Below are 112200 nucleotides of genomic sequence, written 5' to 3'. Positions count from 1 at the left end.
CCCGGCGCCGTGCACGGTGGGCGCCAGTCGCACGACCGATCCGCGCACCCCATCGGCGGCGAGCACCCGCCGGGCCGTCTTCGCCCGTCCGGCGTCCTGCTCGGGGAAGTCCCGCTCGGTGGCGACCCGCCCGGGAGCGAGCCCCAGCAACCCCGACGCCAGGACGAAGGGCCGCCCCGTCCCCTCGAGGGCGCCGAGCATCGCCTCGACGGCGACCAGGTCGGCCTCGGCGGCCTCGGCGAACCCGCCGGCGAAGGCGATGTCATGCTTGAAGGCCAGGTGTACGACCCCATCGGCCCCCGCCGCCGCCCCCTTGAGCGTGTCGAGATCGTCGAGTGTCCCCCGGACCACCCGAACCCCCGCGGTGACCAGCGCCTCGGCGGAGGCCTCAGACCGGGCGAGCCCGGCGACCTCATGGCCCGCGGCCTGTAGTTGCGGCACCAGGGCCGACCCGATCCATCCCGGCGCTCCCGTGACGAACACGCGCATGATCCGCACCTCTTTCGATGTCATGAACTGACATCAGACTAAGCGATGTCAGACACTGACATCAACTAGACTGCAACCATGGCGAGATGGGAGCCGAACGCCCGCGGCAGACTCGAAGACGCGGCCCTCGACCTCTTCACCGAACGCGGCTACGACAAGACCACCATCGCCGAGATCGCCCAACGCGCCGGCCTCACCGAACGCACCTTCTTCCGCCACTTCGCCGACAAACGCGAAGTCCTCTTCGGCGCCTCCAACCCCCTGCTCGGCGTCCTCACCGACGCCGTCGCCGCAGCCCCCACCGACACCCCACCGCTCGACGCCGTGGCCGCCGCCCTCGACAGCGCCGCCGCCATCCTCCAGGAACGCCGTTCCTACGCCCGCCGCCGCCAGGCCGTCATCACCGCCAACGAGGAACTCCTCGAACGCGAACTCGTCAAACTCGCCGTCCTGGCCGAAGGCCTGGCCACCGCCCTACGCTCCCGCGGCGCCGGCGCCGCCGAGGCCGCGGTGGCCGCCGAGACGGGGATCGCCCTGTTCCGGGCGGCGTACGCGTCATGGCTGGCCGCGGACGACACCGCCGACCTGTCGGAATGCCTCCACTCGGCCTTCGCCACCCTCCGCACCCTCGCCAGGTAGGTTTTCCGATCATGGCTGACGCCGACTTCACCGCCCTTCGGGTCACCTACCGCACGCACAGCCGCGAAACCTTCTCCCACATGCGCACCTGAGCGAAGTCGGCGGGCTACCCCGTCAGTGACCGAGGCCGGGTCGCCCGGGAGATCATCGACGCCTTCTTCGCCGCCCATCCCGAGGTCTACGAGCGGGCCGGCACGTTCGAGCTGGTCCACGCCACCGCACGGACCCCCGGCGCGTCCCCCGACGACTACGAATGGCAGCACAAGGACGACTGCCGGCTCGGCGAACACGAGGTGCTGCACCTGCTCGGCGTCGCCGACGAGCACATCCGGCTGATCGAAGATGAAGACTGGACCTACCAGGAAGGGCCCCAGATCATCACCGTACGGCGCCTCGGAGACTGGCGCGGCGGGAGGTGCTGGAGGCCTTGTCACGCGACGGCGGAGAAGCCGTGGCGGTGCTGCGACACGACTACGCCCAGGACCACCTCGCCCATGCCGTCGACGGCCACGTCACCACCGACATCAACCCGGCTTATCCCATCGACAGGCAGGGCACAGACCCCGACGGACTCAACGGTCACCTTCGTGACCTGGGCATCGACCCGGCCGCCGACGACTCCATCGACAACCCCATCCCGATGGCCCTGGCCCTCGCCACCCGCATCACCGGCGTGCTGATCACTCCGGACGACCTTCGCCGCCCCGGTCCTTGGCGCCGCCGTACCCGGCGCTCTTCATTGACCTCGGCGATGCCGTCTGGCCGGACCCCCATGGCGCTGGAGGGCCTGCCAGTGCCCGGCGCGTCCGGCCAAGGGCCTGCGGGATGGCCGAGCACCGCCCGTAGTGGTACACGCGATCGCCCGCTTGCGTCAGCTCTCGACCTTCTCCCCCTGACCTGGGCGTACGCAGACGGAGCCGCCATCATCCCAACGCCGGCCCTCTATCGCGGTCTGCTCGGCAAACTGCTGCGCGCCTTCTTTCCCGTCACCGCCGTCGTCGGCGAGCTGCGCACCGCGCTGGCCCGTGGCCGCCGGCGTGGGTTGCGAGGCCGAGGTGATCGTCGTCGGTGGCCAGGATCGCGTGTACGGGGATGGTGAGCGCCGCCAGGTCGCCGGTGGGAGACGAGGGTGACCTCGTTGCGTAGCGGGGGACGCCGGCGGGCACCCGCTCCATCCATTCCCAGGCGCCGCTGCGCCGGGCCACCTGAGGCCCCGCCCCCTACGATCATCGGCCATGCACATCGACCTGGTCACGATCGTCGTCGACGACTACGACACGGCCATCACGTTCTTCGTCGACGCCCTTGGCTTCGACCTCGTCGAAGATTCGCCCTCGCTCACCAACGACGGCCGCCCCAAGCGGTGGGTCGTCGTGCGCCCGCCCGGCGGCCGGACGGGCATCCTGCTGGCCCGAGCCGACGGCGACCGCCAGAGGGCGGTCGTCGGCGGCCAGGCCGCCGGACGGGTCGGGTTCTTCCTGCGGGTCGACGACTTCGCGGGCGCGTACCGGAGGATGGCCGCCGCGGGTGTCGAGTTCGTGACCGTGCCCCGCACCGAGCCCTACGGCCGGGTGGCGGTCTTCCTGGATGTCGCGGGCAACCGCTGGGACCTGCTCGGCTGAGCTACCGGGTGGCCGAGCGGGTGAGGAGGACCACCGGGCAGAGGGCGGCCCGGAGGATCTTCGGGGACATGTCGCCGGCGAAGACGCGGCGCGGAGAGCCGGTCGAACTCGATCCGCAGACGAGGAGTTCCCCGGGAGCCACGTCGTCTCGGCCGGCGCCCTGGTCGCGTCGGGCCCGGCCACGACCTCGGTGCTGACGCCCTGGCGCATGGCCGCGATCCGGCGAGGGCCGTGACGGCGGCGCGCAGGTCGCGGTTCACACTGTGCGCGCACCTCTTCGAGGATGCCCTCCTCGACCTGCGGTGTGCCCTGCTCCTTCAGCAGCACGGCGATGCGATGGAAGGGGGAGTTGCAGCTTGCCCGCCACCCGGATGGTCAGCAGGAGCCCGTCGTCGCAGGTGGGCGACTTGCGATAGGCGAAGGTGAGGCGGGTCGGCGTCGTCGGCGGGTCGACCGCGTAGCCGCGCGGGCGATGCCCACGGAAGGTGCGGGAGCTGTGCAGCAGTTCGGCGGACTCCCCGCGTTGCGCCCTGCAGGCTTCCTCGAAAGGCCGCCTTCTCGTCACTCGAGGAAGAGGCGGCCATCCGCGCCGTGGCACTCGACCTGATTGCCCGCCACCCGCGGGTTACCGGCGTTCAGACCCTTTCCGCCGCCGTCGGCGTGGCGGGCAGCCGGGGCTGAATGTTAACCACCGCAGGACCCCTCGTGCCGCAGTGTGTCGTTGCTGGGCATGGGGGGCAGGCTGACGAGGCCCCTGGGCGGCGCCATCCCGGGCACACTGGCGAAAGGCGGTCGCGGTGGCCGCCGCGCCCCGCCTGGACGGGCCGGCCCAGAGGAAGATCGTGGATGCTCTCGACTACTCAGCACCGTGACCAGTTGGGCCGTGCGCTGACGCGTGCGGCCCAACTGGCGTCGGTCATCCCCCAAGGGCCCCCGGTCTGGGGCCGCCGCGACCGGACGGTCGGTGTGCCCGTACGCCCGGCCGACCCGTCGGCTGATCTGGCGTGGCTGCGGGTGGCGCCGTTCCGTGCCCGCGACGTCGGCGGCAAGGGCTGGACCGGCATGACGGACGCCGAGGCCCTGATCCCGCCCAGCGTCCCCAGGCCGCGCGCGCTCGGCCACTATTCGTGGAGCCAGAGGGGCGATGACGAACCCGTCTACCTGGCCACCCTGATGACCCACGTCACGAGCCCGGCGTGCGCCTCCACCGACATGCTCCGCGACGACCTCGACGTCGACCTCGATCGCGTCCTGGGCCTGCCGGACGGCTGGTGGACATCGCTGCGGCCCAGCTTGTCGACGCTGGCGACCGTGCGCACCGATCGGGCCGTCATCAGCCAGAACTACCTTGATCGGGCGCTCCTGTCTTACCTGCAGGCCCCTGGTCTGGACACGACACCGTGCGGCCGGCGCAAGGCGGTCGGCTCTGCACGAACGCCGCCGCCGACGACACCGGCCCGGAGGGAGTGACAAGCCCCCGCGATACGGCGAACAGCATCCGTCGATCCGGCAACACGCTCCACCCTGAGCTCGGGCAATTTCGATTGACACCCTGTCGTCCTAAATCCCAGAATGAATTGACCATACAGGCCGTTCACTGAAAATAGGACCTCATCATGACTCCTGCCTCATCCCTCGGCGAGGGCGAGCACGGGCAAGCCGTCGTCAGCGACTCCCAGCCGGTCGGCCGGACATCCCTGCCTGCGCCGCCCACGGACCCGGCGTTCGACCGATATGACACCGGCCTGCGACGGTTCGGACTCGCTGCGGCAGCATTCCTCGCTCCGTGGTTCATCGTCGCCTGCAACACCGGATGGGCGCTGGCGCAGGCGGCCGGCGCCGGCGACCAGACCGGTGCCGACGCGCTGGCCGCCGCCGCGGCGCACCCCGCCCTGCTGCACAACGTGGTCTTGTTCGGCATGCTCGGCGCGCTGCTGATGATCCCCGCCACGCTGGGCGCCGCGCGGCTAGCCGGCCGGGGTGCGGCGAAGCTGTCGTTCATCGCCGGCACGCTGACGGCCGCCGGATACGCCTGCTACCTGGCCATCCTGCTCACCGATCTCACCACCATCGCGATGGTGCGGGTCGGCGGGCCGATGGCCGACTTCGCCGGCGTGATCGACGCCCGCCAGGAGGATGCGGCCGGGACCTGGGTTTTCCTGCTGTTCGTTCTCGGCAACCTCGTCGGCACGTTCCTGCTCGGCCTCGCGCTATGGCGGTCCCGGTCGATCGCCCGCTGGGCCGCCGCCGCAATCATGATCTGGCCGCCGACGCACATCGTCGGCCTCGCCGCCGGTGTCGAGTGGTTCGAGGTCGCCGGCGCCGCTGTACAGGGCCTCGGCTTCGCCGCGGTCGGGGTCCATCTGCTCCGCAAGTGACGGCGGACGCGGCGTTTCAAGAATCCCCCAGCGTAAGGAATCGTCATGACCGACATTCGCAGCGCCCTGACCAAAACGTCGATCGAGGGCGCCGAGATCGCATACACCGACACCGGCGGAGACGGTGAGCCGCTCCTGCTGATGCACGGCGCCCTCCTCGCGGACTGGATGACACCGCTGGCCTCCGAGCTGCGCGGCCACCGCGTAGTGCGGTTGGTCCGCGCGGGCTACACCGGCGGCCCCGTCCCGGACGACCTCACCATCGCCGATCACGCCCGGCACGCGGCCACACTGCTGCACCGGCTGGGCGGTGTGCCCGCGCACGTGGTGGCGCACTCATCCGCCGCAGCGATCGCGCTCCAGCTCGCGGTTGACCACCCTTCGTGCGTGCGTACCCTCTGCCTGCTGGAACCGCCGCTGGTGGACGCGCTGGCAGATCCGTCTGATGTGGACGATCTCCGCGCGGCCCTCGGTCCCGCGATCGGTGCGGCGATGGCCGCGACCGCACGCGGGGAGCACGCGGCAGCGTTCGACGCCTTCATGCCTCTGGTGTGCGGGCCCCGCTACCGCGAAATCATGGACGACGTCCTGGGCGCGGCCGTCGTCGACGACGCGGCGAGCCGCAGCGGACCGGTCTTCACCAGCGAGGTCGCCGCGCTCGCCGCGTGGACGTTCGACCCTGCGGTCGCCCAGCCGGTCGTGCTGGTCCAGGGCGCGGACAGTCCGCCTCCGGTGCACCGGCTGGTCGCGCACCTCGCCGGGCTGTTGCCACAGGCGACTGTCCAGACCGTCGAGAACGCCGACCACCTGATGCCGCTCACCGCGCCGGCCACGCTCGCCGCCTTGATCCTGCGCGTAACGGGCTCTGGGACAGCCGGCAGTGATGGTGACGATGGGCGTCAGGGCGTGTTTCAAAAGTGAGCTGAGCGGGCCCGTTACCGGTGGCGGGGCGGGCTGTTCTGGAGCCGCTGCTACTGGTCGTCCGGAAGCCGGGGCGCCCGCCGATCCGGACGAAACGGCAGCTGATTGGCGGGATCCGGGTGCGGGTGGATGCGCCGTGGCGGGACGTCCAGGAGCGGTACGGATGCCGGCAGACGATCTACGGGTTGTTCCGGCGCTGACCGCTCTGCAGGCTCGGGCGGACGCGGCCGGACTGATCGACCGGGACGTGAGTGTCGAATCCACCGTCTGCCGGGCCCATCAGCACGCCTCCGGAGCGCGGAAAAGGGGGAACCGCCGCCTGATCACGGGCCGGGGCGCTCCTGCGGCGCAAGCTGCGCCTGGCCACCGAGCAGGGCCGCAGAGCACTGTCGATCGTGCGGACGGCGGGGCAGGGGGGTGACAGCCCGCAGTTCACTGCGGTTCTGGAAGGCATCCAGGTGCCACGCCTGAGCGGGGACCGCCCCTGTACCCGGCCTGACCGGGTGCTGGTCGGCAACCGCCGCTACCTGCGCAGGCGCGGCCATAACCCGAAGCGTGCTGCGGATAGGCGTGGACAGCGTCGTCCCATAACCGGTGAGGAGCCGGGAAGCGGGCAAGACTGACCCGAGTCGACTGTTCCACTCGTTGTTCGACAAGTCTGTCGCAGGGACGTGTTGGAACGGGCGCGGGAGGATGTGCGCCGCGATCGCGGCGCGGCCAGCATCGACCGCGTCGCCCTTGCGGATGTCGAGGAGTACGGCGTGACCCGGCTCCCTGACGAACTGGCTGCCGAACCGGCGACCCCGAGGCCGGGCTCTGGTGAGCGGAGGCCGCTGCCGATTCCTTCGGTCCGTGACCGGATCGTTCAGGCGGCCGTGAAGCCCGTGCTCGAGCCGATCTCCGAGGCCGACACGCTGGACTGCTCGTTCGGGTTGGGCCCGGACGGGTGATGCTGGTGCCTTCCTCGAACGGCTACAGCCCGGCCGAGTCCGCCGGCGTGGTGGCCTAGGGCCTGTTTCTCGGATCTGCTGACAGTGGGTGCTGGTCTTGTGACGCTTGGCGTATGGGTCGTGGTGATCTGACGAACGCCGAGTGGGAATGCCTGGCACCCCTGCTGCCGCCCGGTGGCGTGCGGGGCGGGCAGTGGGTTGACCACCGGATGGTGATCAACGGCGTGCTGTACCGGGCCCGGACCGGGCTGCCCTGGCGGGACCTGCCCGAGCGGTTCGGCTCCTGGGTCACGGTGTACAAACGCCATCGCCGGTGGGCGGCCGACGGGACCTGGCAGCGGCTGCTCACCGTGATCCAGGCGATGTACGACGGACGCGGCTGGATCGAGTGGGACATCAGTGTGGACTCCACGATCATCCGCGCCCATCAGCACGCCGCCGGAGCACCCCACAGCCTGTCACCGGCGCAAAAGGGGGACGGGTGGAGGACAAAGCGGGGCGATCCGATGCTGGCCGACCTGTCCGCCCGCCTGGGGGAGGTGGTGCGGCTGGAGAAGGATTAGGCCGTTCCCGCGGCGGGTTCACCACCAAGATCCACCTGGCGGCCGACGGACGCTGCCGCCCCTTGTCCTTCCTGCTCACGCCCGGTCAGGCAGGCGACAGCCCACAACTGGCCGCAGTGCTGCAACGCATCCGCGTCCCCCGCATCGGCGGCGGACGGCCACGCACCCGGCCGGCCAGCCTGGCCGCCGACAAGGCCTACAGCTCCCGCGCCAACCGCGCCTACCTTCGATCCCGCAAGATCCGGCACACCATCCCCGAACCAGCCGATCAGAAGGCCAACCGCCGCCGGCGCGGCCCTCTGGGCGGCCGCCCGACCGGCTACGACCCCACACGATACGCGCGCCGCAACGTGGTCGAGCGGGCGATCAACCGGCTCAAACACTTCCGGGCCGTGACCACCCGCTACGACAAACGCGGCTACATCTTCCTCGGCACGGTAACCGTCGCAACCCTGATCATCTGGCTCCGCACCTGATCCAAGAAACAGGGCCTAACCGCGTCGACGGTGAACCAGAACCATCCCTCCTCACCATGCCGACGGGTGTCAGGAGGCATCGACCGCCCGGACCGCCACGCTCACGAACGCCGTCGACACGGGTCCGCTTCGTTAGGCCAGACGTAGGTTGAGTAGACTGCTTGTCGGATGAATATGACATGATGGGGGCATGGCACCCCGCAAGTACGAGCAGGTCCTCCGCGCCGAGGCCGCGGAGGAGACGAGGCGCCGGATCCTGGACGCGGTCGGCCAGTGTCTGCGCGAGGCGCCGACGGAGCAGCTCAGCCTGGGGCGGGTGGCCGAGCTGGCCAAGGTGTCGAGGTCGACGATCTATACCGACTTCGGCTCGCGGTCGGGCCTGTTCGACGCGTTCGTGGTCGATCTCTGGGAGCGCACCGGTCTGGGCGAGCTCAGCGGGGCGGTGAACGCCGCCGACGCGCGCGACCACCTGCGCGAGGGAATCCGGGCGGCCAGCCGGATGAAGGGCCAGGAGCTGGTGGTCTACCGCGTGCTCCACGCCATGGACCGGCTGGACCCCGAGTCCGCCGGCGGCGCCGTACGCCACATGGAGACCGACCGGCGGGCCGGCATGCAGAGCCTCGCCGAGCATCTCGAACGGGAGGGTGAGCTGCGCGAAGGGCTCACCGTCGACAAGGCGGTCGACGCACTGTGGGTGCTGACGAGCTTCGAGAGCCTCGACCTGCTGGTGACCGGCCGCAGTCACACAGTCGACGAGGCGATCGACATCCTGGTGGACATGGCCGAGCGAGCCGTGTGCCGGACGCCGGACATCCAGTCGGCCGGGGTTCGCAGAGCACCACAAGGCTGAACGGCAGCGGGGTCAGGTGTGCTGTCGCCGTCCGTGGTCCCCGCCCGATGAACCAGGCGGAGCCGTTCGTGGCGTCTGTGGCCCTCAGTCGAGCGGATGCGCATCGAAGGTCCGGTGCGCCACGGCATCGCGCCGAACTCGGCGGTTGAGGGGAACACGCTGGGCAGTAGCGCCGCTGCCGAGCATTGCCCGGATCAGGGTCGACATGAACGGGATGGTCAGAGCGGCGGCCACTGATGGCGCCGGTCGGGCCGAAGCCCGGCGGGGTGTAGCCGAGGACTGCCACGGCCACGACTGCGGTGGCCATGTCGGCGCCGAGCCCGGTCAGGGCCCAGGCGGGCCGCTCGGCGCCCCAACCGCAGGCCGTGACGCCACCGCCAGGAGGGCGCCAGGCCTGTCAATGACGAACGACATCTGCAGCGGGTCGAGCGATACCAGCAGCAGCGGGAGCGGGCTCGGCTCACCGTCCGGCCCTTGCAGATAGGCGTGCGCCTGCCGGCACCGGTCTTCGACTGCGGCCTGCGTGGCTTCGTCCGTGGCTTTCGCACCCGTTCGCGTCCCACCAGCCGACGGCCGGTTCTCGTGTTCGTTAGTTCGGATCCCCGCGAGGCCGGCACGGACCAGATAGGCGAGGCAACGCGGTGCGGGTTGCCCGCGCGTGCGAGGCGTGGCGCTCAAGGGGCGATTCGCAGCACTCGACCGGCACACCGCCCAGGTGAACGGCCTCACCGCGCGGCCTCATGGTTTCATGGAGGACGCCCACTGAGATCGACGAGTCGCTCCCCCGGAATGCGACCCGACAACCGGGAGGGAGCCCACCGCAGCCCTTGTCAATCACTCTGCGTTCTGCAAGAGGTACCAGCTCGGTGCGCGCACGCGGAGATCCTGATTTCGCTCGCACAAGCACACGCAGGCACCGTGATCACCAAATCGTGCCACTTCGTGGCTTGTACCCGTACGCCTTGTTGAGGCGCCGCCGCGCGCATGCGTCTCGGCCGTACCGATGACAGTGGGAGGACGGCGTCTGCGCACGGGTGACTCCTGCTTACAGCGTCGAGAGAGAGGGGACTGCTGGCACGCGGCCGCGCGGGTCCTGGCTGCACCGGGCCCGCGGGCGTGCTGTGGTCGACGATCGGGATGTCGGCGTCGTATTCCATCAGCCGGGTCAGCCGTTCCCGCTCGGCGGCGTCCACGTCGTACACGTCGCCGGCGCTGCGGGCGGCGCGGACCATGTCGATGACGCCGTACGCCTCGGAGGCCCCGTGCAGGTATGGGTGCGGGCCGGGCGTGCCGAGGCCCTCGTACTCGGTGGCGACCACGGCCTACCCGGCGCGTAGCCACGCGGACAGGTAGGCGACGTCCCGAACCGAGCGGCCGCCGACTGTGCCGTGCGCTCAGTTGATGACCGGCCACCCGTGCCGCGGCGCGGTGCCTTCGGGGATGAACACCGCGCCGGCCACCGCTAGGGAGGGTCGGACAGGCCGGTTAGGCGTACCGCACACGGTGCGCGGCGGCGGTGCCGGGCAGCCACAGCGACGCCGGCAGCGGCTCCGCGGACAGCACCCGGCCGGGCCTGTGCCGGTACGGCGGGCGCAAGGGCGAGTATGGCGGCGCCAGCGAGGCCGCCATCCATTTGACGATCACAGCGGGATCTTCCGGATTCTGTTGCGGCGGCTGGTCCAGCCGGCCGCTATGCGGGTGGTCACGGTGCGAACGGGTCGGTGTCGTCGCGGCAGGTAGCGACCACTGGTGGCAGTGTCGTGCCGTCGGTCAGGTAGGTCAGGGCGGGGATGACCAGGCACGGGTTGCCGGACGTGAGGCTCGCGTGGCCGTCGGCCTGGTAGGTGAGCAGCCGGGCGTTGCCGAGGTCGGCGACGAGCTGCCGCGCGCCGGCGTACGGCGTCGCCGGGTCGTGGGTGTTGCTGATGACGAGGATCGGCGCGGCCTGGTCGGGATGGTGGAAACGGCCGCGGAACGCGTCATCGTCCTCGACCGGCCATAGCGCGAGGTTGAGGTTGACCAGCCCGTTCACCCACCAGAAGTGCGGGAACATCCGGTATGCGTGGACGCTGTCGTGGACGTAGCCGGCCACGGGTCCGCGGGCGAATCGCTGGTCGGCCGCGAGCACCGCGAACCGCTGGTCGTCGGAGCCGAAGTCATCCCGGCCGGCCAGCAGGTCGAGCATGGTCGCCGGCTGTCCGGCCGTGATGGCGGTGAGCGCGGCGGCGAAGTCGCGCCACCGCCGCGGGCTGTACATGGCGGCCAGCGCCGCCTCGCGGACGTCGTCCCCCGTGATCCGCGGGTGTGACGGGTCGCCGGTGGGCAGCGGCTGGCGGTCCAACCGGGCCAGCAGATCGTCGAAGGCGTCCTCCGGATCGGTGCCGCCGAAGCCGCAGCGGGTTCCGGCTGCGGCGCAGCGGGTGAAGAAGCGGTCGAGCTCGTCCTCGAACGCCGCCGACTGCTCCTCGCCGCCGTCAACCGGATGGTCGCGATCGGTTCGCACGTCGACGGCGCTGGCGAGCACCATCGCCCGGACGCGGCCGGGAAACATGCTGGCGTAGGTGGCGCCGATGGCGGTGCCGTACGAGGCGCCGATGGCGGTGAGCTTGCGGTCGCCGACAGCCTGCCGCAGCAGATCGACGTCACGGGCGACGTTCGCGGTGCTCATGTGCGGCAGAATCTCCCGGTTGTGGCGCAGGCAGGACAGCCCGTAGGCGCGCGCCGCGGCGGCATACGCGTCGGCGTCGACCGCGTCAGGACGGGTGAAGAACGACGGCGGTGTCGCACGGCAGTCGACGGCGGGCCGGCTCGCGCCGGTGCCCCGCTGGTCGAAGCCGATCACGTCGAAGCGCGACAACAACGCCAGCAGTTGCGGCGGCGAGCCGCGCAGCACCCGTACACCGGACTGTGCGGGACCACCGGGCAGTTGGAACAGCGAGCCGACGCGCTGCGCGGGATCGGCGGCCGGCTTGCGGATCAGGGCGATGGTGATCGTCGGTCCACGCGGATCGTCGTAGTCCAGCGGCACGCGAGCGTCCGCGCATTGAAATCCGTCGCCGCAGTCGATCCAGCGCAGCACCGGAACCGGCGGCTCCGGACCCGCCGCCACGGCGGGCGCGCCCCCAGCGAGCATGGCGAGCAGGACCGCGCAGCCGGCAGCCGCGCGACGTAACAGTGATTTCACCGCAGTTCCTTTCTCAGTGGTTGTCGGCTCAGCCCTACCTCGGGCTGGGCGAAAAGCAGGCCGCCGACGGCCTCGGCGCGGAGGGCCCCGCCCAGCCGGGCTGCACTGTCGGCGAACGAGCGGTCCACGCTGCCGGCAGGCGCGCGCGTCGGCGTGGATCGGGAAGACGCCGTCCTCGACGCCGGCGTCCCGGATCCGCTGGGAGCGGTCGTCGACGCTGAACCGACCACACCTGGACGCCGAACTCGCGGTGGAGGAAGACCGAAGACGCGCCGCGTCCGCAGCCGAGGTCGAGCACCCGCAGGCCCGGCCGCAGTTTTCGACGACCTTGGACAGCCACTCGGTGAGCCAGAGCGAGTGGGCTCCGCCGGGTGGCACGAGGAGCGCGGGAACCGCGGCGAGTCGAGCGAGCCGGGACGGGTCGTCATGCCGCACCCGCCACCGTCGCGGCCCGCTGGTCGAGGACGTCGTCGATCGCGCGCTCGAGCTCGGCCACGGCCCGGGGCACGTCGGTCACGCGATACCACCTGGCGACCGGGACGGCGTCCGGTCGCACCAGCAGAGCGCCGCCGGCGTGGAGGCCGAGCGCGTGAGCGGTGGCCGGGGGCAGCGTCGCCACGTCGACCGGCACGCCGCGCTCGATGCGGGCGGCGGCTGCCGGCCAGGCGGAATCGCCGTCGCCGGTGAAGAGGGTCAGCCCGTCGCCGACCAGGTCCAGCGTCGAGACCGATGACCGGCCGGGCGCACCCGGCGCGACCCAGGCATGCTGGAGGCGCCCGCCGAGGTCGTGGAGGAGCTCGGTGATGACGGCGTGGCAGCGTCCCTGCGGGTCGGCGGCGCGGGCGACGTCGGCGGCCGCCAGCGGCCGCATCTCCGCCTCGTAGGTGTTGAGGAAGTGGGCCGGCGCCCAGCCTCGGAGGACCCACGCCAGGCGCCATCCGATTGCGATCCCGTCGCGCACCGCCATGGCCAGGCCGTTGCCGCCCCGCGGTGTGACCCGGTGTGCGGCGTCGCCGGCCAGGAACACGCGGCCGGAGGAGAAGGCCGTCGACAGCTTGGCGTCGGCCGTGAAGGCGCTTTGACGCACGATGTCGACGGCCAGGTCGGGCACACCCGAAGCGAGCCGGATCCGACCCGCGAGGGCCTCGGGCTGCGCGAGCGCCTCCACGTCGTCGTCCGGCCCGAGGACCACGCCGAACTGCCACCGGGTACCGCCGCCGGAAGGGATGAGCACGCCGGCGCCCTCCGGAAGGCTGATCGAGTAGAGCGCGAAGCGGTGCGGGCCGAGGACGGGCCACAGCGGGGCACGGAACTCGGCGCTGATCCCGCGCATCAGCCCATCCGCCCCCTCGGACTCGATACCCAGACGCTCGCGGGTCGGGCTGTGGGCGCCGTCCGCCGCGACGACGTACGCCGCGCTGAGCTCTTCGACCGCCTCGCCGCCGTGGCTGCCGACGCCCCGGACCAAGAGCCGCACGCCCTCCTCGTCCTGGCTGATCCCGACGACCTCCGCGCGCCGGCGGACCGGGCGGCCGCTCACCCGGGCCAAGTAGTCGGCGAGCACCTGCTCCAGGTGGTCCTGCGGCACCCGGGCAGAGGCCGTCGGGCTGACCACGGAGCTCTGCGCCAGGTCGGGCACGTTGATCGGCACCCGGGTGCCGTCCCCGGCCTCGGCGACGGTGCGGGTCTGCAGCAGGGCGAAGTCGACCTCGTCGGTCCCGGCCCGCAACTCCTCCTCCAACCCCCAGCCGCGGAAGATCTCCATCTGCCGGACGGTCACCCCCACAGCCCGGGGCAGCGCGGACACCCCGGCCCGCTTGTCCAGCACGAGCACGTCCAAGCCGTAGCGGGCCAGTTGCGCGGCGGCCACCAGGCCGGCCGGTCCGGCGCCAATGACTACGACGTCGTGGTGGTGCGACCGGGTGGTGCGGTGAGCCATGTCGGTGACCTCTTTTTCGGAAGACACTTTGTTCTGTGAAAAGAGTATCAATTTTGACCGGACAGACTGTCAAGCAAATTGGGGTGGTGTGGAGCTGAAACTCCTGCCGCGTCAGGCCGTGTTTGCGCTGGTGGCGATCTTTCGTAGGCGGGGTTACCGGTGTTGCGGTTGCACCAGGCGATGTAGCGGCGGATCATGCCGCCCTACCTGGCGGTGGTCGGCGTGATCAGTACCGTTGAGGGTGAACTCGCGCAACGCGGTGGACTGCGCCCCGATGCGGTTCGACCGCGAGGAGTCGGGAGGCGTTGTTCGCCTCGGCCCGCTGTCCGACTCGCGCGTCCTTCTTGGTGGTCAGGTGCGAGCTGAGTTGTCGCAGGTGATCGCGATGAGGGCCTCGGGCGGGTAGAACTCTAGGAACTCGCCGCGTCGCTCGCGCCTCTTGATGTGCCCGTACATCTCGTCCTCGCCCAAGTCCAGGGCGATGAACAAGTCCCGCACCCTCTGTGTGCGGGTGTAAGTGGCGCGCATCCGTGGCCGGGGTTCACGATCGGGGTCTTTGCCCTTGCCTCCGACGTCGGTCCACTGCCTGCCGGGTCGGGATTGCAGGTTGAGTGGCCCGACCATGGCCTGGCCGCCCGCTTCGACAAGACCGCCGCGTCCTGCACCGCCGTGGTCGCCCTCGCATCCCTACCACTCTGGCTCTGACCTTTGAAGACACGGTCTGGGGCCGTGCAGGGTGCCCCGTGGTCCAGCACGGTCGGCGGGGCGGCCTGCTTCATATTGACTTGACAGCATGTCCGGCCAACCTTCATGCTCCTTTCACCGTACAGAGTGTTCTATGAAAGGTTTCACCGAAATGACTGGCTTGTCAGTAGTACAACGTCTTCTCGCCGCGCTGGCGATCATCGTCGCCGGGCTCGCGACCGCGGTTCCGGCGAACGCCGCCTCGACCACGTCCGTCCATGTCAGCGGCAGAACGCTGTTCATCGTCGGGACGTCCGCCGGCGAGACCGTCAAGATCGAGTCCCAGTTCGGGCTGCTCACGGTCGACTCCACCTCGGGGATCACCCCGGGAGCCGGGTGCTCCGCCCAGGGGGCGACCGTGGTCTCGTGCTCGACGAACGTGCAGTTCATCGACGCGGCCGTGATCGGAGGCAATGACACGGTCACCAACAACACCTCGTTGCAGGCGTCCATTCTGGGCGGCAGCGGCCTCGACACCCTGATCGGGGGCTCCGGACGGGACGGGCTCAACGGCGGCGCCGAGGACGACACCCTGATCGGCAACGGCGGGGTGGACGTCGCCAACGGGGTGGGCGGGTTCGACACCTGCAGCGCCGAGACAGAAAGCGGCTGCGAAGCCTGAGAAGGTGCCGGCTGGGGCGGATCGTCTGCTCCAGCCGGTTTCCCAGGCCCGGACAGGCGGCTTGCAGTGACCTCGGGCGGGTCTGCCTGGAGTCCCGTGATTGGCACCGCCGTCTTCAAGCTCCACTCGGGTCGACGTCGCCCTGGCCGTCGAGCTCGTCGGCCCTTGCCAAGACGCCTCATTCTGCGGCTCTTGGATGACCACACCACCGTCGCGGCACGGTCGGGAGTCGTCTTCGGGCTGCTGTCCACACCCGGCTTCATCGCCTCGCAAGCGACCAGGCCCTGGGCGGTCCTGGCTCGTCAGGCACACGACGGTGACGCGGCCGCGATCTCGGCCGCCTTAGAGGGCATCCAAGCGATGAGCGAAGAGGACCTGGACGACCTTCTCCGGGACGCCCTCGACCATTGGGCCGCCGGCGGCGCCGACGTTCGGGTCACCCTCGACACCCTCCTGAGATGGAGAGGACCGCCTACATGCTGGGGGTCTTCACAATCGACACCCCGAACGGTCCGCTGCCGGGCTTGAGTCCATGTCCTTCTCCCTTGTCTAACAGGGAGGACGGAGCCGTTCACTCATTCTCGACATGCCCCGGGGAGGATTTTCTAGGCGACCTTGGACGCGCTCGCCGTCCAGGTGTTGCAGGCGCCCGGTTTGCCCGACCGGTAGCCCTTCTTCATCCAGAAGACCCGGTTGGCGGGCTTGCCGTTGTGCTTGAGGCGGGCCAGCTCCTTGGGCTCCATGACGGCGATGACCTTGGAGAAGTCGGTGATCTTCCGGCCCAGGCTACGGGCCGAGATCCCGGCGAGGCAGTCTCCCTGCAGGAAGTAGCGGTGGGTCTGCTGGGCGACGTCCTCACCGGTGCGGTCGTTGGGCAGCGCCCAGTAGGCCTCGGCGATGCCGGTCATGCCCTGGACCACGCCGTTCCAGGTGCGGATGAGGGCCGCGAACACCTTCTCGTCGCCCCTGGCGTTGATCCAGTCGTCGGCCAGTCTGACCTGGATGGAGGTGTAGCAGATCTCGGCGTACGAGCCCTTGACGCCGCTGCTGCCGCTGCAGGAGCCGGCGTCCTTCTTGAAGATCACCTTGACCGGCTGGAAGTCGTCGATCGCGCCCTTCCACGCGGTGTTCAGGCAGGAGACGACCTTCTGGATGTACTTCTCGGTCGACGACTTGGTGGTGCCCTTGACGGCCTTGCAGGAGACCTTGGGAAGGGCGGCCTTCTTGTAGATGGGGTTGGCGGTCAGGGTGGGCTCGCCCTTGATGGGCGCGGCGTGGGCAGCGCCGGTCGTCAGCACGAGGCCCGCCACGACTAAGTTCATGATCATGTACGGGAGGGTAGCGGGCCCTTCGGCGATGATGCGGAAAACCGCATTTCCTTCACACCACCTACGCAATCACCATCTTCTTCGGCGGCGCCTTGATCTCGACGCGGTCGCCCCAGCGTTTGTGGAAGGTGGTGATGCTGCCGATGGCTGGCTGGGACACCGAGGCATTCCTCCGTCTCCGTCAGTGGGTGGCGAACCGGCTTGCTCAGGACTACTCAGCGCTGAGCGCCCCCGACCTGCCTCCGGGGATGTCCGAGAAACTGGCCGTGCGAGGGCACATCCTGCCAGTCCTGGACGGGCTCTCTCCTGTCCTGCACCAGGCCGCATCGTGGCGCTCGACACGTCCCAGGCCAACACCGACCAGCTGATCGTGACCAGCCGGACCACTGAGTTCGGCCGCGCCGTCGACGGCGCGGGAGATGTGCTCACCTTGGCCCGGTCATCGAATCCCAGCCTGTCACCCAGAAGACGGCCGCGGCCTACCTGAAGCGCTGCCTGCCGGCACAACGGCCGGCGGGATGGGCACAGATCCTGTCCGCCCTACGCACGACACCCGCCACCACGACCGGACACGATCCCGGTGCGACGCTGGGCCGCGGTCGCCGGCGAGGTTCCACAGGGAGGCGAGGGTGACCTCGTTGCGGTAGCGGGGACGCCGGCCGAACGCGGGCAGCCGGGCCTCGCGCCGCTGTTTCCCCTGCGAGTTGTCGTGATCAGGAACGGCGCAAGCCGGTGAGGAGCAGAGTGAGGTAGCGCAGGCCGTTGGCGGCTCGTTCGGAGGGGCCGTAGGTGTTGTGGACGTTCGCGGCGTAGGCGATGCCGCACATCAGAGGTGTCATGTCCGCCTCGGTGACACTGGGGTCGATGACCCCCGCCGCGTGCGCGCGCGCCAGGAGCTCGGCGAAGGTGGTGACGAGCCCGCGTTTGAGGTCGCCGGTGTGCTCCAGGCTGTTGGTGGCCGCGGCGAACACCGGGGGAACCGCCGGATCGGTGAGCATGGCTTCGATCGCGGCGGCGAGGAAGTCGCGCAACGCCGTCCACGGGTCGGGCTCGGTCAGCGCCTGTTCCGCTCGCTGGACCAGCTTCTCGACGGCGGGCAGCGCGACGGTCTCCAGCAGTGCCTCCGGCGTCGGGAAGTGCCGGTAGACGGTGGCCACGCCGATGGACGCGGTCCGTGCCACGTCGTTGAGCTGCAGAGGCTTGCCGTCGTCGACGTAGCGCCGGGCGACCTCGACGATGCGGTGCCTGTTCTGGGCGGCGTCCTTGCGCAACGGCGGAGTGCTCATGTCACCACAATAACCAGATGAACTATCCGGTTGTGTTACGCTGAAACGGATGAATCATCCACTTACGGGCGTGTCCAGCACGAGGAGACACCGATGCCATTCACCACGGCCGTCTACGTCGACGCCCTGCGCGACCCCGCCGCCCTGCACGCGAGCTTCGAGTTCCACCGCGCGGGAGAGTCCGGGGACCAGGTGGTCGCGCACGCCGCCACGGGACCGCTGAACATCCCGGTGCTGGTCATCGGGGGTGAATACGGCATGCGCGACGGCGTCGAACACGACAGGCGCCATCGCACCGGGTGCGGCGCACTTCCTGCCCGAGGAAGCCCCCGATTGGATGACGCGCACGTTGATCGACTTCTTCGCCTGAACCAGGGGACCACCATGCCCAGCACCCTCACCGCCACCCGCGGCAGCGTCACCGTCGCCGGAGCCACCCGCACCTTCACCCTCGTCGGCACCGCGACACCGGGCGAGGCCAAGCCGCTGGTTCTCGTGTTCCACGGTTCCCGCCAGACCGGTGACAAGCACCGCGCCTTCACCGGCGGCGTCTACGACGCCCTCGCCGCCCGCGGTGCGCTGGTCGCCTACCTCGACGGCTATCGCGGCAACTGGAACGACGCCCGCCGCCAAAGCCGCTTCCCGGCCCGCCGAGCCGGCATCGACGACGTCGGCTTCGCCCGTGCGGTCATCACCATGTTCGCCGCGGACCGGCGCATCGACCCCAGCCGCGTCTACGCGGTCGGGTACTCCAATGGCGGCCAGATGGTCATCCGCCTCGCCCACGAATCCCCCGGCCTGCTGGCGGGCGCGACGGTGATCGCCGCGACCATGCCCGCACCGGAGAACTTCCTCGCCGGCGACGCCCCTTGGGCGCCGTTGCCGGTCCTGTTGATCCACGGCACGAACGACCCGATCGTCTCCTACCAGGGCGGCGCCATGAACTGGGCCCTGCGCACCCTGTTCAAGGTGGGTGGTTCCAGCTGGTCGGCCACCCGCACTGCCCGCTACTTCGCCGAACGCAACGGGATCACCACCGAACCCACGACCACGCGCCTGCCGAAGACGACCACGGCCGACCCCACCGAGGTCGAACGCACGACCTACCAGGCAGAAGGGCTCCCCCCGGTGGTTCTCTACACCATCCACCGCGGCGGCCACACCGTTCCCGGTCCCTCCTCCGCCCCGGCAATCGTGGGCAAGACCAGCCACCAGGTCGACACAGCAGACGTCATCACCCAGTTCTTCGACCTCTGAAACGTCTGCCGGGCGCGATCGTCACCTACTACCTACGGGTCGGGCATGACGTGCCGGCGGCGCCTGGACGTATGGAACCGGGCCGGGATGTGGCAGCGGCTGCATGAAGTCCTGCTCGATCGGCTCCGCAGTTTTCTGTCAGGAGCTCTTAGCCTTTCTTCAGGCCGACCGCGTAGAAATCGACTATGGACGCCCAAGTGCTGGTGGTCGACGACGAGCCCAGCATCCGTGACCTGCTCGCCGAGGCGCTGGGACTCAACGGGTTCAGCGTCAGGACCGTCTCCTGCGGTCGGGCCGCCCTCCAGGAGGTGGCGGCCGAGCGGCCCGACATCGTGATCCTCGACGTCATGCTCCCGGACATCGACGGCTTCACTGTGGCGCGGCGGCTCGGCGGCAACGGCCCGCCGGTGCTGTTCCTGACCGCGAAGGACGAGGTCGACGACCGCATCAGAGGCCTCACGGCGGGCGGCGATGACTATGTCACCAAGCCGTTCAGCCTCGAAGAAGTGGTGCTGCGGCTGCGGGCGATCCTGCGGCGCATGCAGCCGCCGGAGTTCGACGGCGTCATTCGCTACGCCGACCTCGAACTCGACGAGGAGGCTTACGTGGTACGCCGGTCGGGCCGTCCGATCCATTTGTCGCCGACGGAGTTCGCCCTGCTCCGCTACTTGATGATCAATGCCGAGCGGGTGGTCGGCAAGTCGCAGATCCTCGACCGCGTCTGGGATCACGGGTTCGACACCGACAGCCGGATCGTGGAGTCGTACATCAGCTATCTGCGCAGGAAGATCGACACGGGCGGGCCGCCACTGATCCACACCCTCCGGGGTGTCGGTTATCGGCTGTCGAGCACGCCATGACCCGTCCGTGGCCGCTGCGGCTGCGGCTGCTGGCTGCGCTGCTCACCGTGTCGGCGATCGGGCTGGCGGTGTTCGCGGTGGCGGGAGTGCTGGTGCTGGAGCGGTCGCTGCTGGCGCGCTCCGACAGCCAGTTGAGCGACTTCGCCCTGAGCGTCGCCCGCCGCCCGCCGCCCTCGGACGTCCCGCCTCCGCCGCCGCGCGGGAGCCTGGAGCTGCCGAGCCAGTTCCGGGTCTCCTTCTACACCCCCTCCGGGCAGCTCGAACGGCATCTGCCCGCCACCTCCGACGACGGACCGGCACTGACCCCCGGCCTCGTCACCGGGGCGACCCGCCGGCCGTTCACCGTGGGCGGCTGGCGAATGATCGTCGAGCGGTTGCCCGACGGGCGGCGGGTTGCCGTGGCGATGTCGCTGGAATCGAACCAGGCGACCGTGCGGAGACTGCTGATCATCGAGATCGTCGCCGGTGTGGTCGTGCTGGTCCTTCTCGGGGCGCTCGCCTGGGTGCTGGTACGGCTGGGGCTGCGTCCCCTGACCAGGATGGAGACCACCGCCGAGGCCATCACGGCCGGAGACCTCGACCGCCGGGTGGCCGACACCGACCCGCGCACCGAACCCGGCAGGCTCGGCACCGCTCTCAACACGATGCTGGAGCGCCTGGCCTCCGCGCTGAAGGCCCGTGAGCAGTCGGAGCAGCGGCTGCGCCACTTCGTCGCGGACGCCTCCCACGAGCTGCGCACCCCGCTGACCTCGATCCGCGGCTTCGCCGAGCTCTACAAGCACGGGCGGCAGACCCGCGATCCGGTGGCCGTGCGGCTGCTGGGCCGCATCGAGAACGAGGCCAGGCGCATGGGCGTGCTGGTGGAGGACATGCTGCTGCTGGCCCGGCTCGACCGCGAGCCGATGCTCGACCTCAGCACGGTCGACCTGCGGGTGCTGGCCGGCGACGTCGTGCACGCCGCCCGTGCCAGGGAACCCGGGCGGCCGATCACCTTGGAGGTGCCGGGCGACCCCGTCTGCGTACACGGGGACGAACACCGGCTCCATCAGGTGATCGCGAACCTGGTCGGGAACGCGGTCACCCACACCGGCGACCGCGTCTTCGTCACCGTCGCGCGCCGTGACGAGAAGACCGCTCTGGTCTCGGTACGCGATCAGGGTCCCGGCATCGACGCCGAGCATCTGCCGCATGTCTTCGACCGCTTCTACCGGGCCGATCCGTCGAGATCACGGGCTCATGGCGGGACAGGTCTGGGCCTGGCGATCGCGGCGGCGCTGGTCGAGGCGCACCACGGCCGGATCGAGGTGGAGAGCGTCGCGGGCGGGGGCGCCACCTTCCGGGTGACGCTGCCGTTCATGTCTGGTTCGGCTTAGGTTCACACATTGTTCCCAGGTTCGTCGGGTCGTATATGCGCTGACCCGAACGGAGGAACATGCACGGTGACCGATTGCGCGCGCCGAGCAGGCTGCACGCCTTCAACCGCTACGAGATCAAGTACCTGATCGACGTCGACCAGGTCGACCGGCTGCGGGAAGAGATCGAACGGCGCCTCGACCGCGACCGGCACTGCCCTGAGGAGGGCTACAGCATCTGGAGCACCTACTACGACACCCGGCGGCTCCGCTTCTACTGGGAGAAGATCGAGGGCCTGAAGTTCCGCCGCAAGCTGCGCATCCGCCACTACGGCGACCGCTTCGCGGCCACCGCGGAGACCCCCGTGTACGTCGAGATCAAGCAGCGGGTGAACAAGGTCACCCAGAAGCGCCGGGTCCGGCTCCCCTACGCCGAAGCGCTCGCCCTGTGCGACCGGCGGCAGATGGTCGAGAGCGACTCGCAGCCCTTGGTCGAGGAAGTCCTCGACCTGGTGTCCCGCCTCGACCTGGGCGCCACCGCGATGACCGGCTACACCCGGCACGCCTACGTGGGCCGCGACGCCGACCTGGGCCTGCGCGTCACCTTCGACCGCCGCATCCGGGGCCGCGACCGCGACTTCAACCTCGCCGCCCAGGCGGAGAACCGGCTGATCGTGCCGGCCCGCAAGGCGATCGTCGAGGTCAAGGCCAACGAGCGGGTGCCCTACTGGTTCACCGACCTGGCCGCCGCGCAGAACCTCCAGGTGGTCCGGGTCTCCAAGTACTGCCAGAGCGTGGAGGCCTACGGGCTGGTGCCGCGCTCGATCTTCCACATCTCCGACGACCACCACGCCGACGCGCACCGTCCGGCCTACCTGAAGGTCTGATCCCCCATGGACTTCACTTTCCAGGACCTGTCCGGCACGTTCAGCGTGACCGACATCGCCGTCGCGATGGCCCTGTCGTTCGTGCTGAGCGCGATGATCGGCTGGGTCTACCGGGCGACGCACCGCAACGTGTCCTACAGCCAGTCGTACGTGCAGACGCTCGTGGTCCTCGGCATGCTCATCTCGTTGATCATGCTGGTCGTCGGGTCGAACATCGCCCGCGCGTTCGCCCTGGTCGGAGCCCTGTCGGTGGTCCGGTTCCGCAACGCCATCAAGGAGACGCGCGATGTCGGTTTCATCTTCCTGGTCATGGCCGTGGGCATGGCGGTCGGCACCCGCTTCTATGTGCTGGCCATCGTCGCGGCCGTGGCGATCTGTTCGATCGTCGTGATCATGAACCGGTTCAACTGGTTCGCGCTCAACACGCAGCGCCAGGTCGTGAAGGTGCAGGTGCCCTCCGACGAGGACTACACGCACGCCATCCAGGACATCCTGATCCAGCACACCGACGAGTTCGAGCTGGTCAGCATGGAGTCGATCCGGGCCGGGGCGCTCATGGAGCTGATGTACACCGTGAAGATCAAGAAGGGCCACGAACCCGCCGACCTGATCAGCGCCCTGCGCGAGCGCAACCACGGCCAGTCGGTCACCGTCCTGACCGGCTACGACCAGACCGACCTCTGATGGCCCTCAAACACCGGATCCCCGTCTCCCTGCGGATGAACTGGAAACCGGTCGCCGCCTCGGGGATCTTCCTGGTGGTGTGCGCCGGGGTCTTCGGAACGGGAACCATCCGCCCGTACGTGACCAGCACGGCCTCCGCTTCCGGGGCGACGGTGATCACCGACCTGAAGGGTTCGGTGGAGCTCTTCGACCTCTCGAAGCCCCACCAGGTGAAACTGACCTTCACCGACGCGGCCTACGAGGACATGCTGACCGAGTACTTCAAGAGCGGCGAGAAGAACTGCGTCGAAGCCGACCTGGTCATCGATGGGACGACGATCCCCAGCGTGGGCGTCCGGCTGAAGGGCAACTCGACCCTGGGCAGCCTGACCTGGAACGGCAAGGCCCGAGAAGGCGGCCGGGGGCCGGGCGGCGGCGGATTCCAGCCACCGGAGGGCTTCGAACCGCCGGCTGGCGGTGAGATGCCGGGTGGTGGCGAGATGCCGCGCGGCGGCGGGTTCGCTGGAATGGGCGGGATGTCCCTCAAGGCGGAGGAGCCGGAGAACCTGCCCTGGCTGATCAGCTTCGACGAGTTCGTCGAGGGCCGCCGCTACCAGGGCCACAGCCAGATCGCCGTACGCCCGACCTCGATGGGGTCCTCAACCCTGCTCAAGGAGTCGCTGGCGATCTCGATGGTCGACGCGTCGGGTGAACCGTCACAGGGTTACGCCTACAGCGCCTTCTCCGTGAACGGCCGCTCTTCGGGCCCTCGACTTTTGGTCGAGTACCTGGATGAGGGCTACGCGGAGAAACTGGGCGACGGCGTGCTCTACAAGTCGCTGGCGACGTCGACTTTCACGTACAAGGGCGAAGACCAGACCTCCTACGTGGACGACTACAAACAGATCAACGCCAAGGGCGAGCAGGACCTCCAGCCGGTAATCGACCTGGTCAAATGGGTCGAGCAGTCCTCTGACGAGGAGTTCGCCGCGGGCTTGGCCGCGAAGCTCGACGTGGAGTCGTTCGCCCGCTACCTGGCCCTGCAGAACATGCTGCTCAACTTCGACGACATGGCAGGGCCCGGCCGCAACTACTACCTGTGGTACGACCTCATGACGAAGAAGTTCAAGGTCATCACCTGGGACCTGAACCTCGCCTTCAGCGGCGACGCGACCGCCGGCCCTGACGATGCGATGAGCATGGGCGGTTTCGGCCGCATGCGCCAAGGTGACCAGCGACAGGCGGACCAGCCCGGTGAACAGGATGCGACCGCGGGCCGGGCCGGCCCATCTGGTGGCCAAAGCCAAGCACCCGACCAGGCAGAGCAGGCTCAGCGACGGCCAGGCGGTGGCGGAATGCGCATGGGACACACGCTGAAGGACCGCTTCCTTGAAACGCCCGCGTTCAAGAAGGTCTACGAGGAGCAGTACCGGAAGCTCTACCAGGACCTCCTCTCCACCGGAAAGGCGGACACCCTCCTCGACCGTGCGGTCGCGTCGTACCAGGCCAACGAGGGCGCCGACGCCACCGAGGCCCAGAAGGAACTCGCCTCCCTCCGCGAGACCCTCACCACCCGCACGAAGTCTCTGAGTGAGGCCTTCGCCAAGCAGTGACCCGGACCGCGCGATGACTGCGGCGCGAAACACAGCTGCGCTGCCGCTCGGAGACGGCCCGGCCGCAATCCGAGCGGCCGGGCCGCCGCTCCACTCTTGGCGCTCGCAGCGCAGAGACCAGGACGATGCAGGACGTCACGCCCACGAACGCCAACGCCGGCCCATTCGACACCGCGTTCGGCTCACTGCGCGCCTTCCTCCCCGTCATCGCCGCACTGCCGAGCTGCTCGGCGACGGCTCCCGTAACGTTCGGTACGGGCAGGGCGGCGCGGCGAACAACGCTTCACACCACTCCCGACCTCGTCAACGAGGTCGTATCAGGCACTGAGCACCCCAAGTCAGGGAAGAATCCGCTGTTCGAGTGGTGTCCCAAATCGTTGGAAGAGGGCTTGTGCTTCTTCGAAAAGTGCGTCCGGCCGGGCTGTCGACGGCCCTTTGCGGCCCCGGACGCCTAAAGCTCCGCCCAGCCGCGAAGTAGTGCTGTCGTCCCAGCTCAGCGGCACCTGTTCTATAGGGACCTCACGATCCGGCCCTCGTCATGACAGGCTCGCCCCGCGGGCGCCGGCGTGTTCCCAGAGTTGCCGCGCGGCGTCGCCGAAGAACGGGCCCACGACGTACTGGCCCTGGGCTCCCTGACTGGTCACCGACGTGACGTAACCCCAGCCTCTGGACTGCTGGTAGTCGTACATCCACGGACCGCCGCTCGACCCCGGCGCGGCGAGAGTGGCGCAGTCGCCGCCCGCCTGCAGCCTCCTGAAGACGCTGACGATCACGGTGGTGGCGCAGTTGTACTGCCATTCGCCCTCGGACGGCGGGATCGACGGGTAGCCCCACAACGCGGCGGTGTAGATGCCGGTGCGGTTGAACGACATGCCGTTCCATCCCGTGACGTCACCGAGGACCCGGCCGTCGCGCGGCAGCACGCTCGCGAAGGCGTAGTCGTAGGTGTGGTCGCGCGACTCGATCCACGGGCTGTAGACATAGGTCCCGACGACGGTCCAGGTGCCGTAGTAGCCGTCGGGGCCGTAGTTGTAATAGGGCATGTAAACGAGGTTCCTCGCCCAGGTGCCGCCTGGGCCCTCGTGTACGCAGTGGGCCGCGGTCGCGATGACGTTGCGGCCGGGTCCGCCCACCGCGCTCGCCGAGCAGGCGAACGGTCCCTGCGCGTCCTCCCCCAGGATCAGGCCCACCATGGGGCTGGCGAGGAATCCCTTCTGCGCGCCGCCGGCGGGAGCCGAGCCTGGGACGGTCAGTTCACGCCCCGCCGGTCCGGACGGCCGGGCCGTGGCGGCGCCTTCCGCGGCGGCGGGCAGCTCCCGTGACCGGGCTCGCGCGATGCGCTCCGGAGTCCAGAACGTCTGGAGTGACTCGGTGACGGTCGCCTCGGCGCCGACTATGACGGGCCCGGAGTCGGCGGCCGCCGGGGCGGCGAGTGTTCCGGCGGCGACCAGGACACCGATCAGGAGGTGAAGTGATCTCATGGAGCCGGACGTTAGGGACCCGGCCTTGGATCCGCCTTGCCGTCCACTGCAACAGATCCGTTGGCCTGCCGCCCAGGCCCTATCCCGAGACGTGGGTCCATCGGCCTGGGAAGCTGGTCCATCCCGGCGGAGAGCCCCTGGTCTACTGGTCCGACCGTCGCCCACGACCACCAGGTGCTGTCCCACCTGGGAACGCAGCACCACGTGAGCGGAGCGGGCCTCCCCTTTCCCGGGCGGCGCCGCTGGGATCGGATGGCCTACTCTGGCCGGTGTGCAGTCCCCGCCCCATTCTGGTGACCGGAGCGCTCACGGGCTGCTGCTCGGCGAGGGGCTGGAGCTTCTCGTGCCGGTCGCCGACCCGGCCTGGACGTGGGCGGAGTACAAGTCCGCGGTCGAGCACGCCGCACCTGTCATCAGCCGGATCTCCGAGGTGACGTACCGGGATTATCTTGAGCAGGTCGCCTCTTGTGACCGCGTCCAGGAGTTGCGCGGAGAGGTGACCAGGATGCTTCTGTCGGCGGGGCGGACCGTGGAGCGGCAGAGCGTGGCCGCCCAGTATGTGGAGGCCGTGCGGGCCAAGGGAGGCGTGCCCGACCCTGGGGAGCTCCTCGGCCGGGTCAACGACCTGGCCCTGTCGGTCTTCGTCTGGACCATGTACCGGGGATGCGACCCCGGGCGGCTGGCCGTCATGAGCGCCGCGGTGACCTCGGAGACCTGGTATGACGAGGCCGGGCGCGACGAGGAGAGCTTCCCCTTCGAGGCGGAGTGTGAGCGCCTGTTCGGCGAGTGGATCTCCGTGCTGCCCGCCCACATCACGCGCGGCCTCGTCCTGACCAACGCGTTCATCCGGGACGGCCGCCCCGCTTCGGGCGCGCGGGTGACGGTCGGCTCCTACCGGCCGTGGAGGTGGATGGACAGCGGGATCTACAACATGTGGGAGGGCTGGCTGTACGCCGTTCACGGCACCGTCGCGGAGGGAGACCTGCGCCGGTTCTTCGAGGGCGCCTGTGAGGCGTGCCGGATCGGTTCTCAGATCGCCTACTTCAGTCACGACCTGTTGACCGTCCCGAGCGACCTGGTCTTCACCGAGCCGAACGTGTGGCTGGTGCGTCTGGCCGAACACGGCGACCACCGCGTCTCGACGGCCTGGACACGGATGCTGGCCGACTCCCAATGCGTCTCCGGATGCGCGTCGGCGCCGGTCGTCGCCCGCCACTTGGCGGGGTCGATCGTGTGGTCGTACTTCAACGGCCGCTACCGCAAGGGGGCGGCGTTCATCCGGAGCTCCGAGGGCGCCCACGACCTCGATCTGTCGCTCATCTGCGGAACGCTGCTGCGTGCCATCGGCGGCCCGGAGTTCGCGACGGCGATCGAGCGGTCGAGGTACGCGGACGCGCTCCTCCACCTGCAACGACAGCAGGGTCGCCCGCTCGCTCCGGCGCACGTCGCATGGATCCTCGGCCTCACCGAACACGAGGAAGCCGACTGGTTCGCCTCCGCCACCGCGAGCCTGGTGACCCTGCGCGGCGAGTCCATCCCGGCGGCCGACCTCGCGACCGACCTCCTGATCTCCGTCCTGACCCACGAGCTCCTCAACAGCGGGCACCTTCGCTCGTATCTCGGTCTTCTGGACCGCCTCTTCCAATCCGGCTGAGCCGTTCAGCCAGGCCAATGGTCTACCGAGAGGCGGCCGACCACTTGCCGACGATCAGTGAGGAGGTGGCCTGCCCGTATTTCAGCGACCCGGCCATCCGCAGCAGGGGCGGTCCTTGGCTTGGTGGCGGCGGTCACCGGGCCTGTTCGGCGACGAGCGCGGCGGCCAGGTCACGGGCGACGGTCAGCCCGCTTCCCGAGCCGGGACGCAATCCTTCGGGTTCGCCCGTGACCACGATGGTCAGCGCTTCCTCGGGCACGACCAGCACATACTGCCCGGCCCAGCCTGCAGCCATATAGGCGAAACGGCCAGCGGTCCGGCACACCCAGAACAACCATCCGTACGGCACGTTCTCCGGCGGTCCGCCCGCCGACTGAGCGGTCGTGGCCTGCGCGAGCAACGGCCCCAGGCCGAGTGCGTTCGTGCGCCAGGCCTCGCCCAGCCGCGCCAAGTCCAGCGGCGACAGGCACAGGCCGCCGAATCCCCACGGTACGCCCTCCGGATCGCGCGGCCACCGCCATGCCGCCACGCCCAGCGGATCGAACACGGTGGCGGCCGCCAGCTCGGCGATGTCACCTGTCGCCGCCTGCAGGGCTGCGGCGAGCAGATGCGCGGCGCCGTTGTCGTAGCAGAAGACCTCACCGGGCGGGTATCGGCCAGGCACCGCTAGCAGCGCGTCGACCCAGCTTCCCGGCTGCTCCATCACCCGATCGATGTCCTCCAGCCCGCCGCAGTGCGCTCCGCCGGTCATGGACAGCAGGTGCCGTACCGTGGCGTCGCGCCGCGCGAGCGGCACCCGTTTTCCGAGTAGCTCGCCCAAGGTGGCGTCCAGCGACACCCGGCCGTCCCGGACGGCCAGCAGGGTCACGGTCGCCAGGACCGACTTCGTCACAGAGAACACGTCCGCCGGCTCGTCCAGCCCGCGGACGCCGAACGCGCGCGCCGCGACCGTATCGCCGTCGCGTACGACCACAAGGTGTCCGACATGCGCGAACCCGGGCTCTCGCAGCCGCCGCAGGGCCGCGCTGATGGGGTCTGCCGGCCGAACCTGTGTCATCCGTCGTACTCCAGGAAGTGAGGTAGGCCGGACAATCGTAGGCGATCAGGTCGCACCTACCGCTCCAGCTCGCTCGCTTGCGGTGGCATCCAGCGGCTCGGCTTCGGTCCTGGACGTCCCATGCCAGAACACCAGATCCATCTCTGACTCAACACACCAGTGTCGGCTCCCACGCTACGGCACTGTCATCTGCACCGGTCCGGGGCCGGGACGATCGAGCCGGCGATCCCGAAGCTGCGCCAAGGCTCCTACTTCCCCGACTGGCTGCTGGAACGACGACGACGCGCGGAGCAGGCGCGGATCGGCGTGGTCGCCACCAGCTATCTGCTGGGAGTCTCGACCGCCGGGTGGACAAGCTGGTTCCCGCCTCAACCGGAACCGTTCCCGGTGACCACTTAAGTCGAGGAACTCATGGATCTACCGTGATGCCTACTAAGTTTAGGAATAAGCCTAATGGTATTAGGTATATGGTGATGGCATGAAGGCAACCCCATTGACGGTGGCTTCGATCGTCGAGGCGGCCGCCGACCTCGCGGACGCGACGGGATTCGACTCGGTCACGCTGTCGGCAGTCGCCCGCCGACTCGGAGTGCGGAGCCCCAGCCTGTACTCACACGTGAAGGACCGCGACGCGTTGCTGGAGGGTGTGACGGTCCTCGCCCTCACCGAACTGGCGAGCCGGGTGTCGGTCGCCGTGGCGGGACGGGCCGAACGGTCAGCTCTTGAGGCGCTGGCCGACGCGCATCGCGACTACGCACGCGAATCGCCGGGCCGTTGGGACGCTTTGCAGCGCCCCGTGGGTGAGGAAGCTGCCCGGTCGGCGGGCGCGCGCGACATCGTCGCCCTCACCGCCGCGGTCCTCCGCGGCTATCCGCTGCCGGAGAGCGAGCACGTCCACGCCGTGCGGTTCATCGGCAGCACCATCAACGGCTATCTCCGCATCGAGCGCAACGGCGGCTTCGCTCACAGCCGGCCGTCCGCCGCCGTCTCCTGGCATCGGATCATCGACGCGCTCGACGCCGCTCTGCGGGCCTGGCCCGCGCCCTCCGAAGGAGAACGACCATGATCACCACCGCCTTCGACGACCGGCTCGTCCGGGGGGTCGCCGAGCTTGAACGCACCTCGCGAGGCGTCCGGCTCCACCGGCTGCCCGGACGGGTGCGCGAACAGTTCCCGGATCCGCAGTTGTCGATGATGGAGGCGCAGCCCTCTGGCGCCCGTCTCGCGTTCACGACCGTGGCGCGGACGATCGAACTGGTCGTGCATCCCACCCGGGTCGCCTATCGGGGCGCGGATCGCCCGCGCGGAGGGATCGATCTTGTCGTCGACGGAGAACGGGTCGAGGAGGTACGACTGGCCGATGGCGATCTCGTGGAGGTCGACCTCGAAACGGGGGCGACGCGGTTCCGGCCGGGCCCCTCACATACGGTGTCGTTCCAGCGTCTGAGCCCCGGTGACAAGGACATCGAGATCTGGCTGCCGCACAATGAGGGGCTTGAGCTCGTCGAGTTGCGGACGGACGAGCCCGTCCGTCCCGTCGACGCGAAGGGCCCGTTGTGGGTCCACCACGGCAGCTCGATCAGCCACGGCTCGAACGCGAGCGGACCCACTCAGATCTGGCCCGTCGTCGCGGCCCGTCGCGCCGGCGTCGAACTGCACAACCTCGGCCTGGGGGGAAGCGCGCTGGTCGACCCGTTCACCGCCCGCGTCATACGTGACTCCGCGGCAGACCTGATCAGCGTCAAGCTCGGAATCAACGTCGTGAACCTCGACGCCATGCGGCTGCGGGCCTTCGTCCCCGCCGTCCACGGCTTCCTCGACACCATCCGCGACGGACACCCCGACACACCGCTTCTGGTGATCTCCCCCATCCTGTGTCCCATCCACGAGGACACCCCGGGACCGGGAGCCGTGGACCCGGCGACGCTGGGCACCGACCAGGTCCGCTTCACCGCGACCGGCCGGCCCGGAGACCGTGAGCTCGGGCGCCTCACCCTCCGGGTGATCCGCGACGCGCTCGCCTCCCTGGTCGAGCGGCGCGGTGACGACCCGAACCTCCACTACCTCGACGGGACCGCGCTCTACGGAGAGACGGACGCCGCCGAGCACCCCCTCCCCGACGCGCTCCACCCCGACACCGCCACACACCAGCTCATCGGCTGCCGGTTCGCCGACTACGCCTTCGCCCCGAAGGGTCCCTTCGCCTCACAACGGTGAGGACCTACTCGGCGGTGTAGTCGCGGGCCCAGCAGACCTCCGGCTGTACGAGGAAGGCCACCAGACCCTCGCGGATGTCATACGGCTCGCCGGTGTATCGCCCGGCGATCCGGTCGACGACCGGCAGGGCCGCGTCCCCATCGAGGCGCCGCACGACGCGGCCGCGCACGGTGGCCATGTCGAGGGGGTTGCCCGCGCCGGTCACCGAGAGGGCGATGCGGGGGTCGGCTTCGAGGTTCTTCACCTTCTGCGAGCCTGCGAGCGAGAAGAAGGCGATCAGGTCGCCCTCCACACCCACCCACACGGGAACGCTGTGGGGCGCACCGTCGGGTAGGAGGGTCGCGACATGGGCGACCGTGTCGCGCAGGAAGTATCGGCGGACGTCGGCCCAGTTCTTCGTCATCACCTCAGGTTAAGAGCCCATTGCAGATGAGGCTGGGATCGGCTCAGTCTCGGGATATGAGCGTGGGCATGGCGCCCCCGGCCCCGCCGCGGCGGTGGCGGGTAGCCCTCGACGGGATTGTGTACGTGCTGACCAGGGACGTCCCGCGGGCAGGCCTGCGCCTCGTGTTCGGTGAGGAACTCGATGATCGCGGCCAGTCGCGCCCCGTCACCGCCGGACCCTCAGCTGGGAACCCGCTCAGCCCCGCCGGCTGACGGCAAGGACCCTACGCGAGGACTGCGCGCTCGAGTACGAACCGCCGGCCGGTGACGACGAGCCCACGCTCGTCGAGGCGGCAGAAGGTCGTCAAATCGCGGTGGGCGGACGCACCTGAGCGCTCGTCGGTGGCGTCGGGCCCGTGGAGGTCTTTCAGGATGAGCGTGCAGGAGCCTTTCCGTCTTGACACCTCGACAGGCCGCTCTTGTCGTGACCACACCCCAGTCTCTGGCGCGATCACGGCCGATGGCGGAAGCTGATGCGCATCAGCCGGCTGTCGGCCCAGTCTTCGAGCCGAGTCGGCCGGATGGTGCCGGGGTCGTGGGGCTGGTTGAGATCCGCGACGATCTCCGCCAGCACGGCCTGACGTTCAGCCGGGGTGGTGACCGGCGTGGCCAGCGCAGGTAGATCCGCACGGATCCCGTTCTTGAGGTGGAAGGTGAAGGTGGGATTGGCGAGAAGGTTCGCATACCAGTCGGTAGCTCCCCCGCCGGCGCCGCTACACAGGTAGGTGGAGCCCGCAGCTCGGTAGAAGAAGATCTCGATGCGGTGTGGCCGGCCGGTGCGGCGCCCCCGCGTCGTGATGTCGATGATCCGTTCACGGGCGCCCGCGGCGGGTGTGATCTCGATGGCTCGCCGGATGTGATCGGGCAGGTGCGACAGTGACACGTCCCGTACGGCCTCGTTCCATCCGGTCGGGTCTGGACTGCTCATGCGGTCTCCATCTGAAGGGCGGGCCCGAGGAGGAGTCCACCGTCGATGACGTACTCCGACCCCGTGATGAACGACGCCTCTGACGACGCGAGGAACAGCAGAAGCAGGGTGACGTCGGTCGGCTCTCCAAGTCGGGGGATGGCAAACGGCTCGGGTGAGTAGAAGTCGGCGATTGCCGCGGTGGCCCCGGCCGCTGGTTCTTGGATGAAGGAGGTCGCGATCACGCCGGGGTGGATGGTGTTCACGCGGATGTGGTCCCGGCCGAGCTCGAGCGCCGCCGTTCGGGTGAGACCGCGCACGGCCCACTTGCCGGCGACGTACGGCGCGTAGTGCGCCGTGCCGCCCAGGCCCATCGTCGAGGCGATGTTGACGATGGCTCCCCCTGTCGCGCGGCGCAGAGCGGGGGCGGCGACCTTGATGCCGAGGAAGGTCCCTGTGAGGTTGACGTCGAGGATGCGCGACCACGTGGCCTGGTCCGTCTTCTCGATCGGCGCCGGCGGGTTCTGGACGCCCGCGTTGTTGACGAGCACGTTCAGGGCGCCGAAGGCGCTCTCGGCGGCCAGCACAGCGGCGGACCACGAGCTCTCATCGGTGACGTCGAGGCGGGTGAAGCGAGCGCGGGTCCCGAGCTCGGCGGCGAGAGCGGCGCCGCGTTCGGCGTCGATGTCGGCGATCACCACGTTCGCTCCCTCCGCATGGAAGGCACGTACGTGGCTCGATCCCTGGCCACCGGTCCCACCGGTCACGAGCACGGTCTGGTTGTCGAAGCGGCGCATCAGATGTTCCTTCGGTAGGCGATGGTGAGCCGAGCGACTCACCACTCCCCCGACGGTAGGCGGGTGGCAATGGTGAGTCAAGCCACTCACCTCGTATACTCGGCCCATGAGTGGGGTCGTGACGACGTATCACCAGCGCATCGCCCAGGAGAAGCGCGCGCTGATCGTGAGGGCCGCGACCGCCTTGTTCCTCGAGTTGGGCTACGACCGGACGTCGCTGGCGCGGATCGCCGAGCGCTCGGGCGTTTCCCGGGCCACCTTGTTCAAGCAGTTTCCGAGCAAGGCCGCCCTGTTCGACGCCATGGTCACCGAGTCCTGGTCAACCGGTGACGAAGAGGATCCTCCGCCGGCGGGCAACGTCGTCGCCGGGCTCAGCACCATCGGTCGCCGCTACGCCGAGCTGTTGAGCCGCGCCCAGATGACCGACCTGTTCCGCATCGTCATCGCCGAGCTGCCGCGATTCCCCGAACTCGCCAACGCGCAGTTCGCGCATGGGAAGATGCCCTACTTCGAGTCCGTACGCGGCTACCTCCTGGCCGAGCACGAGGCGGGAACGGTACGAGTCGAAGACGTGGACCTCGCAGCCACCCAGTTCCTGGGCATGATCTCCAACTACGTCTTCTGGCCGACACTCCTGGTGCCGGGCTGGCAGGTGAGCGCCGAACGCGTCACCCAGGTGGTCGACGAGGCCGTCCGCACCATCGTCGCCCGGTACGCCGCTCCTACCCGGTCTGATATTTGACCTCGCCATCGTCGTAAAGGGCGAGAAGCGGGTCAACGTCATCAGGGGTGAAGTCACGGAGTTGCACGCCGCCCGGTGTACGAGTCTGATCGGATACACCAGGCAGTCATCGGCCTCGGGGAAGAGCGAGTGCCGCGGCGGTGGTCTGGCCGAAGTCCTCCGCCTGAAGGCAGAGGTCGCGTGCTGCAGCTCCGCGGAACAGCAGGGGGACGCGGTTTGGCGCTGGCCACTCCCCCTTCGATCCGTTGGTCGACGGGAAGCTTGAACACCGGTTGCATGGTCTCGGCGGCTCCCACCATGGCCGGCATGCGCGGACGCACGCCTCGCCGAACCAAACGGCGCGCCTGGAGTCGTTCGACGCTTCGAGGAAGGCCACGCGCCTCCTCCCCGTAGAGAATGCCGGAACATTCCGCCGGTGAACTCCGTCTACGGTCCCACTATGGTCCCGGAATTCGATTGGCAATGTCGCCGAGAGCCACAACTTTGTGATCTTTCAATGGCATCGGCGGGCCATTAGCGTGGGGCAGGCCGCGCGAAGGGAGCCGCGAATGTCCGGAAACCTCCACCTCAATGCCGATGTGATGACCGCATACTCCAACGTGGCGGAATACCTGGAGTCCAGCTATGTGATCTACCGGATCGACGAGGCCGAATCGGTCATCATCCCGGAAAATGACGGGTTGGAGGACGACGAGGATTCGGAAGACGGCGAGCCCGATCCCCGGACCTTCGACGATTTTCTCGCCGCGCTGCCCGCCGACGAATGCCGGTGGGGTCTCTGCGCCATGGACCTCGGTTCGTACGGCAGCCTGTGCAGTTTCGAGCCCGTCTTGTTCACCTGGCTGCCCGAGGCCGCCCCTTCGGCCCAGAGGAGACTCTACGAGGAGTCCACGGCGATTCTCGCGCGGGCATTCGACCGGGTGCTGGTGTTACACACGGCCACCGACCACATCGCCCTGTCGAAGGGGGCGGTGCTCGACCGGCTGGTGGCCGCCGGGCCGCCACGCGAACTGCCCGTGCCCGACCGGGAGGTCTCCGTCGGGCGGCTCGCCCCGAAGACGGGAGAGCTGCTCATGCAGATCCGCGAGGAGGCCGAGTCGGAGACCGCGACGGCGACGTACGGACACGCCATCTTCAAGATCAATCGGTTCTTCCTGCTGGACGTGGCTCAGACCGGCGGCCCGGCCGCACCCTACGAGGAGTTTCTCGCGGGCCTGCCCGCCGACGACTGCCGTTGGGGCCTCTACACCCTGGACATCCGAGACCTGGGCTCGGATTCCCATCCCACCCTCACCTTTTTCTTCACCTGGATTCCCGGCGCCGCTCCGGAGAAGACGAGAGACCTTTATTACAGCGGCAGTGACGGAACCGCCATGGGAGCTTACGAGGCGGGCTTCACTCCTACGGGAATCATGAGCGAAAAGGTCGGGGAGGTCGCCGGATACTATCTGGGCGAGGTCTCCGAGCATTCCGCGGTGTCTCGTGACGCGTTGTGGGAAAAGGCCCGTCGTGTGTTCAAGCCGACCGAGGCCGAGCAGGAGTCGGACAAGTGGGAGGAGAAGAAACTGGAGCAGGAGGAGAGGGACGCGGAGCAGGATGATCGCATCAGGCAGGGCGAGGTGCAGGACGGCGGTATCTACAACTGACTCTCGCCCCGAGTCGACCGGCTGATGTTTTCGCGTCGGGTGGGCGGGGTTTCGCGAGCCCGGGCGTGTTCTCTTTCGTGGCCGCCGGACGGATGGTGTTGATCAGGACGCGGGCGGTGTTTTGCAGCCGGGTGATCGCGGCGGCGCTCAGGTTCAACGCCGACCTGCTAGACCCGTACGTCGGAGGGCCGAACCCTTTCCGAATGCCTGGTGTGGACGTGTCAGTCCAGTACGCAAAGAGCGGAGCGTTCATCGACAGTGCCTCAGGCCAATGCTGATCAGGATCGGTCGCAGCATGGAGTGAATCCAGCACTCGACCCAACCAGAAAATGGGAAGAAACCGACGAGGTTCTGGCCACGGTGACGCATCTTGTGAAACCTCTTGCTCCTCAGCATCGTCGGGTCCTTGAAGTACTCAGCAACAAGCCCGACGAGGCCATGAGCGCGGGTGAAATTTCAGACGTCATCGCTTGTGCACCAGACGAGGTACGGCACGCCGTGGAGCGCGTGAATCAATTCTCAGAGGCGATGGGATACCTGCCATTGATCTCTGCTGGAGATGGCGAATTCAGTGTCTCTGCGCAAACGGCTAAAGTAGCACTTTACGGCCTGAAGTACGGGGTCAAGGGCGCCAATCCACCCCATCTGGCCCCTGGCTAGTCAGGCAGTTAGTCGGGAAACCCTCACCTCGTGGAGGCTTCTTCCTTCCCTTCTCTACGAGGGTCACGATTCCCCGCCCACCTCATGTGAGGGCGGTTAGGGGCCGGTCACCGTGTGCCCCCGCCCGCGAGAGCGTGACAAGCACTGTCGGCGCTTGTCGGCGAGGGAGTCGACTTCTGGGAGGGGGACAAAATGGTTGCGTCGGAACCAGCCGATCTGCCCCTCGACGCCGCCCTTCTCGTGCGCACCTTGGATTCCGGGCTGGCAATAGAAGGCTTCGATGCCGTAGTGGGAACGGACGGCGGTCCACCTGTCGGCCTCGACCTGCTGGCGGGAGAACCCGATCACGCTCGCGACGGCGGCCTTGAGGTTGTCGTAGCGGATCTTCCCGGTCGGCACCCCGCCGAGCACGTTGAAGGCGTGGACGTGACCCTCGAAGAAGGCTTCCTGCCCAGCCGAGGCACTGACCCTGTGCACGGCCTTGCCCGAGTAGGAGAGCCGAAGGCTGGACAGCGCGCAGGTTACGAGCTCGCCGCGCAGGCGGATGGCGACGTCGCCGAAGTCAACCTCGGCCTCGCGGCCCGGGAGGTGCTCTTGCGGGATGAACGCGTTGGCAGGTTCCCGTCCGACCTCGACGCGAATCTCACGGCGTCGGGTGGCGACGTACTCGCGGACCATCCAGTACGACACCATCCCGGCCCCGTCATGTTCGTCAAGCAGTCGATCGAAGATCCGCTTCGCCGTGTGTCGCTGCTTCCGCGGCGCGTCGAGGTCCGAGCGCAGCCAGTCGTCGATCACCACTCGGTACGCGTCAAGCCGTGAGCCGCGTTTGGGCGGTTGCTTTCTCTCCTTCGGCCATGCAGATTCCAGCGCCGCTGTCACGGTTCGGAAGCCGACGCCGTGCTTGCGCTGCAGCGCGCGGTTGGACATCCCAGATCGGGCATCCCGTCGGATCGCCGCGTACAGGTCGACCCGGGAACGCGGCTGCGTCATCGGTGGCACTCCTGACGTGAGCACGCCGTGGGCACGACTTCCGGCACCGGGCCACCGCCCGGGAACGGTGACCGCATGCGACCACAGCCCGGAATCACTGGCCCTACCGAGGTGCCTGGTCATGTGCTGCGCAGGGCTTCGGTGGGCGGTGCTGAGTCGGCCCGGAGTGGAGGATTCGACCGACGACGGAGCCGATGAGCAGCGAGTAGGCCAGGTCGAGTCCCACTGAAGCCCAGGTCAGTACGACGGCCCGGCCTTGCGTGGTGACGAAGACGTTGGTGACGAGCACGCCCAGGATCAGGCCTGTGATGCCGCCGACGACATCAACCTCGACACCACCTGTCCGCCCCGTGTCCCTGGCGCGACGAAGATCTGCTTGCGTGGTGCCTAATCGGTCTTCCCGCAAGACCTCGCAGGCCCCTCAGTGTTCGCTGCTGAAGAACCGTAGCAACAGCGGGCCGACGGTCTGTGGGTCGACGACGTGATCCGGCCCCTCGAGGGTCTCCCGTTGAGCGTGGGGTAGTAGGTCTGCGAGCTCGTCGGCTGCGCGGTCGAAGAAGTCCGAGGTCAGGCCTGCCATATAGGGGACCGTGATCGGTCCTCCGGTGGTGACCAGGACCGGTTGGGTGACCGTTGCCAGTCGATCGGCCGGCAATTGGTAGCGGTTGAGGAAGACGCTGTCGTGGACCAGCGTGGGCGCGAGGGCGACCGAATGCGCCCAATGCGCCGTCTGCTTGCCTGCCGCTTTCCTGGCCGCGATGTTGTCGTCGGAGGCGCCGCTCAAGCGCATGAACAGTTCGAGAACCTCCTCGTCTCGCCCGGCGTCGAAGGCGCGTCGGGTGTCCGCGACGTACTCCTCGAATCGCTGGCGGATGTCGTCCCCGACCGCGTAGGGCACCTCCCACACGGCGATCGTGTCGATGGCTGACCCGGCCGCGGCCGCTTCCAGCGCCAGCGCGCCACCAGAGGACGCCCCGAACAGGTGTGCCGAGCCGCCCGCCTCCGCGATCAACGCATCCAGGTCCTCGATCTCCCTCTCCACGGCGTACGGCTCGGTGAAGCCGCTCGCGCCGCGTCCCCGACGGGCATAGTTGTAGACCGTGAAGTGCTCGGCGAGAGCCGGCGCCAAGGGAGCGTTCTCCACCCCCTCGTCGAGTGCTCCGCCCACCAGAATGACGGCCGGACCGTTTCCCTTCCGGTCGTAGGCGATGGTGGTGCCATCGTTTGATGTCACGCGAAAGGCCATCTCGTTCATCTCACATCTCCGTTCGAGAGGTTTGTCTCAGCGCCTGAGCAGCGTGCCGACGACGGCCTCGGTGCGCGACCACCGCGTCCTTGCGATCACGGCCGCCACGATGAGTAAGGCGAGCGGCAGCCAAGGGCTCTGCTCGAGCACGAAATGATCGGTGGTGACAGCACCGGTCAGCAATGCCGCCAACCCGAGACTGGCCAGGCCCGCCAGAGCCGGGATCAGAAGTCCAATCCCTCCCGCGACCTCCAGCGCTCCCACCAGGTACCGGAGCCACTGGCCGGCCCCGATGTCGGCGAACATGTCCACCATGACCGGGTCGCCGGCGAGCTTCGAGATTCCGCCGCCGGCGATTATCGCCGCCAGCACGACTTGCAGAATCCAGACCCCGATGCTGCTCGCCCGCCTGGGCTTGTGCGCAACGGTTTCCGAGTTGTTCTTGGGGATGGTGCCCATTCGGCTCTCCTTGTCGTGTCCGGGCCTTGTACCGGTGATGGCGTTGGCCGAGTGGGCCGCGTTGTCGGAGTTGATTTCGACCAAGTGCTCGCGGTAGCGGCATCTACTTCTTGTTGCGGTAGAGGACCATGGTGATGGGACCGAAGACCGCGACGAGAAGTACGGACGAGACGAGCACCCAGCCGATTTCCCCGGCGGGCACCGAGCCGTCCATCAGGCCGCGTACCACGGTCGCCAGGTGGGTGATCGGGTTGACCTCGACGACCGCCTGCATCCACCCGGGCATCGTCTTCGGGTCCACGAAGATGTTGCTCACGAACGTCAGCGGGAACATCACCATCAGGCTGACCCCCGCCACCGAGTTCGGCGTGCGCAGGATCAGGCTGAGCATCGTCCACAGCCACGACAGGCAGAACGAGAACACCAGCAGCAGCACCACCGAGAGCACCACGCCGACGGCGCCACCCTCCGGCCGGAACCCTAGGACCAGTCCGAGCGTGATCACGATCGCCGACCCGATCGAGTAGCGCATCACATCGCCGAGCAGGGCGCCGACCAGCGGCGAGGGTCGCCACACCGGAAGTGACCTGAACCTGTCGAACACCCCCTTCTGGATGTCGGTGTTCAGCGTTATGCCGGTGTTCATGGTGATCATGACGTTCGCCTGCACCAGGATCCCGGGCAGCAGGAACTGCAGGTACTCCTGAGTCGACCCGGCGAGCGCGCCACCGAACAGGTAGGTGAACATCAGTGTGAACATGATCGGGAACATGGTCACGTCGACGAGCTGCTCCGGGACGTGTTTGATCTTCAGCAGAGCGCGCCAGCCGAATGTCAACGAGGTGCGCACCGGGCCGGGGCGAGACGGCCGCTCACCGGCCAACAGCACGCTGCGCAGCGCGTCCTCAGTGACCGGCGCCGACGCCTGCTCCGCGGACGTGGCGGTCATGCGGCATCCTCCTCGGGTGTCTCCTCGGCGGCGTGTCCGGTCAGGGTGAGGAACACCTCGTCCAGGCTCGGCTGACCGAGCGCGAACTCGGTGACGTCGATGCCGCTGCGGGACAGCTCGGCCAGGGAACGGGCGACCCGCTCGGGGTCGGAGATCCGCGCGGACAGCGCGGCCGGGTCAGCGGACGGCTCAGCCGGCACCTCGAGGACGCCGGCGAGGACCCGCTCTGCCTCGGCCCGCTGCTCGGGCGCACGTAGCCGTACGTGCAGCGAGCCCGCGCCGACCGATGCCTTGAGCTCGCCGCTCGAGCCCTCGGCGATCACCTTCCCGTGGTCGATCACCGCTATCCGGTCGGCCAACTGGTCGGCCTCGTCGAGGTACTGCGTGGTCAGCACCACGGTGGCGCCCTCGGCGACCATGCCCCTGACGATCTCCCAGACCTGGTTCCTGCTGCGCGGGTCGAGCCCGGTCGTGGGCTCGTCGAGGAAGATCAGTTCGGGGGTGACGACCAGGCTCGCCGCGATGTCGATGCGCCTGCGCATCCCGCCGGAGTACTTCTTCACCTGCCGGTCGGCCGCCTCGGCAAGACCGAACGCGTCGAGCAGGTCGGCCGCCCGCTCCCTGCCTCGGCGGCGTGAGTAGCCGAGCAGCCTGGCGAGCAGCAACAGGTTCTCCACCCCGGTGAGGTCTTCGTCGACCGACGCGAACTGCCCGGTAAGGCCCACCCTGCTCCGCACCGCCCGGGCGTCACGCACGACGTCGTAGCCGAGCACTTGCGCCTCTCCGGCGTCGGGGCGCAGGAGCGTGGCCAGCATGCGGATCGTGGTGGTCTTGCCCGCCCCGTTCGGACCGAGCACGCCGTACACGCCCCCGGCGCTCACGGCCAGGTCCACACCGGCGACCGCGTGGGTCGTGCCGAAGCTCTTCTTCAAACCTCTCGTCTCGATCGCGAGCTTTCCCATGGGTTCGATTCCTTCTCTCGGCGTTGCGAACGGATTGGTGAGCTAGTCAAGTTTGACTACTTGGCCAGAGCAGACGAGGACGAAACGTCTAGTCAAGTTGATTAGGCGCGCATCTTGAGGTGATCGGGGACCGTTCGCCACGAACCCGGATCATCGGCCATGGTGTAGGCGCCCTCAGACAGTCGTTTGCTCAGGCTCTTCGCCCACTCCAGTTCGGTGCGTGCCTGTCCCGCCCACAGTTCGGCCTGATCGCGGACGTGCTCGGGGGCGTCCCTATTGGGGTGCTCCCGCCACTCGGCCTGCACTACGAGCTCCGCTTCCAGGCGCGCGACCCGCTCGTTAACCTGCGCGATGGCATCTGCCCTGGTCAGCATGGGCAACATGGCGATGGACGCGTTGAGCATGTCCGGGTCGTGGGTGCGCCGCAGACCGTCGCGGACCAGTTCGACCATCTCGTCACGTCCCCGAGCTGTCGCGCGGTACAGAACGCGCTCCGGCCCGGAGTTGCCCGGCTCGGCGTGTTCGGTGAGGAGGCCATCAGCCGCCGCCTTCTTCAGCGCGTGATAAATCGAGCCGGGCTTGATCTTGGCCCAACTCTCCGCACCCCAGCTCTGCAGTTCGGACCGCACCTGGTAGCCATGCGCGCCGCCGGAGAGGTGCACGATACCGAGTACCAGGAGCTTGGTCGCCGACATGCGCCCACCTCCGCTCAACCCTCTCGTCTCGATCGCGAGCTTTCCCATGGGTTCGATTCCTTCTCCCGTGTTGCGAACGGATTGGTGAGCTAGTCCAGTTTGACTACTTGGCCAAAGTACACGAGGAAGAAACTTCTAGTCAAGGTTGATTAGGCGCGCATCTTGAGGTGATCGGGGACCGTTCGCCACGAACCCGGATCACCGGCCATGGTGTAGGCGCCCTCAGACAGTCACTTGCTCAGGCTCTTCGCCTACTCCAGTTCGGCCTGATCGCGGACGTGCTCGGGGGTGTCCCGATTGGGGTGCTCCCGCCACTTGGCCTGCTCTACGAGCTCCGCTTGCGCGCCCGCCAGGGTGGTGTCAGCACCGACCTACAAACGGTGCTGGTGGAGACCTCCAAAGCCATCAGGACAGACCGCGGTGGCCGCGGTGGCCGAACGAATCTGAGAATCCTAACGCTCAGGAGCGCGGCCCGTTTCCGCCGTATTCCGGTGGCACCCCCATCGAGCGCGGTGGTGCCGGCACAAGACCGCACCCTCGACCTACTACGCCGCAAGGACCCGCCCGGCCGGCGCCCGATCGAGGCGTGGCAGCGAGCTGATCAGGATGCGCGGGCGTCGTGTTCCTCGCGGTTGGCGAGGACCTGGTCCATGTGGCTGTGCGCCCAGCGTGTGAGGTCGCGGGTCAGGCGGTGGAGTGAGAGGCCGAGGTCGGTCAGCTCGTAGGTGACCGTGACGGGAACGGTCGGCTTCACGGTACGGATGACCAGGCCGTCGCGTTCGAGTGCACGCAGGGTCTGGGTCAGCATCTTCTGGCTGACCCCCGCCAGCAGCCGGGAGAGTTCGGAGTAACGCATCACCTGTGCGGTGGCCGGCGCGTCCGGCTGGCCGGATGCGCCTGCTGTACGGCCTTTGTCCGCCGCGTCGCCTCCGAGGGCGCAGAGGATCAGCACGACCCACTTGTCGGAGATCCGGTCGAGGAGCTGGCGGCTGGGGCACGCCGCCAGGAACACGTCGTACTCCATCTTGGCCTGCGCCCTCTGGGCGGCCTTCGTCGGCTTCACCGGTCTCGCCTTTCGCCTGCGGGAGAGTTACGCACTTTAGAGTGCCTACTTCCCCTTGGGAAGTAACTCTCCAATACTCGTCCAGGCAGGCCGAAACCACCAGACAGGATGAAAGGCACTCTGATGAACGCGCCGACCACCTCACTTCCCGGCGGCACCTGGACCCTAGGCGACGCGACCGTCACCCGGTTCGGTTACGGCGCGATGCAACTCGCCGGCCCATGGGTCATGGGACCACCCGCCGACCACGACGGCGCCCTGGCGGTACTGCACGAAGCCGTCGCGTCCGGAATCACCCACATCGACACCAGCGACGCGTACGGACCGCGCGTCACCAACGAGCTGATCCGCGAAGCCCTGCACCCCTACCCGGAGTCGTTGTTCATCGCCACCAAGGTGGGGGCCATCCGGGACGCGCAAGGCGGCTGGCCCACCGCCCGGCGACCTCAGGATCTGCGCGAGCAGGTCCACGCCAACCTCCGGTCCCTTGGAATCGAGACCCTCGACCTGGTCAACATGCGCATGGGCGACGCCGAAGGCCCCAAGCCCGGTTCGCTCGCCGAGGCGTTCGAGACCCTCGCCGACCTCCAGCGCGAGGGCCTGATCCGTCACCTCGGGGTCAGCAACGCCACCACCGAGCAGATCGCCGAGGCCCGCGGCATCGCCCCGATCGTCTGCGTGCAGAACATGTACAACCTCGCCCACCGCCACGACGACGACCTCATCGACACGCTCGCCGCCGACGGCATCGCCTACGTGCCGTTCTTCCCGCTGGGAGGCTTCACGCCGCTGCAATCCGACGTGCTCTCCAAGGTCGCGGCACGGCTGGGGGCGACGCCGATGTCGGTGGCGCTGGCCTGGTTGTTGCGGCGCTCACCGAACATCCTGCTCATCCCCGGCACGTCGTCGACGGCACACCTGAGGGAGAACATCGCGGGCGCGGGGCTCCCCCTCTCCGATGAGGACATGGCCGACCTGGAGACCATCGGCCGCTGAACACTCTCGGATGCGACCTCCTCCGCGGTTGTCTGGTCGCTTGTGCCCATCATGGGGTGGGGCACTGATGTTCCCCTGCTCCGTGGCGTCGCTTTCTGCACTTATGTGCTCTAAAGAAGAGGTCGGCACGCCACACAAGGGCTATCCACCGGAGTTTCGCCGCAAGGTGCCGGACTTGGTCGAGGCCGGACGGCCCGTCCGGAATGTCGCCCGAGATCAGCGAGCAGACGATCTACGCGGTGCGCAAACAGGACCTGATTGGCCCCGGGCGGTTACTCGGAGCGTCTCGCGACCGAGCAGGAGGCCCCGAACAGCTGAGCTCTTCTGCCGCCGTCCCACCAACAACGGCGCATTACATCAATTCATCTTCTCAAATGAAATATGACGACGGCGGCGGGTTGCACGTGCGACCCGCCGCCGTTGGCTGTTTAGGCGAAGGGCAGCCGTCTCCGGTTGCCGATTCCCAGGTTGGTCATGGTGGCGCCGATCGCGCTCCGGACCTCGACCTGCACCGAGCCGTTGGCCCCATCTTGCGGCTACGACGCCGAGCGGTCGGTCCGTTCAGGCGAACCGGCCCAAACGGTCCCGGCCCCTCCCGTATTCGATACGGCACGGACCGCGCCGGCGATCCTGCCTCGCTGTGGATCTCCGAGATCGACGTCCCGGTGTCCCGACTGGAGCGTGTGCGGGGCCGGAAGGAACTCCTCGCTCTCGTCGGGCCGATCGCCGTGGCAGGGGTGACCTCGGAACAACTGGGCGCTGCACTCCTTGTGGTGGTGCTCACCGCCGGCTCATCGCACGCTTGCGGCTCGTACAACCGTAACTTACAGTGTGAAGCACCACTATCTATAGTGTCACTGGAGGTTACACATGAAGGCCCGAGAGATCGCGACGCGGACGGCGTTAATCGGAATGGGGGTGTTCACAGCGGTGCCGGTGCTGGCGGTGTTCCAGCCTGAGCAGCTCGGCTCCTACGGCATATCCGATCCCGAGCCGATGGTTCTCACGCTTCTTCAGCACCGCGGCGTGTTTCAGTTCCTCGCGGGCATCGCGCTCGTGTGGTCGGCGTTTCGTCAGGATGTGCGCGTGCCGGTCGCCGTCGGCGTGATCGTCTCCAAGAGCTCGGCAGTGGCGCTCACGATTACGCGGCCGGACGCTCAAGCGCTGCTCAACCCCTTCATCCAGGCATTCGACATCGCCTGCGTCCTCGTGCTGGCGGCGATCGTCGCGCAGACCGCGGTGGCCCGGCGTGGCAGCACGAGGGGACGGACCCGAGTCACGGAGGCGGCCGCATGAGCCCTCCCCCCACGAGCCGTCGAAGGCGGGTACTGCGGGGCATACTGATCGGCGCGGCCGCTGTCCTCGTCGTGCCTGTCTTTGCCGTCCCCGTCTTCCTCCTGGCGGTCCCGCCCCCGATCGCCGATTTCCATCCCGAGGCGTGGACGCCAGGAGCGGCGATCACGATCGATTCGTCGTCGCAGACCGAGGTCAAGGCGACTCCGATCATGGCGGAGGCGCCGTATGGGCCGGAGGACATCGCGATCGACGACGCGGGCGCGGTCTACACCGGTGACCGTGACGGAAACATCATCCGAGTGGCGCCTGACGGATCCTCTGAGAGGTTCGCGCGAGTCGGGGGACGCCCTCTGGGCCTCGCCTTCGACGCGGATCAGAATCTGATCATCGCCAACCACGGGGCGGGGCTCCAGTCCGTCTCCCCGGACGGAACGGTGACCCTGCTCGCCGGCGAGGCGGGAGGGCGGCCGATCCTCTTCGCGAACGATCTGGTCATCGGCTCCGACGGGGTGATCTGGTTCACCGATTCGAGCTCGCGATACAACACGACCACCCTCGGCGACCTGCCGTCCTATCTCGTACCCGACTTCGTCGACGGCCGGCCGACGGGCCGCCTGCTCCGCTACGACCCTGCGACGGCCTCGATCTCTGAAGTACTCGACGAGTTGTACTTCCCGAACGGAATCGCCTTCGACGCCGAAGAGGAGGCGTTGAGGATCGCGGAATCGACGCGCTATCGCATCCTCGAATACTCACTCGAGACCCGCGAACGTGAGGTGCTTGTCGATGACCTCCCCGGTGTACCGGACGGAATGAACATCGACGCTGACGGCTCAGTGCTCGTCGCCCTCTACGACCGCTCCGAGGCACTCGACTCCCTGATCTTCCCCACTGCGCTGGCTCGCGAGATCATGATTCGCCTTCCCGGCTCCCTCTTCGTCAACGAAGAGAACCCGCTGACCGGCGGCGTGCTCGTGCTCGAACCGGGCGGCACGGTGCGGCATTGGTACAGGGGCCTCGATCCGGCAGCGACGAACGTCGTCCCGCACGATGGTCGGTGGTACGTCGGTGCACTGCTCGGCCAACCGGTGCGGGTCCTGCCGGCGCCCTGATCTGATCGCGGTCTCCTTCGAGCGCGACTCCGCGTTATCTATAGTGGCGGTCGTCGAGAAATGTCGTGAGGAGTCCAGCACGTGCGGATGGCGGAACTGAGCGAACGATCCGGGGTGCCGATCCCGACGATCCGCTACTACCTCCGGGAAGGCCTGCTGCCCCAGGGGCGTTTCACGAGACCCAATCAGGCGAGCTACGACGAAGCCCATGTCCACCGCCTCGGCCTGATCCGTGCCATGGTCGAAATCGGCGAGATGCCGATCGCCACCGTCGGAAAGCTCTTCCGCCACCTGGAGAACCCCTCTCCAGGCGGCGGAAACGACGATGAGTCCAGGACGCTCGGGCTCGTCCAGTACGCCCTCGTACGCCAGAAGTCATCGTCCGCAGAAGAAGCCCCGGCTGACGGATCCGACGTGGTCAGCGCCCTCCTCGACCGTCTTTCCTGGAATGTCCGCGAGCAGCACCCCGCACGATCCGTCCTCGCCGCCGCCGTCGGGAATCTCCGCCGGCTCGGACAGGACGACATCCTTGCCCTGCTCGACCGCTACGCGGCCGCGGCACACGAACTCGCCGAGGCCGAGGTTGCGCTGACGCTCGCCCGGACCGGGATCGATCAGCGCGCCGAGGCCGTCGTCCTGGTCGGCGTGCTCGGCGACGCCATGCTCGGCGCACTTCGACGTCTCGCGCAGGAGGACGTCGTCACGCGCGAAATCGGCGTACCTACCGATGCGCCGGCCCCGGCCACGTCTGATCGGCCGGCGTGACAGCCCTGAGCAGCCCGTCGTCCAAGGTGGTCGCAGGAGGACGACCACCGATGCTTTTGTCGCTTGAGCACCGCCCGGCCCCCTTGAGGCTTCCCAGCCCCAAACCACTGGCCGTATAGCTGCGGCGAGAGGCCAAGAGCTTGTCGCGCGGGAGGATCTGCAGGTTAGAGCTGCAACCGGGCCAGGGCTTCAGCCATCACCTGTGCGAGGCGCTTCGAGCCGTTGACATTGGGATGGGTGTGGTCGGGGGCGGCGTATTCGTCTTCGAGGAGGGACGGGTCGGCCTCGGAGCGGATCGCTGCGTCGAAGTCGACGAATTCGTGCCCAGACGTGCGGATCCACTCGTTGACCGCAAGGCGGAGGTCTTCTCGGCCGGGGTCGCCCGCGAGATCCGGGGCAAGCGGTGTGACGGTGGTGAGAAGCACGGTGAGCCCTGCCGTCCGGGCCCGATCGATGAGTTCTCGGTAACCATCGATCAATTCGGCGAGGGTCGGCATCTCGTCCAGCCGCGTCACTCTGCCGGGAAGGCTCCAGTCGTTGCTGTTGTAAGCGATCACCAGGTGCGTCACGCCGTGGGTTCCGAGCACGTCCTCATCGAACCGGGACAACCCGGCCCGGCCCCATGACGGAGTCGCCGATGGTGCGTCGAGTCGGATCCGGTTTCCTGCGATTCCCCGGTTGACGACGGCGATCCTGGCATCAGCGGGAAGCAGGGCTGCGGTGTACTGCGGCCACCCCATTGCCGTGCTGGATGCCCCGAGGCATACGACCACCGCCTTCGCCTCGGCTCCGGCCACCTCGACGGTACGCAGCCGTTCCCATCGGGTTCGGTGTTGGTGGCAGGGATGTCACCCTCCACCGGCGTCGATCCTTCGAACGGGAACGCGCGTGATCCCACGAAGTCGCCCGGCCGCGACCGGTCGAAGGTGAATCCGTTCGCTGACGTGTACGGCGTGGACTCGGGCAGATACAGATCGACGACGATCCCGTCGCCGTGGCCGACGGTGAGGTCGACCGGGTCGGTCCACCGTGATGTGCCGGCCGGGATCTCGATCGACGACTGCCCGTCGATGGAGAGCTCGACGAACCGTCCGCAGACTCCGATGGCGCTTCGTGCGATCCGAACGGCGCCGTCCCCGAAGAGATTGCACAGCTCTACCCGGACGCGGTTGCCGCCGACGCTCGCGGGCACGGTCATGCGGACGGTGACATCGTCGAAGGGCGGCTCGTCATCCTCGCCGCGGAAGTCGGTCATGGCCTGGGTCCACGTCGGCGCCCAGCCCATGCCGTCATCGGTCTCGTATGTGCTCATGCCGGCCTCTTCTTCGTCTGCTGTCACTCGGCCTGGTCGGCGGCGGTGAAGAGGTCGAGGAATCCGGACGGTGCGTTGTCGCCGATCATGAGGTTCAGCATGTCGTGCGCCTCGGCGTAGAAGGGTTCGGTTCGCGGGAACAGCGCCTCTTCGTAGGCGGTGAGAGCCGCCTCGACGTCGTCGGGGTGGGCGGCGATCGCCTTGCCGAGTTCGGCGCCGTCGAACATCGCCAGGTTCGCGCCGTCACCGGACGGCGGCATCAGGTGAGCGGCATCGCCGAGGAGCGTCACTCCGGGCACACGTTCCCATCGGTGTCCGTCCGGGAGTGTGTGGATCGGGCGGGCGACCGGAGCGGTCTCGCCGTCGGTGATCAGCGCGGTGAGCTCCGGGGCCCAGCCGTCGAACTCGGCCGCGATCCGGGCGGTCGCGGCGGCGGCGTCGGTGAAGTCGATGGCGGCGATCCACTCGGCGGAGCGGTTCAGCTCGACGTACGTGTGCAGGATGTTCCCCGCCTCGCGGTGCGCGATGATCCCCTTGCCCGGAGCCAGTGCGTACATCGCGCCGACGCCGACCGCCTCGGCCGCCGCGGGGTGCCGCTCGTCGGCGTCGTACAGGTAGATGTCGATGAATGTCGTGCCGGTGTACCGGGGTTCGGCATCGGAGAGCAGGGGGCGGACCTTCGACCAGGCGCCGTCGGCGCCGACGAGGAGACCGGTGGTCACGGTCGTGCCGTCGGTGAAGGTCAACTCGTATCGGCCGTCGCCGAGGGGCCGGACACCGGTGGCCTTGTGTCCCCACCGGACCGTCTGATCGGGCAGGGAGTCGAGCAGGATCCGGCGCAGGTCTCCGCGGAGCACTTCGGGACGACGCTCCGTGCCGTCGTCGGGAGCGTCGAACAGCAGCTTGCCGTCCCGGTCGAGCACGCGCGACGCCTCGGCGCCCTCGTGGATGATCGCGCGAAACTCCTCGGTGAGGCCGGCGTCGGCGAGCGCGCGCTGCCCGTCGGCCTCATGGATGTCGAGCTGGCCACCCTGCGTGCGGGACCTCGGGGAGGGGTCGGCCTCGTAGACCGTCGCCGGGATGCCGTGGACGTGCAGGACCCGGGCAAGAGTCAGGCCGCCGAGGCCGGCGCCGACGATGGCGATCGGATGGTGGTTGGTGTTCATGGGCTTCCTCGTTTCCGCACGGAGCGGCGTCGGGCACGTACCCGACATCCATATGGACCGGCGTTCCATAAGCAAAATGGAACACCGGTCCAGAGTGTGTCAAAATGAGGTCATGCAGCGGACGCGAGGAAGAGTACCCACCGGGGGGCGGGCCGGTGCCCTCTCACAAGAGCTGATCGTCAGCGCGGCCGTCTCGCTGCTGGACGAGCTGGGCGAGCGGGGGCTCACCTTCCGGCTGCTGGCCAAAGAGCTGAACACCGGGCCCGGCGCGCTGTACTGGCACGTGTCGAACAAGGACGAGTTGGTCGCCCTGGCCGCCGATCAGGTGCTCGGCCAGGCCTTCGCCGCACACCCGAGCCTTGAGGAAGAGGCTGTCTCCGCGCTGCGCGCGCTTGCCGTCGCCGTCTTCGACGCCCTTGACCGGCACCCGTGGGCGGCGTCCCACGTCTCCGCACCGCCCACGCTGGCGAACGCGCTGCGCCTGCTCGACCGCATCGGCACCCTGGTCGCACGAACCGGGCTGTCGGCCGAACGGCGTTTCGCGGTCTCCACCGCGATCTCCTACTACATAACCGGCGTCAGCGCCCAGATCATCGCCCCGCGCATCACCCACGACGCGACCGTCAGTCGCGACGACTTCCTCGCCCAGACGGCCCAACGCTGGGAAGAACTCGACCCGGCCGACTACCCCTTCCTGACACGCACCACCCAGCACCTGCGCGACCATGCCGATCGTGACCAGTTCATCGCCGGCCTCGACATGCTCCTGGACGGCCTCAACACGACCGCGCACCCGTGAACGCCCGCATGACGCCGCAGCCCCGGTAGCGCTGGTGCCACCCCGTCACCAGGTCCGAGGACCAGGCCCCGACCTTGCGGTTGTTGGAGGCGCACGCAGTGTCCGGGACTGTCACGTCGCGCCTGGGGATACCAGCCCGGTCTCGTACGCGAGCACGACGGCCTGGACCCGGTCCCGGAGCCCGAGTTTGGCCAGGATACGGGCCACGTGGGTCTTCACCGTCGCCGGGCTGAGAGTCAGCCGTTCGGCGAGTTCGACGTTGCTCAGCCCGGTGGCCAGCAGCCGCAGCACCTCCAGCTCCCGGGCGGTCAGCTCCGCCAGGTCACGGTGCGGGGCCGGATGACCGGCGTCGTCCCGGCGGGCGAACCGCTCGACCAGGCGCCGGGTGATGGCCGGGGCGAGCAGGGCGTCGCCGGTGCGCACCAGGGTCACCGCGGCCACCAGGTGCTCGGGGGTGACGTCCTTGAGCAGGAAGCCGCTGGCCCCGGCGGCGAGCGCGGTGTAGACGTAGTGGTCGAGGTCGTAGGTGGTCAGGATGAGCACGCGGGCGCCGCCGGCCGCGTCGTCGGCGAGGATGCGCCGGGTGGCCTCGATGCCGTCCATATGCGGCATCCTGACGTCCATGAGGACGACGTCCGGCCTGGTACGCCGGGCCGCCTCCACCGCCTCGGCGCCATCTGCCGCCTCGGCCGTCACCTCGATGCCATCAGCGGCCAGGATCATCCGGAACCCGGTGCGCACCAGGGCCTGATCGTCGGCGATGAGCACGCGGGGAGGGTGGCTCATGAGGCTCGCCACGGTACCCGGGCCAAGATCCGGTAACCTCCCGCGGGGGTGTGTCCCGCGTTCAGGGTGCCGCCGTAGACGGCCAGCCGTTCGCGCAGCCCGATCAGCCCGCGCCCGCCCGTGTACGACGGGCCGCGCCCTGCACCGCCGGTGTCGGCGACCTCTATCTCCAGCCGATCGCCCTCGTGGCGGATCGAGACGGACGCCGCCGCACCCGCCGCGTGCTTGATCGTGTTCGTCAGGGCCTCCTGGACCACGCGGTAGGCGGCCAGATCGACCCCGGCGGGCAGCGGGCCGGGCGGCAACGACAACTCGACGCCGACCGGGATCCCGGCGGCCCGGACCCGGGTGACCAGCGCGTCGAGCTGATCGAGCCCGGGTTGCGGACCGGGCGGCCCGCTCTGCGTGACCTCGTTCTCGGTGGCCAGCAGGCCCATGACGTGACGGAGTTCTGACATGGCCGCCCGGCCGCCCGCCTCGATCGCGAGCAGCGCCCGCTTCGACTCCTCGGGCTCGGCGTCCATGACCTTGCGCGCCGCCCCGGCCTGGATCACCATCACGCTCACGTTGTGGGTCACGATGTCGTGCAGTTCGGCGGCGATCCTGGCTCGCTCCTCGTCGACGGCCGCGCGCATGGCCTGCGCCTGGGCCCGCTGGAGCGCGTCCAGGCGATCCCGGCCGGCCCGCAACCGCCCCTGCCAGAAGCGGACGGCCACCGCCGGCACCCCCGCCCCCGCCAGCACGACGATGGGGCCCAGCCACGACGGCAGCGCGGGGACGACGTCCTGGAAGACCACGCCGGTCAGCACGGCCGCCGCCGCCAGCCCGCCCGCCGCCAACAGCCGGTGACGGCTGTAGGCGAGCGCGCCGTAGGCGGCCACGGCGCAGGCGAGCACGGTGATCCACGTCGCCGCCTCATAGGTGGCCAGCGCGGCGAGCACGACCGTCCAGAAGACGGCCAGCGGGTACCGGCGCCGCACCGCCAGCGGCAACGCGGTCAGGACCACCAGCAGCGGGTGCGGCCCCTGCTCTGAGCCGGACCGCAGGCTCGGCGGGGCCGGGCTCACCGGCCGGGCGGGTGGATCGGGACGCAGCCGCAGGGACACCGCCGCCGGCCCCTGCCGTCCCTCGGTGGAGGCGTCGCGCAGATCGGCCACCGCGGCCACCGCGAGCACGGTGAGCAGCAGCGCGAGCACGAGATCGGCCACCAGCGCTCCGCGTGACGGCCGGGCGCGCGGCTCCTCGGGACGCAACACCTCCCGCATGTACTGCCGCCACATCCGCGACCTTCGTTCCACCGTCATCGGGACATTCTCACGGCTGCGCGACCGGCCACACATCCGTCCCGATGACGGGAGCGCCGTCCGCCCGGGCTACATCGCAGTGATGACACCGGGCTCGGATCGTTCCTCGGAGCTACCCGGATTCGGCACGACGGCCGACGCGCCCGCCGCATGACCGCGCCTAGCGTCGTCCCGTCCGCGGACGACCGCGGCCTCCGGAGAAAAGGCGACCATTGATGCATCTTGCGAGAACTACGGCCCTCACCCTGGCCGGGCTGCTCACCCTCACGGTCCCCACTCCCCCCGCCGCTGCTGCGGCGCCGCGGCTGCCCGCGCCGACGGGCTCCCACGCGGTCGGCGTCACCTCCCTCCATCTGAAGGACGCCTCCCGGAGCGACCCATGGGTCCCGGCGACGAAGTCGAGGGAGCTGATGATCTCCCTGTGGTACCCGGCAGCCGGGACGCGAGGCAGGCACCGGGCCCCGTACGTGACGCCGAAGGAGTCTGAGCTGCTGATCAGGGACGCCGAGTTGCCCGTCGCGCCGGACACGTTGAGCAAGGTGCGGACCAACGCCTTCACCGACGCCGTGCCCACAGGCCGCAAGCACGGCCTGCCCCTGGTGGTGCTCTCCCCCGGCCTCGGCTCCCCGCGCAGCTCACTCACCAGCCTGGCCGAGGACCTGGCCAGCAGGGGCAACGTGGTGGTCGGGATCGACCACACCTACGAGAGCGTCGCCACCGCCTTCACCGACGGGCGGGTCACCACGTGCGTCGCCTGCGGGAACAAGGACCGGGACTTCGGTGAGCAGGTGGTCCGCAGCCGCGCGGCGGATGTCTCCTTCGTCCTCGACCAGCTCACTGGCGCGAAGCCGAAATGGCGGGGAGCCGCGCTGATCGACCGGTCGCGCATCGGAATGGCCGGCCAGTCCGTCGGCGGCGCGAGCAGCATCGCGGCCATGGTGCGCGACGAGCGCATCCGCGCCGGGGTCAACCTGGACGGCACCACCTTCGCCCCGATCCCCGAGCGCGGCCTGGCCCGGCCGTTCCTGTTCCTGGGATCGCCGACGATGCACAGCCCAGGAGGCAGGGACGGGAGCTGGGGACGCGACTGGAAGCAGCTGACCGGCTGGAAGCGGTGGCTGGTGGTGACCGGAGCGGAGCACGCGTCCTTCACCGACGTTCCGCTGCTGGCCGAACAGCTCGGCATCGATCTCGGATTCGCCCTGACCGGAGCCCGCTCCGTGGAGATCACCCGCACCTACGTCGCCGCCTTCTTCACCCGCCACCTCGCCGGGAAGCCGCAACCGCTGCTGGACAAGCCGTCCGCCCGCTATCCCGAGGTGACCTTCGGCGGCTAGACCCGATTTGTCCAAGCGGGGCTGGTGCGCCATGCGTCATCGGGATCGAGGTCGAGTGGCCAGTGGTGACAGCGAGGGTAGACCGCTGGCGGAATGGTCCGCCCCGGGCCAGTCCCAAAACGTAGAGTCGACGAATGGCCCGAACGGTCATCGACTCCATCGGGGTGGCGACCCCCTCCCGAACCGTCACCACCCGTGACGTCGTCGGCGGCTGCCTTCGGCCGCTCGACCTGCCGTTGGAGCTGATGACCGGCATCGTCTCTCGGCGAGTGGCCGGCGAGGGCGAATACTCGGTCGATCTGGCGGCCAGGGCGGGGCTCGACTGCCTGTCGCGGTCGTCGATCCCGGCCGAGGACATTGACCTGCTGATCAACACGAGCATCTCGCGGATCGACGGGCCGTCATGGGCGACCTACGAACCGGCCCTCGCGACGCGGCTGCGTCTTCTGCTCGGCTGCCGGAACGCCTGGACGTTCGACCTGGCGAACGCGTGCGCCGGCACGTTCACCGGCATCTGGCTCGCCGACGCGCTGATCCGCGCGGGGCGGGTGCGCACCGCGCTGGTCGTCAGCGGCGAGTTCGTCTCCCATCTGATCTCCACGGCTCAGCTCGAGATCGACGGCAGGCACGACCCGCGCATCGCCTGCCTGACCCTCGGCGACGCGGGCGCGGCGGTGCTGCTGACCCGCTCCGGCGACGACCGCACCGGACTGGAGCACATCGGGCTGCGCACGCTCGGGGAGCACCACGCGCTGTGCGTGGCCGGGCCCTCCGATCGGCCACACGGCGGCGCGGTGATGAAGACCCAGATGGCCGCGCTGGCGGCGGTCGGCATCCGCGAGTCGATCGCGCACGCCGCCGAGTCGCTCGCCGCGCTCGACCTGACCATCGGCGACGTCGACCGGTTCATCCCGCACCAGACCTCGTCCGTCGCCATCAGGGCTGGGATCCGCCACGCCAATCGCGTGTTCGGCGTCGACGCCCTGCACGAGGGCAACGTCATCGACAACCTGGCGACGTGGGGCAACACGTCCACGACCGCCCACCTTGTCGCCCTCTACGACGCCGCGAGAGACGGCCGCGTCGAGTCGGGTCAGCGGGTGCTCTTCGAGATCGCCGCCTCGGGCGTGACCGTCGGCACCGCCGTCTACACCCTTGACGACCTGCCCGACCGCCTCGTCGGGGGCCTCGGGTCGACCCGGCCCACGCCCTCCGCGACACCGGCTCCGCTGCGCGGGGTCCGCATCGGCGCCGTCGGGCTGGCCACCGAGGGCGCCACCACGATCGACCTGCTCCGCGAGGCGATCACCGGCTGCCTGGCCGGCCGTGACCAGCCCGACCTGCTCATCCACACCGGGGTGTACGTCACCGGTCTGATCGCCGAACCCGCCGTCGCCGCGATCGCGGCGGGCGAACTCGGCCTCGGGGGCGACTTCCTCGGCTTCGACCTCACCAACGGCGGCCTGGGCACCCTCGACGCCTGCCGGGTGGCCGCCGAGCTCATCAGCGCCGGGGCGGTGCGTACGGTGCTGGTCGCCGCGTCCGAAGACGGCGGCGGCGTGCGGCGCCGGGGGTCGGCGCTGCTCCTCGAAGCGGGAGACGGCGGTTTCGCCGGTTTCCACTCCCGCCACTTCGACGAGCACCTCGCCGACTTCCACGCGACCGCGGTGCAGGAAGACGGCCGCAGCTTCGTGCGGGCGGGCGACCGCCGGCTGCTCGCCGACCGCACCGCCGCGCTCGTTCCCCAGGTCGTGGCCGAGTTGCTGGCCGCTCACGGCGTGCCGGAAGAGGAGGTCACCACCGTTCTGCTGCCGGATCCCGAGCTGTTCACCTCGGCGCTGCCGTTCGCGTTCGCGACGCTGGAGGCCGCCCCCGGAGATCTCGTGGTCATCGTCGGGGCGGCGAGCGGAATTGAGATCGGCGCAGCGTTGTATCGGATGTGATCACGCACTTAGCATGCGTCCGGGAGAGCAGATGAGCGAACCACGCACGCAGTTCGATCCATTCGACTTCATACCGATATTCCCTGGCCGATTACGTGACAAGGGAATCGGCTGGATCCTCCTCACCGGGTTGGCCGTCTTCCTGGTCACCGTGGCGTGCACCCTCGTCGAGGGCACCTTCGGGCGACCGGACGATTTCCGATTTCCGGCCGACGTCGCTTATGCGCTGACCGGTTCCGGCAAGGCATCCGAACCGAATTTCCCGCTGCTCCGCGACTTCACCAGCCTGCTGTGCGGGTTCCTGGTGGTGACCGGTTTCGTGTTGCTGCACCGTAACTGGCACCATGTCTCGACCGCCCTCACGCAGTTGCGGGAATCCCGCACGATTGTGCCCCGCCTGGTGCCCAGGTCGAACGTGTTCTCCCGGGTGCTCGGCATCGACCGGCTGCTCGCGGGCGACGAGGGCACCGCGCTCGACCGGCTCGACCACAAGTTCGGCGGCGTCACCACCCGGACCAAGCTGGTGCTCTCCGGCTCGGTCGTCCTCGGCAGCTTCGTCTTCGCGACGCTGCTCGCCAACGGCCTGAGCCAGAACGCCTTCCGGGTCTTCGCTCCCCGCGGAGTCTCGGCCGCCGAGCAGGCCGCATGGATCGACATGGCCAAGCAGAACTGGTGGGCCGGGCCGGAACACCCGCTGGGCGTGGTCATCTACTCCGTGCTGGCGTTCCTGGCGATGGTGCTGATCTTCACGTTCAACGTGGTCGGCGTGCTGACCGTCTATTTCAGCGTCGCCCTCTACTTCGCCGCCGACCTGCGCGCCGACTGGTACAACCGCGACGGCCGCTTCGGCTGGACCCCGGTGGCCCGCGTCTACCGCACGGCCTACTGGGCGCTGGTCGTGCTCGGCACCGCCATCGCCGTCCTGATCGCGGCGCTGGGCAGCAGTGTGCCCATCTCCGTCCTCGGGCTCATTCTCCTGTACGTCCTGCTCGCCCCCGTCTACACCCTGGTGCCGTGGTTGTGCTTCCGGACCGTCGAGCGGGCGGCCAAGGAGGCCCGCGTCGCCGAGCTGTCGGAACTCCTCGCGGACGTCGACGAGCGCGACCTCGGCCAGGTGCAGCCGCTCGTGGCCGAGTTCGCCCGGACCAACGCCGCCCGGATCAGGCCGATGCGGCTGCGCACGGTGCCGTTCGGGGCGTTCGCGACGGTCGTCCTGCTGCCGATCGTGCTGACGGGCCTGCAGATCTTCGCCGAGATCGGGCCTGGCAGCCGCTGACGCCCAATGGAAATCGGAGGCCGAATCAGATGACCATGGGCGGCTGATCGGCGGAGACCCCGCAGGTCAGCATGGTCTCCGGGGCCACCGCGCGCAGGTCGGCGAGCAGAAGCTGCGATGGCAGCACGTACGGCTCGCCGGCGGCCATGTCGACCTGGTAACCCATGTCGGCCAGGGCGGCGGCCGTGAGGCGGCTCATCGGGTTGCCGACGCCGGGGGCGACCCTGCTGGTCATGAGTTCCGCGCCGAACACCGACTCACGCCAGTGGGAGCCGACGCTGCCGGGGCCGCCGACGTTCTCCACCGGGACGACGTGCGGGTCGGTGCTGAACAGCAGCGCGGCGAACTCCTGACCGGCCCGGACCCCGGTGAACGCCGGGTCGGTGGTGCCGAGGCCCTGGACGAGGTCGAGTTCCTGCCAGATGCCGCCACCCAGGCCGAGCGTGTGGCCCATCTCGTGGCAGATGACGTCGTGGAGCAGGCCGTTCTCCTCCATCCGGTCCAGGTCGAAGCTGTCGAAGGTCATCTCCCCGACGGCCGGGAGCCGGGTGCCGGAGCGGACCAGGAGCGGCCGGGCCTGGCCCAGGATGTTGCCCTGCTGGGTGCCGGGCCCGTCGATCTCGGCGCCCCGTGCCAGGATGAGGATGTCGTCGACGATCTCCCCGGGAGTGAGGCCGTCCGGGAGTTGTGGCAGGTCGGGGATGGCGACCTCGGGGAGGTCCCCCACGATCAGCCGGACCCAGCGGTCGGCCGCGGCGGCGAACGCCGCCTTCTGGGTGTCGCTGAGGCCGCCCAGGAAGCGGACCTCGATGATGAACGGCGACCGGGTTTCCGCCACCGCCAGTGCACGCTGCTCGCTGGCGCGGGCCACGTGGAAGTCGAACTCGCCCATTGCTCACCTCTTCATGTGTCTCGTGCCCCGATCTTCCGCCGGTGGCGGGGCGGCGGCTTGAGTAGCCCGCTACTCAACCCAGCAGGCCGACGCCTGCGGCGACGTGCCCGGGTGTGAACGGATGGGTGAAGCCGCCGACCTGTCGCCGGCACGGCCTCCCGGCCCGGATCACCGGGCCGAACGGGCGTACACGACACCAAAGGGGATCAGCCGATGTCGAGGTTCTTCCACGCGGTGAGCAGCTGGTCGTGAAGTTCGGCAGGGGCGTCTTCGGCGATGTGGTGATCGCTGTCGATGCCTCTGGCCATGAGGTCTGCGTCGATCCACGCGCGCCAGACCGCTGGGATGTCCGGATAGATCTGAGGGAGGTCACCGCGTGTCCCCCACAGGACAAGCGTCGGGCACCGGACTCGGCGACCGGCTTCCCGGTCGGTGTCGTCGTGTCGGCGGTCGATGCCGAGTCCGGCGCGGTAGTCCTCGCACATGGCGTGGATGGTGCGCGGGTCGCCGAGCGCCCGCTGCAGGTCCTCCCATGAGTCCTGTCCCATCTGGTCAGGGCCGTCCTGGTACCAGAGGCTGAGGTTGTTGCCGATGACCGTCTCAGGACCGGGAGCCGGCTGCGCCCGGAAGAACCAGTGCCACCAGCGGGTGGCGAAGTTGGCGTCGCAGCGGGCCAGCGCCTCACCGATCGGAACGACGTCGAGCGCGGTGAGGTGGGCGACGGCGTCGGGATGGTCCAGGGCCAGCCGGAACGCGACGTATCCGCCCCGGTCGTGGCCGACGACGCGGAAGGTTTCGTGGCCCAGCGCGCGCATGAGCTCCAGACAGTCGGCGGCCATCGCCCGTTTCGAGTACGGCCCATGGTCAGGCGTGGTCTCGGGTTTCGAGGATTGGCTGTATCCTCGCAGGTCAGGACAGACGACGGTGTGATTCTCCGCGAGGAGCGGTGCGAGCCGGTGCCAGGTCGTGTGGGTGCGGGGGTGCCCGTGGATCAGTAGGACGGCCGGGCCGGAGCCGCCGTACCGGACACGCAAGGCGACCTCGGAGAGCTGGACCCGGTCGAGAGTGAAGCCCTCGAACATCAGGCGAGCTGGTTCTTGATCATCGAGCTGTGGCCCTCGATGTTCTTCTCCAGCGCCCGCTCGACCAGTTCCTCTTTCGTCCGGCCCTTCGGCTTCGGTGGCTTGGCCTGGCTGAACACGCGGCCCATCTTCATGAGCTTGTCGGGCTCTCCTCCTCATCGACATGGTGCTTCACCGCCTTCTCGAACCGCTCAGCACGGTGGTGAAGTCGCCCGTGTCGGGGTCGGCGGCCATGAGGGTGGCCGGCAGCTCTTCGGCCTCATGGTGTTCCTCGATGCCGTGGCGGACCTCGCCGCGTTCGCTGGGTGCGGCCTTGGCCGGTTCGGCCACGAGGGCGGGGCGGTTCTCCGGCTGCGTCTTCAGTCTCTCGAAGAGCATCCCGACGTCGCGGTGGTCGGCCATGATCAGGTCGATGACGTTCTGGGTCATCGACGGCCAATACCCCGACCCGCCCTGCCAAACATCATGGTCAGCCGGTGGTGAGGGCGGCCATCAGGTCGCCGACCTTGGCGTCGGGCCGTGCCCGTCGATCACGGGCAGCCGGCGGACCCTGTGGGAGTCCAATCGTCCGCAGGAGCTCGCAGGCGTCGATGGTCACGGGCTCGTCCCCGCTCAGCCCGCCTTCGGGTCCGTGTCCTACGCGATGACCTTCACGACGATGTCGCGGTCGGTCATGTCCTCGAGCCTGTCGTCCTCGCCGCGGATCGGCACCGAGCCAACGTCCACGCTCAGCGGGAAGCCTGCCGTCTCCTGTCGATGGGTGTCGTATCGATTCGATGCGGTGCGGGGATCTCGGCGTAGGAGCTGCTCTTCTGCGAGACAGAAGAAGTCGCTGACACCCTGCTTTCGGCGGCAATGACAAGAGGGAGCGGCACCACAAGAAGGTGTCCCGCTCCTTACGCGTGTTGTTGACAGCTCCGGAGGTGAGATCTAATCTGCGGTCGAATCGATTCGAGCCAGCTGGTCCGGGTGTCGTGCGTCCCCGTAAGTCCGTCCTCGCCGTCCCCGGCTGATCATCTGGGACCGCGACGGCGCGACCAGACGGTAGTCCTGCACCGATACGAGCAGCCACAAAGGAACCAGGAGCTGATTCGATGAACGCGAACAAGAGGCTGAGCCGCCTCATGGCGGCAGCCGGGATCTCGTTACTCGTCGCCGCGAGCGGTTACGTGGCCGTGCCGTCCGCGCAGGCCGCCACCACCGGCCCGTGCGACATCTACGCTTCGGGCGGCACGCCCTGCGTGGCGGCGCACAGCACGACCCGTGCTCTGTACGGCGCCTACAACGGCCCGCTCTACCAGGTCAGGCGCTCCTCCGACAACACCACGCGCGACATCGGCGTGCAGAGTGCGGGCGGGGTGGTCAACGCCGCCACGCAGGACTCCTTCTGCGCCAGCACCAACTGCGTGATCACGATCCTGTACGACCAGTCGGGCCGCGACAACCGCCTCACCCAGGCCCCGCCCGGCTACTGGCCCGGTCCCCTCCCCGGCGGCTGGGACAACCTGGCCGACGCGAAGGCGGCCCCGATCACCGTCGGCGGTCAGAAGGCCTACGGGGTCCGCATCGAACCCGGCACCGGCTACCGCAACAACAACACCAACGGCGTCGCCACCGGCGACCAGCCCGAGGGCATCTACGCCGTCCTGGACGGCACCCACTACAACCAGTGGTGCTGCTTCGACTACGGCAACGCGCAGACCGACGGCCAGGCCGACGCCCCCGCCATCATGGAGACCGTCTACTTCGGCGCCAACAAGCAGTGGGGCTACGGCGCCGGATCCGGCCCCTGGATCATGGCCGACCTCGAGTGGGGCCTGTTCTCCGGAGTGAACGCGGGCTACAACAACCTCGCCCCGATCAACCACCGATTCGTCACCGCCATCGTCAAGGGCGAACCCAACCACTGGGCCATCCGCGGCGGCAACGCCCAGTCCGGCGGCCTGACCACCTACTTCGACGGGCGGCGGCCCAACGGCTACCACCCGATGAAGAAGGAAGGCGCCATCCTGCTCGGCATCGGCGGCGACAACAGCGTCTCCGGCCGAGGCACCTTCTTCGAGGGCGTGCTGACCTCCGGTTATCCCACGGAGGCCACCGAGAACGCCGTCCAGGCCAACATCACCGCCGCCGGTTACGCTCCTGCCGGCGGCACCCCGCAACAGGGCGTCCAGATCGTCGGCGCCCAGTCGAACCGGTGCGTCGACGTGATCAACAACAGCAGCGCCAACGGCTCGGTCGTCCACCTGTGGGACTGCTCCGCCACCACGGCCACCCAGAGATGGACCCGCACCTCTTCCGGACAGTTCCAGGTGTCCGGCACCAAGTGCCTGGACGTGTCCGGCGCGGGCACCGCCGACGGCACCGCCGTCATCATCTGGGACTGCAACGGCCAGGCCAACCAGCGATGGAACGTCAATTCCGACGGCACCATCACCGCCGTCGGCGCGAACAAGTGCCTGGACGCGTCCGGATACGGCACCGCCAACGGCACCAGGCTGCACATCTGGACCTGTCACGGCGGCGCCAACCAGAAGTGGACCCTGCGATGAACGTGAAGAAGTAGTCAAGACGCCTCATGGCCGTCGCAGTATCGGCGGTCACACATCAGGGTCCGGAGCCCGGAGCGGCCTCATCCTGGTGCGACGGCTCCGGAGTCCCGGCTCGGCGGCGCGGTGCTGGCGCGGACCGTCAACGTGGTGGCGAGTTCGATGCCGACCCGGGCGGGCGCCTCGCCCCGGCCCAGGGCGAGTGCCAGTTCGGTGGCCGCGACGGCCATCTCGGCGAGCGGCTGGTGGACCGTCGTCAGAGGGGGATCCACGAGGGCGGCGACGGGTAGATCGTCGAACCCGACCACGCTCAGGTCCTGCGGGATGCGCGCTCCCACCTCGCGTGCGGCCTGGTAGACGCCAAGTGCCTGTAGGTCGTTGCACGCGAAGATCGCCGTCGGGGGGTGCTCCCCCGTCAGCAGGGTGAGGGCTGCCGCGCGTCCGTGCTCCCTGGTCAGCTCCGTGCGTATGACCAGGTCGGGGTGTGGGGTCAGACCGGCCCCCTCCAGGGCGGCGCGGTAGCCGTCCAGGCGGGCCCGGCAGCACAGCACGTGGTCAGGACCGGCGACCATGCCGATCCGGCGGTGGCCCAGCTCGATCAGATGCCGCGCGGCCGAGCGGCCGCCCGCCCAGTTGGTGGCGCCCACGAACGGCACGCCGTCGGGCAGTTCGACCGTGGGGTCGAAGACCACGAACGGAATCTCCTTGGCGCGCAACTGGTCACGCTGTTCCTGCGAGAGCTGCGCGACCGTCACCACGCAGGCCGGCCGGCGCGCGACCGTGGCGTCGATCGGTGAGGCCACGGCATCTGGGCGCGGGCCGAACTCGGTCAAGACGACCCCGACCCGCTGTTCGCGGGCCACCTGCTCCACCCCGCGGATGATCTCCATGCCCCACAGGTCCTCGAGCCGGCTGAAGACGAGCTCCACGAGATTGCGGCGATTGGCCCGGCGATAGCCGAACTCGCTGAGAAGCGCCTCGACACGGGCACGAGTGCCTGCCGAGACCCCGGATCGTCCGTTGATCACTTTGGAGACGGTGGGGACCGACACCCCGGCCGTCTCGGCGATGTAGGAGATCGTCACGGGACGGGAGGGGTCACCCGCGTCGTCGACGCCTTCGCCCGGCTCGGTGTACGACACTCCGTCCCCTTCCGTCGAAACCGAACCGGTCGGCGCTCCCGGCGTCAGAATATCCCGCCGCATGCGATGTCACCGCGCCCGCCTGAAACATTCAGAACGGCGGCCGGGATACTTTCGCGACGGATGCGGTTCGCGCAGGTAGTCACGCCTCAACTGGTGCGCCGCTTTGATGCCGATACCTACGTTTTTGAGGGCAAGTAGACGGATTCCGTAGCTCTCCTTACGTTATGTTTCTCGCCAAATATGGAGAAACTTTCTTGGCGAGGCGGCTTGGTGGTCAGGCCCAGGCCGCGGTTCTTCGGCGTGCGCGCGCCCAGGCGCCACGCCACATCCAGGAGATCCGCTCCCATCGGCACGCCCCGTGCCGATGGGAACGCGGCCGAGCCTGACGCCCCCAAGGAGTAGCCCATGCACAGTTCACCAAGAGCGCGCCGGTGGGTCAGCGCACTCGTCGGCGCGGCCATCGCGTTGACCACGGTCACGGCCGTAACCACGACGGCCGCTCCCGCCCAGGCGGCGACCGGCTGCAGCGTCGCCTACACCGTCTCCACGCAGTGGCCGGGCGGCTTCACCGCGAATGTGAACGTCACCAACCTCGGCGATCCGGTCAACGGCTGGAAACTCGCCTGGACCTTCCCGTCCGGCCAGGGAATCAGCCAGGCCTGGAGCGCCGCCGTCACCACCTCCGGAGCGCAGGTCTCCGCGGCGAACCTGAACTGGAACGCCGCCATCGCGACCGGGGCGACGGTCTCCTTCGGCTTCAACGGCACCTGGACGAACACCAACACCGCACCGACGTCCTTCACCCTGAACGGCGTCACCTGCAACGGCCCGACGGCCAGCCCGTCCCCATCCCCCAGCCCGTCCCCATCCCCCAGCCCGTCCCCATCGCCCAGCCCGTCGCCATCGCCCAGCCCGTCGCCGACACCCGGCAACGCGATGGCCGTCGTGGCCGCGATGCAGCCGGGCTGGAACCTGGGCAACACGCTCGACGCGATCCCCGATGAGACCGCGTGGGGCAACCCGCTGACCACACAGGCGATGCTGCGCCAAGTACGGGCGCAGGGATACAAGAGCATCCGCATCCCGATCACCTGGAGCAACCACCACGGACCGGCCCCCGACTACACCATCGACACCGCGTGGCTGAACCGCGTGCGCCAGATCGTCGACTGGTCCCTGGCCGAAGACCTGCACGTGCTGATCAACCTGCATCACGACTCCTGGCAGTGGATCAACACCTACCCCTCCGACCCCACGACGGTGATGAACCGCTACACCGCCCTGTGGCGTCAGCTCGCCGGCGCCTTCCGCGACTACTCGTCCCGGCTGCTGTTCGAGAGCATCAACGAACCGCAGTTCGCCGGCACCTCCAGTGACGAGCAGGGTGACCAGCTCGTGCACACCCTCAACACCGAGTTCGTCCGCCTGGTCCGCCAGACCGGCGGCGGCAACGCCACCCGCGTTCTCGTGCTGCCCACCCTGCACACCAGCGGGGAGCAGGTCCGGCTGGACGCCCTGAGCTCCACCATCGCCGCCCTGCGCGATCCGAACATCGCCGCCACCGTCCATTTCTACGGCTACTGGCCGTTCAGCGTGAACATCGCCGGCGGCACGAGGTACGACAGCGCCGTCGAGCAGGACCTGGTCAGCTCCTTCGAGCGGGCGCACACCACGTTCGTCTCGCGCGGCATCCCGGTGATCATCGGTGAATGGGCGCTGCTCAGCTACGACTACACCCGGCCGGGCATCATCGAGCGAGGCGAGCTTCTGAAGTACCTGGAAGCCGTGGGATACCACGCCCGCATCCGCAACCTGACCACCATGTTGTGGGACGCCGGCTCGTTCCTGAACCGCAACACGCTCACCTGGCGCGACCAGGGCGTGCTCGACATGCAGAAGGCCAGCTGGACCACCCGCTCGGGCACCGCCTCCTCCGATCAGGTCTACGTCCCCCGCACCGGCACGATCCCCAGCAAGACGCTCACCCTCAACCTGAACGGCACCACCTTCCAGGGACTGTCGCAGGGCGGCACCACGCTGAGCCAGGGCGCCGACTACACGGTGTCCGGGACCACGCTGACGCTCACCTCGTCCGCCCTGACGCGTCTGGCCGGTAACCGGGCCTACGGAGTGAACGCCACCGTCAACGCCCGCTTCTCCCAGGGGACGCCCTGGCAGATCAGCATCATCACCTCCGACCCGCCGACCCAGAGCGCCGCCACCGGGACGACGAGCTCCTTCGTGATCCCCACCCAGTTCCGCGGTGACCAACTGGCCACCATGGAGGCCAAGTACGCCAACGGAAGCCCCGCCGGCCCCGCCAACTGGACCACCTACAAGGAGTTCTGGAGCAACTTCCAGCCCGACTACACCGCCGGCACGATCATCATGAAGCCCGAGTTCTTCGCCGAGACCAACGACGGACGCATCACACTCACCTTCCACTTCTGGAGTGGAAGACAGCTCACGTACTACGTCACCAAGACCGGCACGACGGTGAGCGGCTCCACCAGCTGACGATCACTCCCCGACCATGGCAGGGTGCCGCATCCCACGGCCATGCGGCACCCTGTTACACCGCGCCCGCGAGGAAGTCGGTCGTGCCCGCCGCCTCGTCCGGTGGGATCTCGTATGGGGAGTCCCGCCATTAGAGAGAGCCGGGGTGAACGACGGGCTCAATGCCGGACCTCGACATGGTCGCATCCGTGGAAGGTGAGCCCGGCGGCCCGGCCGACCACGCACGCCGTCGTGTCGCCGACCGACAGGACGTCGTAGCGGTGATGGGTGACGGCGTCCCGGTCGGCGTCCACGGTGCGTTCGTCGGGTTCGACCGACTGCTCGACGTGGATCCTGCCGTGCGCCTCCGGCGCTCCGGCGGCGGCCAGGAGGGTGGCGGGCGGGCCGAAACGCAGGGTGGCCGCCTCGATGCGGGTGGCGTCGAAGGCGACCGGGTTGCCGTACTCGCCGGCCCGGGTCGTCAGGACGGCGACCGGCACGACGCCGTTGCCGTTCAGGTTGACCTTGTTTTCGGCGCTGCCGGGCTTGACGTTGATCGTCACCGGGATCGCGCAGTCGACGGTCAGCCGGGTGGTCCTGGTGTCGGCGCTCGGGTCGTGGTCGACGACGGTCGCGCGCTTGGGCGTGATCGACGTGGTGAAGTCGATCGTCTTGGCCCCCGCCTGGTCGCAGGTGACGGTGTAGTCGCGGGTCAGGGTCCGGGTGGCTCCGGCCGCGAGATCGGTCTCGACGGTGGCCCCGCCGGTGGCGGTGAGGCCCGCGCCGACGGCCAGGTCCTGCCGGACCACGGCGGTGACCGGCCCGTCCGGGCCCGCGTTGGCGACCACGGAGGCGACCGTCACCGTCACCGGCTTGCCCAGGACGGCGAACAGCGGCGCGGCCGGGGTCACCGAGGTGACCGACAGGTCGGCCTCCAGGCAGTCGGGGTCATCGGGGGTGGCGAGGCAGAACTCCCTGAGTGGCGGCTTGAGGTCGACCGTCAGGACGTCCCGGCCGAGCGCGACGTCGGTGACGGTCATCGTCGAGAGCGCCGGCGAGAACGGCACGATGAAACTGCCCGAGCCGCTCGGCCGCAGGCCGACGTGGTCGCCGCCCTCCTGGTAGGTCCACAGCGGGCTCCAGGTGTTGATCCGGTCGACGACCTGGCCGTCGACGTCGGTCAGGCCGAGCCTGAGTATGGGCGGGTCGCCGATGTGGGTGTGCGCCCGGGACTTCGACACCTTGACCCGCTCCAGGGTCGCGGAGGTCCGGGAGGTGAACTTCACCCGGGCGACCACGGACTTGGCGGGGTCGCCGAAGTCGAGTTGCGGGATCGGGATCGTGGACGGGTCGTTCGGCTCGCCCTGCGCGCGCAGCGGGACCAGGATGATCAGCGCGGCCGCGGCGGCGATGACCCAGTGGGCTCGTTTCAGCATTTCGCGGCCTCGCAACCTTCGAAGACGTACTTGAAGCGGCGGATGTCGGCCTCGCGGGCCCGGCCGTTGTCGAACATCAGGTCATCGGGCATGGGTTCGGACGTCCACCAGTCCTGGTCGCCGTACCAGTGCTCCTTCTCCCAGCTTCGGCAGGCGGCGGCGGTGCGCTGGAGCAGCGGGGCGTCGTCCTCGCACGCTTCGTAGTCCTCGTAGACGTTGGGGTAGACGTCCTGCGGAAAGGCCCCGCCCTCGGGGTACTCGTCGGACAGGCCGAAGGGCTGGTGGGCCGTCTCGTGGGCGGCGATCCGCGGCTTGCCCGGATCGACGAGCACGGAGAAGATCCGGTCGGCGCGCTGCGCGCAGTCCTGCTGGGGGGCTCGACGGTGCAGGATCGCGGCCGCCTCGGCCCAGCCGAAGGCGTCGTCCCACAGGACCGGCAGCCCGTGGTCGCAGTCCTTGTCGCCGGTGGCGTCGCTGGCGTAGCCGGTGTTGTCGGGCAGCAGCCAGAAGTTGAACATGTCCTGCCGGGTCAGATACTCCTTCAGGCCCCAGTACGACCGCTCGATCGTGGCCGCCACGTCGGCGACGAACCGAGGGTCGGAAGGGCCGGTGTACTCGTCTCTGTCGGCCACGAAGACGATGTCGATGCGGCTGGACCGAGGGCCGGTGTAGCTGATCGGCACGGCGGGCTTGGGGAAGCTGAAGTTCGGGAACGGGTCGCCGACGGCCACCGTGTGCCACGACGAGAAGAGCGTCACACCGTTTTCGGCCAGGCGGCAGCCGTAGGCGAAGGGGGCCATCTCGGCTCTGGGCGTGAAGGTCTCGGTGAGCGTGCCGACGCCGTGTCTCGACTGGAGCGGCTCTCCGGCGAGGCTCGCGGCGTTCGCCTGGAGGTTGACCCAGATCTCCAGCTCGTCGGCGACGATCGTCGGCTGGAGTTCGCCGTCGAGGGCGGTGGCGACGATCGTGACGGGCTCGCCCGGCTTCGGCCAGACAGGGGTGTGGGTGCAGCGGATGTTCAGGCCGGGCGCGCTCGCCGGTTCTCTGGCGTCCAGTTCGAAGGTCAGCCTGACCCGCTCGTCGGCGGTGCCCGCCTGAACGATCGGGGTGCGGCAGCCCCCGAGATAGGGCTGGCCGGTCTGCCGGGGATCGTGCACGGAGCACCCGGCGAGGTCGATGTAGCCGTCGAAGAAGCGGTCGGCGGTGGGAGAGGAGTCGTAGTGCTCGCCGCCGAAGCAGAGGCCGCCGTCCTCGTCGTGCACCTCGATCTTGATCGGGATCCGGCCCGGGGTGGCGAGCGTCGCCACGTCGACGGGCTTGGAGAACTCCCAGTCCGGCGCGATGTCGGGGTTGCCCTCCAGCTCGTCCTGGGAGTCGCTGTCCTCGTTGTCGTGGTAGACGCCGTTGATCCAGACGCGGTTGTAGAAGTCGGGGTCGCCGCAGTCGCCGCCCGCCAGGAGAGTGATGCGTTTGATCGTGACGGTCACGGTCACGATCGGGTCGGCCGCGGCGGGCGACTGGAGCAGTGTGAGCAGCCCCGCCCCGAACACCGCGACCAGGAACACTCGTAAAAGGGTGCGCATGTGGCGAAAGGTAGGCACGCCCGCACGGCCCGCGCATGAGCATCCCCCTGCTCAAATCGCTCAGGTTCCTCGCGCTACGCGTACTGGAGGTCGGCCTTCAGGATGCGGTAGTCGCCGACGGTGAAGTCGTAGTGCGCCCGCCAGCCGTCCGAATCCGCCGGGGCCCAATGGACCAGCAGTCTCTGCCCGTCCGGCCGGTTCTCGACGATCGACACGACCCTTAGGGCCCCGCCGATCACCTCGGCGTCGGCCCATGCGCGGATGGCGTCATGGCCGCGGATGCTCCGGGAGACGTCCACGATCTCGGCCTCAGGGGCGAAAGAGGTGACGAGCGCGTCGAGGTCGCCGGCGTTGACGGCGTCCACGTAGGCCTGGGCCGGCTTCACCACGCTCGCGGAAGCGGCGGCGGGCGGCTTCTCGGCCGTGCCTGCGGAGGGCGGCACAGGGGCAGAACAGGCGCTCAACAGGAGGACGAATGACGCCACCGACATGCGCGGATACATGGGCCAATCGTGTCGGGCCACCGGAGGGGGCGTCCAAGACCCGCTGCCATAACCAATGGTTGTCGGAGCCGTTCACAGCACCGCTGCGCCCTTTCCGGGATGTCGGTCCAGGTTCCGGGCAAGTGGTTCGCTCCGGGTGAGACCCGGCGCGCGAGTGACAAGATTTCAGCGGTCGATTTGTCATTGATTCGGCGTTCCACACGTCGATCGAGTCGGCTGTCGAATGTTCACCATCACGAGGCTGCATGTTTGCCGCAGGCGCGGTGTGGGCCTGATGACACTTCCGTGAGCCCGCCGTCAGCATGGTCGCGGGCCCGTCCCGCACCTCGACCCGGAAGGTCTCTCGCCGATGACACTCAGGTTCCGCGCGCTCACGGCAGGCCTGGCCGCCGCCATGGCGCTGGCCACGCTCACCACCACCCCCGCGGCGAACGCCGCCACGGTTCCGTCGCAGGGTTCGGCGACGCAGCTCGACGTCGGCAACTGGAACATCGAATGGTTCGGTGCGACCGGCAACGGCCCGACGAACGAGGCGCTTCAGCAGCAGAACGTCCGTGACGTCATGGCGGGCGCCGGCATGGACGTGTGGGGCCTGTCCGAAATCGTCAGCACCTCGGCGTTCAACACGCTGGTGGCCGGCCTGCCCGGGTACACCGGGGTCGTCGCCAACGACCCGATCGTGACGAACGGCGCGCAGTACTACTCGGACTTCAGCAACGCCGAGCAGAAGGTCGCCCTCGTCTGGCGTTCAAGCATGGCCACTCTGGTGAGCGCGAAGGTCATCCTGACCGGTCAGAACAGCAACTTCGCCGGCCGCCCGCCGGTGGAGTTCACCTTGCGCGGCACGTTCGACGGTGTCACCCGTGACCTCGTCTTCATCGTCGTGCACGCCAAGGCCGGATCTGACCAGGCCGCGTGGAACCTGCGCAACCCCGCGTCGCAGGCGCTCAAGTCGTACCTCGACTCGACCTATCCCACCCAGAACGTCTTCGTCATCGGCGACTGGAACGACGACGTCGACACCTCCATCACCTCCGGGAAGGCCTCGCCCTACGCCAACTTCGTGAACGACGCGGCGCGCTACACGTTCCCGACGCGGGCCCTGTCGCTGGCGGGCGTGTCGTCGACGGCGGGCTACCCGGACTTCATCGACCACCAGCTCACCACCAACGAGGTGCAGGCGAAGTACGTCGCCGGCTCGGCGAAGGCCTTCCAGCCCCAGGCCTACATCCCGAACTACGCGTCGACGACCAGCGACCACTACCCGGTGTTCTCCCGCTACGACTTCGTCATCGGCGGTGGCGGCGGGAACCAGCCGCCCACGGCGTCGTTCACGCACTCGTGCACCGCTCTCAGCTGCGCATTCACCGATGCCAGCACCGACTCCGACGGCACCGTCGTGAGCCGCGGCTGGAACTTCGGCAACGGCCAGACCTCGACCGCCGCGAACCCCACCGTGACCTACGCGTCGGCCGGAACCTACGCGGTATCGCTGACCGTGACGGACAACGGCGGCGCCACGAACACCACGACCAAGAACGTCACCGTCATCACCGGTGGCGGCGGACCCGCCAACGTCATCATCAACGAGGTGCTGGCGAACGAACCGGGCAGCAACACCGCCGGCGAGGCCGTCGAGATCGTGAACACCGGTGGCACGGCGATCAGCATCGCCGGCTGGACCGTCCGCGACGGTTCGGCGGTGCGGCACACGTTCGCGGCCGGCACGTCGCTGCAGCCCGGCAAGGCGATCACCGTGTTCGGCGCGGGCTCCGCGATCCCCGGCGGCATCGTGGGGGTGGCCGCGAGCACGGGTGACCTCAACCTGTCCAACAGCGGCGACCAGGTGATCCTGCGGGATTCGGCGGGGGCGACGGTCCAGTCGGTGACCTACTCCTCAAGCCAGGCGAACTCCGACGGGGTGTCGATCAACCGGAGCCCTGACGGATCGGCGACCGGCGGCTGGGTCAAGCACGACACCATCAGCTCGTTGTCCAGCTCGCCCGGCAGGCGCGCCAACGGGACGGCGTACTGACCGGCTTCGACGTGATCGGCCGGCCGGGGCCGGCGGGTCGCTGTCGGCTCAGTGAAAGTGGCACGCGACCAGCCCTCATGGCCGTGCCACTTTCACCGAGCCCGTGACCTGCATGATCACGACCTCAGGTCTGCGAGAACACGGTCGTCGCGGTGACGGTTCGCGTGACCGCTTCGGCGGCCGCCCCGGCTCCCCAGTCGCCGCCTTCGAGTTCATCGGTACGGGTGATCACCGGAGAGGTCCAGGGAATCTCGCGGTGCGGCAGCGTTCCGCATCCCGAGATCAGTGCCGCGAGCCCGGCCCGCCGCCCGGTTCCGCCGTCGTGGAGGACCGCCGCGTCGAACAGGCCGAGCACCCTGCGGACGCGCTGCGGATGTCGCGGCGGGCGATGAGCCTGTCCAGCATCAAGGTGCGCAGGTTCGGCCTGATCGCCGCGAGGAACGTCTGGACGTTGCTCGGCTTCTCGGCGCGGTGGTTCCAGGCCGACCGAGCGTTGCAACCGGATCGCGGGGCCTCGACCAGACCCGCCGACCTGTCATGACGCCCCTTCAAGCCGCAGTCCTGATCCCGGTCCGCAGGCCGCGACGAGTCCGGCCCTCTCACCGGGTTCAGGGTTTGCGGCCCACGCCTCCGTACTGACAGACCTGCTGGCCGATGTAGTCGGTCGCCGCGTCGGGACGCCACTCCGGCAGCGTCACCACGCCGGGATCGAGCAGTTCCAGTCCCTGGAAGAAGCGGGCCAGCCGCTCCGGGGAGCGCAGCACGATCGGCGCCCCGCCGCCCGCGTGCCAGACGTCGGCCGCCTTGTTCATCGCCTCGCTCGGCGTGCTGCTCGCGATCGCCAGGTAGCTGCCCGGCGCGAGACCGGCGACCAGGGCGTTCACCGCGTCGATGGCGAGGGTGTCGTCGACGACGAAATCGAGCACTCCGACCAGCATTAACCCGATCGGCCGGGCGAAGTCGAGCGTGTCGGAGGCGGCCTGGAGGATCGGGTCGGGGTTGCGGAGGTCGGCGTCGATGTAGTCGGTGGCGCCCTGGGGTGTGCTGTCGAGCAGGGCGCGGGCGTGCACCAGCACGAGGGGGTCGTTGTCGACGTACACGACCCTGGCGGCCGGATTGACCTTCTGGGCCACCAGATGGGTGTTGCCTTCGGTGGGGATGCCGGTGCCGATGTCGAGGAACTGGTCGACGCCGAGTTCGCCGGCCAGGAGGGTGACCGTGCGGCCGATGAACTGCCGCTCGGCGCGGGCGATGATCGGGAGCTCGGGGCAGACGGCGGTGATCTGGTCGCCGACCTCGCGGTCGGGGGCGAAGTTCTCGGTGCCGCCGAGCCAGTAGTCCCAGACCCGGGCGGGGTGGGGCACGGAGGTGTCGAGGCGCTGCCGCGGTGTGTGGGCCATGTCTCTCCTTCGTCCGAACATCCGGTGACGCCCAACGTAACCTCGGCGTCCTTCGGGAATGGCGAAGCGGAGCCTGGTTTTGTCAGTGAGATCTGGAGCCATCTCGGCCGGCGCCTGTCCCGGGCGCTGGAAGCACGGGACCCCGATGATTCGATCGTCTCGCGCACCGGCAGTTCGGGCGCCTGGGCTTCAGGAGGCCGCTTACCGGAACGGCGTCGGGAGGCACGTCCAGGCGCAGCTGTAGTACTAGCCCAGTCGGTCGCGGCGGCGGGTCAGGGAGGCGGACTCGGCGGTGTTGCCGGCCAGCTCGATGGCTCTGTCGTAGGCCGCGCGCGACTCTTCCGCGCGCCCCAGCCGGCGCAGCAGGTCGGCGCGGGCCGCGTGGTAGGCGTGATAGCCGGTCAGATCGTCCTCAAGGCGTTCGATGTCGGCCAGTGCCGCTTGCGGGCCGTCGAGCTCGGCCACGGCGACGGCCCGGTTGAGGGCGATGACCGGCGAGGGGTCGAGGGCGACGAGCTGGTCGTAGAGGGCGCGGACCTGCGACCAGTCGGTGTCGCGGATGTCGCGGGCGGAGGTGTGCACCGCGTTGATGGCGGCGAGGATCTGGTAGCGGCCCGGAGCCGCTCCGGCAGCGGCGGCGGCCAGGCGTTCGCGGACCAGCCGGTGGCCCTCGGCGATCAGTTCCGGGTCCCAGGCCGCGCGGTCCTGCTCGTCGAGGGAGACCAGTTCGCCGTCGGCCGAGATCCGGGCGGGGCGGCGGGCCTCGATGAGAAGCATCAGCGCCAGCAGGCCGGCCACCTCTCCGTCGTGCGGCAGCAGCGCGCGGATCAGGCGGGTGAGCCGGATCGCCTCGGTGGTCAGGTCGGGGCGCAGAGGGTCGGCGTCGGGGCTGCCGGCCAGGTAGCCCTCGTTGAAGACGAGGAACAGCACGGCCAGGACGCCGGAGACACGCGCCGGCAGGTCGTCGGCGGACGGCACCCGATAGGGGATGCGGGCCGCCTTGATCTTGGCCTTCGCACGGGTGATGCGGCGCTCCATGGTGGTCGCCTGCACCAGGAAGGCGCGGGCGATCTCGGGCACGGTGAGACCGCCGACCATGCGCAGCGTCAACGCCACGCGCGCGTCCATCGCCAGCGCCGGGTGACAACAGATGAAGACCAGCCTGAGCCGCTCGTCCTCGATGGCGCCCAGCGGCTCGGGCGGGCCGTCGTCGTACCCCATCTGAGCCTGCTTCTGCTTGTCGTCGCGTTTGTTCTCGCGCCGGATCCGGTCGATGGCCTTGCGGTTGGCGGTGGTGGTCAGCCACGCGCCCGGGTTGGGGGGCGGGCCGTCGGCCGGCCATCGCTCCACGGCGGCCGCGAACGCCTCGGCCGCCGCCTCCTCGGCGACGTCGAGGTCGCCGAACCGCCGGGTCAGCGCTGCGACCAACCGGGCCCACTCCTCATGGTGGGCCCGGATGATGGCGGCCCGGACGTCGACCGCGGGGTCTCTCACAGGAACGGCCGCACCTCGATCTTGCGGTTGCAGGCCTTCGACCCCTCGGTGGCGAGCGTGAGCGCCACGTCCAGGTCGGGCGCCTCGATGATCCAGAAGCCGGCGAGATACTCCTTGGTCTCCACGAAGGGCCCGTCGGTGACGATCGCCTCCCCGCCCCGGTTGTCGATGACGGTGGCCGCATCGGGTGAGCCCAGGCCACCGGCGAAAACCCAATGGCCCTCGGCCTGGAGCCGGTCGTTGAACACGTTGATCGAAGCGTCCTCCTCGGGAGTGGCCAGGTTTCCCGTGTCGTCGATCACGCTCATGAGGTATTGCATCCGGCGATCATCTCCTTTCAGCGGCGCTTCGGCCCGACGCCTTCGAGGATCTCACCGTGAAGGTGCGGGATGTACACGAGCTTCTGCGTCCGGCCGTCGAGGACGGTCGACTCGACGAGCTCCAGGTCGAGCTCCGCGCCGTCGTGGAGGAGCGCCGAGCCGCCGGCGCGGCCGGAGACGACCGGGAAGATGATGACCTCGAGCCGGTCGACGAGACCGGCGGCGAGCAGGGCCCGGTTCAGCGAGATGCTGCCGTGCGAGCGCATCGGGACGTCCGTGGTGCGCTTCAGGCGTTCGATCGCGGTCACCGCGTCCTCGTCGAGCACCGTCGAGTTCCGCCACCCGAGGGGTTCCTTGAGCGTGCTGGAGAACACGATCTTCGGCAGCGTGTTCAGGCTGTCGTAATAGGGCTCGTCGTACTCCGTCACGAACTGCCGGAACTCCCGGAACGTCGTCGCGCCGAAGACCAGCACCTGGTCCTGCGCGAAGGTGTTCACCCGGTCGGCGCGCAGCTCGGGGCCTTCCTTGCCCCAGTAACCGGGCCAGCCTCGGGCCATGCCGTAGCCGTCGAGGCTGCAGAAGAAGTCGACGGTGAAGGTGGCGCTCATGGAGCCACTCCCTTTCTCGCGCCACCCCCGTTGGGCGGCTTCACCTCTTCTACGAAGACGACCGACCCGAACCGACACCGCCTGCGAAGAAATCGGCGACGGTTCCGGTCTGGCCGACGGACCGTGTGGTCGACGCCCCGGGCATCAGACGGCGCGGGCGACGGCGATCGTCGCGCCGGTGCGTGAGCCGGCCTCGTAGAACATGTACTGCACGCCGCCGTCGGTGCCGAAGGAAGGCGCGGCGCTGCGGCCGTTGTCGGGGGCGCCGGTCAGGGGCCGGTGGAAGAGGCCCAGGTGGATCTCGCGATCGAAGGCGTTGCCCACCTCGGTGAGGAACATGTTCCCGCTGTTGCCGTGGTAGGCGACGTACACCGTGCCGTTGCGCTTGAGCACGGAGGGTCCGGAGATGTCGCGCTGGCCGTCCGGGCCCGGCGTGACCAGCGGGGTCGGGTCGAACTGCCAGGCCTTGCCGTCGGACGACCAGCCCCAGAAGATCTTGCGGGTGCCGTTGGTGACGCCCATGAAGACCATGACGTACTTGTTGCCGAGCCCGGTGACGGTGTGCTCGAAGACCCGGGCGTAGGAGGTTTCCGTCGAGCCGGGGATGAGCCCGGTGTGCAGCACCGTGCCGTGGTAGGTGAAGTGCACGCCGTCGGTCGACCAGGCCATTCTGGTGGTGTTGTTCTCGCCGTGGAAGTACAGGTAGAACTGCCGGTTGGCGGCGTTCCAGATGATGTGCGGGGACGACACGTGGCTGACCGAATAGTGCGGTGACCAGGTGTTGGCGATGATCGGGTTGTTCGGGTGTTCGGTGAACCGGCCGCCGAGGGAGTCGCCGTAGGCCAGGCAGATGCCGCCGGGCGAGTCGTGTGGGGCGTAGTAGAGGTAGTAACGTCCGAGCGGGCTCGCGATCTTGTCGTACATGCCCCGGATGCAGGGGAAGATCAGCTCGTTGGTGGGGTTGTAGCGCAGGTTCGCCTTGTCGAACGGCGTGCCGATGTACTGGTAGGCGGGGAAGCCGGCCGGTCCGAGAGCGGCGAGCGCCGTCCCGGGGAGGGCGAGCCCGAGGCCGCCGGCCACGCCGGCGCCGACCGCCGCCCGCAGGAGTCCGCGGCGGTCCAGGAGGGGTTCAGACATCGGCTGTCCCTTCGCGACAACTTTCACCATGAGTGATGGTGAGGGAATCTCCCTGATCGCTGAGGTTCGGCCAGACGGACGCGTCCGTCAAGGTGCTAATACGAATTATCACCGCCGTGATTCTTCTTCGGACCCCCTTGACAGGATCCCGGGGCTGATCGCAGGATGACGTCCCAGCCCGCGCTAATGCGCATTACCACTCGATTGGACGCTACGGATCGTGACCTCCCCCGGCCGCCGGCTCACCCAGCAGGACATCGCCCGCCTCGCGGGGGTGAGCCAGACGACGGTGTCGCTCGTCCTCAACAACCGCACCGACCCCGAGGTGCGCATCGCCCCGGAGACCCGCGAACGAGTGCTGAGGGTGATCCGGGAGACCGGGTACGTCGCCGATCCGGTCGCCCGGCGGCTCGCCGAACGGCGCAACCGGATCCTGGGCGTCTTCACCTACGAGGCGGTCTTCCCGACCGCCAGCGCCGATTTCTACCATCCCTTCCTGCTCGGCATCGAGGAGTGCGCCGAGGAGATGGGCTGCGACCTGCTGCTGTTCACCAGCGCCGGGGCCGCGGGCGAGCGCCGCCGGATCTTCAACGAGGACAGCCGGGTGCGGCTGGCCGACGCCTGCGTGCTTCTCGGACGCACCGTCGACCGCGACGACCTGGCCCGGCTGCTCGCCGAACGCATCCCCTTCGTCTCCATCGGCCGTCGTGACGACGCGGGTGCGCCGGTGCCGTACGTGGGCGCCGACTACCCGCCCGCGGTGCGCGCCCTGGTCGACCGGGCCGCGGGGCTCGGCCACCGGAGGCTGGCCTACGTCGGCGCCGGGGCGGGCGCCGAGTCGCCGGCCGACCGCATGCGCGGCTTCCGCGAGGCGGTCGTCGCGGTGGGGGCCGAGGGGTCACATGTGCCGGTGACCGGCCGCTCGCCCGAAGACGTGCTCGCCGAGCTGTCGGCGGCGCGGGTGACGGCGGCCTTCGTCGAGGAACCCGCCGACGCCGTGGCGATCATGCACGCGGCGGCCGGGCGTGGCGTCTCGATCCCCGGTGACCTGTCGATCCTCGCGCTGGGCGCGCCGACCAGGCCCGTCCAGGTCGACGTGGACCTCACCGGGTTCCGCATCCCCCGCCGGGAGATGGGCCGCCGGGCCGTCGAGCTGCTGGTGGGCGGAGAGGGGACCCCGCAGGAACTGCTGCCCTGCGAGCTGGTCGAGGGATCCACGCTCGCACCGGCCCGGAACTGATCGCCCGAACTGATCGAAGGAGAGTCCCGACGTGGTGGAGATTTCGGCGGACGCGGTGGTCGTCGGCGGAGGGCTGGGCGGGGTGGCTGCCGCCCTGGCACTGTTGCGGGCCGGCCGCACCGTGATCCTGACCGAGGAGTACGACTGGCTCGGCGGGCAGCTGACCAGCCAGGCCGTGCCGCCGGACGAGCACTCCTGGGTGGAGCGGTTCGGCGTCACGGCCTCCTACCGGGCGCTGCGCGAGGGCATCCGCGACTACTACCGCGAGCACTACCCGCTGACCGCGCGGTCGCGGGCCTGGCGGGAGCTCAACCCGGGCGCGGGGCACGTGAGCCGCCTCTGTCACGAGCCGCGCGTCGCGGTCGCCGTGATCGAGGCCATGCTCGCCCCCTACCGGGGTTCGGGGCGACTGCGCGTGCTGCAGCCCTACCGGCCGGTCGGCGCGGAGGTCGACGGTGACCGGGTACGGGCCGTGCGCCTGGAACACCGCAGCGGCGGCGGGGAGGTCACGGCCCTCGCGCCGTACGTGCTGGACGCCACCGAGACCGGCGACCTGCTGCCGCTGACCGGCGCCGAGTACGTGACGGGATTCGAGTCGCAGGGCGACACCGGCGAGCCGAGCGCGCCCGCCGAGGCCCAGCCGATGAACATGCAGGCCGTCTCGGTGTGCTTCGCGATCGACCACGTCGACGGCGACCACACCATCGACCGGCCCGCCTCCTACGAGTTCTGGCGGAGCTACCAGCCCGATTTCTGGGGCGACCGGCTGCTGTCGTGGCGCTGCCCCCACCCCCGGACCCTGGAGATCGTCGAACGCTCCTTCACCCCCAACCCCGACGACGACCCGCTGCTGGTGGAGGCCGACCAGCGGCTCAGCCCCGGCGACGCGAACCTGTGGACCTTCCGCCGGATCGCCGCCCGGCGCAACTTCGCCGACGGCGCCTACGCCAGCGACATCACCCTGGTCAACTGGCCGATGATCGACTACCTGGAGGGGCCGGTCATCGACGCACCCGACGCCGCCGCACACGTGGCCGCCGCCCGGGAGCTGTCGCGGTCGGTGCTGTACTGGATGCAGACCGAGGCGCCGCGCGCCGACGGCGGAACCGGCTTCCCCGGCCTGCGCCTGCGCGGCGACGTCACCGGCGGCGACGACGGGCTGGCCCAGGCCCCCTACATCCGCGAGTCACGCCGAATCCGCGCCCTCTACACCGTGGCCGAGCAGGACCTGTCGCTCGCGGTGCGCGGCGAGAAGGGCGCGGTGAGCTACGCCGACTCCGTCGGGGTCGGCATGTACCGCATCGACCTGCACCCCTCCACCGGGGGCGACAACTACATCGACGTGGCGAGTTCGCCGTTCGAGATCCCCCTCGGCGCGCTCGTTCCGCAGCGGATGACCAACCTGCTGCCCGCCTCCAAGAACATCGGCACCACCCACATCACCAACGGCGCCTACCGGCTGCACCCGGTGGAGTGGAACGTCGGCGAGGCCGCCGGCGCCCTGGCGGCCTTCTGCCTCGACAACGCCACCACCCCGCACGCCGTACGCGAGACCGAGGTCCTGCTCACCGAGTTCCAGCGGCGGCTCACCCGCCAGGGCGTCGAACTGCGCTGGCCGCAGGTGACCGGCTACTGACCGGACGCCCACCACGACCGTCGGGGGATTCCCAGCAAGGAGATCGACCGTGAAACCATTCGCAAAGCCCGCGGCCGCCGCGCTGGCGGCGCTGCTCACCTTGACGGCATGCGGCGCGGGAGGCGAGACCGCCCCGGCCGCGCAGGGCCCGCAGCCGCTGCGCATGACGATCTGGACCTCCAACGAGGCCCACCTCAAGCTGTTCGACGAGATCGCCGCCGAATACCGCAAGACCCATCCCGACGTCGGCGAGATCACCTTCGACCCACTGCCGTTCGAGAGCTACACCACCACCCTGACCACCCAGATCGCCGGCGGCAACGCTCCCGACCTGGCCTGGATCCTGGAGAGCTCGGCGCCCGACTTCGTCTCCTCCGGCGCCCTCGCGCCGCTCGACGACACGCTGCGCAAGGCCCCAGGGTATGAGTTCGACGACCTCACCCCCTCGGCCGTCAAACTCTGGCAGGCCGAGGGCAAGCTGTACGCCTACCCCTTCTCCACCTCGCCGTTCGGGGTGTTCGTCAACACCGACCTGCTCAAGGAGGCCGGCCGGAAGATCCCCGCCGAGATGATCGACGAGGGCGCCTGGACCTGGGAGAACGTCGCCGCCGAGAACGCCGCGGTCGTGGCGGAGACCGGCAAGGCCGGCATGGTCGTGCGCGACTTCGACTACAAGGGCTGGGACAACCTCGCCACCGTCTGGGGCGGCTGGGGCGCTCAGCCCTGGAGCGAAGACGGCAGGACCTGCGGGTTCGACAGCCCCGAGATGGTCGAGGCCATGACGTTCCTGCACAAGTCGATCTTCACCGACAAGGCCTTCCCGGGCCCCGGCACCACGGCCGACTTCTTCGCGGGCGACGCCGCGATGACCATCACCCAGATCTCCCGCGCCTCGCTGCTCCAGGACGCGACGTTCGGCTGGGACCTCGTCCCGCTACCCGCCGGGCCCAAGGGTGAGTACTCGGTGATCGGCCAGGCAGGCCTGGGCGTCTTCAAGAACTCCCCCAACGCGGCGGCGGCCGCCGACTTCCTCGCCTTCTTCACCAACCCGGCCAACTCGGCCAAGCTCGCCGCCTACTTCCCGCCGCCCCGCGCCTCTCAGCTCACCGCCGACACCCTGGCCAAGAGCAACCCGCTGCTGAAGCCCGGCCAACTGCAGAAGGTCGTCATCAGCGGCATCGAGAAGGGCGTCGTCAAGCCCAACCACACCGGCCAGGCGGAACTGTCGCAGACCGTGCGGGCCGCCCTCGACCCGCTCTGGCAGCCCGGCGCCGACGTCAAGGCCGTGCTGGGCGGCGTGTGCGCCAAGATCGCGCCGATGCTGGGCACGTGACGTGACCACGACCCACCCGAAACTCCAGGTGCCCGACCGGGCGGGCGCCCGGCCGGGCCCCGGCACGCCTCCCTTCTGGACGGTACGCCGCCGCGACAACCTGGTCGGATACCTGCTCATCACCCCGCAACTCCTCGGCAGCGTGCTGTTCGTGCTGCTGCCGCTCGGGCTCGTCGTCTGGTACAGCCTCCATGAGTGGAACGTGCTGGCCGGGACCTTCGAGTTCGTCGGCGGGCAGAACTACGACCGCCTGGTCACCGACGCCAACCTGCGCGAGGTGCTGGGAGCGACCGCCCTGTTCTCCGTGGGGCTGGTCGTGCTCAACCTCGCCCTGGCGCTGTTCCTGGCGATCCTGCTCAACCAGGGGCTGCGCGGAACCGCCTTCTTCCGTACGGTGTTCTTCTCCCCCGTGGTGGTCTCGCTGGTCGCCTGGACGATCGTGTGGCAGTTCCTCCTTCAGGACGACGGCGGACTCAACGGCCTGCTCGCCGCCGCCGGGGTCGAGGGGCCCAACTGGCTGCGCGGCGAGGGCACCGCGATGCTCTCGGTGGTCGTCGTCCAGGTCCTCAAGAACGTCGGCCTCAACATGGTGCTGTTCCTGGCCGCCCTGCAGGGGGTGCCGGCCCAGTTGTACGAGGCCGCCGAACTGGACGGCGCCGGGGCCCGCACCCGCTTCCTGCGGATCACCGTCCCGCTGATCAGCCCGACCATCCTGCTCACCTCGATCATCACCGTGGTGGGGTCGCTGCAGGTGTTCGCGCAGATCGCGGTGCTCACCCAGGGCGGCCCGGGCGTGTCGACGACCGTCCTCGTCTACTACCTCTACCGGCAGGCCTTCCAGTTCCATCACTTCGGATACGGCGCGACCCTGTCGGTCCTGCTGTTCGCGATCGTGGCCCTGCTCACCCTCGTCCAGTGGCGGATGCGCAGGAGATGGGTCTTCAATGAAACGTGAGATACCACTGCGGCTGAAGACGCTCCTGTACGGGCTGCTGTGCGTGATGTGCGTGCCGTTCGTCTTCCCGACCTGGTGGATGGTCACCTCATCCCTCAAGCCGATCGGTGAGATCTTCGCCTTCCCGCCGAAACTCCTGCCCGCCGACTGGGACTTCTCGGCCTACGCGCAGGTCTTCCAGCTCCAGCCCTTCGCGAGCCAGTACGTCAACAGCCTCTACATCGCCCTGATCGTCACCACCGGCACGATGGCCGTGGCCGCCATGGCGGGATACGCCTTCGCGCGCATCCGTTTCCCCGGCCAGAACGTCCTGTTCGTCGTCGTGCTGCTCGGGCTGCTCATCCCGAGCGAGGTCACGATCGTCCCGCTGTTCCAGATGTTCCACGAGCTCGGGTTGACCGACACCCACTGGCCGCTGATCCTGGTGCCGATCCTCGGCGCGCCCAGCGTGCTGGCCACCTTCATCATGCGGCAGTTCTTCATCAGCCTGCCCGGCGAGCTGGAGGAGGCCGCCCGGATGGACGGGCTCGGCCGGTTCGGCACCTTCTACCGGGTCGCGCTCCCCCTGGCCCGCCCCGCGCTCGGCGCCGTGGCGATCTTCACGTTCCTGCACAGCTGGAACCTCTACCTCGAACCCATCGTGTACCTCTCCTCGCCGGAGAAGTTCACCCTCCCCCAGGCGCTGACCCAGTTCGTCGACGCCTACGGCGGCCCGATGTGGAACGTCCAGCTCGCCGCCGCCTCGATGACCGCCCTCCCGGTGCTGGTCGTGTTCGTGCTCGCACAACGGCAGTTCATCGAGGGCCTGGCCCACACCGGCGTGAAGGGCTGACCGGCACCCCTACGGCACTACTCGTCAGGCAATGGCCGGCGTGGACGGGTGTGGTCACCGTTGTCGTCGCGATCTTCTTCGCGGGGATGGGCGTGTACGGCCTGGTCGCGCCGGAGAAGCTGGTGGCGCCGTTCGGTATGCGGGTGACCTCGGCGGACGGCCGCAGTGAGGTACGGGCGGTGTACGGGGGGTTCGGCCTGGCAACGGCGGCGGCACTCACGCCGGCCGCCCTCGATGCGGGCACGTTGCGCGACGGCGTGCTGGTGGCGATGGCCCTGGCGCTGGGCGGCATGGCCCTGGGCCGGGCCGTCGCCATGCTGTTGGAGCGGCCTTCGCGGTGCTATCCCACAGGGTTCTATCTGGTGGTCGAGACAGGCCTGATGACGGCGCACCGATCGCCCTTCTTGATCATGTTTGTGCGCGCGGGAGTCGCAGGATGAACGTGATCCCTGTGGGAGAGCAGGTGGTCACGAGCGTTCCGGCGTGTGCTTCGGCGACTTCGCGGGCGATGACGAGGCCGAAGCCGGCGCTCCGCTGCTCGCGGCCGGGCGTGGTGTCCAGCCGGGTGATGGGTGTGACGACGTGTTCCTCGTCGCCGTCGCTGGTGACGACGAGCACAGCGTCGCCGTTGTCACGGGTCAGGTCGACGACGACTTCCGTGGCGGCGTAACGGCCGACGTTGTCGATGAGAACGGTGATCGCCTGGGTGAGCTGGTCTTCCGCACCTCTGACGAGGACGCCGGCCGCCAGGTGGACTCGGCGGGGCGCACGTTCGGGACATAGCGCGAGGCATCGGCGCACCACCGTTGCCACATCCAGTCGTTCGCAGGCGTGGATGTCGAGGGATTGGATGCCGGCGAGGAACATCAGGTCCGTGAGGATCGCTTCCAGGCGGTCGGTGTCGCGCAGGGCGGCGTCGATCGCCTCGGGCATGTCTTCGGCGTAGAGCCTGCCGCTTTCGAGCTGAGCGCGGATTCCGGCAATCGGGGTACGCAGTTCGTGGGCGGCATCGGCGGCGAACGCGCGCTGCCGCCGAATAGCCCGTTCCATCCGGTCGAGCGTGTGGTTGGCGGTCTCGGCGAGACGGGCGATCTCGTCGCTGCCATGCGGTTGAGGGACGCGCCGGGACAGGTCCTTGACGGTGATCGCGGCCAGTTCGGCCTGGATGGCTTCAACCGGGCGGAGTGTCTGCGCGACGATCCTCCAGGAGATCCAGCCGATCAGTACGGTGAGGAGACTCACCTGGGTTACGACGGCGAGAATCAGGCCGCTGCCGGTCAGATAGCCGGGGATTTCGCCGGCCGCGTAGACGATCTCGGTGTTGGCTTGAGGTGTGACGCGGGCGGCCACCCCTTGCATGCACTTCCAGCCTTGAGGCAGGCAGAAGGAGAAGGAAACGACCGGATGCCGCGGGTCGGGCTCGTGCGAGGTGAGCGGCGGAAGGTCTCGGGCATGGTTGCTGGAGGCGATCACCCTGCCTCCGGGCGCCACGATCTGAATGAAATCCACGTGGGCGTCTTCGGAGACCAGGACGGGTTTCTGCGGTATGCCGGCCCGGATGTCCGACGTGATTCGAGAAGCGATCTGCTGGCTGGCGGTGAGGAGATCGTCGGTGATGAGCCGGTGGATCATATAGATCTCGCCGATGCTCACCAGAGTGAGGATGAGCAGGGCGAGGCCCACCGCGACGAGTGCGAGGCGGGCATGAATGCTGCGGGCCCATTGCCAGGAGAAAAATTTCATGTCTGGCTACCTCATGGTGCTCGACCCTCCACGCGTGTCGGCGGACGCTCCTTGGATCGAGGGCAGATCCGTATCTGCCGAGCCCCTCTTTGGTGAACGGATTCCTGAGTTCCCGGGCGTCAGTTCCGAATCTTGCCGATGGACGACGCGGCTACTTTCATTTGAGCTCGGAGTCCCGGCAATCCATGTGACGCTCCCGCCGGTGTGCTGCTGACTGCGCTGTTCTGCCATTAGTCAGTTGTGGCGCTCCGGCCCGGTTGCCGCCTGACTTCGGTGGCTTTCCCGTCTAGGAGCGCTTTCTTCGGGATAGCTCAGCAGCGGGATGAGATCAGCTGTCGGTCAGGATGGGGAAGCGGTCGCGGAGCTCGGTGATGTCGAGCAGCCTGGTCATCTGCGGGGTCAGGCGGGTCAGTGCCAGGGTCATCCCCCGGGCCTCGGCCTGGCGCTGGGTGCGGAGCAGCATGCCGAGCCCTGCGGCATCGCAGAAGGTCACGGCGCCCATGTCCACTACCAGCACCTCGAGGCTCTCGTCGAGGGCGGCGAGAATCCGCCGACGCAGGCCGGCGGTGGTGGAGATGTCGATGTCTCCGGACAGGTGCACGACGGTCGGCGTCATGGTTGCGAGCACGGTCATGGCGGAACTTCCTCCGAGTCGGGCCGGCAGGCCACACACTGTCGCGGCGGTATGCGCCCGTATACGACGGTTATTCACCGTATCCGGGGATGTCCCAACCACGGGGATTCGAGAGGTAGAGCTCGGGGCCGACGATCGTTAAGACCTGGTCGATCCACAGGCGTCCCGCTTTGACTTCTGTCGTATGCCCGCGGGTGAGAGGCACTGGTTCATCCGAGATGGACCGCAGGAACGGCGGTGGCCTCGCGACAGGGGCACCGAGCCGGATGGCACGCGCGGACCGATCGGGACCTTGACCTTTGATCACGGTGGGAAACCGGACAGAGGTTGGGGTCTGATCAGTCAGGATCGTCGCGTGTACCCGTTGGCAAGAGCCCTACTGGCAGGCTGCACCCTCCGGAGATCTGGCGACAAGAATCCGGCCTTCCTCTCGGTCTCTGGTTCAGGCTGCGGGCTCCTGCGGGTCCGAACTTTCACGGCTGTGCGGCAAGGAAGTGGAAAGCAGTGCAGGTTGCATAACTGAATGCAGTCATTCAACTACCTAGAGTTACATTCATGGGATGCACGGAAGACACACCCCGATGCGGGCCGTGCCTGCCGAGCAGCATTCCCATGACCGCCGGGACTGGCGGGCCATCGACGACCACGACATGCGATGTCCCGCACTTCGGACAAATGTCCCGCCCTTCCGAGAAAAGGAATCACCCGTGAAATCACTGCGCATCAGGACCGCGCTGCCCGCCACGCTGACGACGTTCCTGCTCGCCGGCTCCACCCTGCTCGTCTCCACGCCGGCCGACGCCGCTCCCGGCCAGGCGGCACGGCTCGCCCAGGCCCTCGCGCTCACCCCCGTCACCCAGCCCGGCGCCTATCCGCCGTTCGTGGACGGCCGCCAACACGTGGTCGAGAACGTCAACACCCGCGGCTTCCTCATCCACGAGTACTGGTCGGCTCCGGGGTGCACGGACGCCATCCCCTGCCGCCTCCAGGCATGGACCGGCGGCGTGACCCCGCCGGCCAACGAGTGGTACTTCGAGGACGCTCAGGCGCGGAACGGCTACATCTGGTTCCGCATGCGCAACGCCAAGTCCAACAAGTGTGCCGTGCCCGGAGGCGTCGCCTGGGCACTGCCCACCGCCGTCGTCAAGACCTGCAGCAACGGCGATGAGTTCCTGTGGCGGGCCGAACCCGAGCGCATCGGCGACTGGCGTACCGCCAAGTTCGTCTCCTACACCACCCGGCGCGCCCTCAAGCCGTTCGGCACCACGCGGGACGAATTCCTCGTCCTGAACGACGACGGCAACACCTCCAAGTACTACTGGACGGTCTCCCAGTAACGGAGAGTCACGTCGGGCTGTGGCAGCCCGCCAGCACAACCGCCACGGGGGCGGGCCCCAAGTGGGAGGCTGGCGGGCGGCCTACCGGCGCGGAGACCATCAATCTCTGGGACGAGCCGGCGTCCCTCCTCATCCTGCGGCGCGGCGACGATCCACCACAGCATCTGCTTGCGGGCGCTCAGGGGAAAGCGGTCCCAGTTGGCTCGTGCCTGAGGGTGCCCGTCGAGCGAGGTCGGCGGGTTATTCGAGGTCTTCGACTTGGTCGGAGATGGTCCACCATCCGTTCGTCTTCGCCGCGTCGATCGCCACTCGCCCGGCGTCCGTCATGAGCCGCGCCGTTCCATTTCGGCGGCGCGTCGGCGGTTGAGCCGGGACCAGGGGCTCTTGGCCTTTCGAGGGTGATCAGCTGGAGACCACGGTCGTCGAGGAGGACGGCGGTGGAATCGATCCACCCGAAGCAGATCGCTTCTTCGACCACTTCGGGATAGGGGCATCGTGGTCGGCCGGTACCGGTGCGCTGACGTGTGGTTGTGCGTGAGCCACGAGCGCCGTTGCGGCCGAGTCTCAACGTGGTGGATCGGGTAGCCGAACCCGGAGGTCATTCATGTCTTCGTCGTCAAGAGGAGCTGCCACTTCCCGGACGCCGGCCGGTCAGGTCGCATCCTGCTGTTCCAGCCACTTCACCATCGCCTGGTTCGTTTCCTCCGGCTTCTCCTGCTGGATCCAGTGACCGCAGTCAAAGCTGATCACCTCCACGTTGGGGACGAACTCCGCCAGGTTCGCACCCCGTGCGATCACATCCCTGTCGCCATAGATCATGAGTGTGGGCTGCCGGATGATCGGGTCCACGTCCGCCAGCAGGTGCCAGTTGCGGTCGAGGTTCCGGTACCAGTTGATGCTGCCCGTGAACCCCGATGATTCGAAGGCGGAGACCAGGACGGCCAGTTCGTCGTCGCTCATGATGGGCTCTCCGAGTGGTGTTTCCGCTCTGGCGAGGTTGATCAGCGCCATGCCCGGCTGCGGCTCTGCGGGGGGCTCGTTCTTCCGGTACAGGTTGCGGAGGAACTGGAAGGTGTGGTCTTCGAATACGGCGTCCGCGACGCCTGGCTGTCGATTGAAGTGGACGAAGTAGAAGTCGCCCCCGAGCACGTCTTCCATGAACTCGATCCAGGGCTTCTCTCCACGCTCCTGGTAGGGCAGGCTCAGGTTGATCACCTTGTTCACACGGTCGGGGTGCAACAGGGCGAGTCCCCAGACGACGAACGCACCCCAGTCATGGCCGACGAAGGTGGCGTCTTCGTATCCATAGTGGTCGAGGAGTGCGACGAGGTCACCGGACAGGTGTTCGATGTCGTAGTCGGTCACTTCGGCCGGGCGGGACGAGTTGCCGTAACCCCGCTGGTTCGGTGCGATGACGTGGTAGCCGGCCGCGGCGAGGGCGGGCATCTGGTGGCGCCAGGAGAAGGCGTGCTCCGGCCAGCCGTGGCAGAGCACGATGGGTTTTCCCTCGTTTTCTCGGCCCGCTTCGAAGACCTCGAGTTCCACACCGTTGACCGGAATAAGCGTGGGCTTGGGAAATTCGGCTGGATTGTGCATTGCGTTCTCTCTCTGTCTTATCTGGGTGACCTCGTCGGTGAGGTCAGGTCGCCATCCTGCATGCCGAAACCGGTCACCTCATGACCGGTTTCATGTGGAAGTGTTGTCGGCGTGCGAACCGATCGGCTGGTGGCCGTCCTCCTCCTGCTGCAACGGCGTGAGCAGGTCACGGCTGCGGAGGTCGCCCGGGAGCTGGAGGTCTCCGAGCGCACCGCCCGCCGCGACCTCGACGCCCTGTCCATGGCCGGGGTGCCCGTGTACTCCATGCCCGGCCGGGGCGGCGGCTGGCGCCTCGTGGGCGGCGCCCGCACCGACCTGTCCGGGTTGACCGCGAGCGAGGCCCGCGCCCTGTTCCTGGTCGCCGGCCAGGCCTCGGCCGCGACGCCGGCCGTGAAAGCGGCGCTGCGCAAGCTCGTCCAGGCCCTGCCGGCGCCCTTCCGAGGGCAGGCCGAGGCGGCGGCGTCGTCGCTGGTCATGGACCCGCAACGATGGGGGTCGAGCCGGATCGAGCATCGGCCGCCTCCCCTCCTCGACGAACTCCAGGACGCGGTGATCCGCGGCGTCCAGGTGCGGCTCGGCTACGTCGACCGCGAAGGCATCGAAACCGAGAGGACCGTCCATCCGCTGGGCATCGTCGCCAAAGGACCGACGTGGTACCTCGTCACCAACACCGACGCCGGTCGACGGACGTTCCGGATCGACCGCATGTCGTTCGTCGAGCCGACCGACGATCCCGTGCACCGACCCGAGGGGTTCGACCTTGCCGAGAGCTGGAGGGAGATCGCCGACGAAGTCGAGCGCAGGCGGACACCCCTCGAAGTCCAGGCCGTGTGCACCCCCGAGGGGATCGGCAAGCTCCGGATGACGCTCAGGGACCGGCTTGAAATCGGAGGTTCCACGACCGACGGCCGCATCGAGGTCGTGATCCGCGGCTACAACGAGTACGCGCTCGCGGGCGAACTCGCCGGACTGGTCGAATGGCTCGAGGTGACCGGCCCACCTGGTGTGCGGGACCACCTCATCTTGATCGCCAACGCGCTCATCGAGCGATACGGCGGAGACAGTCCCTAAAGACTGGCCGTCGCCCTGGACTACCGCCCGGCGGCCTGATCCGAACCCGGGGCCGTCCCTCGTGATGAGCCGGTGAGGAGGGCGGCGCGGGGACGGGCGTATTCGGCGACCGTCATGGGGCGTCTGCCCGTCAGCCGTTCGATGTTGTCGTCGGCGCCGGACATCGCGCCGTTCTGGTAGTCGCGCATGGCGCCGACGATGTGGTCGACGCCGTAGGGCGGGACGCCGACGTCGGCGAGGTAGGCGGCGTACTCGTCCATGGGCGGGTTGACGTGGACGATCTCGCGGCCCAGGGCTTCGGAGAGTTCGGCGGCGAACTGCTCGTGGTCGATCTCGGCGGGGCCGGACAGCGGGATGGTGGTGCCGAGGTGGTCGGTGGGGTCGAGGAGCAGGCGGGCGATGGCGCGGCCCTGGTCTTCGGCGGCGACGGGCGAGCTGGTGCCCTTCCCGGTGGGCATCCACAGGATGCCTTCGCGGAGTTTGGGCAGCACCCAGAAGTACTGGAGCCATTCCAGGAACAGGGTGGGGCGCAGGTGGATCACGGGGAGCCCCGACCAGTTCAGCACCTGTTCGGCGATGTGGGTGTCGCGGCAGGAAGGGCTGGTGGACTCGCGGTCGGCCGACCGCTGGGAGCAGTTGATCAGCGCTTTGAGGCCGGTCTCCTTGGCGGTCTGGGCGAAGTTGACGGTGGCGTGGATGAGCCCGGGGCGTACCGGATAGCAGAGGTAGGCGGCGTCCACGCCCTCCATCGCGGGGCGGAGCGTGTTCGGGTCGAGGAAGTCCCCGACGACGACCTCGGCGCCCTGGTCGGCGAGTGCCTGCGCGCGGGCGTCGGCGGTGTGGACGAGGGCTCTGACCGTGAGGCCGAGTGCGAGGGATTCGCGGACGGCGGCCCGTCCGGTGTCGCCGGTCGCCCCCGAGACGAGTACCGATCTGTTTTCTGTCATGTTCTGGACCTTTACCAGGGAAGTTGCCCGCTAGACGGTCGTGACCGGCTGGGACAGCCCGGCCCGCACGCCCTTGGTCATGTCGTCGAGGAGCAGCTCCGGCTCGCCCCTCTCCAGCGCGTCGAACACCGAGCCGGCCACGTGGTCGGGCCGGTGCATGCCGGCCGGGTCGTTGCCCGCCTGCATGGGGGTGTCGGTCGGCCCGAAGTAGACGCCGAGCACCTGCACCCCGTCAGGGGCGAATTCGAGCCGAAGCGCGTTCGTGGCCATCCACAAACCCGCCTTCGAGACGCTGTGGGCCTTGCCGGCCGGGAACCAGCTGAGCACCGAACCCACGTTCACCAGCGCGCCCTTCGCCGACCGGAGAGCCGGGGCCAGGGCGCGGGTGAGCCGGATCGGCCCGAGGAGGTTCGTCTCGATGGTCGTGGTGATGTCGTCGATGGGGGCGGTCAGCAGGTCGCCTCTGGGGAAGACGGCCGCGTTGTTCACCAGGACGGTGACGTCGCCGGCCTCCCGGGCGGCGCGCTCGATCGAGGCCGGGTCGGTGAGGTCGAGGTGCAGCGGCACCACGCGCTCGTCGCCCCAGTCCCGGGGGGTGCGTGCGGCGGCGTACACCCGGCGGGCGCCCCGTTCGAGTGCGGTGGTGACGAACGCCGTGCCGATGCCGCCGTTCGCTCCGGTGACGAGGACCGTCGCGTTGCCGAGTGAGGTCATTTCCGGGTTCCTTTCCCGATGGACGAAGGCGTGCCGGTGACGGCCACGCCGATGAGCGCCACGAGGGCGATGACGATTCCGAAACCGACCGCCGTCGACGGCACGCCGACCACCCCGGCGAGTTGCCCCGCGACGATCGCGGGCACCCCCATCGCGAGGTAGCCCACGAGGTAGACGGCCGCGAACAGCCCCGCGCGCTCGTGCGGCCGGACCTCGGGGACGAGCCCCCGGGTCGTGCCGGCGAACGACGCCCCGATCCCGGCCCCGCCGGTCACGGCGGCGGCCCACAGCAGGGGAAGCGCGCCGGCCGCGACGGTCCCGGCGAACAGCACCGCGCCGAGGGCCGTCAGGGCCGCCCCGTACAGCCGCAGCCGGCGCGCCGGCACGCCGGTCGTGACCACCGACGCGACCGCGCCGACGGCGAAGGCGACGGACGCGGCCAGCGCTCCGGCGATCGGGCTCCGCACCCCGAACACCGCCCCCAGCACGATGGGCACCAGCCCCAGGAACACCGCGATCGCCATGAACGCGCTGATCGTCACCGGCAGCGTCGCCGCGAACAGCGCCCTGACCTGCGGCGGAACCGAGACGCTCGGCACCAGTGACCGCAGCGCGCCCGGCTTGCGGGAGGAGGTCTCCGGGGTGAACGCGGCGAAGACCGTCCCGGCCGCCATGACCACCACGAGCACGGCCCAGACCGTGACCATGGGATCGGCGGCGAACTGGGCCAGCGCGCCCGCGAAGATCGCGCCCAGGGCCAGGCCAGCCAGCGGCGCCATGCCGGTCACGGTCGCGCCGAGTTTCCGGTGCCGCTCGGGCGCGAGCTCCACGACGGCGGCGCTGAGCGAACTCGACGCCGCGCCCGTGGCGACCCCCTGCACGATCCGGGCGGCGACGAGCCACCCGATCGACGACGCGAACAGGAACACGACCATGGCGGCCAGCTCGACCGCGAGCGCCGCGACCATGACCGGCCGGCGGCCGACGTGGTCGGAGAGCGAGCCGATCACCAGGATCGCGAGCAGCAGCGCGATGGCGTACACACCGAACGCGAGCGTCAGCTCCCACGGCGCGAGGCTCCACGCCTCCTCGTAGATCGGCAGGAGGGGCGTCGGCACGCCGGCCGCGACGAGGATCGCCACCATCGCCGCCGATATGCCGGCGAAACCGGTCAGTCGGGTCATGGCGGCGACCCTAGCCATCAATACTTCGTTTTTGCAAGTGAACTTCTCATTGAGAAGTTTGCTACAGTGCCCGCATGAGGCGTCGTGACTACGGGCAGTACTGCGGCCTCGCCCGTGCCCTGGAGCTCGTGGGCGAACGGTGGGCGCTGCTGATCGTGCGTGACCTGCTGGTCCGCCCGCTCCGCTACACCGACCTCATCGAGGGCCTGCCCGGCATCCCCACCAACGTGCTCGCCACCCGGCTCAAGGAACTGGAACAGGCGGGCATCGTCGAGCGCCGCATCGCCCCGGCCCCGCAGCGCGGCGTCCTCTACGCGCTGACCGCCACCGGGCTCGAACTCGAACCGGCCGTCCTGACGCTCGGCCGCTGGGGAGCCACTCAGATGGGCGACCCGCAGCCCGGCGAGATCGTCACGCCGCAGTCGCTCAGCATCAACTTCCGCGCGGTCTTCGACCCCGAGGCCGCCGCCGGGCTGACGGCCGTCTGGGAGCTGCACGCCCACGACATCGTCGTCCACCTCGCCGTGATCGACGGGAAGCTGGAGACCGGCGTCGGCCCGGCCCACCGCGACCCCGACCTCGTGATCATCTTCCAGCCCGACGAGCTGCCCTCCTACCGGGCGCTGGTCCGGGCGGCGAAGTGCGGGCTCGTCACCCTGTCGGGCCGCCGCGAACTCCTGGAGACGTTCCTGCGGGTGTTCCCCATGCCCCGCTGACCGCCCGCCGCATCCCCCACGGCACAATCGCGGCTCCGCGCGAGGGCTGACATCTTTCGATGTGTCAGCACGAAACCCCACGCCGAAACCGAAGTGGAAACACCAGGTCAGCCCTTTTCGACTGCGTCATTCGTGCTGAGCCAGGGCAAGAAGTCCCATGGTTCTCCCCGACGCCGGCTATTACTGCGGCAGTACGAAACCTACCGGCGTCGGAGAAGGCCGCGCTAACCGCCGGTGAACCAGACTTCCACCGCGATGCCGGTGGAACCGCTCATCGGCTGGGCCAGGAGCGTGGCGATGCGGCCCTCGGAGAGGGTGACCTCCACCACCGCTCCCCGGCCTTGCGTGACCAGCCGCACGGCGGCGTCCTCCAGGGCGAGCCGATCGCGGCGGCACAGGGCCAGGGGCGCGGAACTCGCTATGGCGATTCCGGTTCCGAAACTCTTCGCTCGGAGGAATTCCTCCATCAGGGCACGCTCGTGTTCGCTGCTCAGTTCGAGCAGCCGCTGCTCGACGCCGGTGGCCGACCGGTGGGCCAGGACGGCCATCTCCTCGCTCGCCCTGTCGTTCGGGCAGGTGATGCTGATGACGCCGGCCACGCGCCCGCTGAGCGGATTGCGGATCGGTGTGGCCACTGCGGTGAGTCCGTGGAGGTTCGCTGAGAAGTGCTCGTTGCCCGCCACCCGGCAGGTTCGCCGTTCCACCAGCGCCGAGCCCAAGGCGGTGGTGCCGATGTCCGGCTCGGCGTAGCTGAAGCCGGGGGCGGCGCCGACCGCGTCCAAGACCCTGCTCTGGGCTTTGTCACCCACGTTGCGCAGGAACATCACGCCCGTCTCATCGCCGAGGAACATGCCCGCCGGGGTGTCCGCCACTGCGGTCCGCAGCCGCTCGAACACGGGCCGGGCCGCGCGTACCAGCTCGCAGTCGAAATCCAGGTCGTTGGACAGGCGCGGGCGGGCGGTGTCGGGAGTGAGTCCCGCCGCCTGGCACCGCTGCCACGAATTCAAGATCGGAGCGCGCACTTCGTCCCCTGCGAGTTCTCCGTCCAGGAACCGCTCCAAGTCCAAGACATCTGCCATTCGACTCGCTCCCAAAGCTCCCTCCGACTAAGCGCATATCTCAACAATATAGACAAATGACATAATTATTTTCATTATCGAGCAAAAGAATGATCGATTTCCGTTTCAACGGCGGGCTTCGCGTGACGGCCGTTTCATGGATCGGCGAGTGGGAGGCGACGGCCGTTTCGTCCACGACCCCAACGGCGGGATGTCAGATCAGCTGCCGGCCAGGATGGGGAAGCGGTCGCCGAGCTTGGCGACGTCGAGCAGTCTGATCATTCGCGGGGTGAGGCGGGTCAGTGCCAGGGTCACTCCGCGGGCCTGGGCCTGGCGCTCGGTGTAGATCAGTACACCGAGCCCTGCGGCATCGCAGAAGGTCACGGCGGCCATGTCCAAGATCAGCACCTCGACGCTTTCGTCGAGAGCGGCGAGAATCCGTCGGCGCAGGTCGGCGGTGGTGGAGATGTCGATGTCTCCGGACAGGTGCAGGACGGTCGGCACCGTGGTCGCGAGCACGGTCATGGCGGAACTTCCTCTGGTTCGGGCCGGCAGGCGCACACTGTGGCGGCGGTGTGTGCCCACAAGGGCCGGAGGTTTCAACGTATCCAGGGATGTTCCAATTGCGGGGATTCGAGAGGTAGAGCTCGGGGCCGACGATCGTTAAGACCTGGTCGATCCACAGGCGCCCAGCTGTGACTTCTGCCGTATGTCTAGGCGCTGGTTCATACGAGATCACCGCACCGGGATGGGGCGGGGAGGATGACCGCAGGAACGGCAGTGGCCTTGTGACCGAGCCCGGCCCCTACGCACCGCTCCCACCAAGGGCCTGCTCGGGCGCTGGGCCCGGCTGGAGCGGCTGGAGCGGTGCGACCGGGCCCGGCCCCTACGCACCGAGCACACCGGCGCGGTATATCGAGCCGGACGGCAACGCGCGGAAGGTCGAGCAGACGTCGGCGCCATTCAGCCGCGTGTATTCCTGTCTCCAGGCCGCGCTGCTGCCGTATGGGGCGCTTATGTCCAGGGTGTTGTTCACGTCCACTTTTACCGCTGCCGGTGCGGTTGTATCAGGTGCCGTATGCCAGTGCGGCACTTGCCCGACATCCTGAAAGCGCTGCCGCTGACCATGACCGGGCCGACGCTGCTGGGCTGGGAGGGCTGAGGGCTGGCGCTCATCGGATATGACGCATGCTGGCGGGCTGCTGCTGCAGGCGTGATCTTCTGCGGCGCCGTCCCTGGTGGCGACCTGTCTTTCTGGGCACGCCGTGCGCCGGATGATCTTCGCCGTCACGAAGTGTGATCAGTACGATGCGGATCGTAAGTAGTCCGATGTATGGAGGAAGGCATTCGCATGAAAGTCCGCGTTCTGGCCGCCGCCGCGATTCTCCTAGCCGGTGGCGCGTTCGGCGCCTGGCCCGCCGCCGCAGCCGGATCCCACCGTGACCCCGACGCCGTCAGCGTGCTCCGGGCGGAGGTGAGCGACATCCGGGAGATCCTTAACCAGACCAAGACGGCGCTGTCGGTCGTCAGCGGTGAGAGCAAAGCGACGGTCGCGGTGCCCGCCAACGGCCGCTGGTCGGGTTCCATGTGGGTTCCCTGGGTCGGCAACGACGGCGAGATGGGCAAGAGCATCGTCGTCTACCAGGGCCAGAAGGTCCTCTACTGGATCTTCCAGGACTATTGGAACACCAGCCATCAGATCCGTTTCAGCACCAGCAACAGCTACCAGCAGAGCAAGCCCGTCCCCGGCGCCGCCACCGGTGCCGGCCGCAAGCGCCTGATCATCCGCGCCGACGGCACGCCGCTGCTGGAGTCGGTGCCGTCGAGCACCGGGGCGCGGCGCGGCCGTAGTCCCCGATAGCCCTCTGCCGCCCCGATTGCCGTGACAGGCGCCTCGGGGCGGCAGCCGAACTCCCTCGATCGGGCGCTCCCGGCGGCCCCATCGTGCGCGCCGGCTTCTTGAAGGGCCGGACGCTCCCGGACATCCGGAATATCGGCGGCAAGGGCCTCGACCGGATCGCCGGCACCCCGGAGAAGCGGGCGGCTTGACTACCGTTCCCAGCCGCCGCACACCGTGTTGCCTGGCCCGGCGCTGGGCAGAGGGTGGTCTTCAAGCCGCTGCGGCCTTGGCCGGGCCGCGGCCGGGGTGTCCGCCGGCTCGGGAACCGGGCGCTCGTACCCCCTCGCCCACGAGGGCGCTCGCTTGCTGAACGCGACAGCCCCGGGCCCGTCCTTCCCCAGTGAGGACGGTGAACCGGCGCGGCCCTCGCCGAAGGCCGCGCATGCCCCTCGGCGTCGCCCTGGAGCAAGGACGTGGGCCGGCTCGAAGCTGCGGATGCCCTCAGTCGGCACGGTCAGGAACGTATGCAGTGCGCGGACCCATCGGCGGGATCAGGCGGACAGGCGGCGGGCGACGGCCGGGATCACGATCGCGGCGGCGACCACATGCGTCAGCATCAGCAGCAGTTGCGTGGCCGTGGACGCCTCCACGAGCACATCGGGCACCAGCGACACCGCGGTGAGCACGATGGTGGTGCGGACGAACGCCGCACGCGGACGGCGCGCCCAGCGGGCCAGCACCAGGGCCAACGCCAGGCCCATCACGGAGAAGACGACGGTCAGCACGGCGAACCCGGGCACCGGGATCGGCGCGCCGCCGATGGCGAGGCTGATTCCGGCGGCCTCCCCCGCCACGGCGACGGCCACGGTCGCCACGGCGGCGGCGGCCGTGGCGGCCAGGCCACTGGTGATCAGCGGCCTGGCGGGAACGACGACGGGAGCGGCGGGAACGGCGGCGGTGGTCGTGACGGACATCGTGAGCCTCCGGGTGAGCGGCGACCGGCCCGTTGCCGGCCTCTCACCATGACGACGAACGCACCCGGCGCCAATCGACACATCGGGAAAAAAATTCGGAAGAAGACCAGAGCGTGCGTCTCTCCGCCTCCGTCGCAGCAAGAGCCGTCCCGAAAACCGTCCCAGCGATGGTGGAAACCATGCTGGGCGAGTCGGCGGCGGATGCTATGCGCGTATGGAGGGTCAACACCGATCGCATCTGCCTCACTCGCATACCCAGCCCGGCCGGCCCGTTGTACGAGCTCGGAACCAACGGCACGCACCGCCTGCACCCGCCCGCCTGCGCAGACTTCCCGACATCACGGGTGTCCATCGAGCAGGATGCGCTCCCGCTCTGCCGAGGTCGGCGCCACCACCGAGGAGGAAGCCCTGCGGCTCCTGGCGTGCTGGAAAGGGCTGCTGGCGAAGGGTGCGGTGACCAGGAGGCTGGAGGAGAAACTCCTGCCCGGCACCAGCATCCTGCACATCGACCACGTCGTGGCACCCAACTCCTGGGGTGGCGTCGACACGGCGCGGTCGACCGGTATGGATCTGTGCGTGGTCACCTGCCCCCAGGTCAGGCACACGGGTCGATCACGTGCTGGACCGACCCCGACCACTGCAACTTGCAGTCGGTCTGGAACGTGCAGTGCTGGACCGGGACGCCCCCCGCCGACCGAGCAGCGGCCGTGTCGTACAGTTCCGCCGACTAACAGCAGGCGGAAGACGCCCTGGACCAGGGGCGATGGTCGGATTCATCCCCCCTCCACGTACGCGAAGGCAGGCAGGGCCCCCTTGGCGACCAGGGCCATGGCCTGTGCTTTGACGCCGAACATGGCCGCCACGGCCGAGGCCATCTGCTGTGGGCTGCCGTCGAAGGCCTCCTCCAGGGCCCGCAGCAGTCCCCGGTAGGCCCGGTTGAACTCCTCCGACGAGGCGGTCGTGGTGATCGGGTAGACGCCCGCCGCGTCTACCGTGATCGGGTCGCCCGTCGGGCCGGAGTTCGGCGTGTCGCCCCGCTGGTAGCGGTGGCCTGCCTTGAGCTCCAGGAAGCGGTAGTAGTGGGCGACCTCGTCCCGTTCGGGATGGAAGACGTCCTTGTCGCCGTCCCAGACCTCGTCGCGGGCCATGCCCTCACCCTGTTCCACGATCTCGTCCAGCGCCGCCAGACCCGACTCCAGGTCGGTGACGGCGATCAGCCGCCCGGCCGTGTGGCGGAAGTGGCTCGCGCCGATCTGGCGGGAGGGATCTCCGGTGAAGACGGCCTCCTCGCCCAGCCGGGCGCACAACGCGCGCAGGCCGTTCTCGATCGCGGCGTAGAACTGGCCGATCGTCTCGTAGCCCTCGGTCTGCGCCGGAGTGCCGTCAGGTGTGGGCGCTTCGAGACGCAGGAAGTTCTCCAGCGCCTCCGGGCCGAACGGCTCCAGCGACAACTTCAGGTTGCCGTGGGGCAGCGTCCGGGGGAACGGCTTCATGTTCTCGGGCGTGTCGAGCCGGGGCCGGCCGCCCACCGCGTTCAGCAGGTTGGCGGCCAGTGTCAGGTGCAGCATCTCCTCCGCGAACACGCTCCCGACCACTTCGACCGCCTCGGGGTTGCGCTCCGGGTCGAGCGTGTAGAGCGCGCACAGGTAGGGCGGGAGGGTGGCGTGTTCGAGCTCGACCGCCCACTGCAGGTGTTCTCGCAGGTCATCGAGTGTCTCAGGCATCTTCTCCGAACACCTTCCCCTTCTGGAGCACCGTCAGCGTGGTCTTCCGTGCTTCGGACATGTGATCACTTCCCCTGGTTGTCCTTGAGCCAGTCGATCCGGCCGAGGGTCGCGCCGTCTCCGGGCAGCTCGCTGCCGCAGTAAGGGGCGTGACGTTGCCGGACGTCAGCTAGGACAGGAAAGAGCCAGGAGTTGTGACAAAGCCGCGGAATTCCTTTCAGGCATCGTCAGACCGTGCAGGAGCGAATCACTTGCCGGACAAGACCTGACGTCGTGATCGGCGTGAGCGATTCGTTCGTCACCGTTACGGTCACCGAGCCGGAAACACCAGGTTGGATGGTTCGACTCACTGCGGACCCGTGTGTCACCGGGGTGCGGCGGGCGCACCCCGGTGACCCGTTCTCACGGCAGTTCTGCGGGGCCGTAGCGGGCCGCCTCCGCGTCGGTGACGCGGGCCCAGTAGCGGTCGCCGTGGGACCAGTGCCACCACTCCGTCGGGTAGTTGACGAAACCGGCGGAGGTGAGCGCGTCGGAGAGCATCCGGCGGCGGTCGGCCGCCTCGCCGGTCACCGATGGAGAGGCCGTGTGGCAGTGCTCGGTGTCGGTGTCGTTGACCTCGGTGCCGAGCCAGAGTTCGGCGCCGTCCACATCGCACAGCGTGAGGTCGACCGCCGCCCCGGCGACGTGGGGGGCGACGTCCGGCGGGGAGATGTAGCGGCTGGCCCTGACGTGGTACCAGTCCTCGTCGTGGCCCGGTTCGGCGGCGCGGAGCCGGTCCTTGTGGGCGTCGAAGTACTTCTTCTGGAGGGCGACCGGGCGGAAGCCCTCGATCACGAGGAAGTAGAGGCCGGGCGGGAGGTAGGTCTGCGCGGTGACCAGCCGGTCGACCACGCCCAGCCGCAGGTGGGCGTAGCCGGGGCCGGTCGGGGCCATTCGGGGGTCGACCCGCAGGGCCGGGACGGTCCGCAGGTCGACGAGCGGTTCGCCGCACTCCCTGATCGGCGTCCGGCCGACGGATGGATCGGACAGCAGCAACATCGTGGTTCCTTTCCGGGAAACGCCCGCGGGGCCGTCCGGGGAGAATCCCGGACGGCCTGCGGAGGGTGGTGGGTCACTGTGCGGTGGGTATGTGGCCGACCGTGTTCCAGCCCGTACCCAGGCTGGTCAGGGCGGCGAAGCCGGGGGTGCCGCCGGAGTGGGTCCCGCGCCAGGTGAGCATCTGGTCGTCGCCCTGGACGCCCAGCAGGTCGGTCCTGCCGTCGCCGTCGTAGTCGGCGACCAGGTAGCTGGTGATCGACGACCAGCCGGTGGACATCGGGACGCTCTGGCCACGCGACAGGGTCGTGCCGGACGAGGTGTTGGGCACGACGTAGAGCTGGTCGGCGTTCCATGCCGTCCAGCCGGCGATGTCGATCTTGCCGTCGCCGGTGAAGTCGCCCAGCACGAGTTTGGTCAGCGTGCTCCAGCCGGTGCCCAGGTTCGCGAGCGGGGCGAACAACGGCACGCCGCCGGAGGCGGTGTTGCGCCAGGCGAACAGCTGGTCGGTGCCCTGCAATCCCAAGAGGTCGGTCTTCCCGTCGCGGTCCCAGTCGGCCGGCCAGAACCGGGTGACGGTGGACCATCCGGTGGTCATCGGAATGCTCTGGCCACGCGAGGGGTTGCCGGGGGTGCTGGTGTTGGGCACGACCCAGAACTGGTCGCCGGTGCTCGCGTTGACGCCGCCGATGTCGACCTTCCCGTCACCGGTGAAGTCGCCGATCACGAACTTGGCCAGCGTGTTCCACGCCGTGCCGAGGCTGACCAGGGGCGCGACCGAAGGGTTTCCGGGGGTGCTGGTGTTGCGCCAGACGAACAGCTTGTCGGGGTCCTGGGTGCCGAGGATGTCGGTCTTTCCGTCGCTGTCGTAGTCGGCCAGCCAGTACTTCGTGATCGTGCGCCAGCCGGTCGAGACGAGCTTGCTCTGGCCGCGCGACGGGCTGCCCGAGGAGCTGGTGTTCGGGATGAACCACAGGTCGTCGCCGGTCTGGCCGAGACCCAGGACGTCGGGTCTGCCGTCGCCGTCGAAGTCGGTCACCCGGCCGCCCTGCGGGTCGACCAGCGGACGCGGCGGATCCCGCCGGACCAGCGCGTCGAGGTCGGCCTGGTTGCCGTTGAAGACGTTCAGCGTGACGTTCGTGGTCGGCACCCCGGGCACGCTGCCGACGTCGGCGTACTGCCACATGAGCCAGGTCGGCCAGCCCGAGGGCACCGACGGGAGGGTACGGCCGGAGGTGTAGTCGGCGACCTGGAGGCCGTAGGAGCCGAAGGCCGTGGTGTTGCCCATGCAGCTCGACATGAACCCGCGCGAGGTGTAGATCCACGGCTTCACCCCGAACGCCGACTGCACCCGGTCGAGGAACTCCTGCACGAAAGAGACGGTCGTGTACGGCGGGCACGAGCTGGTGCCGTCGTCGGTCCACTCCAGGTCGAGGATCGGCGGCAGTTCGTTCGCCCGGTTCCCCGTGTACCCGGCGTTCCGCAGGGCGCCGATGAAGAAGTCGGCCTGCGCGACCACGTTCGAGCTGGTGCCGGTCAGGTAGTGGTACGGCGCGGTCGGGATGCCCTGGCCGAGCGCCCCGGCCAGGTCGGCGGCGAAGTAGGAGTTGGTCTTGTTGGTGCCCCGGGTGGCCTTGAGGGTGGCGAAGGCGATGCCCGACTGGCGGATCTGCGCCCAGTTCACCGCCGCCCCGTTGGGGTGCTGGTATTCGGTGACGTCGACGCCCCGTACGGGGAATCGGCTCGGGTCTGGGTTGGCGGAGGCCGCGGCGGCGGGCTGGGCGAGAGCGGCGGCGAGGCCGGCGGCGGCCAGGGCGAGCGCGACGAGGCGGCGGAGAGCGGACACGGTGACTCCAAGCGAAGGGGGGCCGCCCCGCGAGGGCGGCCCGGGGAGGGGTTACTGGGCGGTGGGGATGTGGCTGATCGTGCTCCAGGCGGTGCCGAGGCTGGTCAGCGCCGTGAAGCCGGGGGTGCCGCCGGAGTGGGTGCCGCGCCAGGTGAGCATCTGGTCGTCGCCCTGGACGCCCAGCAGGTCGGTCTTGCCGTCGCCGTCGTAGTCGGCGACCAGGTAGCTGGTGATGGAGGCCCAGCCGGTGCTCATCGGGATGCTCTGGCCGCGGGACAGGGTGGTGCCGCTGGTGGTGTTCGGCACGACGTAGAGCTGGTCGGAGTTCCACGCGGTCCAGCCGGCGATGTCGACCTTGCCGTCGCCGGTGAAGTCGCCCAGCACGAGCTTGGTCAGGGAGCTCCAGCCGGTGCCCAGGTTGGCCAGCGGCGCGAAGGAGGGGGTGCCGCCCGTGGCGGTGTTGCGCCAGGCGAACATCTGGTCGGTGCCCTGGAGGCCGATGAGGTCGGTCTTGCCGTCGCGGTCGTAGTCGGCGGCCCAGAAGCGGGTGATGGTCGACCAGCCGGTGGTCATCGGGATGCTCTGGCCGCGTGAGGGGTTGCCGGGGGTGCTGGTGTTCGGCACGACCCAGAACTGGTCGCCGGTGCTCGCGTTGACGCCGCCGATGTCGACCTTCCCGTCACCGGTGAAGTCGCCGATCACGAGCTTGGCCAGCGTGTTCCACGCCGTGCCGAGGCTGACCAGGGGCGCGACCGACGGGTTTCCGGGGGTGCTGGTGTTGCGCCAGACGAACAGCTTGTCGGGGTCCTGGGTGCCGAGGATGTCGGTTTTGCTGTCGCCGTCGTAGTCGGCCAGCCAGTACTTCGTGATGGTCCGCCAGCCGGCGGAGATCTGGATGCTCTGGCCGCGTGACGGGCTGCCGGAGGAGCTGGTGTTCGGGATCAGCCACAGGTCGTCGCCGCTCGCGCCCAGCCCGAGGATGTCGGGTCTCCCGTCCCCGTCGAAGTCGGTGAGCCGGGTGCCCTGGGAGTCGACCAGCGGGCGGGGGGCCTCGACCGGGTCGTCGACGATCTTCTTGTACCTGATGGGCCGGTAGTTCTGCATGCTCGACCAGCTCTCGTCGCCCACCTGGCCGCGCCAGTTGGCGATGGGGCCCTTGGCCCAGTCCTCCTGCCAGCCGTTGCCGTCGGGGTTGCCGGTGCCGTTGAACGAGTAGGTCCAGGCGCCCTGGGTGTGGTTGGCGGGGTTCTTCCAGCGGGCGAACAGCTCGATGTGGCCGTTCTTGAGGATGGCGTCGCCGGGCTTGAGGTCGTGCAGGCTCGGCAGGAACTCGGTCTGGCTCCAGACCTCGAAGTCGTCGGTGCTGTTACCGCCCTTGCCGGAGTTGGCGGTGATGTGCCAGGCCATGGAGACCAGGCCGGAGCAGTCGGGGCCGTACCGGTTGTCGCCCTCGACGTCGGTGTAGAGGGTGCCGGAGGCGCGGGTCAGGTTGTACTTGACCTGGCGGGTGACCCAGTTCTGGGCCCGGGAGAGCACCTCCGAGCGGGTGATCTCGCCGCCGGGTGCGGAGTCGGCCGAGGCGGGCGTGGCCACGGTCGTCAGGCCGGCGACGCCCACCGTGGTCGCGAAGAGGACGCCGAGGGAACCGGAAATGAGGCGAGAGAGCATTTCTGCTGTCCTTCCAGGTGTTTTCTGCTGACACCCGAAAGGTTCCGCGGACGCTCTGAAAGATCGGTGAAACTCCGCGGAGGGCCGGTTTCAGCGCTTCTTTCAGCGCCTCTTCAGTTCGCCGTACTCGCGGGCCCCCTGGTCGCGGAAGATCTTCAGCGCCCGGTCGAGGGCGAGTTCGGCGGCCTCGTGGTCCCCCCTGGCCTCGTGGAGGCGGGCGAGGTCGCGTTCGGTGCGGGCCCGCCACAGCAGCACGTCGAGCTCGTCCCAGAGCTGGAGCGAGGCGGTCAGGCACGCGTCGGCGTCGTCGAGCTGGCCGCTCGCGAGGTGCAGTTCGCCGAGGGTGCGCAGGGTGACGCCGAGCCCCCACCGGTCGCCCATGGCCTGGCAGAGCGACAGCCCCTGCTCCAGTGCGGGCAGTGCGACGTCGATCCGGCCGAGCCGGATCTCGGCCTTGGCGCGGGCCCGGATCGAGTAGGCCTCCATGAGCGGGTCGCCGAGCCGCGTGAAGATGCCGCGCGCGGCCTCGGCCGCCTCGATGGCCTGGTCGTAGGCGCCCGTGGCGCGGTGGTGGAGGCTCATCGTGCGTAAGGTCAGGCCCTCGCCGCGGCGGCTGCCGGCGGCGCGGTAGCCACGCAGGCAGCTCTCCAGTCCGGCCCAGGCCTCGGTGAAGTCGCCGCGCTCCAGCCGGACCGAGGCGGCCACCCGCTGCGGGTAGTGGACGGCGGGATCGTCGCCCAGCAGGGCGGTCGCGCCGTCGAGGAAGTGCAGCGCCTCGGCGAGGCGGCCGGTCTCGCGGCAGATCACGCCGAGCGCGGCCAGCGCGACCGCCTGTCCGCGGGTGTCGCCGAGGTCGCGGAAGGCGCTGAGCGCCTCGTCGAGCACCTGCCGGCCCTCGGCGAAGCGGTCCTGGTCATACCGGAGGCGGCCGAGTTCGGCCAGCATCGTCGCCACGCCGTGGGGGTCGCCGGCGCGCCGGGCGGCGGCCAGGGCTGCCTGGGTGATGCGCTCGCGGGAGGCGAAGCGGTTGACGCCCAGGAACGACGGGCCGAGGCGCGCGGACGCGAACCGGCAGACGAGTTCGTGCAGGCCGAGCGCCGCCGCGCGTTCGAGGCCGACGACGAGGGCGGGCTGCTCGAAGTCGAACCAGTCGTGGGGTGCGGCGAGCACCTGCGCGGCCAGGTCGGGCGAGACTTCCGCGCCCGCGATGACGGGAGCCGGGCGGCCGATCTCGTCGGACGGGGCGTCGGCGCCCACCTGGTCGGCGAGTGCCAGCCAGCCGCCGAGCACCCGGCCTACGGCCGCCGCGAGGTCCTCCGCGGGCTCCTCGGCCTCGGCGCGTTCGCGGCCGTAGATGCGGACCAGGTCGTGCAGGCGGTAACGCGGGGCGCCGAGGTCGTCGACCCGGGCGAAGTCGACGAGCTGGGCGTCGACGAGCCGTTCGACGGTGTCCTCGGCCTCGGCGGCGGGCTCGCCGGTCAGCCAGGCGACGATCCAGGCCGCGAACTCGGTCGCGCCCAGGTGACCGAGGCGGCGCAGGGCGCGCCGCGCGCCCGGGTCCAGGGCGCGGTAGCTCAGCTCGAACCCGGCGCGGACCTCCAGGTCGGCGATGGCCAGCTCGTCGAGGCGGCGGCGTTCGTCGGCGAGGCGGTCGGCGAGCAGCCGCAGCGGCCAGCGTTGCCGGGTGGCCAGCCGGGCCCCGGCGATGCGCAGCGCCAGCGGGAGCCGCCCGCACAGTTCGGCGATCTCGCGGGCCACCGGCTCCTCGGCCGCGACGCGCTCGGCTCCGACGATGCGTTCGAGCAGCTCCAGCGCCTCGTCGGCGTCCAAGACGTCCAGGTCGGTACGGCTCACGCCGCTGAGCCCGCCGAGCCGGTTCCGCGAGGTGATCAGCACACCACAGCCGCCGCCCGGCAGCAGCGGCCGGACCTGCCGTTCGTCGGCGGCGTCGTCGAGCAGCACCAGCACCCGCCGCCCGGTGAGCAGCCGCCGGTAGAGCTCTACCCGCTCGGCCGGGTCCGCGGGGACCGGGTCGGCGCCCAGCGCCTTGAGAAACAACCCAAGCACCTCGCCGGGGTCGGCGGGCGCCTCGCTCATCCCGCGCAGCTCGGCGTGGAGCTGGCCGTCGGGGAACGCGGCCGCGATCCGATGGGCGACGTGGGCGGCCAGCGCCGACTTGCCGCTGCCGCCCCGCCCGGCGACCACCTGCACGGTGCCGGTCACCAGCGCCCCGGTGAGCGCGGTGGTCTCGGCGAGCCGGCCGGTGAAGTCGGCGGGCGGCGGCGGGAGCTGCGCGGGCGCGGCCCTCCTCGGGCCGTGGTCGGACGGCGGTCCCTGGAGCACGGGGTCGCCGCGCAGGATCGCGTGGTAGAGCGCGGCGAGCTCGGGGCCGGGGTCGATGCCCAGCTCGTCCACGAGCACCTGGCGGCCCTCGCGGAAGGTGGCCAGGGCGTCCGACTGGCGGCCGAGGCGGTAGAGGGCGGTCATGTACTGGCCGCGCAGGCGTTCGTTGGCGGGGTGGCGGCCGACGAGGGCGGCCAGCTCGGAGGCCAGGCGGCCGTGGTGGCCGAGGGCGAGCCCGGCGGCCATCCGCTCCTCGGTGGCGGTCAGCCGCAGCTCTTCCAGCCGGACGGCCTCCCCCGCGAGCCGGGTGGCCTCCAGTCCCGCCAGGGCCGGCCCCCGCCACAACGCGAGGGCGGCGTCGAGCAGGTCGGCGGCCTCCTGCGGGCTGGCCGCCGCGCGGGCGCGGGTGACCAGGTCGTGGCAGCGGGCCGCGTCGAGGGCGTCCTCCGGGACCTGGGCCAGGTAGCCGGGGGCGCGGGTGAGGATGACGTCGGCGGCGCCGTGCCGGGCGAGGGCCTGTCTCAGGGTTTTGACGTAGGTCTGGATGGCCGCCTTGGCGGTGTCGGGCGGGTCGTCGGGCCAGATGACGTCGATGAGCCGGGCGGTCGGCACGACGTGGCCGTTCTCCAGCAGCAGCGCCGCGAGCAACGTCCGGGGTTTGGTCCCGCCCAGCGGGACGGGCCCGCTTTCGGCGATCACTTCGATGGGTCCGAGCAGCCGAAACTCCACGCCGCCGATTATCGGCCATTCGGTATAGATGTTGTATACGCCCAGCTCTCCTGCTGATCCCGGCGGCGAGCCCGTGAGGTCTGGAGCACGTTGCGTCGCGCGCCGACGCGGCTGCCGCACATCCTGCGGCGATCGGAGAAGTGCCTCAGGTGGTGGGGCGGCTGACGTGGTGGGCGAGCGTGCACAACAAGGAACGGAAAGTGGCGCGCGCCTCGTCGGGGAGGGCTTCCAGGAGCTGCTGTTCTGCCAGGCCCACCGGTCCGCTGAGCTCCTGCCAGCGGCGTGTTCCGTGCTCGGTGGGGAGGATGTGCCGGTTCCTCCGGTCGGAAGGGTCGGGTCTGCGTTCTACCAGCCCGGCCTTCTCCAGGTCGTCGAGCAGGTAGGTCATGATCGTGCGGTCGATGCCCAGGCGGTTGGCCAGTGATCGCTGGCTGTTGGCGTGGCCCTGCACGGCGGCCATGAGCACGAAGTAGCCGCGGGGTCCGCCGGGAATGTCGCCCACCGCGGCCTCGACCGCCTTGGCGTAGGCGCGGAAGACCACCCCGATGGCGAAACCGAAGTCGTCCTCCAGCCGGGGGGGCTCGGCTGCCGGGTCCGTCGCACCCTTGCCACGCTGCGAATTCACAAGAAGCACCTTAGTGTAGGCATATCGTCTGTTCGGCAGACGATAGATGTTACATACCATCCCTGGAGCCGTCGGGGCAGGTCGGCCTTCAGGTCGCGCGGTCGTACCGGTCATGTCATGCCGCCGCCCCGACGATCGAGTCATCAGCGCAGCGTTGACCATCAGCGGCCATGCCGGGAACACGCGACTGCCTGCGGACGGCTCCACGGCACTCGCCTTCGCCTCCGTCGGGCGGTTGCCCCAAAACGGACAAATGGGCTATGTTCAAGACGATTCGTCTGACAGACGATCTGTTTTACAGAAAGTTGTGCCGTCCTGGATGTCTGGAGGGACTTGTCATGCGTGTTCGGGCCGCGGTCGCCGAAGAACCGGCGAAACCATTGGTGCTGAAAGAGCTCAGGCTCGATGAGCCTCGGGATGACGAGGTCCTGGTCAAGCTGGTGGCTGCGGGGATCTGCCAGACCGACGCTCATGTGTGGCATCAGCGGATTCCGGCCCCGCTCCCTCTCGTGCTCGGACATGAGGGGGCCGGCGTCGTCCAGCGGGTCGGCGCCGGGGTCACCAATGTGGTGCCGGGCGACCATGTCGTCCTGTCGTTCCAGGCGTGCGGGCAGTGTCCGCAGTGCCTGAGCGAACGGCCGGCCTACTGCGACAGCGCGTTCACGGCGAACTTCTCCGGTGCCCGGCTCGACGGCACCCGCGGCATCCACCCGGCCGACGACGGGGACGGCGCCGTCCACGGGCACTTCTTCGGGCAGTCCTCGTTCGCCACCCACGCTCTGGCCACGCAGCGCAACACGGTGAAGGTGAGCCGGGACGTGCCGCTGGAGGTGCTCGCGCCGCTGGGATGCGGCCTGCAGACCGGTGCCGGAGCGGTGCTGAACACGTTCGCCGCCCAGCCGGGTTCGGCGGTGGCCGTGTTCGGGGTCGGCGCCGTCGGCTGCGGCGCGGTGATGGCCGCCCGGGTGGCGGGCGCCTCGACGATCATCGCGGTCGACGTCAACGACCGGCGCCTGGACCTGGCGGCGGAACTGGGCGCCACCCACACGCTCAACGCCGCCCACGTGGACGTGACCGAGGAGATCAGGGCCATCACCGGCAGGGGCGTCGCGCACCTGCTGGACACCACCGGCCACGCCGACATGCTCCGGCACGCCGTGGACGCCCTCGCGCCGCTGGGTCAGCTCGGCACGGTCGCTGGGGGTGGTCCGGACGCCTCCCTCCATCCCGCCAGGCTCGCGCTCGGGAAGTCGGTGCGCGGCATCGTCCAAGGCGACGCCGTACCGCAGTTGTTCATCCCCAAGCTCGTGGAGCTCTACCGGTCGGGCCGGTTCCCGATCGACCGGCTGGTGCGGTTCTACGCATTCGACGACATCAACACCGCCTTCGCCGACGCGGCACACGGCGATGTCGTCAAACCGGTCCTGCGCATCGCGGACACCGGTGTCACCGAAGAGGAGTAAGACACATGGCAGGAAAATACGGCGACTTCTACGCCGCCCAGAAGTGGGGCTTCCCCAAGGCCGTCGCCGCCGAGCACGCGCCGTCCCCGCGGCAGTTCATGCCCGACCACATCCACGACCCCTCCTTCTACGAGAGGAACTGGCACAAGGAGGAGATCGGGGACGGGTTCTACTGGGTCACCACCCCGTCCGGCTACGAGGCGGCCTTCATGCCGACGGGCAGCGGCGTCGTCGTGATCGACGCCCCGCCGCCGCTCGGCGAGAACCTCTTCGCGGCGATCGAGTCGGTCACCGACGAACCCGTCACACACGTGATCTACAGCCACTGGCACTCCGACCACATCGGAGCGGCCTCGATGTTCGGGCCCAAAGTGAAGATCATCGCGCATGACGTCACCCGCGAACTGCTGGCCCGCTTCCCCGACCCGTACCGCCCGCTGCCCACGGACACGTTCACCACCGACGAGACGCTCGAGGTGGGCGGCCGCCGCCTCGAACTGTCCTACAAGGGCGCCGACCACTGTCCGGGCAACATCTACATCTACGCCCCGGAGGAGAAGGTCCTCACCAAGATCGACATCGTGAGTCCCGGCTCGGTGACGTTCATGCACTGTGACGCCTCGGAGAACATCAGCGGGTTCTACCAGGCCCACGACGACATCCTGTCCTACGACTTCAAGGCGCTCGTCGGGGGTCACATCACCCGGTGGGGCACCCGCGAGGACGTGGAGACGGCCCGTGAGTACTGGCACGACATGCTGGCCGCCTCCGACGAGGCGCTGAAGGAGATGAGCACGCGGGACGTGCTGGAAGGCTTCCACCAGGGCACGGGCCGGGAGCACCGGCTGGTGGGCGCGGAGAACTTCATCAACTCGATGGTCAACTACATCACCGACAAGGTGCTCTCCAAGACCACGTCCAACGGACAGGCCTGGCCCGAGCGCCTGGCCGGCGCCACCACCTTCACCAAGTACCACGCCTTCACGGTCATGGAGTCATCGCGCCTCGAGCGGACCCACCACGGCTACCAGCGCCGCGGCACCGGCGGCGCCTGGTACGTCGTCTGACCCGTCCGCAATCCCGAGGGCGGCGCGGGCCACGGCCATCGGCCCGCGCCGCCCGCCGACCCAGAGGCATGACATGCTGAAGATTCACCACGTATACATCGACGGGACGTTCCGCACCCCGCACGGCACCGAGCTCTCCCCCCTGTACAACCCGGCGACCGAGGAGGTCATCGGTGAGGTCCGGCTCGCCGACGAGACCGACACGCTCGCCGCCATCGCCGCGGCCAAGCGCGCCTTCCCGAGCTTCTCGCGGACCGGCAAGCAGGAGCGCATCGCCATCCTCAACCGGCTGAGCGCCGCGTTCACCGATCGCCTGGACGACCTCAAGGAGGCCATGGCCGAGGAGTACGGCGCCGTGCGCGGCGTCCTCGACGCCCTCGTCCCCAGGGCGTCAGGGATGTTCGACGAGGCCGCCAGGCTCCTTGAGACGTACGAGTTCACCCGAACCAGCGGACCGAACACCATCGTCATGGCGCCCCTCGGCGTCGCCGCGCTGATCACGCCCTGGAACCTCAACATCGTCTTCCTGGCGCAGAAGATCGCGGCCGCCATCGCCGCCGGCGCCACCGTCGTCGTCAAGCCGAGCGAACTCAGCGCGACGCAGACCCAGGTCGTGACGGAGGCCGTCGACGCGGCGGACGTCCCGCCCGGCGTGATCAACATCGTGACCGGCCGGGGCGAGATCGTCGGCGATCTCCTGACCTCACACCCCGACATCGTCAAGGTGGGCTTCACCGGATCGACGGCGGTCGGGCAGCGGATCATGCGCAACGCCGCCGCCACCTTCAAGCGCCTCACCCTCGAACTCGGCGGCAAGAGCCCCAGCATCCTGCTCGACGACGCCGATCTGACGACCGCGGTCCCCGCGGCGCTCGCCTCCGGCTTCCTGAACAACGGACAGACCTGCTTCGCCGGCACGCGGATCCTCGCGCCGCGCAGCAGGCTCGACGACGTGCTCGAAGCCGTCAAGGCCGCCATGCCCGCGTTCAGGGTGGGCGACCCGCGTGACCCCGGCACCGGCGTCGGGCCCGTCGTCTCCCGGCAGCAGTTCGACCGTGTCCAGGGCTACATCCGGCTCGGCCTGGAGGAGGGCGCACGGGTGCTCGTCGGCGGTGCGGGCCGTCCGGAGGGCCTGGAGAGGGGCTGGTTCGTCAAGCCCACCGTCTTCACCGGGGTCACCAACCAGATGCGCATCGCGCGTGAGGAGATCTTCGGCCCCGTGCTCGTCGTCATCCCGTTCGAGGACGACGACGAGGCGGTGACCATCGCCAACGACACCCCCTACGGGTTGCAGGCCCACGTCTTCACCCCCGACATCGAGCGAGCCCACCGCGTCGCCCGGCGGATCGAGGCGGGCACGGTGCTGATCAACCGAATCTTCAGCGACCACGAAGCACCGTTCGGCGGGATCAAGCAGTCCGGCATCGGCCGCGAGCACCACACCTACGGCCTGGAGGCCTATCTCGAGCCCCGCGCGATCACCGCATGACCCCAGACGCCACCGGTCGGCACCGGGCACGAGGCTGCGCGCCGATCAGGTTTTCCCGCTGTGCCCGTCTGTACGTGTGAGATCCACTCAAGAGAGGGCTGGCACGATGCGGAAACTGATCTTCGCCATGAACCTGAGCCTGGACGGCTACATCGCCGCGCCCGGCGACGACCTCGGCTGGAGCGTACCGAGCGACGAGCTGTTCCAGTGGTGGTCCGACCGGGTGGGCGCGACCGCCCTGGCGCTGTACGGGCGCAAACTGTGGGAGACGATGAGCTCCCACTGGCCGACCGCCGACCAGCGGCCCGGCGCCACACCGGCGGAGATCGAGTACGCCCGCCGCTGGCGGGACATGCCGAAGGTGGTGTTCTCCTCGACGATCGGCACGGTCGACTGGAACACCCGCCTGGTCACCGGCGACGCCGTCGCCGAGATCGCCCGGCTCAGGGCCGAAGACGGCGGCCCCATGGACATCAACAGCGCCACACTTGCCGCGGCGGCCATGCGGGCCGGGCTGATCGACGAGTACGTGCTGGTCACCGCACCGGTCTTGCTCGGCGGCGGCACGCCGTTCTTCACGGCCCTGGACACCTGGGTGAACCTGAACCTGGTGGAGACGCGGACGTTTCCCGGCGGCGTGATGCTGGCCCGATACGAGACCAGACGATGAGCCGGACCTCCTCTTGAGTGGAAGACGCCCCGCCGGCAACCCGGCGGGGCGGTTTATGAGCGCTCACTCCCAGGTGACCGTCGACGATGGGGACGTGCCCGGTCACAGCGTCGCGGGCAGGCCCAGCCATGGTTTGTCGCGGGCGTCGAATCCGGTGAGCTCTGTGATCTTCCCGTCCACGATGCGCAGGACCGCGATGGTGAACAGACGGTGTTCCGGGTCGTCGGGGGTGCGGAGGTACAGCGCGGCGGCGGGCATGCGGTTGACCGTCGTGGCGACGCAGCGCCAGTCGTCGTGGCCGCGCTGGAAGAGCCCGCCGGAGACCCAGCCGTCCACCGCGTCCTTGGCCGTGACGATCAGGGTGGTCGGCTCGGCCAGCATCGCGAAGCGCAGGTCGTGGCGCAGCAGGGCCGTCAGTCCGGTGAGGTCGTTGCGCTCATGGGCGTCCATGTACGCCTTCACCACGCCGCGCTCCTCATCCGACAGCTCGTGCGGGGCGGGGCTCCGCCAGTCGAGGCGGCGGCCGGGCAGCTGCCCGCGCATCGTCACGCGTGCCCGCTGCAGTGCGCTGGTCACCGACGCGACGGTCAGCTCCAGGGCGTCGGCGGCCTTCGACGCCGGCCAGCCCAGGACGTCGCGCACGATGAACACCGCCCGCTGCCGCGGCGGCAGGTGCTGGACGGCGACGATGAACGCCAGCTCGATCGTCTCCCGCGCCACCACCGATTCCTGCGGGTCCTCCGGGAGCATCCGGTCGGGGTAGGGCTGCAGGTAGCGCACTTCCGAGCCCGCGCCCGGCAGGTCGGCGGGCACGGGTGTGCGGTCGTCGCGCTTGTCCAGGAAGTCGAGGCAGGCGTTGGTCGCGATCCGGTACAACCAGGTCCGCAGCGCCGCGTGGCCCCTGAACGACGCCCGCTTGTGCCACGCCCGCAGAAACGTCTCCTGCGTCATGTCCTGGGCGTCTTCGTAGTTGGCGAGCATCCGGTAGCAGTGCACCTGCAGCTCACGCCGGTAGCGCTCCGTGAGGAGCACGAACGGCGCCGCGTCGGTCGAGCGGGCCGCCGCGATGAACGCGGTCTCGTCGTCGCCGGGCACTCTGGCGTCGGTCATGGTCGTCAATCCTTCCGCAGGTGGCGAGGGGCCACCAGAACCGACGACGGGGCGGAGCATTCCTGATCGACGACGGATCAATTCGCGGGCGGTCGCGAGGCCGCCCCGGCCGCGGTGATGACACCGTGCACCACCCCGGCGATGCGGTCGGCCACCTGGTCGGGATCGGGTCGTCCGGCGTCCAGCCAGGCGATGACCGCCTCGACGGTGAGCGCCGGAATCAGGTCGGCGGCCCACTCCAGCCACGGGCCCGCAGGGATGACGCGGGCCAGGTTGCGATGGGCGAGCTCTCGGGACGCGACTGCCATGAAGTTCGTCAGGTCGCGGAACTCGCGCTCGCGCGCGGCATGGCGGAACAACAACCGGAACCCGTCAGGATCGGCGCTCGCCGCCTCGACCAGGGCGGGGATCGCGCGGTCGTCGTAGTTGCCGGAGCCGGTGGCCTCGATGAGGCGGGCACAGGACCGGTCGAGCACGGCCCGGTAGAGGTCGGCCTTGGATTCGAAGTGGCGGTAGAGCATGGCCCGCGTCAGTTCCGCCTCGGCGGCGATGTCGTCCAGGCCGGTGTCGGCGAACCCGTTGCGGGCGAACGCGCGGGTGGCCGCGTCGAGGATCTGTTCGCGCCGCTCGGCGCGCCGCAACCGCCGGACCGGGGCCACCTGGTCGACCATTCGGACTCTCCTCTTGTATCCCCCAAAGTGTACAAGTTAGATTCTTATACGACGGAGTATACAAAGGGATGTCTACTTATCAGGAGGTCCCATGTCCACACTTCCGTTCGAGCAGTCGGAAGGCCCGCTGCGCCGCCCTCCTGAGCTGCGCGAACTCCAGAAACAGGGCCCGGTGCACGCGGTGACCACGGCGGTCGGCGACCCCGCCTGGCTCGTCACCGGATACGAGGAAGTCCGTCGCCTGCTCGCCGACGATCGGTTCGGCCGGGCCCATCCCGAGCCGGAACACGCCTCCCGCAGCGGAGAGTCGGCCCTTTTCGGCGGCCCGCTCGGTAACTTCGACACCGAGCAGAGCGACCATCGCCGCATGCGTGCCCTGCTCCAGCCCCACTTCTCCCCCAAGCGCATGCGCGCCCTGCGCCCCCGGATCGAGGAACTCACCACCTCGCTGCTCGACGAGATGGAGGCCGCCGGCTCCCCCGCCGACCTGCACAGCACGCTGGCCCTGCCGCTGCCGATCGCCGTCATCTGCGAACTTCTCGGCGTGCCCTACGACGACCGCGACCGGTTCCGCGCCTGGAGC

At 69.1% G+C, this 112200-nt stretch carries 106 protein-coding genes and 4 pseudogenes (2 of these 110 running past the window's edge); 53 read left to right on the top strand and 57 right to left on the bottom strand.

Annotation, left to right across the window (positions count from 1 at the left end):
- Positions 1-489 carry the 5' portion of an SDR family oxidoreductase gene (locus QSK34_RS37010; RefSeq protein ID WP_285591434.1) on the bottom strand. The gene continues 393 nt to the left of window position 1, outside the view, so the window shows 489 of its 882 coding nt (coding positions 1-489); its start codon is at positions 487-489; its stop codon lies off the left edge, out of view.
- A gap of 78 nt (positions 490-567) precedes the next feature.
- Between QSK34_RS37010 and QSK34_RS37005 the strand changes: the two genes are divergently transcribed.
- The 4 genes and pseudogenes from QSK34_RS37005 (at position 568) to QSK34_RS36995 (ending at position 2750) form a co-directional block, all read left to right on the top strand.
- A complete protein-coding gene (locus QSK34_RS37005) occupies positions 568-1128 on the top strand; it encodes a TetR/AcrR family transcriptional regulator (RefSeq protein ID WP_285591432.1) in 561 nt (186 codons plus the stop codon).
- 101 nt (positions 1129-1229) lie between these two features.
- Positions 1230-1286 (top strand): annotated as a pseudogene (locus QSK34_RS37985) (Lsr2 family DNA-binding protein); the annotation flags it as partial.
- A gap of 257 nt (positions 1287-1543) precedes the next feature.
- Entirely contained in the window at positions 1544-2227 is a 684-nt protein-coding gene (locus tag QSK34_RS37000) for a DUF6461 domain-containing protein (RefSeq protein WP_285591430.1), read from the top strand.
- Positions 2228-2363: 136 nt separating this feature from the next.
- Complete coding sequence (locus QSK34_RS36995) at positions 2364-2750, top strand: VOC family protein (RefSeq protein WP_285591428.1); 387 nt, start codon at positions 2364-2366, stop codon at positions 2748-2750.
- A 1-nt stretch (position 2751) separates the two neighbouring features.
- Here the strand turns inward: QSK34_RS36995 and QSK34_RS36990 are convergent, their stop codons facing one another.
- Positions 2752-2892 carry a hypothetical protein gene (locus QSK34_RS36990; RefSeq protein ID WP_285591426.1) on the bottom strand — a complete coding sequence of 47 codons (141 nt, stop codon included), beginning with the start codon at positions 2890-2892 and terminating at the stop codon, positions 2752-2754.
- Positions 2893-3596: 704 nt separating this feature from the next.
- On the opposite strand from QSK34_RS36990, the gene QSK34_RS36985 reads away from it, so the two are divergent.
- The 7 genes from QSK34_RS36985 (at position 3597) to QSK34_RS36960 (ending at position 8888) form a co-directional block, all read left to right on the top strand.
- Positions 3597-4220, top strand: a complete 624-nt coding sequence (locus QSK34_RS36985; protein WP_285591424.1) for a hypothetical protein — start codon at positions 3597-3599, stop codon at positions 4218-4220.
- A 146-nt stretch (positions 4221-4366) separates the two neighbouring features.
- Complete coding sequence (locus QSK34_RS36980) at positions 4367-5128, top strand: hypothetical protein (protein ID WP_285591422.1); 762 nt, start codon at positions 4367-4369, stop codon at positions 5126-5128.
- Positions 5129-5173: 45 nt separating this feature from the next.
- Entirely contained in the window at positions 5174-6049 is an 876-nt protein-coding gene (locus QSK34_RS36975) for an alpha/beta fold hydrolase (RefSeq protein WP_285591420.1), read from the top strand.
- A gap of 20 nt (positions 6050-6069) precedes the next feature.
- Positions 6070-6249, top strand: coding sequence for a transposase (locus QSK34_RS37895; protein WP_353051472.1), 180 nt, complete (start codon positions 6070-6072; stop codon positions 6247-6249).
- A 471-nt stretch (positions 6250-6720) separates the two neighbouring features.
- Entirely contained in the window at positions 6721-6999 is a 279-nt protein-coding gene (locus QSK34_RS36970) for an RNA-dependent RNA polymerase family protein (RefSeq protein ID WP_285591418.1), read from the top strand.
- A 113-nt stretch (positions 7000-7112) separates the two neighbouring features.
- A protein-coding gene (locus QSK34_RS36965) for an IS5 family transposase (RefSeq protein WP_285591416.1) occupies positions 7113-8038 on the top strand; the annotation gives its coding sequence in 2 pieces (ribosomal slippage) (positions 7113-7446 and positions 7446-8038; 927 coding nt in all).
- A 190-nt stretch (positions 8039-8228) separates the two neighbouring features.
- Positions 8229-8888 (top strand): TetR/AcrR family transcriptional regulator, encoded by a 660-nt coding sequence (locus QSK34_RS36960; protein WP_285591414.1) that lies wholly within the window; start codon positions 8229-8231, stop codon positions 8886-8888.
- Between the two features lie 84 nt (positions 8889-8972).
- On the opposite strand, the gene QSK34_RS36955 is transcribed toward QSK34_RS36960, so the two are convergent.
- The 5 genes from QSK34_RS36955 to QSK34_RS36935 form a co-directional block, all read right to left on the bottom strand.
- On the bottom strand, positions 8973-9095 hold the full coding sequence (locus QSK34_RS36955; RefSeq protein ID WP_285591412.1) for a hypothetical protein: 123 nt from the start codon (positions 9093-9095) through the stop codon (positions 8973-8975).
- 1278 nt (positions 9096-10373) lie between these two features.
- A complete protein-coding gene (locus QSK34_RS36950) occupies positions 10374-10532 on the bottom strand; it encodes a hypothetical protein (RefSeq protein WP_285591410.1) in 159 nt (52 codons plus the stop codon).
- Between the two features lie 58 nt (positions 10533-10590).
- Positions 10591-12072: an alpha/beta hydrolase gene (locus QSK34_RS36945; protein WP_285591408.1), complete on the bottom strand. Its 1482-nt coding sequence runs from the start codon at positions 12070-12072 to the stop codon at positions 10591-10593.
- Between the two features lie 424 nt (positions 12073-12496).
- Complete coding sequence (locus QSK34_RS36940) at positions 12497-14011, bottom strand: FAD-dependent oxidoreductase (protein ID WP_285591407.1); 1515 nt, start codon at positions 14009-14011, stop codon at positions 12497-12499.
- A gap of 351 nt (positions 14012-14362) precedes the next feature.
- Positions 14363-14500 carry a hypothetical protein gene (locus QSK34_RS36935; RefSeq protein ID WP_285591406.1) on the bottom strand — a complete coding sequence of 46 codons (138 nt, stop codon included), beginning with the start codon at positions 14498-14500 and terminating at the stop codon, positions 14363-14365.
- Between the two features lie 367 nt (positions 14501-14867).
- Between QSK34_RS36935 and QSK34_RS36930 the strand changes: the two genes are divergently transcribed.
- A complete protein-coding gene (locus tag QSK34_RS36930; RefSeq protein WP_285591404.1) occupies positions 14868-15377 on the top strand; it encodes a calcium-binding protein in 510 nt (169 codons plus the stop codon).
- A 605-nt stretch (positions 15378-15982) separates the two neighbouring features.
- Here QSK34_RS36930 and QSK34_RS36925 read toward each other — a convergent pair.
- Positions 15983-16705: a neutral zinc metallopeptidase gene (locus QSK34_RS36925; RefSeq protein ID WP_285591403.1), complete on the bottom strand. Its 723-nt coding sequence runs from the start codon at positions 16703-16705 to the stop codon at positions 15983-15985.
- A gap of 713 nt (positions 16706-17418) precedes the next feature.
- Positions 17419-17991: a TetR/AcrR family transcriptional regulator gene (locus QSK34_RS36920; RefSeq protein WP_285591401.1), complete on the bottom strand. Its 573-nt coding sequence runs from the start codon at positions 17989-17991 to the stop codon at positions 17419-17421.
- Between the two features lie 93 nt (positions 17992-18084).
- Here QSK34_RS36920 and QSK34_RS36915 point away from each other — a divergent pair, with 93 nt between their 5' ends.
- From QSK34_RS36915 to QSK34_RS36885, 7 genes and pseudogenes are all read left to right on the top strand, one after another.
- Positions 18085-19248, top strand: a complete 1164-nt coding sequence (locus QSK34_RS36915) for a CE1 family esterase (RefSeq protein ID WP_285591398.1) — start codon at positions 18085-18087, stop codon at positions 19246-19248.
- 36 nt (positions 19249-19284) lie between these two features.
- A pseudogene (locus QSK34_RS36910) lies at positions 19285-19374 on the top strand (IS5/IS1182 family transposase); the annotation flags it as partial.
- Positions 19375-19433: 59 nt separating this feature from the next.
- Entirely contained in the window at positions 19434-20108 is a 675-nt protein-coding gene (locus tag QSK34_RS36905; RefSeq protein WP_285591396.1) for a response regulator transcription factor, read from the top strand.
- Positions 20105-21481 carry a sensor histidine kinase gene (locus QSK34_RS36900; RefSeq protein WP_285591394.1) on the top strand — a complete coding sequence of 459 codons (1377 nt, stop codon included), beginning with the start codon at positions 20105-20107 and terminating at the stop codon, positions 21479-21481. The genes QSK34_RS36905 and QSK34_RS36900 overlap by 4 nt, the downstream gene beginning before the upstream one ends.
- Positions 21482-21540: 59 nt before the next feature.
- Positions 21541-22347 (top strand): polyphosphate polymerase domain-containing protein, encoded by an 807-nt coding sequence (locus QSK34_RS36895; protein WP_285591392.1) that lies wholly within the window; start codon positions 21541-21543, stop codon positions 22345-22347.
- Between the two features lie 6 nt (positions 22348-22353).
- On the top strand, positions 22354-23031 hold the full coding sequence (locus QSK34_RS36890) for a DUF4956 domain-containing protein (protein WP_285591390.1): 678 nt from the start codon (positions 22354-22356) through the stop codon (positions 23029-23031).
- Positions 23031-24623 carry a CotH kinase family protein gene (locus QSK34_RS36885; RefSeq protein WP_285591389.1) on the top strand — a complete coding sequence of 531 codons (1593 nt, stop codon included), beginning with the start codon at positions 23031-23033 and terminating at the stop codon, positions 24621-24623. Before QSK34_RS36890 ends, QSK34_RS36885 begins: the two co-directional genes overlap by 1 nt.
- 536 nt (positions 24624-25159) lie before the next feature.
- On the opposite strand, the gene QSK34_RS36880 is transcribed toward QSK34_RS36885, so the two are convergent.
- A complete protein-coding gene (locus tag QSK34_RS36880; protein ID WP_285591387.1) occupies positions 25160-26104 on the bottom strand; it encodes a trypsin-like serine peptidase in 945 nt (314 codons plus the stop codon).
- A 271-nt stretch (positions 26105-26375) separates the two neighbouring features.
- On the opposite strand from QSK34_RS36880, the gene QSK34_RS36875 reads away from it, so the two are divergent.
- Positions 26376-27758, top strand: coding sequence for a hypothetical protein (locus QSK34_RS36875; RefSeq protein WP_285591386.1), 1383 nt, complete (start codon positions 26376-26378; stop codon positions 27756-27758).
- A 133-nt stretch (positions 27759-27891) separates the two neighbouring features.
- Here QSK34_RS36875 and QSK34_RS36870 read toward each other — a convergent pair whose 3' ends face one another.
- Positions 27892-28815, bottom strand: coding sequence for a serine hydrolase domain-containing protein (locus tag QSK34_RS36870; protein WP_285591384.1), 924 nt, complete (start codon positions 28813-28815; stop codon positions 27892-27894).
- A 204-nt stretch (positions 28816-29019) separates the two neighbouring features.
- Between QSK34_RS36870 and QSK34_RS36865 the strand changes: the two are divergent.
- From QSK34_RS36865 to QSK34_RS36855, 3 genes and pseudogenes are all read left to right on the top strand, one after another.
- Positions 29020-29157: pseudogene (locus QSK34_RS36865) on the top strand (transposase); the annotation flags it as partial.
- 136 nt (positions 29158-29293) lie between these two features.
- Positions 29294-29881, top strand: a complete 588-nt coding sequence (locus QSK34_RS36860) for a TetR/AcrR family transcriptional regulator (RefSeq protein ID WP_285591382.1) — start codon at positions 29294-29296, stop codon at positions 29879-29881.
- Entirely contained in the window at positions 29878-31032 is a 1155-nt protein-coding gene (locus tag QSK34_RS36855; protein ID WP_285591380.1) for a GDSL-type esterase/lipase family protein, read from the top strand. The genes QSK34_RS36860 and QSK34_RS36855 overlap by 4 nt, the downstream gene beginning before the upstream one ends.
- A gap of 4 nt (positions 31033-31036) precedes the next feature.
- Here the strand turns inward: QSK34_RS36855 and QSK34_RS36850 are convergent, their stop codons facing one another.
- From QSK34_RS36850 to QSK34_RS36840, 3 genes are all read right to left on the bottom strand, one after another.
- Positions 31037-31435, bottom strand: coding sequence for a TIGR03618 family F420-dependent PPOX class oxidoreductase (locus QSK34_RS36850; protein ID WP_285591378.1), 399 nt, complete (start codon positions 31433-31435; stop codon positions 31037-31039).
- A gap of 492 nt (positions 31436-31927) precedes the next feature.
- Positions 31928-32404 (bottom strand): nitroreductase/quinone reductase family protein, encoded by a 477-nt coding sequence (locus QSK34_RS36845; protein WP_285591376.1) that lies wholly within the window; start codon positions 32402-32404, stop codon positions 31928-31930.
- The gene (locus tag QSK34_RS36840; RefSeq protein WP_285591375.1) at positions 32401-33180 is read right to left on the bottom strand and encodes a glucose 1-dehydrogenase; all 780 of its coding nucleotides are present in this window, start codon (positions 33178-33180) and stop codon (positions 32401-32403) included. The genes QSK34_RS36845 and QSK34_RS36840 overlap by 4 nt, the downstream gene beginning before the upstream one ends.
- Before the next feature lie 106 nt (positions 33181-33286).
- On the opposite strand from QSK34_RS36840, the gene QSK34_RS36835 reads away from it, so the two are divergent.
- The 3 genes from QSK34_RS36835 to QSK34_RS36825 all read left to right on the top strand — a co-directional run bounded on the left by QSK34_RS36835 (position 33287) and on the right by QSK34_RS36825 (position 36228).
- Positions 33287-33922, top strand: coding sequence for a TetR/AcrR family transcriptional regulator (locus tag QSK34_RS36835; protein WP_285591373.1), 636 nt, complete (start codon positions 33287-33289; stop codon positions 33920-33922).
- A 548-nt stretch (positions 33923-34470) separates the two neighbouring features.
- Positions 34471-35568, top strand: coding sequence for a cofilin family protein (locus QSK34_RS36830; RefSeq protein ID WP_285591371.1), 1098 nt, complete (start codon positions 34471-34473; stop codon positions 35566-35568).
- A gap of 300 nt (positions 35569-35868) precedes the next feature.
- Positions 35869-36228 carry a hypothetical protein gene (locus tag QSK34_RS36825; protein WP_285591369.1) on the top strand — a complete coding sequence of 120 codons (360 nt, stop codon included), beginning with the start codon at positions 35869-35871 and terminating at the stop codon, positions 36226-36228.
- Positions 36229-36324: 96 nt separating this feature from the next.
- Here QSK34_RS36825 and istA read toward each other — a convergent pair whose 3' ends face one another.
- The 7 genes from istA to QSK34_RS36790 all read right to left on the bottom strand — a co-directional run bounded on the left by istA (position 36325) and on the right by QSK34_RS36790 (position 42595).
- The gene (istA, locus tag QSK34_RS36820) at positions 36325-37221 is read right to left on the bottom strand and encodes an IS21 family transposase (protein WP_285591367.1); all 897 of its coding nucleotides are present in this window, start codon (positions 37219-37221) and stop codon (positions 36325-36327) included.
- A gap of 421 nt (positions 37222-37642) precedes the next feature.
- Positions 37643-38476 (bottom strand): alpha/beta fold hydrolase, encoded by an 834-nt coding sequence (locus tag QSK34_RS36815; RefSeq protein ID WP_285591365.1) that lies wholly within the window; start codon positions 38474-38476, stop codon positions 37643-37645.
- A 27-nt stretch (positions 38477-38503) separates the two neighbouring features.
- Positions 38504-39010 carry a DoxX family protein gene (locus QSK34_RS36810; protein ID WP_285591363.1) on the bottom strand — a complete coding sequence of 169 codons (507 nt, stop codon included), beginning with the start codon at positions 39008-39010 and terminating at the stop codon, positions 38504-38506.
- Positions 39011-39029: 19 nt separating this feature from the next.
- Positions 39030-39875, bottom strand: a complete 846-nt coding sequence (locus QSK34_RS36805) for an ABC transporter permease (RefSeq protein WP_285591361.1) — start codon at positions 39873-39875, stop codon at positions 39030-39032.
- Positions 39872-40837: an ATP-binding cassette domain-containing protein gene (locus QSK34_RS36800; RefSeq protein WP_285591359.1), complete on the bottom strand. Its 966-nt coding sequence runs from the start codon at positions 40835-40837 to the stop codon at positions 39872-39874. Before QSK34_RS36800 ends, QSK34_RS36805 begins: the two co-directional genes overlap by 4 nt.
- Before the next feature lie 101 nt (positions 40838-40938).
- Positions 40939-41532, bottom strand: coding sequence for a PadR family transcriptional regulator (locus QSK34_RS36795; RefSeq protein ID WP_285591357.1), 594 nt, complete (start codon positions 41530-41532; stop codon positions 40939-40941).
- Positions 41533-42133: 601 nt separating this feature from the next.
- The gene (locus tag QSK34_RS36790) at positions 42134-42595 is read right to left on the bottom strand and encodes a winged helix-turn-helix transcriptional regulator (RefSeq protein WP_285591355.1); all 462 of its coding nucleotides are present in this window, start codon (positions 42593-42595) and stop codon (positions 42134-42136) included.
- A gap of 123 nt (positions 42596-42718) precedes the next feature.
- Here QSK34_RS36790 and QSK34_RS36785 point away from each other — a divergent pair, with 123 nt between their 5' ends.
- The 4 genes from QSK34_RS36785 to QSK34_RS36770 all read left to right on the top strand — a co-directional run bounded on the left by QSK34_RS36785 (position 42719) and on the right by QSK34_RS36770 (position 46764).
- Complete coding sequence (locus tag QSK34_RS36785) at positions 42719-43591, top strand: aldo/keto reductase family oxidoreductase (protein ID WP_285591353.1); 873 nt, start codon at positions 42719-42721, stop codon at positions 43589-43591.
- A gap of 870 nt (positions 43592-44461) precedes the next feature.
- A complete protein-coding gene (locus tag QSK34_RS36780) occupies positions 44462-44887 on the top strand; it encodes a hypothetical protein (RefSeq protein WP_285591351.1) in 426 nt (141 codons plus the stop codon).
- Entirely contained in the window at positions 44884-45999 is a 1116-nt protein-coding gene (locus tag QSK34_RS36775) for an SMP-30/gluconolactonase/LRE family protein (protein WP_285591349.1), read from the top strand. Before QSK34_RS36780 ends, QSK34_RS36775 begins: the two co-directional genes overlap by 4 nt.
- An 87-nt stretch (positions 46000-46086) precedes the next feature.
- Positions 46087-46764 (top strand): MerR family transcriptional regulator, encoded by a 678-nt coding sequence (locus QSK34_RS36770; protein WP_285591347.1) that lies wholly within the window; start codon positions 46087-46089, stop codon positions 46762-46764.
- Positions 46765-46928: 164 nt separating this feature from the next.
- On the opposite strand, the gene QSK34_RS36765 is transcribed toward QSK34_RS36770, so the two are convergent.
- Together QSK34_RS36765 and QSK34_RS36760 are read right to left on the bottom strand one after the other, a co-directional pair.
- Entirely contained in the window at positions 46929-47504 is a 576-nt protein-coding gene (locus tag QSK34_RS36765; protein ID WP_285591457.1) for a GDSL-type esterase/lipase family protein, read from the bottom strand.
- A gap of 595 nt (positions 47505-48099) precedes the next feature.
- Positions 48100-49242: an FAD-dependent oxidoreductase gene (locus QSK34_RS36760; RefSeq protein ID WP_285591345.1), complete on the bottom strand. Its 1143-nt coding sequence runs from the start codon at positions 49240-49242 to the stop codon at positions 48100-48102.
- Between the two features lie 112 nt (positions 49243-49354).
- On the opposite strand from QSK34_RS36760, the gene QSK34_RS36755 reads away from it, so the two are divergent.
- Positions 49355-50041 (top strand): TetR/AcrR family transcriptional regulator, encoded by a 687-nt coding sequence (locus QSK34_RS36755; RefSeq protein ID WP_285591343.1) that lies wholly within the window; start codon positions 49355-49357, stop codon positions 50039-50041.
- 111 nt (positions 50042-50152) lie between these two features.
- On the opposite strand, the gene QSK34_RS36750 is transcribed toward QSK34_RS36755, so the two are convergent.
- Both QSK34_RS36750 and QSK34_RS36745 read right to left on the bottom strand, forming a co-directional pair.
- A complete protein-coding gene (locus tag QSK34_RS36750; protein WP_285591341.1) occupies positions 50153-50827 on the bottom strand; it encodes a response regulator in 675 nt (224 codons plus the stop codon).
- On the bottom strand, positions 50824-52131 hold the full coding sequence (locus QSK34_RS36745) for a sensor histidine kinase (protein WP_285591340.1): 1308 nt from the start codon (positions 52129-52131) through the stop codon (positions 50824-50826). The genes QSK34_RS36750 and QSK34_RS36745 overlap by 4 nt, the downstream gene beginning before the upstream one ends.
- A gap of 215 nt (positions 52132-52346) precedes the next feature.
- Between QSK34_RS36745 and QSK34_RS36740 the strand changes: the two genes are divergently transcribed.
- The 3 genes from QSK34_RS36740 to QSK34_RS36730 all read left to right on the top strand — a co-directional run bounded on the left by QSK34_RS36740 (position 52347) and on the right by QSK34_RS36730 (position 56687).
- Positions 52347-53468 carry an alpha/beta hydrolase family protein gene (locus QSK34_RS36740; protein ID WP_285591338.1) on the top strand — a complete coding sequence of 374 codons (1122 nt, stop codon included), beginning with the start codon at positions 52347-52349 and terminating at the stop codon, positions 53466-53468.
- A 134-nt stretch (positions 53469-53602) separates the two neighbouring features.
- Positions 53603-55411 carry a 3-oxoacyl-[acyl-carrier-protein] synthase III C-terminal domain-containing protein gene (locus tag QSK34_RS36735; RefSeq protein WP_285591336.1) on the top strand — a complete coding sequence of 603 codons (1809 nt, stop codon included), beginning with the start codon at positions 53603-53605 and terminating at the stop codon, positions 55409-55411.
- A 31-nt stretch (positions 55412-55442) separates the two neighbouring features.
- Complete coding sequence (locus QSK34_RS36730; protein WP_285591334.1) at positions 55443-56687, top strand: hypothetical protein; 1245 nt, start codon at positions 55443-55445, stop codon at positions 56685-56687.
- Positions 56688-56712: 25 nt separating this feature from the next.
- On the opposite strand, the gene QSK34_RS36725 is transcribed toward QSK34_RS36730, so the two are convergent.
- From QSK34_RS36725 to QSK34_RS36710, 4 genes are all read right to left on the bottom strand, one after another.
- A complete protein-coding gene (locus QSK34_RS36725) occupies positions 56713-57579 on the bottom strand; it encodes a leishmanolysin-related zinc metalloendopeptidase (RefSeq protein ID WP_285591332.1) in 867 nt (288 codons plus the stop codon).
- 206 nt (positions 57580-57785) lie between these two features.
- Entirely contained in the window at positions 57786-58661 is an 876-nt protein-coding gene (locus QSK34_RS36720; protein WP_285591330.1) for an alpha/beta fold hydrolase, read from the bottom strand.
- Positions 58661-58795 (bottom strand): hypothetical protein, encoded by a 135-nt coding sequence (locus QSK34_RS36715; RefSeq protein ID WP_285591328.1) that lies wholly within the window; start codon positions 58793-58795, stop codon positions 58661-58663. The genes QSK34_RS36720 and QSK34_RS36715 overlap by 1 nt, the downstream gene beginning before the upstream one ends.
- 37 nt (positions 58796-58832) lie before the next feature.
- A complete protein-coding gene (locus tag QSK34_RS36710) occupies positions 58833-59090 on the bottom strand; it encodes a hypothetical protein (RefSeq protein ID WP_285591326.1) in 258 nt (85 codons plus the stop codon).
- A 665-nt stretch (positions 59091-59755) separates the two neighbouring features.
- On the opposite strand from QSK34_RS36710, the gene QSK34_RS36705 reads away from it, so the two are divergent.
- Positions 59756-61213, top strand: coding sequence for an arabinofuranosidase catalytic domain-containing protein (locus QSK34_RS36705; RefSeq protein WP_285591324.1), 1458 nt, complete (start codon positions 59756-59758; stop codon positions 61211-61213).
- 80 nt (positions 61214-61293) lie between these two features.
- On the opposite strand, the gene QSK34_RS36700 is transcribed toward QSK34_RS36705, so the two are convergent.
- Entirely contained in the window at positions 61294-62352 is a 1059-nt protein-coding gene (locus tag QSK34_RS36700) for a LacI family DNA-binding transcriptional regulator (protein ID WP_285591322.1), read from the bottom strand.
- A 408-nt stretch (positions 62353-62760) separates the two neighbouring features.
- Here QSK34_RS36700 and QSK34_RS36695 point away from each other — a divergent pair, with 408 nt between their 5' ends.
- Complete coding sequence (locus QSK34_RS36695) at positions 62761-64872, top strand: cellulase family glycosylhydrolase (protein ID WP_285591320.1); 2112 nt, start codon at positions 62761-62763, stop codon at positions 64870-64872.
- A gap of 158 nt (positions 64873-65030) precedes the next feature.
- Here the strand turns inward: QSK34_RS36695 and QSK34_RS36690 are convergent, their stop codons facing one another.
- The 3 genes from QSK34_RS36690 to QSK34_RS36680 all read right to left on the bottom strand — a co-directional run bounded on the left by QSK34_RS36690 (position 65031) and on the right by QSK34_RS36680 (position 68313).
- Entirely contained in the window at positions 65031-66287 is a 1257-nt protein-coding gene (locus QSK34_RS36690; protein ID WP_285591318.1) for a hypothetical protein, read from the bottom strand.
- Positions 66281-67870 carry a hypothetical protein gene (locus tag QSK34_RS36685; RefSeq protein ID WP_285591316.1) on the bottom strand — a complete coding sequence of 530 codons (1590 nt, stop codon included), beginning with the start codon at positions 67868-67870 and terminating at the stop codon, positions 66281-66283. The genes QSK34_RS36690 and QSK34_RS36685 overlap by 7 nt, the downstream gene beginning before the upstream one ends.
- A gap of 74 nt (positions 67871-67944) precedes the next feature.
- Positions 67945-68313, bottom strand: a complete 369-nt coding sequence (locus tag QSK34_RS36680) for a nuclear transport factor 2 family protein (RefSeq protein WP_285591314.1) — start codon at positions 68311-68313, stop codon at positions 67945-67947.
- 409 nt (positions 68314-68722) lie between these two features.
- Here QSK34_RS36680 and QSK34_RS36675 point away from each other — a divergent pair, with 409 nt between their 5' ends.
- Positions 68723-70408 (top strand): lamin tail domain-containing protein, encoded by a 1686-nt coding sequence (locus QSK34_RS36675; RefSeq protein ID WP_285591312.1) that lies wholly within the window; start codon positions 68723-68725, stop codon positions 70406-70408.
- A 256-nt stretch (positions 70409-70664) separates the two neighbouring features.
- A complete protein-coding gene (locus QSK34_RS36670) occupies positions 70665-70949 on the top strand; it encodes a hypothetical protein (protein ID WP_285591311.1) in 285 nt (94 codons plus the stop codon).
- A gap of 67 nt (positions 70950-71016) precedes the next feature.
- Here QSK34_RS36670 and QSK34_RS36665 read toward each other — a convergent pair whose 3' ends face one another.
- From QSK34_RS36665 to QSK34_RS36645, 5 genes are all read right to left on the bottom strand, one after another.
- Positions 71017-71808 (bottom strand): SAM-dependent methyltransferase, encoded by a 792-nt coding sequence (locus tag QSK34_RS36665; RefSeq protein WP_285591309.1) that lies wholly within the window; start codon positions 71806-71808, stop codon positions 71017-71019.
- 246 nt (positions 71809-72054) lie between these two features.
- Complete coding sequence (locus QSK34_RS36660; RefSeq protein WP_285591307.1) at positions 72055-73302, bottom strand: RNA polymerase sigma factor; 1248 nt, start codon at positions 73300-73302, stop codon at positions 72055-72057.
- Complete coding sequence (locus QSK34_RS36655; protein WP_285591305.1) at positions 73299-73622, bottom strand: YciI family protein; 324 nt, start codon at positions 73620-73622, stop codon at positions 73299-73301. The genes QSK34_RS36660 and QSK34_RS36655 overlap by 4 nt, the downstream gene beginning before the upstream one ends.
- Positions 73623-73639: 17 nt before the next feature.
- On the bottom strand, positions 73640-74230 hold the full coding sequence (locus QSK34_RS36650; RefSeq protein WP_285591303.1) for a dihydrofolate reductase family protein: 591 nt from the start codon (positions 74228-74230) through the stop codon (positions 73640-73642).
- A gap of 144 nt (positions 74231-74374) precedes the next feature.
- On the bottom strand, positions 74375-75367 hold the full coding sequence (locus tag QSK34_RS36645; protein WP_285591301.1) for a glycoside hydrolase family protein: 993 nt from the start codon (positions 75365-75367) through the stop codon (positions 74375-74377).
- Between the two features lie 220 nt (positions 75368-75587).
- On the opposite strand from QSK34_RS36645, the gene QSK34_RS36640 reads away from it, so the two are divergent.
- Genes QSK34_RS36640 through QSK34_RS36615 form a run of 6 tightly spaced genes read left to right on the top strand, consistent with a single transcriptional unit; the run spans position 75588 to position 81803 of the window.
- Positions 75588-76607 (top strand): LacI family DNA-binding transcriptional regulator, encoded by a 1020-nt coding sequence (locus tag QSK34_RS36640; protein WP_285591299.1) that lies wholly within the window; start codon positions 75588-75590, stop codon positions 76605-76607.
- Positions 76608-76638: 31 nt separating this feature from the next.
- A complete protein-coding gene (locus tag QSK34_RS36635; RefSeq protein ID WP_285591297.1) occupies positions 76639-78243 on the top strand; it encodes an FAD-dependent oxidoreductase in 1605 nt (534 codons plus the stop codon).
- Between the two features lie 49 nt (positions 78244-78292).
- A complete protein-coding gene (locus tag QSK34_RS36630; RefSeq protein ID WP_285591296.1) occupies positions 78293-79576 on the top strand; it encodes an ABC transporter substrate-binding protein in 1284 nt (427 codons plus the stop codon).
- A gap of 1 nt (position 79577) precedes the next feature.
- The gene (locus QSK34_RS36625) at positions 79578-80531 is read left to right on the top strand and encodes a carbohydrate ABC transporter permease (RefSeq protein ID WP_285591294.1); all 954 of its coding nucleotides are present in this window, start codon (positions 79578-79580) and stop codon (positions 80529-80531) included.
- Entirely contained in the window at positions 80521-81363 is an 843-nt protein-coding gene (locus QSK34_RS36620) for a carbohydrate ABC transporter permease (RefSeq protein ID WP_285591292.1), read from the top strand. The genes QSK34_RS36625 and QSK34_RS36620 overlap by 11 nt, the downstream gene beginning before the upstream one ends.
- 50 nt (positions 81364-81413) lie before the next feature.
- The gene (locus QSK34_RS36615; RefSeq protein WP_285591290.1) at positions 81414-81803 is read left to right on the top strand and encodes a DUF4345 family protein; all 390 of its coding nucleotides are present in this window, start codon (positions 81414-81416) and stop codon (positions 81801-81803) included.
- Here the strand turns inward: QSK34_RS36615 and QSK34_RS36610 are convergent.
- Both QSK34_RS36610 and QSK34_RS36605 read right to left on the bottom strand, forming a co-directional pair.
- Positions 81772-83106, bottom strand: a complete 1335-nt coding sequence (locus QSK34_RS36610; protein WP_285591288.1) for a sensor histidine kinase — start codon at positions 83104-83106, stop codon at positions 81772-81774. The genes QSK34_RS36615 and QSK34_RS36610 overlap by 32 nt on opposite strands.
- Positions 83107-83434: 328 nt before the next feature.
- Positions 83435-83740 (bottom strand): STAS domain-containing protein, encoded by a 306-nt coding sequence (locus QSK34_RS36605; RefSeq protein WP_285591286.1) that lies wholly within the window; start codon positions 83738-83740, stop codon positions 83435-83437.
- 707 nt (positions 83741-84447) lie between these two features.
- Between QSK34_RS36605 and QSK34_RS36600 the strand changes: the two genes are divergently transcribed.
- Positions 84448-85077 carry an RICIN domain-containing protein gene (locus QSK34_RS36600; protein WP_285591284.1) on the top strand — a complete coding sequence of 210 codons (630 nt, stop codon included), beginning with the start codon at positions 84448-84450 and terminating at the stop codon, positions 85075-85077.
- On the opposite strand, the pseudogene QSK34_RS37890 reads toward QSK34_RS36600, so the two are convergent.
- From QSK34_RS37890 to QSK34_RS36595, 3 genes and pseudogenes are all read right to left on the bottom strand, one after another.
- Positions 85056-85292: pseudogene (locus QSK34_RS37890) on the bottom strand (YdeI/OmpD-associated family protein); the annotation flags it as partial. The gene QSK34_RS36600 and the pseudogene QSK34_RS37890 overlap by 22 nt on opposite strands.
- Positions 85256-85645, bottom strand: a complete 390-nt coding sequence (locus tag QSK34_RS37980; RefSeq protein WP_502875567.1) for a hypothetical protein — start codon at positions 85643-85645, stop codon at positions 85256-85258. The pseudogene QSK34_RS37890 and the gene QSK34_RS37980, both read right to left, overlap by 37 nt.
- Positions 85646-85728: 83 nt before the next feature.
- On the bottom strand, positions 85729-86673 hold the full coding sequence (locus tag QSK34_RS36595; protein ID WP_285591282.1) for an alpha/beta fold hydrolase: 945 nt from the start codon (positions 86671-86673) through the stop codon (positions 85729-85731).
- Positions 86674-86784: 111 nt separating this feature from the next.
- Here QSK34_RS36595 and QSK34_RS36590 point away from each other — a divergent pair, with 111 nt between their 5' ends.
- A complete protein-coding gene (locus tag QSK34_RS36590) occupies positions 86785-87744 on the top strand; it encodes a helix-turn-helix transcriptional regulator (protein WP_285591280.1) in 960 nt (319 codons plus the stop codon).
- Between the two features lie 20 nt (positions 87745-87764).
- On the opposite strand, the gene QSK34_RS36585 is transcribed toward QSK34_RS36590, so the two are convergent.
- The 3 genes from QSK34_RS36585 to QSK34_RS36575 are packed head-to-tail and all read right to left on the bottom strand — an operon-like array spanning position 87765 to position 90589.
- Positions 87765-88691, bottom strand: coding sequence for an NmrA family NAD(P)-binding protein (locus tag QSK34_RS36585; protein WP_285591278.1), 927 nt, complete (start codon positions 88689-88691; stop codon positions 87765-87767).
- Between the two features lie 30 nt (positions 88692-88721).
- Positions 88722-89405, bottom strand: coding sequence for an SDR family oxidoreductase (locus tag QSK34_RS36580; protein WP_285591276.1), 684 nt, complete (start codon positions 89403-89405; stop codon positions 88722-88724).
- Positions 89402-90589: an MFS transporter gene (locus QSK34_RS36575; protein ID WP_285591274.1), complete on the bottom strand. Its 1188-nt coding sequence runs from the start codon at positions 90587-90589 to the stop codon at positions 89402-89404. Before QSK34_RS36575 ends, QSK34_RS36580 begins: the two co-directional genes overlap by 4 nt.
- A gap of 74 nt (positions 90590-90663) precedes the next feature.
- On the opposite strand from QSK34_RS36575, the gene QSK34_RS36570 reads away from it, so the two are divergent.
- Positions 90664-91305, top strand: coding sequence for a winged helix-turn-helix transcriptional regulator (locus QSK34_RS36570; protein WP_285591272.1), 642 nt, complete (start codon positions 90664-90666; stop codon positions 91303-91305).
- A gap of 224 nt (positions 91306-91529) precedes the next feature.
- Here the strand turns inward: QSK34_RS36570 and QSK34_RS36565 are convergent, their stop codons facing one another.
- Both QSK34_RS36565 and QSK34_RS36560 read right to left on the bottom strand, forming a co-directional pair.
- A complete protein-coding gene (locus QSK34_RS36565; RefSeq protein WP_285591270.1) occupies positions 91530-92384 on the bottom strand; it encodes a GAF domain-containing protein in 855 nt (284 codons plus the stop codon).
- 198 nt (positions 92385-92582) lie between these two features.
- The gene (locus QSK34_RS36560; RefSeq protein ID WP_285591268.1) at positions 92583-92888 is read right to left on the bottom strand and encodes an STAS domain-containing protein; all 306 of its coding nucleotides are present in this window, start codon (positions 92886-92888) and stop codon (positions 92583-92585) included.
- Positions 92889-93714: 826 nt separating this feature from the next.
- Here QSK34_RS36560 and QSK34_RS36555 point away from each other — a divergent pair.
- Complete coding sequence (locus QSK34_RS36555; RefSeq protein WP_285591266.1) at positions 93715-94224, top strand: hypothetical protein; 510 nt, start codon at positions 93715-93717, stop codon at positions 94222-94224.
- 530 nt (positions 94225-94754) lie between these two features.
- Here the strand turns inward: QSK34_RS36555 and QSK34_RS36550 are convergent.
- The 7 genes from QSK34_RS36550 to QSK34_RS36520 form a co-directional block, all read right to left on the bottom strand.
- Positions 94755-95177, bottom strand: a complete 423-nt coding sequence (locus QSK34_RS36550) for a DUF6069 family protein (protein WP_285591264.1) — start codon at positions 95175-95177, stop codon at positions 94755-94757.
- A 773-nt stretch (positions 95178-95950) separates the two neighbouring features.
- The gene (locus tag QSK34_RS36545; RefSeq protein ID WP_285591262.1) at positions 95951-96901 is read right to left on the bottom strand and encodes a ferritin-like domain-containing protein; all 951 of its coding nucleotides are present in this window, start codon (positions 96899-96901) and stop codon (positions 95951-95953) included.
- A gap of 402 nt (positions 96902-97303) precedes the next feature.
- Positions 97304-97939 carry a M15 family metallopeptidase gene (locus QSK34_RS36540; protein ID WP_285591260.1) on the bottom strand — a complete coding sequence of 212 codons (636 nt, stop codon included), beginning with the start codon at positions 97937-97939 and terminating at the stop codon, positions 97304-97306.
- Positions 97940-98012: 73 nt separating this feature from the next.
- Complete coding sequence (locus QSK34_RS36535) at positions 98013-99782, bottom strand: GH25 family lysozyme (protein ID WP_285591258.1); 1770 nt, start codon at positions 99780-99782, stop codon at positions 98013-98015.
- Positions 99783-99833: 51 nt separating this feature from the next.
- Positions 99834-101450 (bottom strand): FG-GAP repeat domain-containing protein, encoded by a 1617-nt coding sequence (locus tag QSK34_RS36530; RefSeq protein WP_285591257.1) that lies wholly within the window; start codon positions 101448-101450, stop codon positions 99834-99836.
- Positions 101451-101552: 102 nt separating this feature from the next.
- The gene (locus tag QSK34_RS36525) at positions 101553-104522 is read right to left on the bottom strand and encodes an AfsR/SARP family transcriptional regulator (protein WP_285591255.1); all 2970 of its coding nucleotides are present in this window, start codon (positions 104520-104522) and stop codon (positions 101553-101555) included.
- 145 nt (positions 104523-104667) lie between these two features.
- Positions 104668-105147, bottom strand: coding sequence for a MarR family winged helix-turn-helix transcriptional regulator (locus tag QSK34_RS36520; protein ID WP_285591253.1), 480 nt, complete (start codon positions 105145-105147; stop codon positions 104668-104670).
- Between the two features lie 338 nt (positions 105148-105485).
- Between QSK34_RS36520 and QSK34_RS36515 the strand changes: the two genes are divergently transcribed.
- From QSK34_RS36515 to QSK34_RS36500, 4 genes are all read left to right on the top strand, one after another.
- Positions 105486-106610: an NAD(P)-dependent alcohol dehydrogenase gene (locus QSK34_RS36515; RefSeq protein WP_285591251.1), complete on the top strand. Its 1125-nt coding sequence runs from the start codon at positions 105486-105488 to the stop codon at positions 106608-106610.
- Between the two features lie 5 nt (positions 106611-106615).
- Positions 106616-107677: an MBL fold metallo-hydrolase gene (locus tag QSK34_RS36510; RefSeq protein ID WP_202610665.1), complete on the top strand. Its 1062-nt coding sequence runs from the start codon at positions 106616-106618 to the stop codon at positions 107675-107677.
- Positions 107678-107750: 73 nt separating this feature from the next.
- Complete coding sequence (locus tag QSK34_RS36505) at positions 107751-109166, top strand: aldehyde dehydrogenase family protein (RefSeq protein ID WP_285591248.1); 1416 nt, start codon at positions 107751-107753, stop codon at positions 109164-109166.
- A 106-nt stretch (positions 109167-109272) separates the two neighbouring features.
- The gene (locus QSK34_RS36500) at positions 109273-109836 is read left to right on the top strand and encodes a dihydrofolate reductase family protein (protein WP_285591246.1); all 564 of its coding nucleotides are present in this window, start codon (positions 109273-109275) and stop codon (positions 109834-109836) included.
- Between the two features lie 102 nt (positions 109837-109938).
- On the opposite strand, the gene QSK34_RS36495 is transcribed toward QSK34_RS36500, so the two are convergent.
- Together QSK34_RS36495 and QSK34_RS36490 are read right to left on the bottom strand one after the other, a co-directional pair.
- Positions 109939-110946 carry an RNA polymerase subunit sigma-70 gene (locus tag QSK34_RS36495; protein ID WP_285591244.1) on the bottom strand — a complete coding sequence of 336 codons (1008 nt, stop codon included), beginning with the start codon at positions 110944-110946 and terminating at the stop codon, positions 109939-109941.
- Positions 110947-111023: 77 nt separating this feature from the next.
- Positions 111024-111617 (bottom strand): TetR/AcrR family transcriptional regulator, encoded by a 594-nt coding sequence (locus QSK34_RS36490; protein WP_285591242.1) that lies wholly within the window; start codon positions 111615-111617, stop codon positions 111024-111026.
- Positions 111618-111708: 91 nt separating this feature from the next.
- Between QSK34_RS36490 and QSK34_RS36485 the strand changes: the two genes are divergently transcribed.
- Positions 111709-112200 carry the beginning of a cytochrome P450 gene (locus QSK34_RS36485; RefSeq protein ID WP_285591240.1) on the top strand. The gene runs 684 nt beyond the window's last position, so only the first 492 of its 1176 coding nucleotides appear in the window; it begins with the start codon at positions 111709-111711; its stop codon lies beyond the right edge, outside the window.

Source organism: Herbidospora sp. NBRC 101105 (genome assembly GCF_030269205.1).
GTDB lineage: Bacteria > Actinomycetota > Actinomycetes > Streptosporangiales > Streptosporangiaceae > Herbidospora > Herbidospora solisilvae.
This window is presented reverse-complemented; position numbering and strand designations above follow the sequence as displayed.

Excerpts from the sequence above, each read along its gene's own strand:
- QSK34_RS37005 (WP_285591432.1), top strand. The coding sequence starts at position 568 with ATGGCGAGATGGGAGCCGAACGCCCGCGGCAGACTCGAAGACGCGGCC.
- QSK34_RS36995 (WP_285591428.1), top strand. The coding sequence starts at position 2,364 with ATGCACATCGACCTGGTCACGATCGTCGTCGACGACTACGACACGGCC.
- QSK34_RS36985 (WP_285591424.1), top strand. The coding sequence starts at position 3,597 with ATGCTCTCGACTACTCAGCACCGTGACCAGTTGGGCCGTGCGCTGACG.
- QSK34_RS36980 (WP_285591422.1), top strand. The coding sequence starts at position 4,367 with ATGACTCCTGCCTCATCCCTCGGCGAGGGCGAGCACGGGCAAGCCGTC.
- QSK34_RS36975 (WP_285591420.1), top strand. The coding sequence starts at position 5,174 with ATGACCGACATTCGCAGCGCCCTGACCAAAACGTCGATCGAGGGCGCC.
- QSK34_RS36960 (WP_285591414.1), top strand. The coding sequence starts at position 8,229 with ATGGCACCCCGCAAGTACGAGCAGGTCCTCCGCGCCGAGGCCGCGGAG.
- QSK34_RS36955 (WP_285591412.1), bottom strand. The coding sequence starts at position 9,095 with ATGTCGACCCTGATCCGGGCAATGCTCGGCAGCGGCGCTACTGCCCAG.
- QSK34_RS36940 (WP_285591407.1), bottom strand. The coding sequence starts at position 14,011 with ATGGCTCACCGCACCACCCGGTCGCACCACCACGACGTCGTAGTCATT.
- QSK34_RS36930 (WP_285591404.1), top strand. The coding sequence starts at position 14,868 with ATGACTGGCTTGTCAGTAGTACAACGTCTTCTCGCCGCGCTGGCGATC.
- QSK34_RS36925 (WP_285591403.1), bottom strand. The coding sequence starts at position 16,705 with ATGATCATGAACTTAGTCGTGGCGGGCCTCGTGCTGACGACCGGCGCT.
- QSK34_RS36920 (WP_285591401.1), bottom strand. The coding sequence starts at position 17,991 with ATGAGCACTCCGCCGTTGCGCAAGGACGCCGCCCAGAACAGGCACCGC.
- QSK34_RS36915 (WP_285591398.1), top strand. The coding sequence starts at position 18,085 with ATGCCATTCACCACGGCCGTCTACGTCGACGCCCTGCGCGACCCCGCC.
- QSK34_RS36905 (WP_285591396.1), top strand. The coding sequence starts at position 19,434 with ATGGACGCCCAAGTGCTGGTGGTCGACGACGAGCCCAGCATCCGTGAC.
- QSK34_RS36900 (WP_285591394.1), top strand. The coding sequence starts at position 20,105 with ATGACCCGTCCGTGGCCGCTGCGGCTGCGGCTGCTGGCTGCGCTGCTC.
- QSK34_RS36895 (WP_285591392.1), top strand. The coding sequence starts at position 21,541 with ATGCACGGTGACCGATTGCGCGCGCCGAGCAGGCTGCACGCCTTCAAC.
- QSK34_RS36890 (WP_285591390.1), top strand. The coding sequence starts at position 22,354 with ATGGACTTCACTTTCCAGGACCTGTCCGGCACGTTCAGCGTGACCGAC.
- QSK34_RS36885 (WP_285591389.1), top strand. The coding sequence starts at position 23,031 with ATGGCCCTCAAACACCGGATCCCCGTCTCCCTGCGGATGAACTGGAAA.
- QSK34_RS36880 (WP_285591387.1), bottom strand. The coding sequence starts at position 26,104 with ATGAGATCACTTCACCTCCTGATCGGTGTCCTGGTCGCCGCCGGAACA.
- QSK34_RS36870 (WP_285591384.1), bottom strand. The coding sequence starts at position 28,815 with ATGACACAGGTTCGGCCGGCAGACCCCATCAGCGCGGCCCTGCGGCGG.
- QSK34_RS36860 (WP_285591382.1), top strand. The coding sequence starts at position 29,294 with ATGAAGGCAACCCCATTGACGGTGGCTTCGATCGTCGAGGCGGCCGCC.
- QSK34_RS36855 (WP_285591380.1), top strand. The coding sequence starts at position 29,878 with ATGATCACCACCGCCTTCGACGACCGGCTCGTCCGGGGGGTCGCCGAG.
- QSK34_RS36850 (WP_285591378.1), bottom strand. The coding sequence starts at position 31,435 with ATGACGAAGAACTGGGCCGACGTCCGCCGATACTTCCTGCGCGACACG.
- QSK34_RS36845 (WP_285591376.1), bottom strand. The coding sequence starts at position 32,404 with ATGAGCAGTCCAGACCCGACCGGATGGAACGAGGCCGTACGGGACGTG.
- QSK34_RS36840 (WP_285591375.1), bottom strand. The coding sequence starts at position 33,180 with ATGCGCCGCTTCGACAACCAGACCGTGCTCGTGACCGGTGGGACCGGT.
- QSK34_RS36835 (WP_285591373.1), top strand. The coding sequence starts at position 33,287 with ATGAGTGGGGTCGTGACGACGTATCACCAGCGCATCGCCCAGGAGAAG.
- QSK34_RS36830 (WP_285591371.1), top strand. The coding sequence starts at position 34,471 with ATGTCCGGAAACCTCCACCTCAATGCCGATGTGATGACCGCATACTCC.
- istA (WP_285591367.1), bottom strand. The coding sequence starts at position 37,221 with ATGACGCAGCCGCGTTCCCGGGTCGACCTGTACGCGGCGATCCGACGG.
- QSK34_RS36815 (WP_285591365.1), bottom strand. The coding sequence starts at position 38,476 with ATGAACGAGATGGCCTTTCGCGTGACATCAAACGATGGCACCACCATC.
- QSK34_RS36805 (WP_285591361.1), bottom strand. The coding sequence starts at position 39,875 with ATGACCGCCACGTCCGCGGAGCAGGCGTCGGCGCCGGTCACTGAGGAC.
- QSK34_RS36800 (WP_285591359.1), bottom strand. The coding sequence starts at position 40,837 with ATGGGAAAGCTCGCGATCGAGACGAGAGGTTTGAAGAAGAGCTTCGGC.
- QSK34_RS36795 (WP_285591357.1), bottom strand. The coding sequence starts at position 41,532 with ATGTCGGCGACCAAGCTCCTGGTACTCGGTATCGTGCACCTCTCCGGC.
- QSK34_RS36785 (WP_285591353.1), top strand. The coding sequence starts at position 42,719 with ATGAACGCGCCGACCACCTCACTTCCCGGCGGCACCTGGACCCTAGGC.
- QSK34_RS36780 (WP_285591351.1), top strand. The coding sequence starts at position 44,462 with ATGAAGGCCCGAGAGATCGCGACGCGGACGGCGTTAATCGGAATGGGG.
- QSK34_RS36775 (WP_285591349.1), top strand. The coding sequence starts at position 44,884 with ATGAGCCCTCCCCCCACGAGCCGTCGAAGGCGGGTACTGCGGGGCATA.
- QSK34_RS36770 (WP_285591347.1), top strand. The coding sequence starts at position 46,087 with ATGGCGGAACTGAGCGAACGATCCGGGGTGCCGATCCCGACGATCCGC.
- QSK34_RS36765 (WP_285591457.1), bottom strand. The coding sequence starts at position 47,504 with ATGGGGTGGCCGCAGTACACCGCAGCCCTGCTTCCCGCTGATGCCAGG.
- QSK34_RS36760 (WP_285591345.1), bottom strand. The coding sequence starts at position 49,242 with ATGAACACCAACCACCATCCGATCGCCATCGTCGGCGCCGGCCTCGGC.
- QSK34_RS36755 (WP_285591343.1), top strand. The coding sequence starts at position 49,355 with ATGCAGCGGACGCGAGGAAGAGTACCCACCGGGGGGCGGGCCGGTGCC.
- QSK34_RS36750 (WP_285591341.1), bottom strand. The coding sequence starts at position 50,827 with ATGAGCCACCCTCCCCGCGTGCTCATCGCCGACGATCAGGCCCTGGTG.
- QSK34_RS36745 (WP_285591340.1), bottom strand. The coding sequence starts at position 52,131 with ATGACGGTGGAACGAAGGTCGCGGATGTGGCGGCAGTACATGCGGGAG.
- QSK34_RS36740 (WP_285591338.1), top strand. The coding sequence starts at position 52,347 with ATGCATCTTGCGAGAACTACGGCCCTCACCCTGGCCGGGCTGCTCACC.
- QSK34_RS36735 (WP_285591336.1), top strand. The coding sequence starts at position 53,603 with ATGGCCCGAACGGTCATCGACTCCATCGGGGTGGCGACCCCCTCCCGA.
- QSK34_RS36730 (WP_285591334.1), top strand. The coding sequence starts at position 55,443 with ATGAGCGAACCACGCACGCAGTTCGATCCATTCGACTTCATACCGATA.
- QSK34_RS36725 (WP_285591332.1), bottom strand. The coding sequence starts at position 57,579 with ATGGGCGAGTTCGACTTCCACGTGGCCCGCGCCAGCGAGCAGCGTGCA.
- QSK34_RS36720 (WP_285591330.1), bottom strand. The coding sequence starts at position 58,661 with ATGTTCGAGGGCTTCACTCTCGACCGGGTCCAGCTCTCCGAGGTCGCC.
- QSK34_RS36715 (WP_285591328.1), bottom strand. The coding sequence starts at position 58,795 with ATGAAGATGGGCCGCGTGTTCAGCCAGGCCAAGCCACCGAAGCCGAAG.
- QSK34_RS36710 (WP_285591326.1), bottom strand. The coding sequence starts at position 59,090 with ATGACCCAGAACGTCATCGACCTGATCATGGCCGACCACCGCGACGTC.
- QSK34_RS36705 (WP_285591324.1), top strand. The coding sequence starts at position 59,756 with ATGAACGCGAACAAGAGGCTGAGCCGCCTCATGGCGGCAGCCGGGATC.
- QSK34_RS36695 (WP_285591320.1), top strand. The coding sequence starts at position 62,761 with ATGCACAGTTCACCAAGAGCGCGCCGGTGGGTCAGCGCACTCGTCGGC.
- QSK34_RS36690 (WP_285591318.1), bottom strand. The coding sequence starts at position 66,287 with ATGCTGAAACGAGCCCACTGGGTCATCGCCGCCGCGGCCGCGCTGATC.
- QSK34_RS36685 (WP_285591316.1), bottom strand. The coding sequence starts at position 67,870 with ATGCGCACCCTTTTACGAGTGTTCCTGGTCGCGGTGTTCGGGGCGGGG.
- QSK34_RS36675 (WP_285591312.1), top strand. The coding sequence starts at position 68,723 with ATGACACTCAGGTTCCGCGCGCTCACGGCAGGCCTGGCCGCCGCCATG.
- QSK34_RS36665 (WP_285591309.1), bottom strand. The coding sequence starts at position 71,808 with ATGGCCCACACACCGCGGCAGCGCCTCGACACCTCCGTGCCCCACCCC.
- QSK34_RS36655 (WP_285591305.1), bottom strand. The coding sequence starts at position 73,622 with ATGCAATACCTCATGAGCGTGATCGACGACACGGGAAACCTGGCCACT.
- QSK34_RS36650 (WP_285591303.1), bottom strand. The coding sequence starts at position 74,230 with ATGAGCGCCACCTTCACCGTCGACTTCTTCTGCAGCCTCGACGGCTAC.
- QSK34_RS36645 (WP_285591301.1), bottom strand. The coding sequence starts at position 75,367 with ATGTCTGAACCCCTCCTGGACCGCCGCGGACTCCTGCGGGCGGCGGTC.
- QSK34_RS36620 (WP_285591292.1), top strand. The coding sequence starts at position 80,521 with ATGAAACGTGAGATACCACTGCGGCTGAAGACGCTCCTGTACGGGCTG.
- QSK34_RS36610 (WP_285591288.1), bottom strand. The coding sequence starts at position 83,106 with ATGAAATTTTTCTCCTGGCAATGGGCCCGCAGCATTCATGCCCGCCTC.
- QSK34_RS36605 (WP_285591286.1), bottom strand. The coding sequence starts at position 83,740 with ATGACCGTGCTCGCAACCATGACGCCGACCGTCGTGCACCTGTCCGGA.
- QSK34_RS36595 (WP_285591282.1), bottom strand. The coding sequence starts at position 86,673 with ATGCACAATCCAGCCGAATTTCCCAAGCCCACGCTTATTCCGGTCAAC.
- QSK34_RS36585 (WP_285591278.1), bottom strand. The coding sequence starts at position 88,691 with ATGACAGAAAACAGATCGGTACTCGTCTCGGGGGCGACCGGCGACACC.
- QSK34_RS36580 (WP_285591276.1), bottom strand. The coding sequence starts at position 89,405 with ATGACCTCACTCGGCAACGCGACGGTCCTCGTCACCGGAGCGAACGGC.
- QSK34_RS36575 (WP_285591274.1), bottom strand. The coding sequence starts at position 90,589 with ATGACCCGACTGACCGGTTTCGCCGGCATATCGGCGGCGATGGTGGCG.
- QSK34_RS36570 (WP_285591272.1), top strand. The coding sequence starts at position 90,664 with ATGAGGCGTCGTGACTACGGGCAGTACTGCGGCCTCGCCCGTGCCCTG.
- QSK34_RS36565 (WP_285591270.1), bottom strand. The coding sequence starts at position 92,384 with ATGGCAGATGTCTTGGACTTGGAGCGGTTCCTGGACGGAGAACTCGCA.
- QSK34_RS36560 (WP_285591268.1), bottom strand. The coding sequence starts at position 92,888 with ATGACCGTGCTCGCGACCACGGTGCCGACCGTCCTGCACCTGTCCGGA.
- QSK34_RS36555 (WP_285591266.1), top strand. The coding sequence starts at position 93,715 with ATGAAAGTCCGCGTTCTGGCCGCCGCCGCGATTCTCCTAGCCGGTGGC.
- QSK34_RS36550 (WP_285591264.1), bottom strand. The coding sequence starts at position 95,177 with ATGTCCGTCACGACCACCGCCGCCGTTCCCGCCGCTCCCGTCGTCGTT.
- QSK34_RS36545 (WP_285591262.1), bottom strand. The coding sequence starts at position 96,901 with ATGCCTGAGACACTCGATGACCTGCGAGAACACCTGCAGTGGGCGGTC.
- QSK34_RS36540 (WP_285591260.1), bottom strand. The coding sequence starts at position 97,939 with ATGTTGCTGCTGTCCGATCCATCCGTCGGCCGGACGCCGATCAGGGAG.
- QSK34_RS36530 (WP_285591257.1), bottom strand. The coding sequence starts at position 101,450 with ATGCTCTCTCGCCTCATTTCCGGTTCCCTCGGCGTCCTCTTCGCGACC.
- QSK34_RS36515 (WP_285591251.1), top strand. The coding sequence starts at position 105,486 with ATGCGTGTTCGGGCCGCGGTCGCCGAAGAACCGGCGAAACCATTGGTG.
- QSK34_RS36510 (WP_202610665.1), top strand. The coding sequence starts at position 106,616 with ATGGCAGGAAAATACGGCGACTTCTACGCCGCCCAGAAGTGGGGCTTC.
- QSK34_RS36505 (WP_285591248.1), top strand. The coding sequence starts at position 107,751 with ATGCTGAAGATTCACCACGTATACATCGACGGGACGTTCCGCACCCCG.
- QSK34_RS36500 (WP_285591246.1), top strand. The coding sequence starts at position 109,273 with ATGCGGAAACTGATCTTCGCCATGAACCTGAGCCTGGACGGCTACATC.
- QSK34_RS36495 (WP_285591244.1), bottom strand. The coding sequence starts at position 110,946 with ATGACCGACGCCAGAGTGCCCGGCGACGACGAGACCGCGTTCATCGCG.
- QSK34_RS36490 (WP_285591242.1), bottom strand. The coding sequence starts at position 111,617 with ATGGTCGACCAGGTGGCCCCGGTCCGGCGGTTGCGGCGCGCCGAGCGG.